Source organism: Kocuria sp. p3-SID1428, from assembly GCF_025149945.1.
Taxonomy (GTDB): Bacteria; Actinomycetota; Actinomycetes; order Actinomycetales; family Micrococcaceae; genus Kocuria.
On the sequence record NZ_JALXVH010000007.1, the window covers coordinates 1 to 83,478 of the forward strand.

The following is an 83,478-nucleotide window of genomic DNA, read 5'->3' on the forward strand; positions in this document are numbered from 1 at the left end:
TCCGTCAGTTCCGCGCCGCCCGATCACATGTCCTTGGCCGCCCAGCCAGCGGTGCGCACGCGGCGACGGCCGAACAGCCGTCCGGGGCGCGACGGGCGCAGCTCGGCCTGAGCGCCGACCGTCTCGAGCCACTCGGGGGCCATGCGCCCCAGCTCCTCGGCAGAGCCCGCGAAGGCCAGCGCTTCCACGGCGCTGTCGGCGCTCACGGCCACGACATCCCACACCTCAGCGCCGACGCCGCGAGTCTGCTCGCAGAGCACGGCGAAGGCGCGGGCACCGCGCTGCAGCGCGGGGTCCAGCACGGTGAGGTCCTCGTCCAGGGCCTCGGAGATCTCCCAGGCGGCACCCACAGCGCTGGCCGAGGAGCCGACCACGATGGCCAGGGAGGCGAAGGGATCGGCCTCCTGGACGCGCTCCATGATGCGGTCGGCGGCCCAGGCGCAGCCGATGTCCCACAGGTTGAGCTCGGTGCCGCGCGGCAGGGTGAGCCGGCGCGTGCGGGTGTCGAGCTCGACGATCTCGCCGCCGGCCAGCTCTCGCGACAGGCGGATCGGGCGGTACCAGCCGCTCGAGACGGCCTGGGCGCGCTGAGCGGCCTCGAGGACGGCGCACAGCGTGGGCGAGATCTGGGCGGTGAGCGCATGATCACTGCTCAGGGAGAGCAGCAGGGACAGCTCGGAGTCCGGGCGCTCGGTGCTGAGCACCCACGACAGGTCGGAGAGGACTTCGTCGGCGATGGACTCGGCGACCATGCGGGTCAGCGGGTCGACGGCGGACACGGTCCGCTGCGCCGTCAGCGTGGGGGCGCTGCGGCGGAGCTTGGGGGGAACGGTCATGGTGGGGGAACCTCGGGGGGGGGGGGATGAGGCGGGGCTGGGGATGCCCCGGACCAGATGAAGGCCGCCTCGGATCGACACCGGCCAGATTTTCGGGAGACAGAGGGTGGAGACGTATCGCAGCCCGCGCTCCGGCTCCGCTCCTCTGCGCAATGCCCCGAGACTTCAGTCTCACGGACTACTGTCACAGCCCCTGTCGAATCGGCGCGCCATATCGACGGAGGTGAGGTGAGTGTCTCGGCACCCGTCGGCACGACCTATACGTTACCAGCGAGTAATTAAGATGCAACACCTTTTCTCCGACATTTTCGACCCGTCTGACAGGAGACGATGGAGAAACATGGCTGCTTTGAATACCTAATGAATATGCATTTTACGGTGGGCTGTTCGACACATTCTATCGCTGCTGCCGACAGCGGTGGGGGCACCGCCCGCAGCGAGTCGATCCAGCAGCTCCCCCGGCCGGTTGGTCGTGATCTGCTGGACGCCCAGGGCAAGGCACAGCTCGAGGTCCGCCGCGGTGTCGACCGTCCAGACCCGCAGGATCGAGCCCTGCGCCAGCCAGGTCCGCACGAGACCGGGGTGATCCCGCACGAAGGCGATGCCCGGACCCGCGATCTCGCACAGGCCCCGGGTGATGATCGGCTCCGCCGACGGCACGACCCAGCGCATGCCGGCGTGCACGAGCCGGGCCGTCGCAGCTGGAACCCGCAGGCTCGCGGCCACGGACTCCGGCGTGGGGTCCTCGATCAGCTGGCACACGTTGCGCGGGGCGACCGTCTGCAGGACATGGCGCACGGCATCGGGGTGGAAGCTCATGATCGAGATCTGCAGGTTCTCCAGTCGCCCGGTCTCCGGATCCCAGCCCGCGGACATCAGCGCCGTGAGCACCGCCTCCTCGAGCCGATGCCCCGCCGGCGACGGGTGCTTGGTCTCGATGGCGAGCCCCACCGGCCGCACTGCTGCGCGCAGCAGCTCGAGCAGCTCCGGCAGGGTCAGCAGCTGCTCCTGGGCCCCGCCGTGGCTGGCCGGGATCTGCACGCCCTTCCAGGAGACGAAGTCCAGGCGGCGCAGCTCGGCCAGCGTGCGCGAGGAGATCGGTCCGCGGCCGTCGCTCGTGCGCCCCAGCTGGGCATCGTGGTGCAGGACCAGGTGGCCGTCTCGCGTGAGGTGCACATCCCCCTCCACGCCATCGGCGCCCTCGAGCAGGGCCTGCACGTAGGCCGCCCGCGTGTGCTCGGGGTACTGCGCGCTCGCACCGCGGTGCGCGATGATGCTGGGAGACAAGCCGTGCCTTCCTGCGGGGAGGGGATACGGCGCCGTCGGCTCACCCGGAGCCCGACAGCCCGCCTGCACCTGTCACGCTAGGGCCGTGCTATGAACGCCCGGAGAACGACGGCGGCCGGCCCGGTGAAGCCTCCTCCGCCGCCGTGAGGCGGGGAAGGGACAGGCTGCACCGCGCCGGCCGCTCGGCTGCGCAGGACTCAGCTGCTGCGCTGCGCCTCCCCGGTGACCTCCGCCGGCTCCGCGGCATCCTCCGCGCCCTTCGAGCGGTCGCGGGCGTCGTCGGCCAGCTTGGGGGCGCGGTCGACCTCGGCCAGCTCGGGCGGGAAGCTCGCCGGCAGCGGGCCGAAGGCCTCCTGCGTGTTCTTCACGACCGCCCGGGACATGGCCCGGTTGGCGCCGCCGCCGACCACCGCGCCGATGCCGAAGGGCAGCGCGCGGCCCAGAGCCGCCGTGGACTGCCGGCGGATGAAGCGGCGCACGAACATGTTGCGCAGCTTCTTGCCGACGTCGAGCCCGCCGTCCTTGGAGGAGCTGCCCATCATCAGGCCCCAGCGGTTCGACAGCCCGCGGGACTTGGAGCTCGAGGCCAGGACCTGCTTCATGAGCACGCCGCCGTCCTCGCCGAGCATCAGCGCCATGACCATGGAGCGCGTGCGCACGGGGTCGGAGGTGTGCACGCCGTGCAGCTCGGCGATCGCCTGGGCGTACAGCGCGGTCATCTCCAGGTAGCCGCCGACCGAGACGGTCGAGACCCCCAGGGAGGCCAGCGTGCCGATGCCGGGGATCATGGCGGCGCCGCCGGCCACGCCGCCGGTGGCCGTGTTCGTGCGGACGTACATCCGCTCGAGGCGCTTGGCGATCTGCTCCGGGCTCTCGTCCGGGTGCTCGGCGCGCAGCTTCTTGACCCAGCGCAGCACGACGGGGCGCTGCACCTTCAGGGCGTTGTCGAGGAAGCTGTTCAGCGCCGGGGTCGGCTTGCCGTCATCATCGAATGCGTGCTTCAGCGGGTTGAACGCCACGTTCGTCTCCTGGGGTGGGGTCTCCTTGAGAACTTCGACGACCAGCCTACCGAAGGCCATCAGCGCCCTGACTGATCGGCTCCTGTCCAGTGGCTGGGAGCCGGGCAGGCACGGCCTCAGCGCACGCGCACGTCCGCCCAGACCGGACGGTGATGCAGTCGGCCCAGAAGCGGATCTCGTCGTGGTTGCGCCTCCCATTGCTGTCCGTGGGGCCGTCGAAGGACGGCGGAGTGGGGTACGAAGCCAGCACATGGATGGTGTCGCGGCCCGCCCGCACCGGGATGTCCCAGTGCGACTTCGACGACAGCCGCAGCCGCTGTCCGATCTCCCGCGCGTAGTGGTCCCAGGGCAGCAGGCTGTCCAGCATCTGCGACCAGAGCTGATGCTGGAAGGTCCGCACCGCGCTGCGATCGATGGGCAGCGCGGAGTACACGACCATCCCGTACTGCCCCGGGAAGAGCCCGAAGCCCCAGGCGTCGTCGCCGGTGCCCAGCCTCCCGTCGCCGTTCAGGTCCAGGCCCGAGCCCACGCCGGTGCTGACGGCCGCGGTGAAGACGTGCGGGAGCTCCAGCGGAGCCTGCCCGCCCTGGCTGCGGGCCAGGTATTTGCGCTGGAACAGCTCGGCGGCCGCGGCAGGAAGAGCGATGCTGCTCAGGGCCGCTCCGGCCAGCCCTCCGACGAGGCTGCGGCGGCTGAGCGCGGCGTGCTGGCTCATGCGGTCCCCTGACTCCACGATGGACGGCCCGACGGCCGATGACGTGGGCCGACCGCAGCGAGGCGGGTTGAACCCGCCGTGAACTCACGGCGAGCGGATCGCGCGGATCGGTGAGACGATCCGGGCATGCCCCGTTCCGCGCACCCCTCCCGCTTCCTGTCCGCTGTCGATGCCGGCGCCGAGATCGCCTGGGACGAGCTGACCGAAGGGTGGATCCTCAGCATCGGAGGCGCCGAGCAGTCGCACGTGGACCTGGCGGATCCGAGCCGGGTCTTCTACGAGTACCTGCAGCGCATGTCCGCGGCATGCGACCTGCAGCGCCCGAGCGGGCAGTCGGTGCGCGCGCTGCACCTGGGCGCCGGAGCCCTGACCCTGCCGCGCCGACTGAGCGCGGTCCGCCCGGGATCCGAGCAGGTCGTGATCGAGCTGGCCCGCGAGCTGCCGGGCTTCGTGCTCGAGCACCTCCCCTGGCCGGACAATCAGCCGCCCCAGTTCCTGATCGGCGACGCCCGGGAGCAGCTCACCGCGCTGCGAGAGGCCAGGACGGCCCCGTTCGATCTGGAGGTGCTCGACGTCTTCGCCGGCGACGACGCTCCCGCCCACCTTCGCGAACGATCGTTCTACGAGGAGATCGCCCAGGTCCTGGTCCCCGACGGCGCCCTGATCGTCAACGTGGGCGATGACCCCGGGCTCGGCTTCTTCCGCGAGCAGGCCGAGCGCATGCTCGCGGCGAAGGCCGGCGATGGCGCACCGGCCTTCGCCGATGTGTGGTGCCTCAGCGATGCCTCGATGCTCGACGGGCAGCGCGCCGGCAATCTCATCCTGCTGGGCTCCCCCTCGCCCCTGCCGCGCGAGAACCTGGAGGCCCTGCGCGCCGCGGGGCCGCACCCGGCCGCCGTGCTGGAGCGCATGCAGCTCGAGGACTGGCTGGCCGGTCGGTGAATCCGCCGCTCAGGCGGTCGTGAACCCGCGCAGATCGCCCTGGGCGTCCTCGAAGTGCGCGTCCACGCGCAGCACGACCCCCGGCGCGTCCGGGCCCTGGATCTCCTTGAGCAGATCGCGCACGGCCCAGCGGGTGCCCTCGGCGATCACCTCCACGGTGCCGTCGTCGAGGTTGCGGGCAGAGCCCGCAAGGCCCAGCTTCTCGGCGTGCTTCCACGTCCAATAGCGGAACCCCACACCCTGCACGGTGCCGTGCACGATCGCCACGCTCCGCAGCTGCTCCTTGGTGTCCAACCGGTCCTCCTCTTCTCGGGGCGCGCTCATGCTCGGGTCCCCGCCTCATCCGCGGCGCCCGACGAGCCCTCGGCCGCATCGCGCAGGACGTCCCTGAGGTCCTCCGCGCTGCCGATCTCCCCGAGGTCGATGGCCCGGCCGTCGGCGACGAAGCTCGGGGTCCCCGCGAGGTCGAGGTCCTCCGCCTGCTGGCGGTGCTGCTCGACGATCTCCTCGACGTCGCTCGAGCCCATGTCCGCGCGGAATCGGTCCTCATCCAGCCCGGCCTCCCCAGCGAGCTCGACGAAGCGGTCCTCGAGCTCGCCGGCCGAGAGCTCGGACCACTCGTCGACGTCGTCGTAGACGAGGTTCGCGTACTCGTGGGCCGCGCCCTGGCGGCCGGCGGCCTCCACCGCGTGGGCCGCGGGCACCGCGTTCTCGTGCATGGGCAGGGGGAAGTTCTTGACGCGCACGACGACCTGGCCGTCGAGCTCCTCGGCGACCTGCTCGACCGCCGGATGGAAGGACCCGCAGGCCGGGCACTCGTAGTCGGTGTACATGGTGACAACGGGCAGGTCCTGCCCTTCCGAGTTCAGCGCGTAGCCGTCCTCGATCACCTGGTCCACGCCGGCGACCTCGGCACCGTCCTGCGGGACCTCGGAGTCCTCGGCGCTGGCGGTGTCCTGGGCCTCAGCGGTGTCCTGCGCCGCGGGGGAGCTCTCGGCCGACGCCTCCATACTCGAGGCCCCCTCGCTCGAGGTGTCCTGGGCGGAGGGGTCGTCCTCGGTGCTGGAGAGGCAGCCCGTGAGCAGCAGCGCGGAGCAGGCTGCGGCAGTCAGGCCCGCCGCCAGGCGGGATCCGGTGGGATGGGATGTCATGAGGCTCCCGGGAGGTGAGGCGGCGCCTCAGGGGCCCGCGGTGATCTGTCTGCGGCGCCCAGACTACGGGCGGGGGCTGACGCCGCGATACCCTGCCAGGGTCGCGCCGGCCCGGCGGACCGCCGCCAGCAAGGAGACCTCCCGTGCAGCTGATGATCCCGTTCCAGATCGTGCTCATCGTCCTGGCTCTGATCGTGATCGTGGTGGGAGCCGTGATCTCCGACCCCCTCCTGATGCTGCTCGGGGCCCTCATGGCGGCCATGGCCATCACCGGTCTGGGCATGGCGCTGCGCATGCGTCGTCGGCAGTCGGGCCAGGCTCCGCAGCGCCCCGCCCGCGGCTGAGACCGGCTCAGTCCTGAGCCGCGGCCTGGTCCTCGTCCAGCGGCAGCGGCTCGCCGTCCAGGCGATGGTCCAGATGCAGCCCGGCCTCCGAGGCGCTCGCGGCCAGGGCATCTGCGGCGTCCTGGTACCTCGGGCGGTTGTACTCCGGGAGCCGCTGTGAGCGCACCCTCAGCACCGGTGCGGCAGCATCAGAGCCCTCGACCCGCGCCGTGGCCTGCAGATCGGGGACCTGACCCAGGTCATGGAGGTCCTCGAGCAGCCCGGGCGTCAGCGTGTCCACGAGGTCGCCGGGGACCGTGAGGCGCACGCGGCCGTCGATCACGGTCACGGCGTCCCGATTCCCGCCCGATGCCTGGCCGGCCTGCTGGGAATCGCCGAGCACCTCCGTGAGCTGGGGAAGCGCCCCCTCGGCGGCGAGATCCGCCGTGTACACGGTGGTCACCTCGAGCTGCTCGCCCACGCTCAGCGACCAGCGCCGCTCGGGGCCCCGCTCCTGCGCGGAGGACGGCGACGCGGAGGGATCCGGGGCAGCTGTCTCCTGCGCATCCTCCCCCGGCGCGGTCTGCTGCAGCGCGGCCAGCAGGTCGATGGCCTCGGGGATCGTCGCCGCTCGACCCGTCACCGTGCCGTCCGGAGTCGGCTGGCCCGGGGCCGAGGAGACCTCTGCGGGCCCGGAGATCATGGAGCCGTCGTCGAGCACCAGGGTGAGCTGGCCCAGCGCGATGCCGGTTCCCGCCAGCTGGGCGCCGGCCTCCGTCTCGGCCGATGACCAGGCCTGAGCGATCTGCGCGGAGGTGGCCTCCGAGTCGAAGAGCAGCCCTAGGTCCGCAGTGCCCTCGCGGGCCCCGGTCCGATCGGCGTAGGCGCCCTCCACGGAGACCGAGACCACCCCGGGCAGCTCGCACAGGATCAGCTCGGCCTCCGGCACCACGAAGGTCACCTCAGCGGCATACGGGACGGGGTCGGTCGGGCTCAGCCCGTCGTCATCGGCGCTGGGCCGCGGCTGGTCGCAGTCGGCGCTGCGCGCCCAGACGGGCAGCTCGGCCCCGGCCACGAGCTCCGGCTCGGCGATGTCCCTGTTCGGCGGCTGCGGGATCTCCGGGACGTCCGGCCCGGGATCGGCCGGCGCGCAGGCGGCCAGCAACAGGCCCATGGCGCCGAGGCCGCCCAGCAGCGCGGCCGGGCGGAGGCCGGTGCGGAGGTCTCGGGCGGCTGCCATCTCGGATGCCTCCTGCGACGCGGTGCGGACACGGGGATGCGCGCCGTCGTGCGGCGCTGCACGGCCATCCTACGGATCGCGGGCTCCTCCGGCGCACAACCGACAGGGCGGTGACGCGCCGACAGGCTCAGCCGCGCAGCCATGGGCCCGTGACCGATCCGGGGTCGGCTGCGACCTGCTCCGGGGTGCCGGCGGCCACGACGGTCCCGCCGCGGCGTCCGGCCCCCGGGCCCAGATCGATGACGTGATCGGCCGTGCGGATCGCCTCCGGCCGGTGCTCGGCCATCACGACGGTGGCCCCGGCGCGGGCGAGGTCGTGCAGGACCCGCAGCAGGCGCTCGGCATCGACCGGATGCAGCCCCGTGCTGGGCTCATCGAGCAGGTACAGCGTGCGGCCGCGGCCGGTGCGGTGCAGCTCGGAGGCGAGCTTGATCCGCTGGGCCTCGCCGCCGGAGAGCTCGGTCGCTGGCTGCCCCAGGCGCAGGTAGCCGAGCCCCAGCGCCTCGAGGGCCTCCAGGGGCCTGCGGATCGCCGCGACCCGTCGGCGCTGAGAGGCCGAGCGCTGCTGCCCGTCCGAGGGCTCCTGCGCGAAGACCGAGAGCGCCTCGTCCACCGTGAGCTCCAGGATCTCGGCGATCGTGCGGCCCTCCCACCGCACCGAGAGGGTCTCGTCGTCGTAGCGGGTCCCGTGGCAGACCGGGCAGACGGTCCACGAGCCGGGCAGGAAGACCAGCTCGACCTCCACCTGCCCCTGCCCCTGGCAGTGCGGGCAGCGGCCCGGGTTCGTGTTGAAGGAGAAGCGCCCGGCCTTCCAGCCGCGGGAGCGGGCCCCCGGGGTGTCGGCGAACAGCGCGCGCACGTGGTCGAAGAGCCCGGTGTAGGTCGCCAGGTCGGAGCGCGGAGTCCGACCGATCGGCTTCTGGGTGATCCGCACCAGCCGACGCAGGCCGTCCAGCCCCTCGGCGGCGGCCACCGCAGTGCCCGGGCGGTGCTCCTGCTCGCCCTCGGAGCCCTCGCCCGTGTCCTCCGGCTCCCCGACCTCGAGGTCCACCACGCCCGAGCCCTCGAGGTGCTGGGCCGTCACGTCCCCCAGGGCGTCCAGCAGCGAGGACTTCCCGGAGCCGGAGACGCCCGTCAGCGCGGTCACCGCCCCGATCGGGAACTCAGCGTCGACGCCGTCGAGGGTGTTGCGGCGCACACCCCGCAGGCTCAGGCGCTGCTCGCTCTCGCGCACCGGCCCGCCGCGGATCTCCTCCGGCGGTGTCGAGGCGCGCAGGCAGCGGCCCGTCGCCGACTCCGGGACGTCCTGGAGCTGCTCGACCGGACCGGAGTGCAGGATCCGCCCGCCCTCGGTGCCCGCACCGGGGCCGACGTCGACCACCCAGTCGCAGCCGCGCACGAGCTGCATGTCGTGCTCGACCAGGCACACGCTGCTGCCCGTGCCCACGAGCCGGCGCAGCACCGTCATGAGCTGGCGCGCCTCAGACGGGTGCAGCCCCGCCGACGGCTCGTCCAGGACGTAGACCACTGCGAACAGCCCGGAGCGCAGCTGCACCGCCAGACGCAGGCGCTGCATCTCCCCCGGGGAGATGCTGAGGCTGCTGCGGTCCAGGCTCAGGTGCCCGAGGCCCAGGTCCACGACCGAGCGCAGGGTCGAGCAGCCGTCCTGCAGCAGCAGGTGCTCGGCTTCCTCCCCGGGACCGAGGCGCTCACCGTCCTCGGCGCGACGGGCCAGCTCGGCCCGCCTGTCCTCGAGCAGCTGCAGGAGCTCATCGAGCGGTCGGGCCTGCAGCCGGTCGATCGGCTCCCCGCCCCAGGTCACGGACAGCGCGGCTCGGGTCAGGCGGCGGCCGTCGCACTCGGGGCACGGGCGGGACTCCACGAAGCGCAGCGCGCGGGCGCGCATGCTCGCGCTGCCGGTCTCGGCCAGGGTGCGCCGCAGCAGCGAGGCCGCCGAGGAGAAGGTGCCCTGGTACTCGCGCTGGACCTGATGCGCCCCGCGCTTTGGCTTGACCGTCACGACGGGGTGCTCATCGGTGAACAGCACCCACTGCCGGGTCTGCTCGGGCAGCTCCCGCCACGGCCGGTCGATGTCGATGCCGAGCTCGAGGCAGATGTCGCGCAGATTCTTGCCGTTCCAGGCTCCGGGCCACGAGGCGATCGCGCCGTCGGCGATGCTCAGGCTCGGATCGGGGACCATCGACTCCTCGGTCGGCTCGTGCTGCACGCCCAGGCCGTGGCACACCGGGCACATGCCTGCCGGGGTGTTCGGGGAGAAGGCATCCGAGTCCAGGCGGCCGCGCGGTCCCAGCTGCATCCCCTCAGGGTAGGTCCCGGCCCGCGAGTACAGCAGCCGGATCGTGTTCGACAGCGCCGTGATGGTCGCGACCGAGGACCGGGCCGTGCCGCCGCCGCGCTGCTGTCCCATGGCCACGGTCGGCGGCAGTCCTGCCACGGAGCGGACCTGGGGGTCGACGGCACCTGCGATCAGCCGACGGGCGAACGGCGCGACCGATTCGAGGTAGCGGCGCTGAGCCTCGCCGTGCAGGGTGCCGAAGGCCAGCGAGGACTTCCCGGAGCCGGAGACCCCCGTGAACGCCACGAGGCGCTCGCGCGGGATCTCGACGTCGACATCGCGCAGGTTGTGCAGGTTCGCGCCGCTGATGCGGATCATGCCGTCGTCGGCGGCCTGAGCGGAGCCCGGCTGCCCCTGAGTGCTGGCGCTCACGCCCGCAGCTCCACGGCCCAGAAGGCGCCCTGCCCGCTCACGGCGATCGGCTCGGCATCGGCGCGCACCCAGGCCGAGTGCCCGGCGGAGACCTCCAGCGGCTCCGTCCGAGGGGCGCTCAGCACGACGGAGCCGTCGACGCACAGCACGGTGCAGGTGCTGGGATCCAGCTCGAGCTCGCGCCCGGGCTCGACCTCTCCTGCCACGAGGCTCAGGCGATTGTCCCACAGCGGGATGCGACGCAGCCCGTCGGGGCCCGTCGCCGCTTCCTGCGGCACCCCGGGATCCTGCTCATCGGTCACGACCCGCAGCAGCTCGTCGACGTCGACGTGCTTGGGGGTCAGCCCCGCGCGCAGCACGTTGTCCGAGCACGCCATGATCTCCACGGCCGTTCCCTGCAGATAGGCGTGGACCTGACCGGCGGGGGTGAACAGGGACTCCCCCGGCTCGAGCACGAAGTGGTTCATGCACAGGGCCACCAGCAGGCCGCGGTCGCCGGGGTGCGAGCGGGAGACATAGCTCAGCAGCGCGGCCAGCTCGTCATCGGCGGGCAGCCTGCGCACGGCGTCCTCCAGATCGGCCAGCGCCGCCTGCGCCCGGTCATCCGGCAGGCTCAGCACGGTGCGCAGGACCGGGCCCGGGGACTCGAGCGCCTCGCGCAGCCACTGCTGATCCAGCGCCTCAGCCAGCAGCCCGAGCTCGGCGCGATCGCGCATGCCCGTGAGGATCTGCAGCCGCGACAGCGCCACGACCGTCTCGGGCTTGTCGCTGCGGTCCTTGTAGCTGCGATGCGCCGCATCGATCCCGATCCCGGCGGCCTCCTCGCGCTCGAAGCCCTCCCGGGCCTGCGCGATCGAGGGGTGGACCTGGATCGACAGCGGGGCCTCGATCGCCAGGATCTTGAGCAGGAAGGGCAAGGATCCGTCGTCGGCCACGACCTGGTCGCCGTCGCGCACGAAGCGCTCGGGCTCCTCCAGGAGCAGCTCGTTCAGGGGCTGCGGGCCGGCCTGGAGCACGAGCTGCGAGGGTGCCGAGCGGTGGGCGCCGATCCACAGCTCGGCCTCGGGCTGCTCCGAGGGCGAGGGCCGCCCCTGCATCTGCGCCAGGACCGAGCGCGAGCCCCAGGAGTAGTGCTGGACGGGGTCGATCATCTCGAAGAGCTGGGGCATGGCTCCATGGTAAGCACGGGGACTGTCCCCGCCTTCCTGCCGCAGCAGGACCCCGCGCCCCCATGTATGGGGCGGCGGCGCGCCCGCCTGCGCTCGGGAGCCGCCCGATCGCCTCCATTAGAGTGCGGGGCATGACCATCGACCTGTCCCAGTCCTTCAAGGCCTACGACGTCCGCGGCATCGTGGGCGAGACCATCACCGCCGAGACCGTGCGCGCGACCGGCGCCGCCTTCGTCGACGTCCTCGAGCTGGCCGGGACCACCGTGCTGGTCGGCGGCGACATGCGCCCGTCGTCGCCCGAGTTCATCGCGGCCTTCGCGGAGGGCGCGACCGCCCGCGGCGCGGAGGTCGTGAAGATCGGGCTGATCTCGACCGACGAGCTCTACTTCGCCTGCGGGGTGCTCGATGCCGCCGGTGTGACCTTCACCGCCAGCCACAACCCGGCTCAGTACAACGGGATGAAGATGGCGCTTCCGGGCGCGGTGCCCGTGTCCTCCGAGACCGGGCTCTACGAGATCCGCGACCGCGCCCAGTCCTACCTGGCCGACGGCATCCCCGCAGGCGAGGCCCAGGGCGGCGTCACCGAGCGCGATGTCCTCAAGGACTACTCCGAGTTCCTGCGCGGGCTCGTGGACCTCCGCGGGATCCGCCCGCTCAAGGTCGTCGTGGATGCCGGCAACGGCATGGGCGGGCTCACAACCCCGGCGGTGCTCGGCGACACCGTGCTGTCCGGGCTGCCGCTGGAGATCGTGCCGCTGTACTTCGAGCTCGACGGCACCTTCCCCAACCACCCCGCCAACCCCCTCGAGCCCGCGAACCTCGTGGACCTTCAGGAGGCCGTGCGCGAGCACGGGGCGGATATCGGCCTGGCCTTCGACGGCGACGCCGACCGCTGCTTCGTGATCGACGAGAACGGCGGAGCGGTCACCCCGTCGGCGATCGCCGCGATCGTGGCCGAGCGCGAGATCGCCCGGGCCCAGGCCTCCGGCGAGCAGACCCCCGTCGTGATCTACAACCTGATCACCTCCCGCATCGTCCCCGAGCTGGTGGAGGCGCGCGGCGGGCGCCCGGTGCGCACCCGCGTGGGGCACTCCTTCATCAAGGCCGTCATGGCCCGGGAGTCCGCGGTCTTCGGCGGCGAGCACTCCGCCCACTACTACTTCCGCGACTTCTTCAACGCCGACACCGGCATGCTCGCGGCCATGCACGTGCTGGCCGCCCTGGGCGAGCAGCAGCGCCCCCTCTCCGAGCTCATGGCCAGCTACGACCCCTACACCGCCTCGGGCGAGATCAACTCCGAGATCGAGGACAAGGCGGCCGCCGTCGATCGCGTCCGCGAGTCCTTCGCCGGGGAGGACGTGGCGGTCGAGGACTCCGACGGCACCACCTTCACCGCCGCGGACGGATCCTGGTGGTTCAATCTGCGCCCGTCGAACACGGAGCCGTTCCTGCGCCTGAACGTCGAGGCCCACGACCCCGCCGTGATGGAGCAGCTGCGCGATCGCGTGCTGGGCATCGTGCGCGGCTGAACCCCTTCTCGGCAGGCCCCGCGACCCCGCCCTCGCCCTTGCCGGGGCGGCGGCGGGGCCGTCGTCGTCAGGGCTGATGACACGTGCCGGAAGGTTCATCGAGCGGTGTCGATACTTGCGCTGATAAACGTTGATTCATGTATTCGTATCCCGAAACCCTATGGCACAGTCGACGCGGAGCAGGGAGGCTCCGGCCCGTCGCACGCGCGTCGGGGCCGCTTCGGCGGCGATGCCATCGACGCGACGCCGGGAGAGGTGAAGGACCGCCTTGGCCATCTGGATCAGACGACGCGCCCGATCGGCATCCCAGCTGGACGATCCCATCAAGGAGCTGCTGAGCATCGAGGGCGTCAACGGCGCCGCCATCGTCGATGTCTCCAGCGGCATGGCCCTCCCTGGCCTCGGGCGGCAACCCGGGCTTCGACCTCAATGTCGCCGCCGCCGGCAACTCCAACATGGTCCGCGCCAAGCTGCGCACCATGCAGGAGATCGACATCGATGCCGAGATCGAGGACATCATGATCACGCTGTCGAACCAGTCCCACCTGATCCGCGCACTGAACTCCCGGGACACCTCCGGCCTGTTCGTCTACCTGGTGCTCGACCGCACCACCGCGAACCTGGCCCTGGCCCGCCACAAGCTCAACGCCGTCTCCGGCCGCATCGCGATCTGAGACCCGCCCTCCGGCGGAGCACGAGAGCCCCCTCCCGCTCGGGAGGGGGCTCTCGCCGTCCTCGAGGAGGCATCAGCCCCGCACTCCATCGAGTGGCCTCGTAGTGTGCGGAAGGGCCCCGCACCCCGTCGAGTGGTCCCGTGGTGTGCGTTCAGCGCCTCGGCCGCACACCACAGCGCCAGTCGATTCAGATGGTCACACGTGCAGGCCACTCGATGAGGACCAGGTGCGGCTGACCGCCCGGCCTCAGTCCGAGGACGCGGCGCGGCGACCGGAGCCGAAGAGCTCGACGTCGCCGATGGCGGCGGACATGAGGGCGTCCTCGGTGGCCTCCGAGTTCTCCTGCTGGGCGACCTCGCGCAGGGCGGAGACCTCCCCCACGAAGTCCGACGGCGCTTCCTCAGCCGAGCCCTTCATGCGCCAGCGCGCCAGGGACTGCTCGATCACGGTGTCGAACTCGCTGTCCGAGTCCGACAGGTAGCCGATGCCCAGCGACAGCGCCCTCTGCGCGGAATCGATCTGGGCCTCCTGGCCGCCCACGCGCAGCGAGGAAAACGTCCCGGGGGCCACGCCCTCGAGCGCGGAGACCAGCTCGGCGATGCCCTCACCGGCACCGATGAACTCGCGGACGCTCATGCCCGCAGGCGCCTCGAAGCGCTGCTGCACGGCGCTGACCCCCAGCTCGAGCGCCTCCCGCTCGCTGGAGGGTAGGGGCGGACGCTGAGGTGCATGGTCCCGCCGTTGGCCCTGGCGGCACCGGAGGCGATCGAGATCAGCGTGGACTTGCCCGCGCCGTTGCTCCCGACGAGACCGACGATCTCCCCCTCACCCACCGTGAGGTCGATGCCTCGCAGCACTCGACGGTGTCCGTGGGTCTTGATCAGTCCCTCGATGCGGAAGCGCTCCGTCATGGATCTCTCGGTCTCCTCGCCCCTCAGAGGCCCTTGGACGGCCCGCCGAGGATCAGCGGACCGGATGCTCTGCCGCCGGCCCCTGGATCACGGGCGACGGTCGACTCCCGACAGGCGCATGGCGCCGCGACGAGTCGACTCTGCGAGGTTCGTCGCGGCGCCATATCTCACCTGAGCGGCGTCGCTTCCAAGGATTCGGCCACCGATGCCCCCACGAGCACTGCCCCCCGGACGGGTGGCATCTCGATGAGGGTGGGCCGATCAGCGGGCGTCCGAGAGCCGGGCGCGCAGCCCCTCCGACTGCTCGATCAGCACCTCGGGCACACGGCCCAGGCGCTCGAACCATGCGTCGATGCTGGGCAGCTCGGCCTCCCACTCGTGGACATCGACCTCCAGAGCGCGATCGATCGCGGCCGGATCGTAGTCGAGGCCCTCGAGGTTCAGGTCATCACGAGTGGGGACGATTCCCACCGGGGTCTCCTGGCCCTCGGCGCGTCCGTCGATGCGTTCGGCGATCCACTTGACCACGCGCGAGTTCTCGCCGAAGCCGGGCCACGCGAAGCCGCCGTCAGCGGTGCGGCGGAACCAGTTCACGTAGAACACCTTGGGCATATTCTCCTCGCCATGGCGCTCGCCCACGTTGAGCCAGTGCTGCAGGTACTCGTTCGCGTTGTAGCCGATGAACGGGAGCATGGCCATGGGGTCGCGGCGCACCACGCCCACCGCGCCCTTGGCGGCGGCGGTGGTCTCGGAGGACAGCGTGGCGCCCTGGAAGACGGCGTGCTCCCAGCCGAAGGACTCGGAGACCAGCGGCACGGTGGTCTTGCGGCGCCCGCCGAAGACGATCGCGTCCAGCGGCACGCCCTCGGGATCGTCGTACTCGGGGGCCAGCATGTCGACCTGCTTGATCGGCGTGCAGAACCGCGAGTTCGGGTGCGCTGCGGGGCGGCCGGACTCCGGGGTCCAGTCGTGGCCCTTCCAGTCGATCAGGTGCTCGGGGACCTCGTCGGTCATGCCCTCCCACCAGACGCCGCCGTCGTCGGTCAGGGCCACGTTCGTGAAGATCGTGTTGCCCTTGGCGACCGCGCGCATGGCGTTCGGGTTGGTGGACCAGCCGGTTCCGGGAGCCACGCCGAAGAGGCCTGCCTCGGGGTTGATCACGCGCGCCTGGTCGTCCTTGAAGCTGATCCAGGCGATGTCGTCGCCGACCATCTCCGCCTTCCAGCCCGGGATCGTGGGCTCGAGCATGGCGAAGTTCGTCTTGCCGCAGGCCGACGGGAACGCGGCCGAGATGAACTTGGTGTTCTGCTGCGGGTCGGTGATCTTGAGGATCAGCATGTGCTCGGCGAGCCAGCCGTGGTCGTGGGCCATGGCCGAGGCGATGCGCAGGGCGTAGCACTTCTTGCCCAGCAGAGCGTTGCCGCCGTAGCCGGAGCCGAAGGACCAGATGGCGCGGTCCTCGGGAAAGTGGACGATGTACTTGTCCGGATTGCAGGGCCAGGCCACATCCTCCTGGCCCTCGGCCAGCGGCGCACCCAGCGAGTGCAGGCACTCGACGAACCCGGAGCCCGTCTCCTCCATTCGCCGCATGACATCGGTGCCGATCGTGGCCATGATCCGCATGGAGCACACCACGTACGCCGAATCGGTGATCTCGACGCCGAACATGGGAGTCTCGGCGTCCAGATGGCCCATGACGAACGGGATGACGTACATGGTGCGGCCCTTCATGGAGCCGGAGAACCGGCCTCGCAGGGTCTCCTTCATCTCCACCGGATCGCGCCAGTTGTTCGTGGGGCCCGCACCGGACTCGGCCTTGGTGCAGATGAAGGTCCGCTCCTCCACACGGGCGACGTCATCCGGATCGGAGAAGGCCGCGAAGGAGTTGGGGAACTGGGACTCGTCCAGCCGCACCAGGGTGCCCTGGTCGACCATCTCGTCGGTGAGCTGCTTCCACTCCTGCTCCGAGCCGTCGGCCCAGTGGATGCGATCAGGGGTGGTGAGCTCGGCGATCTCGCGGACCCACGAGATCAGGCCCTCGTGGGTGGTGGGCGGCGAATCCAGAGCGGCCCGGGTCTCGGCCGTCAGTCCGGCGGTGTTGTCGGTGGGCTGCTGAGCCATGGACGTGTCTCCTCGTTGAGGCCGGTGCTGCGCGCACTGCCCCCGGGGATCTCATCGTCGAGATGCGCGAGCGCCGTCATTGGCGTCCGCGCGGAAGCAGCCGCTTGCGGTTGTGATCCCAGTCTACGCAACGCACTGCACGACGCGCCGTGTGACAGATCACCGCCGCCTTGCTGCCTCGACCAGCGCGGCATATGCTCGAGCGCCGGTAGCTAAGCCTTACCTTAACTGGACGAGGTCAGCGCCCTGCCGCCGTCGATGCGGCGCTCAACGGGCGGTCGGATTCGTCCTTTCCGCCTTCCACACCACAGGAGCTCCACGTGTCCGATTCGAATCTCTCCGCGCTCTCCCGCCTCAGCTTCAGCCGGCGCTCGGCACTCGCCGGCCTGACCGGCCTCGGCGCCGTCGCCCTCGCCGGCTGCCAGACCGGCGACGGCGGCTCCTCGGACGACTCCTCGTCCGGCGGCTCCGACGAGCGCGGCGAGTTCCCCCGCACCATCAAGCACGCCTTCGGCGAGACCGAGATCGAGTCGGCCCCCGAGCGCGTGGCCACCGTGTCCTGGGCCAACCAGGATGCCGCGCTGGCGCTGGGCGTGGTCCCGGTCGGCATGCCGACCATCGACTTCGGCGGCAACGAGAACGGCTCGACCGACTGGTTCGACGACAAGCTCGAGGAGGTCGGCGGCGAGGCTCCCGAGCAGTACTCCGAGACCGACGGCATCGACTTCGAGGCCATCGCGGCGCTGAACCCGGATGTCATCCTCGGCGTCTACTCCGGGCTGACGCAGGAGGACTACGACAAGCTCTCCGAGATCGCCCCCACGGTGGCCTACCCGGAGGGCACCCAGCCCTTCGGCACCTCCTGGCAGGACACCACCCGCGGCGTGGGCGAGGCCCTGGGCCTGGACGATCAGGCCGACGACCTCGTCTCGGACCTCGAGGGGCAGCTGGCCGACGCCGTCGAGGCCAACTCGGTGCTCTCGGGCAAGACCTTCATCTACGGCACCGTCGATCCGGAGGCCGAGGACGAGATCTCGATCTACACCTCGATCGACAACCGCCCCCGCTTCCTGTCCTCGCTCGAGATGGAGCAGGCCCCCGTCGTCGCCGAGGAGGAGGGCGAGGACCCGGAGTCGTTCTTCATCACCTGGTCGCCGGAGCGCGCCGATGAGCTGGAGTCCGACATCCTGATCTCGTGGGCCATGTCCGAGGACGTGCGTCAGGCCATCGAGTCCGATGACCTGCTCAACAAGATCCCGGCCGTCGCCGACGGCAAGCTCATGCTGCAGGTCGACGCGCAGGAGACGCTGTCCGTCTCGGCGATCTCCCCGCTGAGCCTGCCCTGGGCCCTGGAGACCGTCCTGCCCCAGATCGTCGCCACCCTCGAGGGCGGCAGCGCGGACGCAGAGGCATCCCCGAGCGCATGAGCCATGCCGGCACGAGCCCCCGGGTCGCCGGGGCGGCTCCCTGGACCGCGCTGGTCGCGGCCCTCGTCCTCGTGGCGGGGGCCGGGCTGGCCTCCCTGTTCCTGGGCAGCCGCTCCGTCGACCCGGCGGTCGTGTCGGAGGTCCTCCTGCGCATTCCGGGAATGGTCATGGGCCAGGACTCCGGTGCGACCGCGGACATCGAGACCGCCGTCGTCCTGAGCCGGGTCCCGCGGACGCTGACCGCGATCCTCGTCGGAGCGGCGCTGGCCGTCGCCGGCGCCGGGCTGCAGGGCGTGAGCCGCAACCCGCTGGGCGACCCCGGCCTCCTGGGCCTGAACGCCGGCGCCTCGGCGGGCATTGTGATCGGCCTCGGCTGGTTCGGCGCCGCCACCAGCTGGGAGATGGGCGCCGCCTCCCTGGCGGGCACCCTCGTCGCCGCCGCGCTCGTCTTCGGACTGAGCCAGATCGGCGGCACGTCCCCCACACCGGTGGGCCTGACCCTGTCCGGGGCCGCCGTGAACGCCGGATTCATCGCGCTGACCTCGGCGATCGTGCTGACGCACTCGGACATCCTCGACCGCTTCCGCTACTGGAACATCGGCTCCGTCTCGCGCGCCGATGCCGCCGACCTCTCCGCCGCCCTGCCGCTGATCGCGGTGGGGCTGGGGCTCGTGATCTTCGGCTCCTCCGGGCTCAACGCCATGGCGCTGGGCGACGACCTCGCCCACGGGCTCGGCGTGGACCTGCGCCTGCAGCGCCTGATCGTCTTCCTCGGCGTCGTCCTCCTGGCCGGATCCGCCACCGCAGCCGCCGGCCCCATCTCCTTCGTGGGCCTGCTGATCCCGCATGCGATCCGCCGTCTGGTGGGCGGGGACTACCGCTGGATCGTGGTCCTGTCCCTGCTGCTGGGCCCTTCGCTACTGCTGCTGGCCGATGTCATCGGCCGCGTCATCGCACCGCCGCAGGAGGTCTACGTGGGCATCATGACCGTCGTCCTGGGCGTGCCCGTCCTGCTGGTGCTGCTGCGCCGCGGCAAGGGGGTGTCGCTGTGAACGCCTCGGAGATCACCGCCATGCGCCGCCGCGAGTCCCGCCGCACGGGCCGCCTGATCGCGATCATGTACCTCGCGGTGCTCATCATGCTGGCCGTGCGCGTGCTGCTCGGCGGCTACACCGTCACCATCCCGGACTTCTTCCGGATCCTGGGCGGTGAGCGCATCCCCGGCGCCACGTTCATCGTGATGCAGGACAAGCTGCCGCGGGCCCTGCTGGGCGCCGGCGTGGGCATCTGCTTCGGCTTCGCCGGAGCACTGTTCCGCCGCGTGCTGCGCAATCCCCTGGCCAGCCCGGACATCCTCGGCATCTCGCAGGGCGCTGCCGCCGGTGCCGTGATGGGCATGGCGTTCCTGGGCATGCGCGGAGCCAGCATGATCGTGACCGCGCTGCTCGGCGCGTTCGCCGCCGCCGCGCTGATCGCCCTCGTGTCGACCGCTCTGGGCGGTCGCGGAGGCGGCGGGGCCGTGGGCATCGTGGGCGAGCGATTCCTGCTCGCGGGCATCGGCATCGCCGCTCTGGGCGGGGCGGTCGTCTCGTTCGTGATGGCGCGGCTGTCGCTGCAGAGCGCGCAGGACGCCGCCACCTGGACCACGGGCTCGCTGAACCTCGCGACCTGGGACCGCATCCTCGTCGTGGCCATCGTGCTCGCGGTCGGCATCCCGGCCGCGCTGGCCCTCCACCGCGCCATGGAGCCCGCGGAGCTGGGCAGCGAGCTGGCCTCGGCCCTCGGCGCCCGCCCGGCCCTCACGAGCGCCGCCGCACTCGGACTGGGAGTCCTGCTCGCCGCCGTCGCCACCGCGACCAGCGGCCCGCTGGCCTTCGTGGCCCTGCTGTCCACCCCGATCGCCGCGGCCCTGCATCGCGGGCGGGTCTCGCTGCTCGTCAGCGGGGCCGTCGGCGCGCTGATCGTGGTCGCAGCGGACATGATCGGCGCCGAGGCCTTCGGCGACGCCCGGCTCCCCGCCGGTGTCATCACGGGCGCCGTGGGCGCCCCCGTCATGCTGTGGCTGCTGGTCCAGCAGAGGAGAGGAGCGCGCTCATGAGCGAACCGGTCTTCGACATCCGCGGGCTCAGCCTGGCCTACGGCCAGCGCGTGGCCGTGCAGGACGTGGATCTGCAGATCCGCCCGCACGAGACCACGGTGCTGATCGGCTCGAACGGCTGCGGCAAGTCCACCCTGCTCAAGGGGCTGTCCCGTCAGCTGGCCCCCAGCTCCGGGACGATCTCCTTCCAGGGCACCGAGCTCTCCCAGGTCCGCTCCAAGCACTACGCCCGCGATGTCGCACTGCTGCCGCAGACGCCCGTGGTGCCCGAGGGCCTGACCGTGGCCGAGCTGGTGGCCCGCGGCCGCCATCCCCACCGGCAGTGGTGGGGGTCCCCGGCAGCCGGCGACGACGAGGCCGTGGCCCGGGCCCTGTCCATGCTCAGCCTGCAGGACTTCGCCGACCGCCGGGTGGATGAGCTGTCGGGAGGTCAGCGCCAGCGCGCCTGGATCGCACTGGTGCTGGCGCAGGACACTCCCGTGGTGCTGCTCGATGAGCCGACCGCCGCCCTCGACCTGGCCCATCAGGTCGATCTGCTGGATCTGCTGCACGGCCTGCGCCGACCGGACGGCACCCGCACCACCGTGATCGCCGTGCTGCACGAGCTGAACCTGGCCGCGCGCGCGGCCGACCGCGTCATCGCCATGGCCGGCGGACGGATCGTGGCCGCGGGAACGCCGGAGGAGGTCTTCACCCAGCAGCGGCTGCACGACGTCTTCGGCCTGCATGCCGATGTCATGCCCGATCCTGTGGAGGGCCATCCCGTGATCCTGCCGCGGGCCCAGGTCGTCGTCTGATCGGCCCGCCCGGCACCCGTTCGCACCGCACACCGCCCCCAGGAGGCCCCATGACCCGCACGACCGCACGAGGCCCCCAGACCATCTCCGCGCTGGTGTCCGTGACCTCGGTGGAGGACCTCTCCCCGACCTTCCGCCGCGTCCGGATGGCCGGAGCGGACCTGCTCGGCGCCTCGCCCGCGTTGATCGGCGAGGGTCCCGAGATCACCTGCGCCGATGCCTACCTCAAGCTGCTGATCCCGCCGCCCGGGGGCGAGGCCGAGCACCCTGACCTGAGCCAGGGCCTCCCCGAGTGGTTCGCCCTTCCCGCCGAGCAGCGCGGCTGGCTGCGCACGTACACCGCGCGCAGCTGCCGCTGGGTCGACCTGGACGGACAGCGGGTGCCCGAGATCGCGATCGACGTGGCCCTCCATGATCACGACGCCGGCCCCGGTGGCCTGTGGTTCTCGGGCGCCTCGATCGGCTCCACGGCGTGCCTGCTGGTCCCCGGTCCCGAGGAGCCGCTGTGGAGCTCCTGGGCCCCGGGGCAGGCCGAGCGGGTCATCGCGGTCGGCGACGAGACCGCCGCGCCGGCGCTGCTGTCGATCGCCGAGCAGCTCCACCGCGACCGTCCCGGTCTGCGCGCCGACGTGATCATCGAGGTCCCGGACGACCACGACGCCTCCTCCTACCCCGACAGCTCCCTCCCCCGCACCCCGCCCGAGGGACAGGACGGACTGAGCCTGCACATGCTGACGCGCGATCCCAAGACCCGGCTCGGGGAGCCCGGCGCCCGCCCCCTGGGCGAGCTGCTGGGGCTCGAGACGAGCATCGTCGACGAGGCCCTGGCCGGGCAGCGCCCGAGCCGGTCGCAACACGCCGAGACGCCCGAGCGCGAGTGGTACCTGGCTGAGGCCTCCTCCGAGGGCACCTATGTGTTCCTGGCGGGGGAGGCTGCCAGCATCAAGGCCTGGCGCCGCATGTGCGTGGACGGCGCCGGGATCGACCGCTCCGCCGTGTCCTTCATGGGCTACTGGCGGCAGGGCCGCGCCGAGTCCTGAGAGCCGCTGCCGATTTGCGCGCGAGCGCAGCGGGCGAGTACAGTCTTACTTCGTTCGCAGGACGGGAGACCGTTCAGCAGGACACGGCTCGCAAGGACCGGGCGCCACTAGCTCAACGGATAGAGCATCTGACTACGGATCAGAAGGTTGGGGGTTCGAATCCCTCGTGGCGCACTTCACGAGAAAGAGGCCCCGCCGGGCAGCACGCCCGGCGGGGCCTTTTCGCATCCCGACCCGCCCGTCGCTGCGCCCTCCCCGCGAGGGGACGCGTCCGACGGCTTCTAGGCCTCGAAACGCGTCGGATGCGTCCCCTCGGTGCGCGACGCTCAGTAGCGGGGCTGCGCGGGAGCGGGCATGCCGTTGAGGGCTGCCACGTCCTCGTCGTCGAACTCGATCTCGGCGGCGCGCGCGTTCTCGGCCAGGTGCTCCAGGTTCGTGGTGCCCGGAATGGTGATGACCGAGCCTCCCTGCCGCTCGGGCAGCAGCGACCAGGCGATCGACACCGCGGCCTTCGAGACGCCGTGCTTGCGGGCGATCTCCTCGAGCACCGGCAGGATCAGCTGATCGTTGGCGGCGCGCGCCTCCGGCGTGAACCGGGAGTTGCGGGCGCGGAAGTCGTTGTCCGAGAACGTCCTGCCGGTCAGCGCACCGGAGAAGTAACCGCGCCCCACCGGCGAGAACGGCACGAAGGCGGCGTCGTGGTCGCGGCACCAGGAGATGACATCCCCGGCGGGATCGCCGTCGGAGACGACTCCGGAGCCGTCCGGGTCGCGGGTCCACAGCGAGTACTCGGACTGCACGGCGGCCACCGGATGGATCGGCTGGGCTCGCTCGAGCTGCTCGACGGTCACCTCCGACATCCCGATCGAGCGCACCTTGCCGGCCTGGACCATCTCGGCCATCGCGCCCCACGTGTCCTCGAGAGGGACCCCCGGGTCCAGGCGGTGGACGTAGTACAGGTCGAGGACGTCGGTGCGCAGACGTCGCAGGCTGTCGTCGATCGCCTGGCGGAGGTAGTCCGGGCGCCCGCAGCGTCCGGTCCTGGGCGGCTCCAGCTGCTCGGCGAGCAGCACGGCCTTGGAGCACAGGAAGATCTCATCCCGCCGGTCGTGCAGCGCGGCCCCCACGATCTCCTCGTTGGCGCCGCCGCCGTAGAGCGTGGCCGTGTCGATGAAGTCCATGCCGCCGTCCACGGCAGCGCGCAGGACGTCCCTCTTGGCCGCCTCGGACAGCTCCTGCCGGTCATAGGCCCAGCTCAGGCCCATGGCGCCGAAGCCCACGACCCCCACCTGATCGCCGGTCGCGGGGAAGCTCACCGGTCGCATGCCCATCCTCTTTCTCATCCGTGCAGGAAGAGGCACCGTCGTCGTGCGCCGCTGCTCGAAGACCCACGCTACGTCCCCGACGACCGAGCCGCCGCTGCAGCGCAGCGGCGGCTCCTACAGTGGGCCCATGAGCGGCGACGAGATCTGGACCATCGGGCACTGGGCCTGTGAGCAGGGGGTCTTCCTGGAGGCACTGGTCAGCGCAGGCATCGGCGCGATCGCAGATGTGAGGGCGCAGCCCGGCTCGCGGCGCAGCCCGCAGTTCAGCAGGGACGCGATGCCCGAGTGGCTGGGCGAGGCGGGCATCGAGTACCACCACCTCCAGGAGCTGACCGGCCGGCGGCGCAAGCAGCCCGAGATCCCTCAGGAGCTCAATGCCGGCTGGCAGAACCGCAGCTTCAAGAACTACGCGGACTACACGCTCACCGACGACTACGAGGACGGCATCGCGCAGCTCGTGGAGATCGCCCGCAGGCTCCCCACGGCGATCATGTGCGGCGAGCCGATGCCGTGGCGCTGCCATCGGACCCTGATCGCCAACACGCTCACCGCGCGTGGCTGGACCGTGCGCCATCTGTCCACCACGGCCGAGCCGCGGTTGCACGAGCTGGGGATGTGGGGCGCGCACGCGGAGGTCTCCGACGACGGCGTGGTCACCTACCCGCCGATCGCCGAGGACTGCGACTGAGGCCGATCAGCCGCGGGGCGAGCGGAAGCCGACCAGGCGGGCGTCGGCGCCGTCGAGCTCGGCCCACGGCTTCTGCAGCCGGAAGACGGCCAGCCCCGCGGTGGGGAATCCCGCCGAGAGGTCCATGACCGAGTCCATGTCCGAATCCGGGGCGGCCAGGCGCATGGCGACCTCCTGCACCGCGGGCTGGTGGCAGATCACCAGGAGGCTGCGGACCCGCTCGGGAGTCGCGCAGATCTCCGCGAGGACCTGCCGATCGGAGGCCTCGTAGAGCCGGTCGGACAGGCTCGCGGTGGGCGCGCGATCACCCAGAGCGCTCGAGACCCAGGTGCAGGTCTGCCTGGTGCGCAGCGCCGACGAGCACAGGACCATCTCCGGCAGCTCGCCGCTGTCCACCAGCCACTGCCCCGCCTCCGGCGCCTCGGCCTGACCATGCTTGCCCAGCGGGCGGTCGAAGTCCGCCACGCCCCACCCGGCATCCGCCTGAGCATGGCGCATGAGGATCAGAGTGCGCTCGTCCGGGCCCGTGGTCTCCGAGGTGCTCATCATGGGCTCATGGTCTCACGCACCGCGGGAGGAGGCCTCGGGCAGAAGACGAGCCCCGTCCTGATCCGGCAGGACGGGGCTCAAGGGGGCCGCGGGATGCGGCCGCGACTCAGATGGAGTACTCGGGCGCGGCCCAGACGATGACCTCGGGGTGGTCGTAGAACCGGTAGCCCTGGCCGCGGACTGTGCGCACCGTGTTGGCCAGGCGACCCAGCTTGGAGCGCAGGCGCCGGATGTGGACGTCGATGGTGCGCTCGTTGGGGGTCTCGTCGGCATCCGACCAGAGGCTCGAGATCAGCTCGGTGCGCCCCACGGTGCGGCTGCCGTTCTCCACGAGGTAGTTCAGCAGCTCGAACTCCTTGTAGGTCAGGTTCAGCACCGACCCGTCCAGCATGACCTCGCGGCGCGAGAGGTCGATCAGCACGCCGACCGACTGCGTGGTGCGGGCCTCCCGAGCGGAGACCGGAGCCGCCGCGGTCTCCGCCGCCGCCTCGACAGCGGTGGGATCGCCGAGGGCGTTGCGCACGACCTGCAGATCCCCGCCCGGGGCGCCGGCCTGGGCCAGCGCCACGGCCGCATAGCTCTCCGCCTCCGGGGCGATCTGGGCAACGGCCCGGCGCAGCTGCTGCACGACCTCCACCAGCGTGGTGCCGTTGGCGGCCGCCTTGGCCTCCCCCAGGCCGACATACAGCACGAAGCCGCGGGCCTCGGAGCTCGCGCCCGGCTCCTGCGGGCTGAGGCGCCGGTCGGCGCGCACCCGCTGGGGCGCACCCTCCGCCTCCGTGCCGCCGGGGCGGCGCATCCCGGGACGACGGCGCATGGGCGCCCCTTCTGCTCCGGCCGCCATCTGGCTCGCGGCTGCGGTGCGCGCGCGCTGCGAGATGTGGACGTACCCGGGTGCTCCGGCCATGACTGCTCCTCATGCTGTGAAGCGACCCTGCCACGGGCCGCTGCCGGGTCGAGTCTCGACCGGGCCTGCACGCCCGATGCCGCACCGAGAGGCTCTCTCCCCTGGCTCGGCCGGCCTGCCGGGGAGACCGGCAGGTGGCATCGCGCGCTCCTGCTATAGGTCCATACTCAGCCTGCTCCAAGGTTTTGTGCAAGACACATACCGACTTTTGTCTCACTATTCGAGATTAACAAATTGCAAACACGCCTATGTGCGCTCGCAACCCGTTGTCCGAGGCCCCGTCCAGATCGCTTCGGCCTGGCGGCGCGACAGGCGGGGACCCTCCGGCGAAATTACCCTCCAGTATTCGGAACACTACATATTTCTCTGTGTCAAGACCGACTGCCGCTTCGGCAACCGTGTCTCAGATAATGAGACGCCCCTCGATGCTGTGCATCGAGGGGCGCACTGGGTGTCTGCCCAGGTGCCACCGGGCAGCGGGGGCGGTGGATCAGTCGACGACGCCGTACAGACGATCCCCCGCGTCCCCCAGACCGGGGACGATGTAAGAGTTCTCATCCAGGCGCTCGTCGACGGTCGCGAGCACCACATGGACGTCGTCATCGCCCAGCTCCTGCTCCATGGCGCCGATCCCCTCGGGGGCCGCCAGCAGACACAGGCAGGTGATGTCCTGAGCTCCGCGACGGCGAAGGAAGCGGATGGCCTCGATCAGGGTCCCGCCGGTGGCGAGCATGGGGTCCAGGACGTAGACCTGACGCCCGGTGAGGTCATCCGGCAGCCGCTCGGCATAGGTGACGATGTCCAGGGTCTGCTCATTGCGGGCCATGCCCAGGAAACCGACCTCTGCCGTGGGCACCAGGCGGGTCATCCCCTCGAGCATGCCCAGGCCGGCGCGCAGAATGGGCACGACCAGCGGGCGCGGGGTGCTCAGCGCCGTGCCGGTCGTGGTGCTCACGGGGGTGCGGACCTCGATGGGCTCGACACGCACCTCCCGCGTGGCCTCATAGGCGATCAGTGTGACGAGCTCCTCCACGAGCTGACGGAACACAGGAGACGAGGTCTCCCGATCGCGCAGGACGGTGAGCTTGTGCGAGACCAGCGGATGGTCGAGAACGGTGACGCGCATGACGCAAAATTAGCATTCAGCCGCGTCCGCGGCGCAGATGCAGAAGACGCCGGAGCGCACCCGAGGAGGAGTCCCGCCCGTGGCACTGCCCCCGATGCACCGCACCCGAGTCCACGAGGCCTGGATGCGCCAGGCCCTCGAACAGGCGCGCCTGGCGCTGTCCACGGGCGACGTCCCCATCGGAGCCGTCGTGCTGGATCCCGACGGCCGCGCCGTCGGGCGCGGCCGCAATGAGCGCGAGGCCCACCACGACCCCACGGCCCACGCCGAGGTCCTGGCCATGCGCGAGGCCGCCGAGGAGCTGGGGCGCTGGCGACTGGACGACTGCACCCTGGTGGTCACGCTCGAGCCGTGCACCATGTGCGCCGGGGCGGCGGTGCTCGCACGCATCCCGCGGATCGTGCTCGGGGCCTGGGACCCCAAGGCCGGCGCCTGCGGCTCGGTCCTGGATGTGGTGCGCCACCGGCAGCTCAACCACTGGAGCGAGGTCCACGGCGGCGTGCTCGCCCACGAGTGCTCCGCACTGCTCACCGAGTTCTTCCGGGCCCATCGCGACTGAGCGGCCCCCGACCCGGCCCTGCCGATTTTGCGCACCGCCCACCCGCCAGTATGATCTTGGGCCTGGTGGCGTGTCCGAGCGGCCGAAGGTGCATCACTCGAAATGATGTTTGGTGTAAAAGCCAACGAGGGTTCAAATCCCTCCGCCACCGCGCAGAGCTGAAGGGCCCTGCTTCCCCGAGATTCCGGGGAAGCAGGGCCCTCAGTCGTTCCCGGACCGGGCGAATCGGGCACAACCGACCCCGAGACGGTTTGATCCAGTGCCTCCGCAGCGACACTGGGGTCCGCGTAGGCATCGACGGCCAGTGAGCGCCCGAGCATCCGCTGTAGAGCCCTCACGTTCGCGTCGGCCGACGCCGCCAAGGCAGCTGCCCAGCACCACAGGTCGTGCGGCACGCGTCCGGAGGCCCTGGAGCCCGAATCACCCAAGGCGGATCAAAGCGTATTCCCCCTGTGGGCGCAGGCTGATCGCATCTCCTACCACCCAGCCCCGGGAAACCTTTGCAGTTGCCAACCACCTGCCCGCCGTCCCAGCGTTTGATGCTCTGAAGATGGATCCATAGGCCCGCGATCACGTAGGTTAAGACACTTCAGCGCTGGACCAGCACAGAATATAATATATCTAGTACATCACAATGCGCTATCCACGCCCCCCCCCCCCTAGGCCAAAACTATCTTCAGCTGGGTAGGCGAATGACACGCATTACGGCATACTGACCACGAGAGCATATCTGCGACATATATTAACGTAAATCGACTCCTTCATTCAATCACAGACCCCACGACGAAACCGGTCCGGCTCCACGCCCCGAGCGCGAGGACCTTCACTGGAACAACCAGACCGCGTTGGCGACCGTCGCCACGACACTCGTAGCCACTATCAAAGTCGGGCACGATACATGCGAAGCAAACACGCGCCCGCGACGACGCGGCGACAATACCCTCAATCAAACACGCGCACCTTCACCCCTCACCCTATTGCGCCACCCTCCCTTCAGTTCGAAAATAATATGGATTTCAACCCTGGGAAATTTCGCAGTCAAGCATCAGATTACATTCGCCACACTTTCCCCATCACGCTCAGCAAAATGAATTAACGAACACTCACTCCAGCAACACGCTCCAGGATTCGACGGAGGTCGGCTCAACCTGATTGACGCAAGCGAGAGCCTCTCAACTACCACGGCCCCGCGAAGATGGCCCGTGTCGCGCAGGTCTGGCCACACCCCACCTCACAACAGGACCACAGCAGCGCCCCCACTAGACTGTCGCCGGCATATAAACTGAAGTGGTTCAACGAACTGGAGTTCCGAATGGCCGAATGGCTACAGATCCTGACCGCATGGGCGACTATCGCATCTGCGCTCGCAACAATCGGCCTTCTGTTCATGGCCGCCTACACCGCCTATATCGCCCTCAGGACGCTTAGTGCATCCCAAGAAGCAAATCACCAAGCCCAACTCGCCTCGGCACGAGCCAGCGATCAGGCACGCACCGATTCAATACTTCGCACTCGTCCATATGTATTTGCAGAGATATTGCCAAGTATCACAGGCTCCGCATCGTACGATCTACAAATTCGCAATGTCGGCCAGTCTGCCGCTCGAGATGTTGTCGTAAAGCTTGACCGACCCCCAAAAACTTCCGATGAAATTGCCTCAAAAGTTCTTAAAGATCTCGAACAAAAACGAGACCTGCCGCCCGGAAGCAGTTTACGAACCTACTGGCACCTCGGACTCGAAGAGGGGAACAAGTTCGTGCTAGCAGACGGAACGACCTCGACAGACCCAGCAGGCCTCCCCTTGGAAGGCACCATAATTCTAACTTATCACAGCGATGACATCGAACAGCCAACGTACACCGAACGGTACCCGTTCGACGTGAATACAGCTGGCCTTTGGCCTATCCCAGAAGACGGTATTAACGCAAAGTCTTTGGACCCCAACGCCAAAGCGATTCATAGCGTATTGACCGCACTGAGCAGACATATTGGAATGCTACGGTGGTAGGTATTCATGATTGGTATATCCACATCTTCAGCATATGCGCGAGATAGCCGCATTATATTTTTCGAAGCTGATCGGCAGGCCGACCGTCTGCCTTGCACTCATTACACGCCGCCCATGCCGCATCACTGTCGGCCCGGCGCCTAGACTGGAGGCCCGTCCCAGAGATCGATGCGGCCCGTCGTGCCGCCAGGAGAAGAGCCTTGAGCAGCATCACCGTGAACGTGACCGACCGCGAGGGCGCCCGCACCGAGGGTGTCGAGTGGAAGTCCCACGAGTCCCTGATGGAGGCGCTCACGCGCCACAAGTTCCCCATCCTCGCCACCTGCGGCGGCAACGCCTCGTGCTCCACGTGCCACTGCTACCTGGACGGAGCGTTCGAGACCACGCAGGAGAACTCCCCCATCGGAGATGAGGAGGAGGACCTGCTGGACATGCTCGACGACACCCGCCACGACGACTCCCGCCTGACCTGCCAGGTCGAGTGGTCCGAGTCGCTCGAGGGTGCCGAGATCACCATCGCCCCGGAGTGGTGAGCGGGAGGCCCTCACTATGACCACTGCCCCGGAGGATCAGCTGGCTCGCGCGGCGAGCCTGCTGCGCGAGGACCTCACGACCCGCGCCGCCTACGTCTCGGACGCCTCGATCTACCGTCGCCTCCCCGCCGCCGTGGCGGAGCCGCGCACGGTCGAGCAGATCCGCGATCTGCTGGCGCTGGCCCATGAGCGCGGCTGGTCCGTGATCAGCCGCGGCGGCGGCACCTCCGTGGCCGGCAACTCCATCGGCGACGGCCTGGTCATCGACACCTCGCGGCATTTCAACCGGGTCCTGTCGATCGATCCGCAGGCCGAGACCGCGGACATCGAGCCCGGTGTGATCTGCGACGACCTCCGCGCCGCGGCTGCCGAGCACGGGCTGACCTACGGACCGGACCCCTCCACGCACGCGCGCTGCACCGTGGGCGGGATGGTCGGCAACAACGCCTGCGGATCGCATTCGGTGGCATGGGGCACGGCGGCCGAGAACCTCGTGGCGGTGACCGTCATGCTGGCCGACGGCAGAGAAGTCGAGCTGCGCGCCGGCGGGACCTCAGGGCCCGCCCTGACCCGTGCCCTGAGCGCGCTGCGCGATGAGCACCGGGCCATGCTGCGCACCGAGCTCGGCCAGTTCCCCCGCCAGGTCTCGGGCTACGGCCTGCACTACCTGCTCGAGGAGAACGGCTTCGACGTCGCCAAGACCTTCGCCGGCACCGAAGGCACCTGCGGGATCATCACGCGGATGACCGTGAAGCTCGTGCGCAGGCCGGCGGCCACCGCCCTGGCAGTGCTCAGCTTCGCGGACGCGATCGCCGCGGCCCACGCCGCCCCGGCGCTGCGCGTGCGGGGGGTGACCACGATCGAGGGCATGGGCGGGGACCTGCTGGACGCCCTGCGCTCGCGCCCCGGCAACGAGACCGCCGGATCCGAGCTGCCCCCGGGCGGGGGCTGGCTGTACTGCGAGGTCGGCGGCGAGACCGTGGAGGCGGCCCAGGCCCGAGCCCAGCAGCTCGAGGGGATCGTGGAGGCCTCGGGCCGCGCCGAGGTCCAGGGGGCCGTCGTCGTGGTGGATCCTGCGCGCACCCGAAGCCTGTGGCGGATCCGCGAGGCCTCGGCAGGGATCGTCACCCGCCTGCCGGACGGCGGCGAGGCCTGGCCCGGCTGGGAGGACTCTGCCGTGCCGCCCGAGAACCTCGGCGACTACCTGCGCGATCTCTATGCGCTGCTCGACGAGCTCGAGCTGCGCGGCATCCCGTTCGGGCACTTCGGCGAGGGCTGCGTGCACATCCGCATCTCGTTCGACTTCGGCACCGAGGCCGGGGTGGCCCGCTACCGCGAGTTCATCGAGCGCGCCTCGCAGCTCGTGCGGCACTACGGCGGCTCGGTCTCCGGCGAGCACGGCGACGGCCGGGCCCGCTCCGAGCTGCTGGGCATCATCTACTCTCCCGAGGCCCTGCAGGCCTTCGCCGCCTTCAGGCGCGCGTTCGATCCCGCAGGATTCTTCAACCCCGGCGTGCTCGTGGACCCCGAGCCGATCGACCAGGGCATCCGCCCCGGCCCCGGGGCGCGCACCTTCGACCTGAAGCCCGTGCACGCCTTCAGCCACGACAACGGCTCGTTCGCAGGCGCGGTCAACCGATGCGTGGGCGTGGGCGCCTGCCGCTCGGATGTCGGCGCCATGTGCCCGTCGTTCCAGGCCACCCGGGACGAGGTCCACTCGACCCGCGGGCGCATGCGCTCCCTGGCGGAGATGCTGCGCGGGGAGCACCTCAAGGACGGCTGGAAGGCCGAGGAGACCCTCGAGGCCCTCGACGGCTGCCTGTCCTGCAAGGCCTGCGTGGCCGAGTGCCCGGTCAATGTGGACGTGGCCACCTACAAGTCCGAGTTCCTGCACCATCACTACGGCGAGGGCATCCGCAGCTTCGTGGGCCGTCGCCGCCGCCCCATGGCGCACCTGACCATGGGCTGGCTGCCCGTGCTGGCGCGGCTGATGAACGCGGTGCCCGGGGCGCCGTCGCTGGTCAACGCGGCCATGAAGGTGCAGCCGCTGCAGAAGGCGGTCATGCGCCTGGGCGGCGTGGAGTCCCAGCGCGAGATGATCCGCTTCGCCGACCGGCCGCTGACTCGCTGGTTCTCCTCACGGCCCGGCGAGGACCCGGACGGGCGCCCGTCGGTCGTGCTGTGGCCGGACTCCTGGACGAACTTCATGGACGACGGGCCCGGCAAGGCCGCAGTCGAGGTCCTGGAGGCCCTGGGCTACCGCGTGCTGATGCCCGCCGGGAACGTGTGCTGCGGCATGACCTGGCACTCGACCGGCCAGCTCGAGGCTCTCAAGCGCGAGGTCGCCCGCACCCTGGACGTCATGGAGCCGCTGCTGGAGGCCGGCTATCCCGTGATCGGGCTCGAGCCGTCCTGCACCGTGATGCTCCAGGACGAGATCACCGAGCTGCTGCCCGATGACCCCCGGGCCGCCGATCTCGCTGGGCGCACCCTGACCCTGGGGCAGTTCACCGCGCGCCACCTCGCCGAGGGTGGGAAGTGGCCATTCGAGTCCCTGGAGCACGACGGCGCCGCGCGCGAGGCCGTGTGCCAAGTGCACTGCCACCAGAAGTCGATGATCGGCTACGACGCCGAGCTCGACGTCCTGCAGCGACTGGGCGTGGACGTGGACATGGTCGGCGGCGGCTGCTGCGGTCTGGCCGGGAACTACGGCTTCGAACCGGGTCACCTGGAGGTCTCCCGCACGCTCGGGGAGCGCGAGCTGTTCCCCAAGATCCGCGCGGCCGGGCCCGATCCCCTCGTGGTGGCCGACGGCTTCTCCTGCCGCACCCAGATCCGCGAGGGCACCGACGCCTCCGGCCGGACCCTGGCCGAGGTCATGCGCTCGGCGCTGCCCGAGGCCCGCTGAGCCGGCTGGTGGGATCGCTGCGGCCACGAGCCGCGGCATCGGCATGGCCACGACCCTCGAGACCGCCGCTGTGCTGTCGGGGCCCGGCCTACGATTGCTCCATAGAGGCCCGGACCACGTCGGCTCGGACCCGCGACACCTCAGCAGGAGGCCCCTCATGTCGACTCGCACCCGCCCCCTCGCCTTCAGCGCACTCTCCCTGGCCGCGCTGCTCGCCCTGAGCGCCTGCGGCGGCTCGGGGGAGGACCAGGGCAGCACCGACAGCTCGTCCGGCTCGGCCTCGCAGAGCGCCTCGGCCTCTGCCGAGCCCACGTCCTCCGCGTCCCCCTCCGACTCCTCGGCCTCGGCCGCCGAGTCCTCGGATCCGGTCTCCGCCTCGGCGGATGTCTCGGAGCCGGCTGCTGACGAGTCCGCCGATGCCGCCGCAGGGGAAGCCGCTGCAGAGCAGCCCGCCCAGGAGGCTCCAGCCGACGAGGCCCCGGATTCCGCGTCCGCCGCTGACGGCTCTGCCGCACAGGCGCCGGCGCAGGAGAGCACCGATCCGTCGGCCGGGCAGCAGGGCACTGCAGCGGCGCCCTCGGCCGGTCAGGAGGGGGCGGCAGCGGCGCCCTCGGCCGGTCAGGAGGGGGCGGCAGCTCAGGCCGCACCCGCCGGCGTGTGCGATGCCTCCTCCCTGGCGGGGTCGCTGCAGCCGGTGGATGCCGGCATGGGCTCCGTGCACTACCAGCTGGTCCTCACCAACACGGGCTCGCAGCCCTGCGTCCTGTCCGGCTACCCGGGCGTCTCCTACGCGGATGCCGCGGGACAGCCCGTCGGCATCCCGGCCTCGCGCGCACCGGAGGCGGGCGCTGCCGTGACCGTGGCACCGGGCCAGTCGGCCTCGGCGGGTCTGCGGGAGACCGCAGCGGGCTCCTACGGCCAGGTCTGCAACCCGCACGAGACCTCCGCGCTGGTCGTCTACCCGCCGGGCAGCACGGAGGCGCTGAGCATCGCCCATTCGACTCAGGCCTGCGGCAACCCCAAGATCGGGCAGCTGCAGGTGAAGGGCTTCGGTGCCTGAGCCCTCCGAGCGCGCAGCACCTGCCCAGGTCCGAGGGCTCCCCGCAGACGAGGAGCCCTCGGACGGACGCCCCGCGCCGGGCTCGTCGCTCGAGGCGTTCTCGCCGGCTGCCCGCGACTGGTTCACGGGCGCCTTCTCCACGCCCACCGCCGCCCAGGAGGGCGCGTGGAAGGCCATCGCCGGAGGCGAGCACGCCCTCGTGGTCGCTCCCACCGGATCCGGCAAGACCCTGGCCGCCTTCCTCTGGGCGATCGACCGGCTGATCTCGCAGGCGGCCGTGCCGCAGCCCGCTGAGCCCCGCTCCGGCTCAGCCGCCCCAGGTGCGCCGGCTGCCTCAGCAGCCTCAGCAGCCTCAGCAGCCTCAGCCGAAGCGTCCTCCGAAGCTGCTGCTGCGAACGATCGTTCCGGATCCGACCTGCGCAGGAAGGCCTCGAGCGCCTCGTCCAAGCGCAGGGCCACCACGCGCGTCCTGTACATCTCCCCGCTCAAGGCGCTGGGCGTGGATGTGGAGCGCAATCTGCGCTCGCCCCTGATCGGGATCACCCAGACGGCGCGCCGGATGGGGCTCGAGCCGCCCGAGATCTCCACCGGCGTACGCTCCGGGGACACCCCGCAGGCGGTGCGGCGCGCCCTGCTGGCCTCGCCTCCGGACATCCTGATCACCACGCCCGAATCGCTGTACCTGATGCTCACGTCCAAGGCCCGCGAGTCCCTGCGCGGTGTGGAGACCGTGATCCTGGATGAGGTCCACGCCGTGGCAGGCACCAAGCGCGGAGCCCACCTGGCGGTCTCGCTGGAGCGCCTGGACGACCTGCTCGAGCGCCCGGCCCAGCGCATCGGGCTCTCGGCCACCGTCGACCCGGTCGAGACCGTGACCCGCTTCCTGGGCGGGAGTCAGCCGGTGGCGGTCGTGCGCCCGGAGTCGACCAAGCGCTGGGATCTGGAGATCAGCGTGCCCATCCCGGACATGACGGTGCTGGGCGGACCGGCGGCCTCGGGCTCCCTGATGGAATCGGACTACGACGCGGACGAGCCCGCGAACGTCGCCTCGATCTGGCCGCATGTGGAGGAGCGGGTGGTCGATCTGGTCGAGGCGCACCGCTCCACGATCGTCTTCGCGAACTCCCGCGGCCTGGCGGAGAAGCTCACCGCCCGGCTCAACGAGATCCACGCCTTCCGGCTCGAGCACGCTCCGAAGGCGGACGATCCAGCCGAGAGCACGGCCGGCGAGGCGACCCAGCCCAGCGGGATCGACCGGCAGCACAACCGCTACGAAGGCGCAGCGCCCCTGCTGGCCCGAGCCCACCACGGCTCGGTCTCCAAGGATCAGCGCGCCCTGATCGAGGAGGACCTCAAGTCCGGCGTCCTGCGCTGCGTGGTGGCCACCAGCTCGCTCGAGCTCGGCATCGACATGGGGCTCGTGGACCTGGTGGTGCAGATCGAGTCCCCGCCGTCCGCGGCCTCGGGGCTGCAGCGCGTGGGCCGCGCCGGCCACCAGGTCGGCGAGATCTCGATCGGGCGGATGTTCCCCAAGCACCGCGGCGATCTGCTGGACGCGGCCGTGACCGTGGAGCAGATGCTGGCCGGGCGGGTCGAGCCGCTGCACATCCCGTCGAATCCGCTGGACATCCTGGCCCAGCAGACGATCGCGGTGTGCGCCACCGAGACCGTGCCCGTCGAGGACTGGTGGGACACCGTGCGCCGGGCCGCGCCGTTCCTGGGTCTGCCCCGCAGCGCGTTCGACTCGGTGCTGGACCTGGTCTCCGGGCGCTACCCGTCGGACGAGTTCGCGGAGCTGCGCCCGCGCGTGGTCTGGGACCGGGACGAGGGCACGCTCACCGGCCGCCCCGGGGCCCAGCGCCTGGCCGTGACCTCGGGCGGCACGATCCCCGACCGCGGACTGTTCCCCGTGCACCTGGCCGGGCAGGACGATTCCTCGCCCAAGCGGGTGGGCGAGCTCGACGAGGAGATGGTCTACGAGTCCCGCACCGGCGATGTGATCGCTCTGGGCGCCTCGTCGTGGCGGATCGCGGAGATCACCCATGACCGAGTGCTCGTCACCCCGGCACCGGGGCAGGCGGGCAAGCTGCCGTTCTGGCACGGCGACGGCATCGGCCGGCCCGTCGAGCTCGGTCGCGCACAGGGCCGCTTCCTGCGCGAGGCCTCGGGAGCCGCGGAGCCGGCGCTGCGCGAGCGGCTGGCCGCCGACGGCCTGGACACCTGGGCGCAGGACAACCTCCACCGCTACCTCACGGAGATGCGCGAGGCCGTCGGGCACGTGCCCTCGGACCGCACCCTGGTCGTCGAGCGCTTCCACGACGAGCTCGGGGACTGGCGCGTGGTCCTGCACTCGCCCTACGGACTGCCCGTGCACGCGCCCTGGGCGCTGGCCGTCGGGGCGCGGCTCGAGGAGCGCTGGGGTCTGGACGCTTCAGCGCAGGCCTCTGACGACGGCATCGTCCTGCGGCTGCCGGCCACCGATGACCAGCCGCCGGGCGCCGAACTGTTCCTCTTCGACCCGGAGGACCTCGAGCAGATCGTCACCGAGCGGGTGGGGTCCTCGGCGCTGTTCGCCTCCCGCTTCCGCGAATGCGCCGCCCGCGCGCTGCTGCTGCCGCGCCGGGATCCCGGACGACGCACGCCGCTGTGGCAGCAGCGCCAGCGCTCCGCCCAGCTGCTGGACGTAGCCCGCAAGCACCCCCAGTTCCCGATCGTCCTGGAGACGGTGCGCGAGTGCCTCCAGGATGTCTACGACCTCCCCGCCCTGCAGGAGCTGCACCGCCAGATCGACCGCCGCGGGCTGCGCATGGTCGAGGTCACCACCGAGACGCCCTCGCCCTTCGCCCGCACCCTGCTCTTCGGGTACCTGGGGCAGTTCATCTACGAGGGCGACTCCCCGCTGGCCGAGCGCAAGGCCGCCATCCTCTCCCTGGACACCGCCCTGCTCTCCGAGCTGCTGGGCCGGGCCCAGCTGCGCGAGCTGCTCGACGCCGAGGTCATCGCCCAGACCGAGGCCCAGCTCCAGCACCTGGCCCCCTCCCGGCACTTATTGGGCATGGAAGGGCTGGCCGATCTGCTGCGGCTGCTCGGGCCGCTGAGCCTCGAGGAGGCGGCGGCTCGGCTGCGCTCGGAATCGGCAGGCCGTGTCGGCGGCACCGGCCCGGCCGACGCCGCCAGTGCCGCGGCCCCGAGCAGCGCGACGATCGAGGATGACGCCTCCCCCGACGGTTCGGAGGATCCTTCCGAACAGCACGTCAGCCCCGAGCAGGCCTCTGCATGGGCGGAGGAGCTGGTGGGCCGGCGTCGTGCCTTCTGGCTGCTGCGCGAAGGGCAGCAGGTGCTCGCCGCGGTCGAGGATGCCGCCAGGCTGCGAGACGCCCTGGGCACGCCGATCCCGCACGGGGTGCCGGTCAGCTTCCTGGAGCCGGTCGAGAGCCCGGTCGAGGACCTCGTGGCGCGCTTCGCCCGCACGCACGGTCCGTTCACGGTGGCCGAGGCCTCCCGAGGCACCGGGCTGGGCCCGGCCGTCGTCGCCGGGGCCCTCGAGCGCCTGGGCGCTGCCCGCCGCGTCCTGGAGGGCGAGTTCCGCCCCGACCGGGACGAGGCCGCCGAGCCCGGGCCGCGCTCCGAGTGGTGCGACAGGGACGTGCTGCACCGGATCCGGCGCCGCTCGCTGGCTGCGCTGCGCCAGCAGGTCGAGCCGGTGGCCCCGGAGGTCTACGCCCGCTTCCTGCCGTCGTGGCAGTCGCTCGGGCCGGGGCATCGTCTGCGCGGGGCGGACGGTCTGCTCAGCGTCGTGGATCAGCTGGCGGGGGTGGCGGTGCCGGCCTCGGCGCTGGAGCCGCTCGTGCTGCGTCAGCGCCTCGAGGACTACCGGCCCGAGCTGCTCGACGAGCTGCTGGCCTCCGGGGAGATCGTGTGGTCCGGGGCCGGCTCGCTGGCCGGTGACGACGGCTGGATCAGCCTCCACCTGGCCGAGTCCCAGCAGCTCAGCCTGCCCCCGCGGGCGGATCTGCGCGCCCGCGCCGCCGGGATCGACGACGCCGTCCAGGCCGCTGTGCTGGCCGTCATGGCCGATGGCGGCGCGCGGTTCGGCCACCAGCTGCGCAGCGCTGTGGCCGAGCAGAACGATCATTCGCAGATCCCAGGCCTGGACATGCCCGCCCTCACCCGCGCCCTGTGGGAGCTGGTGTGGGCCGGGCTGATCACCAATGACACCTTCGCCCCGGTGCGCGCCCTGGTCGCGGGCGGCTCCGCCGCGCACCGGCAGAAGCCGCGCACCCCGCGCGGGCGCACCGCCGGCCGACGCGGAGCCGCCCGGCTGCGGGCCCGGGACGCGGCGCTGGCGCGGCCGTCGTCCGAGCGCACCGCCGGGCCCGCGGAGGCGAGCGATCCCACGGGGCTGTCGGGGAGGTGGTCCCTGCTGGATCCCGAGCCGCTGGAGCCCACGCTGCGCGCGAGCGCCTCGGCGGAGCTGCTGCTGGACCGCTACGGCGTGGTGACCCGCGGGGCGGTGGAGGCCGAGGACATCGCCGGCGGGTTCTCCGCCGTGTACAAGGTCCTGGCAGCGGTCGAGGAGGCCGGTCATGCGCGGCGCGGCTATTTCATCGAGGGGCTGGGGGCCGCGCAGTTCGCGCAGTCGGGCACCGTGGACCGGCTGCGCGGCTTCGCCGACGACGAGCAGGCGCGCACCGAGCCTCGCGAGCCGGTGGTGCTGGCGCTGGCCGCGACCGACCCGGCGAATCCGTACGGCGCCGCTCTGCCCTGGCCGGAGACGATCGAGCAGGAGGGCCGCACCGAGTCCACCGCGGCGGCGCGGCACCGGCCGGGACGCAAGGCGGGGTCGATCCTCGCCCTCGTGGACGGCGATCCGGTGCTCTACCTGGAGCGCGGCGGACGCACGGCCCTGGTCTTCGACGACGACCCCGAGCGGCTGCAGATGATCGGGCCTCCGATCGCCGACGTCGTGCGCGCCGGGGCAGCCGAGAAGCTCACGGTCGAGCGCGTCAACGGCGTGGCCGCACTCGGGCACGGCGCACTCGAGACCGCCGTGCGCGAGTCCCTGGTCGCCGCCGGGTTCTCGACCACGCCCAAGGGCCTGCGGATCCGCCGTGCCTGAGGGGGATTCCGTCTGGCGCGCGGCCGCCGCTCTGCACTCCGGGCTGGCGGGGCGGCAGCTGCTGCGCAGCGACTTCCGCGTCCCGGCGCTGGCCACCGTCGATCTGTCCGGGCGCACCGTCCAGGAGGCGGTCTCGCGCGGCAAGCACCTGCTGATCCGCATCGGGCCCGATCCGAGCACCGGTGCTCGCGCGGTCACGCTGCACTCGCATCTGATGATGGAGGGCCGATGGGAGATCGAGGACCTCGATCCTCTCGCGACGGGATCGGACTCTCCCGGCCGCCGTCGGACGGGCGCCTCGGGCGCGCGATCGCAGCGCCGCGCCCGGCCGAAGCACACGATCCGTGCCGTGCTCGAGACCGCAGGGACCAGGGCCACCGCCTCCTCCGTCCAGCAGCTCGTGATCGTGGCCCGGGAGCAGGAGGACCGGCTCGTGGGGCACCTGGGCCCGGACTTGCTGGCCCCGGACTGGTCCGAGCAGCACCTGCAGGAGGCGATGCGCCGTCTGCTGGAGCGCCCCGATCGCCCGATCGCCGCAGCGCTCATGGATCAGTCGAGACTGGCGGGGATCGGCAGCATCTACCGCTGCGAGCTGCTGTTCCGGCACTGCCTGGCACCGCAGACGCCCGTGGCCGATGTCCCGGATCTGCAGGCGGTGGTCGAGGATGCGCACGAGCTGCTGCTGCGCAACCGCGACAGCGGCCCGCGAGTCACCACGGGCGATCCGCGGCCCGGCAGGCAGCTGTGGGTCTACGGCCGTGAGCGCAGGCCGTGCCGGCGCTGCGGGACGCCGATCCTCAAGCGGACCTGGGACGATGCCGCCGGTCAGCGCGATCCCCGCACCGGCCTGCAGGCGCCGGCCCGCGAGCGCCCCTTCTACCACTGCCCGCGCTGCCAGCGCTGAGACCCGGACAGCCGAGATCCAGCCCTGGCTGGGCGCCTCAGCAGCCGAGTGCGGTGAGCAGCTCGGGCTGGGAGAGCTCCTCGTTGAGCCAGGGGCTCAGCAGCTGCGGCACGGCACGACTGGCCCGCAGCAGCTCGACGGGATCGACCCAGAGGAGCTCCGCGACCTCCTCGGGATTCGGCGCCGGCGAGGACTCGGCGCGGGCGGTCCACACCGGGCAGAACTCGTTCTCGACCACGCCCGAGGCGTCGCGGGCCCAGTAGGCGAACTCCGGCACGACTTCCTGCAGCTCGGACACCTCCAGGCCCAGCTCCTGCTCGGCCCGGCGCCGCAGCGCCTCCTTCGTGGGCTCGCCCGGCCCGGGGTGGCCGCAGAAGCTGTTCGTCCACACGCCCGGCCAGGTCCGCTTGCTCAGGGCACGACGGGTGAGCAGCACCCGTCCGTCATCGTCCAGGACCCAGCAGGAGAAGGCAAGGTGCAGCGGGGTGTCCGCGGTGTGGACCTCGGATTTCAGCGCCGTGCCGATCGGCAGGCGCGCGGTGTCCAGCAGCACGACCTGCTCGGGGTGCCTGGGGGTGGTCATGGTGATCGCACATCCTCACGTCGTCGTTGCCCCGAGTCTGCCAGGATGCCCCCATGTCCCGCCGCCGCGCACGTCCCAGACCGCTCTCGCCGCGCGATGGCGTCGATCCGGTCTCGGTCCGGCTCCCGGATGACCGCACCTGCACGGCGGGCGAGTACCTCCTGGCGCGCTTCCCCGCCTCGCGCGCGCAGCTCGAGCGGCTGCTCACGGACGACGAGATCGTCGACGACCGCGGCGCCCCGCTGCCCGCCGAGACCCCGTGCGCCGGTCAGCGGGTCTGGTACCACCGCGAGCTTCCGGTGGAGCCCGAGCTGCCCCACGACATGCCGATCCTCTACGAGGACGAATGGCTGCTGGCGGTCGACAAGCCGCACGGGCTGCCGTCCACGCCGCGGGGAGGGTTCATCGCGCAGACGGCGCTGAGCGTGCTGCGTCGGACCCGCGGCGAGGACGAGCTGGTCCCGGCCCATCGCCTGGACCGGGACACCGCCGGCGTGCTGCTGCTGATCCGCGATCCCCAGATCCGCGGGGCGGTGCAGCGCCAGTTCCAGGATCGGCACACCGAGAAGGCCTACGAGGCCGTCGCCCGCCTGGGCGCTGCGCGACTCGAGGACCTGCCGGATGGTCGCAGCAGCCGGCTGCTCAAGCAGCGAGGGGTGCTGCAGGCCGTCGAGGTCCCGGGCGAGCCCAATGCCGAGACGCGCCTGGAGCCCCTGAGCGCCTTCCACGACGACGACGGCCGCTGGGCACACCTGCGCCTGCATCCCCTGACCGGGCAGACCCACCAGCTGCGCGTCCACCTGGCAGCGCTCGGAACGCCCATCCGCTGGGATCCGCTCTACCCGCAGGTGCTTCCCCGAGACCCGGGCGACGTCTCGCATCCGCTGCAGCTGCTGGCGCGCACCCTGCGCCTCACCCACCCGGTGAACGGGCAGGCCCTGGAGCTGAGCAGCCGTCGTCGCCTGGAAACCCTCCCCCGCTGATGCCGCCTCGGGGATCGCGGGGCGGCGTCGGGGCGGATCGCTAGGCTGAGTCCCAGCCGTCCGCGGCAGCCCGCAGCACTTTCGACGGCAGCGCACGACCCCCACGCACAGGAGAGCCATGAGCCACGACCCCGCCGCCTCGATCCTCGCCGATGCCGTCGACGACCGCGCGGTGCGCGCAGCTCTGGCCGCCCGCTCGGTGCAGGAGCTGTTCGGGCAGCGGGCCCTCGGCATCCCCGGGACCTGGCTGGCTGCGATCACCTTCCCGGCGCCGTCGCGCACCGAGCTGACCTGGCACTACTGGTGGCAGGCGCACCTGCTCGACGCCCTCGTGGATGCAGCCCTGCGGGAGGCCTCCTCGGGAGGGGACCCGGAGCCGCTGCGCAAGCGCGCGCATCAGCTGCTGCGCGGCATCGCCGTGCGCTCGGGCGGGTCGGTCGTGATCAACAGCTTCTTCGACGACATGTCCTGGCTCATGCTGGCGCTGGGCCGCCTGCGCCAGCTCGATCAGGTCTGCGGCGCCTCCTCCGGCGACGTCCTGCGGGCCGGGAGCCTCCTGCTGTCCCAGATCCGCTCGGCGCACACCGACGACCTCGGCGGCGGCATGTTCTGGAGCCGCGAGCGCACCTACAAGAATGCCGCGACCACGGGCCCGGCGGCCCTGATCGCTGCGCGCACCGCCTCCGACGACTCCGCCGAACGGCTGCTGAGCTGGCTGCGCGAGAACCTCTGGGACGCCCAGCGCGGCGTGTTCTGGGACGGGATCAAGCTGCTGGCCGCCGGCTCCGGCCAGGAGACCACGCAGCGCGACGACGCCGTCTACTCCTACAACTCCGGGCCCGTGCTGGCGGCCGCGCTCGAGCACGCCGCCTCCCTGCCGCGCGATCAGGCTCAGCCGTTGCTCGAATGGGCGGGGCAGATGATCGCCGGTGCGGACTCGCACTTCGGGCGCGACGCCACGAGCGCTGCCGGTCGGCGGCGTCGGAGCCTGTCCACGCACGGCAGCGGCGACGGCGGGCTGTTCACCGGCATCCTGGTGCGGAACCTGGCGCAGGCGGCCGAGGACTCCCAGCTGCCCGAGGCCTCTCGCCTGACCGCACGGCGCCTGGTGCTCGACACCGCCGACGCCCTCTGGGAGGGGCGCCGCGAGTTCGATCCCGGCATGGACCCCCACGACCCCAACGCCCGTCCGGAGCCTCGGCGCGTGCGCGCGATCTTCTCCTCCGATCCCCTGCAGGATGCGGATCGGACCCAGCGCGTGGGCTCCCCGGTGCAGCTGTCCACGCAGATCCAGTCCTGGATGATCCTGGAGGCCGCGGCCCGACTGGAGCGCAGCCTCCGCTGATCGCGGAAATCCCGCACCGACCCACCACGAGACCCGACGGCTGAGGTAGACAGATCCCATGAGCTCCGTACGCACACCGGACCCGAATCCCGGCTGGCTGTCCGAGGAAGACCTCCGCGAGGCCCGTGCCCGCCTGCCGATCGTCTACGTCCAGGCGATCCCCGTGCAGCTGGATCCCGTGGGCTGCGTCTCGGAGGTGGGCCTGCTGCTGCAGCCCAATGACGTCGGCGAGCTGGAGCGCGCCGTGGTCTCGGGGCGCGTCCTTTACCGCGAGACGATCCGCGGGGCGCTGCTGCGGCACCTGGAGAAGGATCTCGGGCCGCTGGCCATGCCCATGGTCCCGCCCTCGACCGTCCCCTTCGCGGTCACCGAGTACTTCCCGCATCCGTCGGAGACGGGCTTCACGGACAACCGCCAGCACGCGGTCGCGCTGAACTACGTGGTGCCCGTGCGCGGCGAGTGCCAGCCGCGCGAGGACGCGCTGCAGCTGTCCTGGGTCACCCCCGAGGAGGCGCTCAGCGCCGACATCCAGGCGGAGTTCGCCGGCGGCCGGGGCCGGCTGATCGAGCAGGCCCTGGCGCACGTCGGCTGGGGCCGCTGAGCGGCCTTCAGCGCGAGCGGTCCTGCGAGGGAGCGCTGTGCCCGTCGTCGTCCTCACCCGCAGCCGCGCCGTCGAGGTCCGCGTCCGCCGGGCCGCCGCGGCGGTCCGCCTGCGAGGCGGCGATGATCCGCGGCATGGCCTGCGTGTCTGCTCGGCGCTCCTCGCTGTTGCGCCAGAAGTAGATCACGACCATGCCGCACAGCGCGCCCAGCATGGTCTCCACCGCGCGGGCCTGCAGCAGCGGCGCGGCCGGGACCGGATGCGCCAGCTGCGTCATCAGCAGCGCCAGCGGCGTGATGAACAGCAGTGCCAGCGAATAGTTGCGGCCCACGAACAGCTCGGCGAGCAGCTGGAAGAGGATCACGAGGACCAGCATCTGCCACGGGCCCAGATCGAAGGCCAGCACGAACGCGGTCACGCCCACGCCGCCCAGCGTGCCGACCATTCGGTGGACGCCGCGCTGCAGCCGCGCCAGGTGCGTGGGCGCCGCGATCGGAGCAGCGGCGGCCACCTGCGCCCAGTAGACGTGGCTGAGCCCGGCGGCCTGGGAGACGATCAGCGCCACCACGGCGGCCAGTCCCGTGGCCACCAGGAAGCGCCCGCCGTGCGCGGCCAGCTGGCCGCGGGTCAGGCGCACCACCGGCGCCGGGGGCGGTGACTTCCCCTCGCGCCCCTCGCCCACCAGGGACCAGATCCACGCCAGCAGGACGGATAAGGCGGCGGAGCCGGCTGCGATCGCGATCGCCAGCAGCGGGTGCGCCACGGCATCGGGCCCCAGGGAGCCGATCGCGCCGGTGGCGAAGATGAAGAACACCGACCCAGCGGGCTTGAGGTTCCAGGCCGCGGCCAGCACCGCGCCTATCGCGGCGACCACGGAGGTGATGCCCAGGACCAAGGGCTCCGGCGCGCCGAACCAGGACAGCAGCGCGCCGATGGCCACCGAGACCGTGACCAGCGCGCCCGCCTGCAGCTCATGGCCCAGGCGCTGGCGCAGCGGCTCGTGCCGGGCGTAGATCGAGGTGAAGGCGCCGAAGGCCGCGTAGATCGTCAGGTCCGGGCGCCCCAGGAGCATCAGCATCACGAGCGGGATCCCCACGGCCAGGGCGATGCGCACCGCGGGCACGTGGTCCCGGCGGGAGGGGCCCACCTCGAACAGCTGGCGGACGGTGGACGATCCGGACACGCGGGCTCCTTCCTGCGGAAGAGTCGGGGCTGCTCTGGGCGGGAAGCGCTCCGATGAGGGACTGGGGCATCCGCGCTCGAGCGGAGGGAGGGGATGCGATGAGGCCCGAGGGCCGCCGTCGATGCTAGCCCCGCCCCGGGCGGACCGGCTCGGGCCGCTGCATCGGGGACAATGGACGGATGGACTCCGAGCAGACCCCCGTCCCCGAGACCCACCCGCTCTCCGGGCGGGACAGCTTCTCCTTCCGGGTGCGCTCCCGGCTGGCCGAGACCGTCGCCCAGCCCCCGCGGACCGATCCGCACGGCGACCCCGAGCCCCCGTGGCTGGGCCGCACCGGGGAGATCACCACACCGCACGGCACCATCCGCACGCCCGCCTTCATCCCCGTGGCCACCGCCGCGACCGTCAAGGCCGTGCTGCCGGAGGCCATGAAGGAGCTCGGCGCGCAGGCGCTGCTGGCCAATGCCTACCACCTGTACCTGCGCCCCGGTCACGATCTGCTCGACGAGGCCGGCGGGCTCGGCCGCTTCATGAACTGGGACGGCCCCACCTTCACCGACTCCGGCGGCTTCCAGGTCATGTCCCTGGGCTCCGGGTTCAAGAAGGTCATCGACATGGACGGCCCCTCCCCCAAGGGCCCCGTGGGCGATGACGACGTGGCCGAGGGCAAGGAGCGCCTGGCGAACGTCGACGACGACGGCGTCACGTTCATCTCCCATCTCAACGGCGACAAGCACCGGTTCACGCCCGAGGTCTCCATGCAGGTCCAGCACGGCATCGGCGCGGACATCATGTTCGCCTTCGACGAGCTGACCACCCTGCACAACTCCCGCGGCTACCAGGAGCGCGCCCTGGAGCGGACCCGACTGTGGGCGCTGCGCTGCCTCGAGGAGCACGACCGCCTCACCCGGGCCCGGCAGCACCGGCCGTACCAGGCACTGTTCGGCGTGATCCAGGGCGCCCAGTACGAGGACCTGCGCCGACAGGCCAGCCGCGACCTGGGAGCCATGGACTTCGACGGCTACGGCATCGGCGGGGCCCTGGAGAAGAAGAACCTCGGCACGATCGTGGGCTGGTGCGCCGAGGAGCTGCCCGAGGACCGGCCGCGCCATCTGCTGGGGATCTCCGAGCCGGACGACATCTTCGTGGCGCTGGAGGCCGGAGCGGACACGTTCGACTGCGTCTCGCCCACCCGCGTGGCCCGCACCGGGGCCTGCTATCACCCCAAGGGCCGGTTCAACCTCCCGGCGGCGCGCTTCAAGCGGGACTTCCGCCCGATCGACGAGGACTGCGACTGCTACACCTGCGCGCACTACACACGCGCCTACATCCACCACCTGTTCAAGGCCAAGGAGCGGGTGGCGGCCACCCTGGCCTCGATCCACAATGAGAGGTTCACCGTCCGCCTGGTGGACCGCGCCCGCGAGGCCATGGAGGACGGGTCCTACCTGGCCTACCGGGACGCGACCCTGGCCGACTACTACAGCGGCGACCACCCGTGAGCCGCGCCCACGCCTGCGACCCGAGCACGTGAGCCACAAGGAGGCACAGATGACCGAGAACCCCAGCGACCGCCCCAGCTCCGACCTGGATCGCGTCCCCGCCGAGCAGCGCTGGCGCCTGCAGCGGGTCCTGCCGCACCCGTCGTCGCGGATCTACCAGGCCCTTATGGACCCCGAGCTGCTGCCGCGCTGGTACGGGCCGCAGGGCTGGAGCGTGCACCCCGAGTCCCTCGAGCTGGATCCGCGACCGGGCGGCATCCGCCGCTTCGCCATGGTCATGGACGACGACCCCCAGATGGGCGCCCCCTCCCACGGCCGGCACGCGGCGATCGTGCCGGAGGAGATGCTCGAGATCCAGGAGGCGCTGCCGGGGCCCGATGGCGAGCCCACCGAGCATCTGATCCTGCTGCGCATCGAGCTCGTGACCGTCGACGGCGGGACCCGGATCGAGCTGCTGCAGGGGCCGCTGCCGGAGGAGGTCCACGCGACCGCCAAGGGCGCCTGGGACTCCTCGCTCGATCGACTGCGCGCGCTGCTGGATTCCCGGGAGTCCTGATGAGCCCTCAGATCCGTCGGCTGACCCGCCTGGTCTCCGTGCTGCGCGCCGAGAACCCCGGGCCCATGACGCTCGAGGGCACGAACAGCCTGCTGCTGCGCGCGCCGGGCTCCGACGGCGTCGTCGTGGTGGATCCCGGCCCCGACCTGCCGGAGCACGTGCAGGCTCTCGCCGCGGCGGGGCCCGTGGAGCTGGTGCTGATCACGCACCGCCACAATGATCACACCGAGGCGATCGATTCCCTGCGCGAGCTGACCGCAGCGCCCGTGCGGGCCGCGCTGCCGGAGCACTGTCGCCATGGGCAGCCGCTGCGCGACGGCGAGCGCCTCACCGCCGCCGGGGTCTCGATCGAGGTGCTGGCCACGCCGGGGCACACCTCCGACTCCCTGAGCTTCCGGATCCTCGACGACGCCGCGCTGATCGATGGTGCCGCGATCGCCCCCATCCTCACCGGCGACACCGTCCTGGGCCGCGGCACGACCATGATCGACCACCCGGACGGCACGCTGGGCGACTACCTGGCCTCGCTCGATCGGCTCGAGGCCGCCGGTGGCCTCGGTCTTCCCGCCCATGGTGAGCCGCTGGCGGATCTGTCCGCGACCTGCCGGGAGCTGCGCGATCATCGGATCGAGCGTCTGGACGAGGTCCGCGCAGCCCTTGAGTCCGTGGGCGCGACAGCCCAGGAGGTCTCCGCCGACGAGCTCGCCGAGCGCATCTACCCGGAGGTCCCCGAGCAGGTCCGCCCGGCGGCACGTCGGTCGGTCGAGGCCCAGCTGGCGCATCTGCAGCAGGGCTGAGCCCCGCCGTCGTCGTCGAGCGGCCTCTGCCTGTGCGCTCAGCGCCCCAGACGCACGCGCAGAGGCCACTCGATTCCGGAAGGCACAGCGAGGAGCCAGGAGGCCTCAGGCGGTCACGGCGCCGTAGTCCTCGATCTTCTTGACGCGCGCCACCATGGCGTAGGTGACCGGGAGCATGACGACCTCGATCAGGCACTTCCAGACGTAGCCGACGAGCACGTAGTTCAGGAACTGCCCCGGCGTCTCGATGCCGATCACGGGGGCGGCGATCGCGCAGAAGATGATCGTGTCCACGAGCTCGCCCACCAGCGTGGAGGCCATCAGCCGCGCCCACAGGTGCCGCTCCCGGGTGCGCTGCTTGACCTTGACCAGCACGTACGCATTGAGCAGCTGCCCCACCAGGAAGCCCAGCAGGGAGGCCAGGACGATCAGCGGCACCGGGCCCAGGGTCTGCGCGAAGGCCTCCTGGCCCTCGTAGAACGGTGCGGCCGGCAGCGCGATGATGACCCAGAAGCACAGGCTCGCGAAGGCACCGGCGGCGAAGGCCATCAGCGTGGAGCGCCGCGCGGCGCGGAAGCCCCAGACCTCGGAGACCACATCGCCCACCACATAGGCCAGCGGGAAGAGGAAGAAGCCGCCGTCGGTGATGATCGGGCCGATCTGCACGCCCTTGGTGGCGCCGATGTTGGACAGCACCAGGATCACGGCGGTCGCGGCGACGAACAGGTCGAACAGGCTGCGGGGGCGGCGGGCGTACTGGGCCGCGGTCATCGGGGACGACGACGGCGTGCGGGGGTCGCTGGTCATGCGGCAGGGCTCCTGGGGAGGGGTGGTCAGCGCCGAGCGGAGCGGGCTGATGCCGTCTCCGTCGCGCGTGGATCCGAGCGCGGCACGACCTGCAGGAGCCTGGGGGCTGCGCAGGTCCGACGGACGCGCTGCCTGCCACCCAGCGCGTCGAACCGTCTCGACCGCGCCAGGATACAGGCCGCGATGACCGCCCACGACGGCCATGTTGGTGCCACCCGCCCAGCAGGAGCAGAATCGAGCCATGACTTCTGCACCCGCTGCTCAGACTCCCCCGTTCGCGCTCACGATCGCCGGCAACGAGGCCACCGGCGGCGCCGGCGCCCAGGCGGATCTCAAGACCTTCCAGGAGCTCGGCGTCTTCGGCTCGCTGGCGCTGACCTGCATCGTGTCCTTCGACCCCAGCAACGACTGGGGCCACCGCTTCTCCCCGGTGGATCCGCAGGTGATCGCCGATCAGCTCGACGCCGCCTCCTCGGCCTACGACCTCAGCGCCGTCAAGATCGGCATGCTCGGCTCACCGCAGACCATCGACGTCGTCGCCCAGGCCCTCGAGTCCCTGAAGACCCCGCACCTGGTGCTGGACCCGGTGCTGATCTGCAAGGGCCAGGAGCCCGGTGCCGCACTCGACACGGACAAGGCGCTGACCGCCCAGATCCTGCCGAAGGCCACGTTCGTGACGCCCAACCACTTCGAGTCGATCTCGCTGTCCGGAATGGACGACATCACGACCGTCGAGCAGCTCGAGGAGGCCGCCAAGCGCATCCACGAGCGCTCCGGGGCCGCAGTGCTCGCCAAGGGCGGCGTGCGCCTGGAGGGTCCGGACGCCGTGGACGTGTTCTACGACGGCACCACGACCGAGGTCCTGTCCTCGCCGAAGGTCGGCGACATCGCCGTCGCCGGAGCCGGCTGCACCCTGGCCGCGGCGATCACCGCCGAGCTGGCCAAGGGCCTGTCCCCGCTGGAGGCGGCCCAGGCCGCCAAGGAGTTCGTCTCGGCCGGCATCCGCCAGCGCGTGAGCTCCCACGCCCCGTTCGACTCCCTGTGGCAGGGCGGGCTGGCCGCCGAGCGCGCCTGAGCAGCAGCGCCCCACACATTCCATTCAGGGCATATGACGATCGCGGCCCCGCACTGCAGTCGATGCAGTGCGGGGCCGGCTTTCGCCTCCGAGCAGCTCCCGGACACTTCCGCGGAGTCATGAGCTCCGGAATCCCGATGCGAACCCAACTGAGGATCAGAAGGTCCTGGACGGCGGACGCGGATCGAGGCGAGGAGGCGCAATGGATCCGACAACTGGCCTCGCGCCTCGCGAGTCGATCGACGACGTCGTCCGCGGGCTCCGCGAGCTGCGCGGCTCCGTCGGGGATCCGTCCCTCGCGCAGATCGCTCAGCGGATCACCGAGCGCCGCATCGCCCGGGGCACGCCGGAGGCGGCCGCCCGAACAGCCGCCCACTGCCGAGACGACGCAGCCCGGCACTCCTCACCAGGAATACGCTCCGCAGACTGAGGGTTATGGGAGGTGACGCGGCACGGAAGAATCCGTCGCCGCGCACAAACCTGAATGAAAGGAGCACGACATGGCAGTCTCCGACAAGAAGGTGGCCTTCCTGCTGACCCGCGGCGTGGAGCAGATCGAGCTGACCAGCCCCCGCCAGGCCCTCGACGAGGCGGGCGCGACCACCACGCTCATCTCGCCCTCGGAGGGCACCATCCAGGCCATGCAGAGCGACTGGGACCACGGCGACACGTTCGACGTCGACCTCCCGGTCGGCCAGGCGCGGGTCGAGGACTTCGACATGCTGGTGCTGCCCGGCGGCACCCTGAACTCCGATGCCCTCCGTCTGGACGAGGACTCGGTGGAGCTGGTCAAGGCGTTCTTCGCCGCGGACAAGCCCGTGGCCGCGATCTGCCACGCCCCGTGGACCCTGGCCCAGGCGGGCGTAGCGAAGGGCCGCCGCCTGACCTCGTTCGCATCCACCCAGGTGGACCTCAAGAACGCCGGGGCCGACTGGGTCGACGAGGAGGTCGTCGTCGACGGCAACCTCATCACCTCGCGCAGCCCCGAAGACCTGGAGGCCTTCAACCGCGAGATCGCCCGGGCCCTGTCCTGAGCCTTCGCGCAGCACTGCGCCCCGCCCGCTCCGCTCGGAGCAGGCGGGGCGCCTCACTGTCAGCTCATGCTCAGGAGATTCCAAGTAAGTCTCGCCTCACTCAGGGGCCTTTTGGCGACATCCGACAGTAAGGTGTCAGCATGCCCAAGATCCAAGCGGCCACCAACGCCGAGCAGCGCGAGCACACCAAGCACGCCATCCTCGAGTCCTTCGGCCAGCTGCTGTACCAGCAGGGCCTGACCGGGCTCACCATGACCCATGTGGCCCGCAACGCCGGCATCGGCCGCACGGCCGTCTACAACTACTTCGCGGACATGGGCGAATTGCTCATCGCCTTCACCATGGACGAGACCGATCGCTTCATGCGCGAGCTGCACGCCGAGCTCGCCCTGGTCGAGAATCCCGTGGACAAGCTCGGCGTGTACGTCCGCGCCCAGCTCGACGACCTCTCGCGCCGTCACATCCCCCCGGGGCCGGCCATGCGCACGGTGCTCTCCCCGGAGGACTTCCAGAAGCTCGGCGCCCACGTGGGCTCGCTGCGACTCGTGCTCATCGACATCCTCCGCGAGGCCGTCGCCGACGGCTGGCTGCCGGACGGCGACCTCCCGGAGATGGGCCGCCTGGTCCACGGCTCCCTGGCCTCCACGGCCGACCGGGAGGCCAACTCGGAGGAGGACCGCGCCGCCCACGAGCGCCACGTCCGCGCCACGGTCACCTTCATCCTGCGCGGGCTGGGTGCCCGCTTCGACGACGACGGATCCCCCGTCCGCCTGTCCGAGCCCTCCCCTGCCCTGAGCCTGGCCGGCTGATCAGCCCACCTGCACGGACTCGACCCGGTACCACTCAGTCAGGATCCTGACGAAGGGCGCCGCCAGCTCCTCGGCACGATCCAGTGCGCGCTTCTGCGAGCGGATGCCCAGGCCCCAGCCATCCGTATAGCCCTTGGCCAGCCACTGCAGGTCATCTGGCAGGAACTTCTCAGCCAGCAGCAGCTTCCGCGCGCCGAGCTCGGTCCTTCCGGACTGCGGGTGGCTCGTGCTCACCAGCAGGCGCTCTTCATGGCCCTTCAGCACCCCGTGGTAGAGCCGCTTCAGGTGCACGACCCAGCCCGGGCGAGGCGACCACGACGCACGGCATGTCGGAGGCGCCCGCCGCACTTCGACGTCCCAGTCCTGCGGCAGCCGCAGCTGCAGGTCCAGGCTCTCCAGCTTGCCGCTGACCAATGACTTCCACTCCATCGCGTTCTGCCCTCTCCCCTCGGCGTTCAGCTGCCCGCACCTCGCGTCGCGGGGCCTGACTCTCGGGAGGCTACGACCGCGGCACCGAGCATTGCAGGCCGGCGTCGGGCTCCGAATACCGGGGCACGACGCCGGGGTCCGGCGCGGGAGCCCTGCAGCCGAGGCCGCGGGCAGGGGAAGGGGCGGCTCAGCTGGTCAGCACACCGGTGCGCGGCGGGATGTAGTGCCCGGCGACGGTGACCCCGTAGTCGAGGAAGTTGATCCGCACCCAGCGGCCGTCGCTGAGCTTGCGGGAGTGCACGAAGCGGTCGTCGGCGAACTGCGTGTCGCCCACGGCATGAAGGCTCTTCCAGTTCACCGCGTAGCGCAGATCAGCGGTCTCGGAGCGGTCCTCGTCCAAGGAGTACCAGAAGATGCTCTCTCGGAACGGCTTGCCGGAATCGCGCGTCTCGCGGCAGGTCGTCTCGGCCTCGGAGACCCCCGTCTGCATGTGGCTGCCGGAGGTCCGGGACATCAGCGTGGCCGCCAGGACCATGGACATGTCGTGGGCCCGGCGGTCGTTCACGCGGGATTGGAGGCTCGCGGCGTTCGAGGTGGAATCCAGCAGGCAGCTGCTGCCGACGCTCCCGCTGGCCGTGGGGGTCGTCGTGGCGTTGACCGCGAAGTTGTGCATGACCACGGGCGTGCCGGTGGCGGCCACGCGGTTCATGAGCGCGCCGTTCTGCTGGGTCACGTACCAGGGCCCCAGGGGCGCGCCGTTCGAGCCGCCGACCGTGGACTCGCGGAAGATCCAGTCCAGCTCCCGCGACTGGCCCAGGCGCAGCGCCAGCGACTGCTGATTCGGGCAGTCCGAGTACACGCCGAGGTTGCCGGCGACCCCGGCCCTGCCGTCGCGGCGAGCCACCTCGTCGTCGATCGCCGCGACGGTGCGCAGCATCGCCTGCCCGTACCCGTCGTCGGCGCCCCACGGACCCCAGGTGCTGATGTCGCGCATGTTCTGGTTCTAGGCAGGAGACATCGCCATGTCATCCAGGCGGGGGCAGGACCTCACTGCTGCTGCACGGCCCCCGGCCACATGTCCTCCACCGCGTACCGGTCGCCGATCGAGAAGTCGTACTGCACGAGCTGCAGATCCTGGAGCAGATCCGCTCGGGCCGCGTCCAGGTTCTCCCGATCCAGCTCCTCGCCCTGCGGATCCAGCAGGCGCTCGCGCTGGATCACCGGCATGCTGGAGTTCACGTCCTCGAGCAGCGCCAGATAGGGCGTGACGGGGGCGTCGGCGACCTCATAGACCTTGGGCAGGAACATGGCCGGGGTGGCCACCGTGCCCTGCGAGGTCTGCTCCGTCTCGCTGCTCCACACGTAGTACGGGGTCTGCAGGCTGGTCTCCGGATCGTTCTGCTCGCGCAGCTCATCCGAGTAGACGCCGGGCAGGTGATCTCCGTAGAACACCACGACGGTCTTCTCATCCCGATCGCGCAGCTGCTGCAGGAACTCCGCCATCGCCTCGTCGGTGCTGTGCAGACCGCGGGCGTACTGGCTCAGCTGCCCGGTGTCCGAGCCGTCGGAGACCTCGACGCCGATCGGGTCGTCGTAGAAGTCGAAATAGGGACCGTGGTTCTGCATGGTCACAAGGTTCGTGAACAGGGGCTCGTCGGTGGTGTCCATCTGGTGGAGCACCTCGTCGAAGGCGGAGGCGTCGCTGATGTACGGACTGCCGCCCAGGTGGTCGTCCTCCTGGATGCTGTCCTCGTTGACCACCCGGTCGAAGCCGAAGTTCTCGTAGACCGCAGGGCGCTTGTACATGTGCAGGTTGTAGGGGTGGATGGCCACCGAGACGTGGCCCGTCTCCTCGAAGGCCCCCACGGCAGACGGGTAGCCGTCCAGGTCGCTGACGAAGTTCTGGTACGGCGAGCTCGCCTGCTGGCGGAACAGGCCGACGGGCTGACCGGTCAGCGACTCGAACTCCATGGTCGAGGTGCCGCCGCCATAGGAGTTGGAGTACATGGTCCCGGACAGCGTCTCGTCCATGATCTCGCGGGTCTGCGGGATGGGGTCCTCGTCGAGGGCGACCCCGTCCATGCGCGTGGGGTCGGTGAACGACTCGGAGAGGATGACCACCACATTGGTGTCCTCGAGGGAGCCGTCGCGCCCGGCATTGATCTGCTCGGCACGGCCCTCGTAGCGCTCGGCGAGATCATCCATGGCCGCCTCGTCGTAGCCCTCGGGCTCGGCCATGGGGTCGGTCGGCATGTTGTACAGGAATCCGCCCACGAAGCCGTGGACCCGGTAGTTGTAGAGCTGGCTGGAGTTGCCCCACTCCTGCCCCTTCGTGTTGTAGAGCGCACGCCACATGTTGGAATCGGAATTGAAGCCCACGGTGTGGACGAGCGCAGCGCCCGTCACGATCACGCCGATCACCCGCAGGCCCAGGTAGCGCTTGTTGACCCCGCCCTCCGGGCGGCGCAGGCGCGGACGGGGGAAGCGCCGCGCGGCCAGCTTGCCGATCACGACGATCACCAGCACCAGCACGACGAGTCCGATCACCACCCCGGCGATCATCCGCCCCGTGACCATCGAGAGCAGGAAGCCCGCCTGGCTCACGAACTCCATGTCGCTGGGGAACACAGGCTCCTGCCGCATCATCAGCTTCTGCTTGCTGGCCACCGACAGGATCGCCAGGGCGGCAGTGACGATGCCGACCGACCACCAGAACCGCCCGAGCAGCAGCCACAGGAAGGCCATCAGCAGGAAGATCACCAGGACGTCGAACGGCGAGACCAGCCCCGCAAGGTCCCCGAAGGTGTCGCCCTCCACGCGCACGGAGCTCTGCAGCATGAACGCGCAGGTCGCCGAGAGCACGAGCATCACGACCGCACCGCCGAGGATTCCGGTCCAGCGAGGACGGGGCGCAGGGGAGTCTTCGGGGGTTGTCGTGCTGTGCATGCAGGACACGGTATCTGTAAAGACTCTGTTCACCTTCGCCGGATTCATCACACCTGATGGCGACGCGCGTCACATCCGATGGGTCGGCGCTCCCTGCGCCGACCCGGTTGGTGGCAGGTGTGCACTCCATCAGCGCTGACGAGGTGCATACCTGCCGCCAACCCGAGGCCCCGGACGAACCCATAGGAAAAAAGCATGAGCCGCGACATCGTCTGTCAACGATGTCGCGGCTCAGGACAAGGGCGGAGGATGGGGGATTTGAACCCCCGAGGGCGTTAACCCAACACGCGTTCCAGGCGTGCGCCATAGGCCGCTAGGCGAATCCTCCTGGCTGCAAGATCGCACCGCAGGGCGCGAACATGCAGGGACCATCGTAGACCATGTCCCGCCGAGGGCGGAAATCCTCGGGGCGGGAGGCGGGGTTTCACAGCCTCGGCACCGGTCCGATACACTCTTCGACAGCCCCTCGTGCGGCGTCATCTTGAGGAACTCCCCCAGGGCCGGAAGGCAGCAAGGGTACTTGGGCTCTGACGGGTGCACGAGGGGTCTTCGCATGCCCGGAGCGCGCTCGGCGCCCGTCATCCACTGCACCGGCTCCGCCTCTCAGGACGTCGGAGGCCGTCGCTACAGTGTCCGTGTGACGACCGCCCTGTACCGCCGCTACCGCCCCGAGTCGTTCGAGGACGTCATCGGCCAGTCCCATGTGACCGAGCCGCTGATGACCGCACTGCGCAAGAACAAGGTGAACCACGCCTACCTGTTCTCCGGCCCGCGCGGCTGCGGCAAGACCACCTCGGCGCGCATCCTGGCGCGCTGCCTCAACTGCGCCCAGGGCCCCACGCCCACACCCTGCGGGCAGTGCGAGTCCTGCCGCGATCTGGCCCGCGACGGCGCCGGCTCCCTGGATGTCATCGAGATGGACGCCGCCTCCCACGGCGGCGTGGATGACGCCCGCCAGCTGCGCGAGCGCGCCACGTTCGCCCCGGTGCGGGACCGCTACAAGATCTTCATCATCGACGAGGCCCACATGGTCACGCGCGATGGCTTCAACGCGCTGCTGAAGATCGTCGAGGAGCCGCCGGAGCACATCAAGTTCATCTTCGCCACCACGGAGCCCAACAAGGTCCTGCCGACCATCCGCTCCCGCACGCACCACTACCCGTTCCGCCTGGTCCCGCCCGAGCCGCTCATGGAGTACCTCAGCGCCCTGTGCGAGCAGGAGGGCGTGGGCGTGGAGCCCGGCGTGCAGGCCATGGTGGTCCGCGCCGGCGGCGGCTCCGTGCGCGACTCCCTCTCCGTGCTGGATCAGCTCATGGCCGGCACCGATCAGGACCAGATCAGCTACGACCTGGCCAGCTCGCTGCTCGGCTACACGCACGGGGCCCTGCTCGACGACGTCGTCGACGCCTTCGCCTCCGGGGACGCCGCCACGGTGTTCCGCGCCGTCGATCGCGTGATCCAGACCGGCCAGGATCCCCGGCGGTTCGTGGAGGACCTGCTGGAGCGCTTCCGCGATCTCGTGATCGTGGACGCCGTGCCGGAGAACGCGGGCAACATCCTCCACGGCACCCCGGAGGACCAGATCGCCCGCTTGCGCAATCAGGCCCATCAGATGGGCGCCTCCGAGCTCTCGCGCTGCGCGGACATCACCAATGAGGCCCTGACGGAGATGGTGGGGGCCACCTCGCCGCAGCTGCACCTCGAGCTGCTGTGCGCCCGGCTGCTGCTGCCCTCGGCGGAGAACACCACGCGCGGCGTCGGCGTGCGCGTGGATCGCCTCGAGCGCCGTCTGAACATCGGGCGCACGGGTGCCCCCACCGGCCCTCTGCTGGACGTGCCCCGGGAGCAGGCCTCCTCGAGTGCTGGGCAGGAGCAGACCGGCTCGGGTGTTTCGCAGCAGACCACGGCGCCTGAGCCCGCACCGGCCCAGAGCGAGCAGCCCGCGGCCACCGCGAGCACCGCTCATGACGATTCCGCGCCGACTCCCGTACAGCACCACGACGCTCCCGCTCAAGCTTCCGCACAGGACCAGCCCGAGACGCAGGAGGCGGATCCGCTCACGGCGGTCGAGGGCGGCTTCGGGAAGTTCCGCGGACGCCAGCCGGAGCAGTCTGCCGAGTCCCGCGAGCAGTCGGCCCAGGCTCCGGAGGACCCCGCCCCGGCGGAGTCTGCGCCGGATCAGACGCCCCAGCGGCCCCCGCACGCCGATGAGTCCGCCTCCCGCGGCCCGGCCAGCGGCGGCGAGATCGACATGATCCGCAACTCCTGGACCGAGATCATCGCGGCCCTGGCGGAGATCCACCGCGTCTCGTGGATGACCACCATGCGCGGGACCCCCATCGCCTTCGACGGCTCCGTCCTGCAGCTGATGTTCGACGCCGAGGGCGATCGCAAGAACTTCCCGCGCTTCGAGCCGAACCTCGTCCAGGCGATCCACCAGGTGCTCGGCGTGAACTGCCGCGTGGAGGCCGTCGGCCCCCAGTCCGGGCCCGGCGGTGCCCGCGACGACTCCGCAGGACCCCGTGGCGGCGGGCCTCGGGGACACGGGTCGAGCGGGCCGGCCGGCCCCGCTCCCAGCGGACCGGGTCCGGCAGGCAACCGCAGCGCGGGCCCCGGTGCCCCGAGCTCGAACGGTCCGAGAGGCCGCGCGAGCGCTTCGGCACAGGCCGACTCGGCTCAGCCCGGCTCAGGGCAGCGCGAGGCTGGGCGCAGCCCCTCCGACCCGCCGGGCGGACAGCCGCAGGACAGTCGCGGCGATGACCGAAGTGAGGCGCAGGAGAACGGGGGCCGGGAGACCGGCCCTCGGCCGTTCCCTGGGCAGCAGCAGCGACCGCCGCAGCGCGAGCAGCCGCAGCATGAGCAGGCTCGAGCACAGTCCCGCAGCCAGGCCCCGCAAGACGAGGCCCAGCGGGAAGACGCTCAGCAGGAAGGACCTCAGCAGGACGACTCCGCCGAGGTGACGTCCTGGGCCGTGGCCCCGATCCCCACCTCTGACCCGGTGGAGGCCGCCCCTGCCGGCCCCGATGCCCCCGCCCAAGACTCCACCCCCGAGGTGCCCGAGGCCCCGGCCGGTCCTGCCCCCACCGGCGCTGCCCCCACAGCCGCCGCTGCGGAGGAGACCGCCCAGCAGGGCCCGGCTCCTGAGCAGTCGCAGAGCGGCACCTCGGCCCGGTCGTCGGCTCAGCGCGCTGAGCAGACTCCATCGGAGGCCGAGGACTCCCCGCCGTCCGCACAGGACGCCCGCGCCGCCTGGGCGCAGTCGGTCGAACCGCACCAGGATGCGCAGGGGACCGCGCAGCCATCTGCTGCCCGGGAGCAGACCAGGTCCGGGGAGCGCGGCGAGTCCCGCGCGCAGTCGGCACACGGCCGACAGACAGGCACCCGCGAACAGCCGGCCCCCTCGCAGCGGCCCCAGCGATCGGCGCAGCGCCGACGAGGCGAGGACCCCTCGCCGGATCCGGTCGTGCCGACCAGCCCGTACGACGACATCCCCTGGCCGGACGAGGCTCCCCCCGAGGAGGAGCCCCCCTTCGAGGACCCGGGCTTCCGCGGGGCGCCGTCGCGCGCAGCGGCCGGCTTCGGCGCCGGCCAGGGCGCGGACGCCGGTCCGCAGCACGACACCCCCGCCCCCCAGGACACGGCGCAGCAGACTCCGACCCCGCCCGCAGAGCCGGCCCCGGAGCAGCCGTCCCAGCCCGCAGAGCCCGCCTCGGTGCAGCCATCCCAGGACTCGCAGCAGCCGCCCCAGGAGGAGACCCCGCCGGAGCAGTGGCGCCCCTCGACGGGCGCGCGCCCTGCAACCGATTCCCCCGGCGCCGCAGGAGGGGCAGGCTCCGCAGCAGCAGGTTCCGCCTCCGGAGCATCCGCCTCGAGCTCGGCAGCACCGGCAGCACCGCGCAAGCAGAGCTTCCGTGAGCGCCACGCCGCCCATTTCGCCGCCGCCCAGCGCAGCGCGGAGCCGAGCCGGACTGCGTCGTCGGCCCCGGACCTAGACTCGGAGGCGACGTTCTCGCCCAGTGAGGACGACGAGGCCGTGGAGAACACGGATCAGAGTTCGCGAGCGCTCATCGAGCGCATCCTCGGCGGGCGGCTCCTGGAGGAGATCCCGCACCAGCCCGGTCTCTGAGGCCGTCGTCGTCCTCCGTGTCCGAACCCCTCCCCATCGAAACGAGTGATCCGTGTACGAAGGCGCAGTCCAGGACCTGATCGACGAGCTCGGTCGACTCCCCGGCGTGGGCCCCAAGTCCGCCCAGCGCATCGCCTTCTTCCTGCTCGATGCCGAGCGCTCGGACGTGCAGTCGCTGGCCGATGCCCTGATCGCGGTCAAGGAGCGGGTCCAGCACTGCGAGACCTGCGGCAACGTCTCCGAGCAGGAGCAGTGCAATATCTGCCGCGATCCCCGTCGCGACCGCACCGTGATCTGCGTGGTCGAGGAGTCCAAGGACGTCATGGCCATCGAGCGCACCCGCGCCTTCCGCGGGCTGTACCACGTGCTCGGCGGCTCCATCAATCCGATCGGCGGCATCGGACCTGATCAGCTGCGGATCCGCGAGCTGATGACCCGCCTGTCGGATGAGACCGTCCAGGAGATCGTCCTGGCCACCGATCCCAACCTCGAGGGCGAGGCGACCGCCACCTACCTGGCGCGCATGCTGCGGACCCTGGGCATCACGGTGACCCGCCTGGCCTCCGGGCTGCCCGTGGGAGGGGACCTGGAGTACGCGGACGAGGTCACGCTGGGGCGGGCGTTCGAGGGCCGTACCGCGGTCAGCTGAGCGCACCGATAGACTGGCCCGAATGCCGCCGAGAAGCCTTCGGCGCGCAAGCAGCCAGAACCAGCCGGGGGTACCAGAACAGATGAGCCTGATCGTGCAGAAGTTCGGCGGATCGTCGGTCGCAGACGCGGCCAGCATCCGTCGAGTGGCACGTCGTGTGGTCGAGACCCGGGATGCGGGCAACGACGTCGTCGTGGTGGTCTCCGCCATGGGCGACACCACCGACGAGCTGATCGACCTGGCCAACGAGGTGGCGCCCAAGCCGCCCGCCCGCGAGATGGACATGCTCCTGACCTCCGGCGAGCGGATCTCCATGTCCCTGCTGGCCATGGCCGTCAGCGCCTACGGCGCACCGGCCCAGTCCTTCACGGGCTCGCAGGCCGGCATGATCACCGACGGCGACCACGGCGCTGCCTCCCTGGTGGAAGTCAATCCCGAGCGCATCCGCGAGTCCCTGGACGAGGGCAACATCGCGATCGTCGCCGGGTTCCAGGGCGTGCACCGGGCCACCAAGGACATCACCACGCTGGGCCGCGGCGGCTCGGACACCACGGCCGTCGCCCTGGCTGCGGCGCTGGAGGCAGACGTCTGCGAGATCTACTCGGACGTGGACGGCGTCTTCACGGCGGATCCGCGCATCGCGCCCAAGGCCCACAAGCTCGAGGAGATCTCCTCGGAGGAGATGCTGGAGATGGCCGCCAACGGCGCCAAGATCCTGCACCTGCGCTGCGTCGAGTACGCCCGCCGCTTCGGCGTGAAGCTGCACGTCCGCTCATCCTTCACCCACCACGAGGGCACCTGGGTCATCCCCAGCCCCGATGACACCACCGTCTCTGTGCACACCCAGGAGATCCCCTTGGAACAGCCGCTGATCGCAGGAATCGCCCACGACCGCACCCAGGCCAAGATCACCGTCGTCGGCGTCCCGGACCGCCCCGGGATCGCCTCCGGCATCTTCCGGCTGCTGGCCGATGCCAAGGTCAACGTGGACATGATCGTGCAGAACGTCTCGGTCTCGGACGAGAAGACCACGGACCTGTCCGTGACGATCCCGGAGACCCAGGGCGATCTGGCCATGTCCATGCTGCGCGCGGCCGAGGAGAAGATCGGCTACGCGAGCCTCGAGTACAACGACCAGGTCGGCAAGCTCTCCCTGGTCGGCGCGGGCATGAAGTCCAACCCGGGCGTATCCTTCACGTTCTTCGACGCCCTGGCCGAGCACGACATCAACATCGACATGATCTCCACCTCCGAGGTGCGGATCTCCGTGGTCACCGCGGCGGATCGCCTCGACGACGCTGTCCGCGCCGTGCACACCGCGTTCAACCTGGACTCCAACCAGGACGCCACGGTCTACGCGGGCACCGGGCGCTGATCGCCCGTTTTGTCCACAGCAGCACCCGCTGCGACGCAGCTCGACGCCACTGCCCCGGTCCTCGGCCCGGAGCAGTGGCGTCAGTCGCAGGAAGCCCACCTCCGGCGAGTCCGGACCTGGACCGAACCGTTCCGCGAGCGCCGTCACCGCGGGCTCAAGCACCCGGTCGACGACTTCCTGTTCACCTACTACTCCTTCTCCCCGGGCAAGTTCGAGCGCTGGACCCCTGGGGCCGGCGTGGTCCTGCTCGACGGTTCCGCGGAGTTCTCCGGGCAGAAGTTCTGGCGGCCCCTCTCCCGGGAGGAGTCCGGCCGGCTGGGCCTGGCCTGCGACGACGGCGCGGTCACCCTGGACGTCGAGGCCTTCCTGTCCACCCGGGGGCCGGCGGTGGAGTTCGTGGACATGCTCGTCCGGCGCACCGCCGGACGGCCCGGGCACTTCGGCTGCTTCGGGATGCACGAGTGGGCGATGGCCTACCGGGCCGCCGTGCACGGCGTGCGCCATGAACAGCTCCCGCTGAGGCTGGGGACCGAAGGGACAGACGCCGTCGTCGAGGCCAGCAAGCTCAAGTGCACCCATATCGACGCGTTCAGGTTCTTCGCCCCGGAGGCAGCACCCAGGAACGCGCTGCGGCCCACCCGGGAGAATCAGCGAGAACTGGAGCAGCCCGGCTGCCTGCACGCGAACATGGACCTGTATAAGTGGGCCTACAAGCTCTATCCGGCGCTGCCCTCCCAGCTCATCGCCGATGCCTTCGAACTGGCGATCGAGGTGCGGGCCACCGACATGGAGGCCTCCCCCTACGACCTCAGCGAGTGGGGATACGGGGTGGTCGCCGTTGAGACACCGGAGGGCAAGGCCGAGTACGTGCGGCGGCAGAAGTCCTTCGCCGAGCAGGCCCGGCCCATCCGTGCGAAACTGCTCGAACACACCACCGCACTGCTCGCCACATAAGCAGCTCGAAATCTGTTTCACTTTTTGAAACAGCTGGCTTACGGTCGAGATGATCTCCTGACCCGGCCGCCCACCACGGCCAGAACCTGACCACCTCCCAGGCGGCATACGATGGCACCCGCATCCCGACCGGTCGAAACCCAGCATGACGATCCACCCCGCCCAGGCATGCCACCGGCTGCCGCCCCGGCCCCGGGACCGCACTCACCGCTGCAGGCATCGGTATGGGAGAAGGTCAGCCATCTCCGGGGCAAGCCGGCCTTCACCGGGCAAGGCCCCGGGTGGCACGCGCTGGCGATCCTGGAACAGCGCCCCGTCGGCGGATACCTCTACCTCCCGTACGGCCCGGTAGCCCATACCGAACACGGATTTCTCGACGGCCTGGAGTGGGCCCGGGCGGTCGCCGGCGAATGCAGCTCCCTGTTCCTCCGGGTGGAGGCCCCGGTCCTGCACTCCTGGGCCGCCCCCACGCAACCGGCCGAGGTGTCCCGGCAACGCGCCCTGTTGTCCCGCCTGGGCTTCCGGCCCGCTCTGGCCGACCTCCAACCCCGCAGAACCCGCTGCATCGATCTGACCCTGCCGACCGACGAGATCCTGAGCGGCATGACGGGCACCAATCGCACCGTCTACCGCAGCACCGCCAAGCGGGGCATCACCATTGAGACCAGCCACGATCCAGCTGACGTCAGGTACCTCGCGAACCTCCTATCCCGAACCGTCGCCCGGCGCGGATTCACCGCACAGCAGGGCAGCCAGCTGGCGGCCCTGGCCGAAGCCGCTCTTCCGAACGGTCACGGCGCACTGTTCCTGGGCAAGCATCAGGGACGGGTCATCAGCGCGGTACTGGCCGTCGACGGCGGAGGTATCCGCATCTTCGCTCACGGAGCCACGGACCGGCGTTTCAGCAAACTCCGCGCGCAGCAGTCGGCCGTCGTCACCGCGATCCTGGACGCCAAGCGCCGCGGCCTCCAGGTGGCCGATCTCTACGGCATCGCCCCCACCGACGATCCGCAGCATCCGTGGGCCGGCTTCAGCCGCTTCAAGGCTTCCTTCGGCGGTTATGTCGTCGAGCACTCGGGGGCGTGGGATCTTCCCCTGTCGCCCGCGGCCTACCGGCTGGTGCGCTCGGGCAGGGCCGCCTGGCAGTGCCTGCGGTCACGACGTCGTGCTTGAACCCACCAGGTGCCCCTTTTAGCGATGCCATATCCTCCGGGATAGACTCTGCCTGTTCGTCCGTCGCCCGGTCAGCCGGCAGGCACAGTGCTCACTGCTCCGCGCCACGGACCCATCCGCACAATCCTCCCCAGGAGCGCTCGTGGCCCGCATCGTTGTAGACGTCATGCCCAAACCGGAAATCCTCGATCCGCAGGGAAAGGCCATCGTGCGGGCACTGCCCCATCAGGGGGTCACAGTGTTCTCGGGTGTCCGGCAGGGCAAGCGTTTCGAGCTCGAGGTGGACGGGGAGGTCACCGATGAGATCCTGGCCACCGCCCGGGAGGCCGCGGAGACCATGCTCTCCAACCCCGTGATCGAGGACGTGGTGAACGTCAGCGTGATCGACGACGTCGAGGCCTGATCCCTTGAGCGCCAACACTTTCGAAGCCCCCCTGGTCGCCGGCCTCCCGGTCCCCGGAACCGACCCGGCGTTGCAGGACGTACGGGTCGGCATCGTGACCTTCCCCGGCACCCTCGACGACCGTGACGCGGCCCGGGCCGTCGAGCTCGCCGGCGGCACCGCGGTACCCCTGTGGCACGCCGACGACGACCTCCAGGACGTCGACGCCGTGATCCTGCCGGGCGGCTTCTCCTACGGCGACTACCTGCGCGCCGGAGCGATCTCGCGCTTCGCGCCGCTGATGACCCGGCTGATCGACGCAGCCAACGGCGGTCTGCCGATCCTCGGGATCTGCAACGGCTTCCAGGTGCTCACCGAGGCCCACCTGCTGCCGGGCTCCATGATCCGCAACGACCATCTGAAGTTCGTGTGCCGGGATCAGCGCCTGCGCGTGGAGTCCACCGGCACCCCGTGGACCGCGCTGTACGAGCCCCGCGAGGAGATCGTGGTGCCGCTGAAGAACCAGGACGGCCAGTACGTCTGCGACGACGACACCCTGCGCATGCTCGAGGAGGAGGGCCGCGTGGTCTTCCGCTACCTCGGGGCCAACCCCAACGGCTCGCGCCATGACATCGCCGGCGTGCGCAATGCGGCGGGCAATGTCGTGGGCCTCATGCCGCACCCGGAGCACGCGATCGAGCCCGGCTTCGGACCGGACTCCTCGGCCGCAGGCACCGTCCCCATGCGCGGAGGGGCCGATGGCCTGCCCCTCTTCGTCTCCGCGTTGACCTCGATCGTGAACGGAGGCGCCCGCGCATGAGCGAGCAGCAGTTCCAGCTCGACACCGTCGAGCACGCCGCAGCCACCCCCGACACCGAGCTGCCCTGGGCCGAGCTCGGGCTCAAGCAGGACGAGTTCGACCGCGTCGTCGAGATCCTGGGCCGGCGCCCGACCGCCGCCGAGCTGGCCATGTACTCGGTCATGTGGTCCGAGCACTGCTCCTACAAGTCCTCCAAGGTCCACCTGCGCCAGTTCGGCGAGAAGGTCTCCGAGGAGATGACCAAGGACCTGATGGTCGGCATGGGCGAGAACGCCGGCGTGACCGACATCGGCGACGGCTGGGCCGTGACCTTCAAGATCGAGTCCCACAACCACCCGTCGTACGTGGAGCCCTATCAGGGCGCGGCCACGGGCGTGGGCGGGATCGTGCGCGACATCATCTCCATGGGCGCCCGCCCGGTGGCGGTGATGGATCCGCTGCGCTTCGGTGCGATCGATCACCCGGACACCCAGCGCCTGGTGCACGGGATCGTGGCCGGCGTGGGCGGCTACGGCAACTCGCTGGGCCTGCCGAACATCGGCGGCGAGGTCGAGTTCGACGCCTGCTACCAGGCGAACCCGCTGGTCAACGCCCTGGCCGTGGGCGTCATGCGCCATGAGGACCTGCGCCTGGCCAACGCCTCGGGCGCGGGCAACCGGGTGGTGCTCTTCGGCGCGCGCACCGGCGGCGACGGCATCGGCGGCGCCTCGGTGCTGGCCTCCGAGTCCTTCGACGACACCAAGCCGTCCAAGCGCCCCGCGGTGCAGGTCGGCGACCCGTTCGCGGAGAAGGTGCTCATCGAGTGCTGCCTCGAGCTGTTCCGCGACAGCCTGGTCGAGGGCATCCAGGACCTGGGCGCGGCGGGCATCTCGTGCGCGACCTCCGAGCTGGCCTCCAACGGCGACGGCGGCATGCACGTGGACCTGTCCTCGGTGCTGCTGCGCGATCCGTCGCTGACCCCGGGCGAGATCCTGATGTCGGAGTCGCAGGAGCGCATGATGGCCGTCGTGACCCCGGAGAAGGCCGCGGCCTTCGAGGAGGTCCTGGATCGCTGGGAGGTCGAATACTCCTGGATCGGCGAGGTCACCGACACCGGCCGGCTGGTCATCGACTGGCAGGGCGAGGTCATCGTCGACGTCGATCCGCGCACCGTGGCGCACGAGGGCCCGGTGTACGAGCGCCCCATGCAGCGCCCCGCGCGCACGGACGCCGTGCAGGCCGATCGCTTCACCGGATCCGCTGCGGACACCGGCCGCCCGGAGGGCGAGGCACTCGGCGAGGCCGTGCTGGAGCTGATGAGCTCCCCGAACATGGCCTCCACGGCGTGGATCACGGATCAGTACGACCGCTACGTCCAGGGCAATACCGCCATGGCCATGCCCGACGACGCCGGCGTGGTCCGCGTGGACGAGCAGACCGGGCTGGGCGTGGCCCTGTCGACCGACTGCAACGGCCGCTATGCCTACCTGGATCCGTACCGCGGCGCTCAGCTGGCCCTGGCCGAGGCCTACCGCAACGTCTCGACCTCCGGCGCCCGCCCCGTGGCCGTCTCGGACTGCCTGAACTTCGGCTCCCCCGAGGACCCCGAGGTCATGTGGCAGTTCGCCGAAGCGGTGCGCGGGCTGGCCGACGGCTGCCTGGAGATGGGAGTGCCGGTCACCGGCGGCAACGTGTCGCTGTACAACCAGACCGGCGAGGAGGCCATCCACCCCACTCCCGTGGTCGCCATGATGGGCGTGCTGGACGACGTCCGCCGGCGCACACCGTCGGGCTGGGATGACACCGCGGACGGCCAGGCGATCTACCTGCTGGGCACCACCGCCGATGAGCTCGACGGCTCCGAGTGGGCGCGTGTGCGCGGCCACCTGGGCGGACAGCCCCCGCAGGTGGATCTCCGGCGCGAGCGCCTGCTGGGCGAGCTCTTGATCAACATGTCCCGCGACGGCATGGTCGATGCCGCTCACGACGTCTCCGAGGGCGGCCTGGCCGCGACCCTGTCCGAGATGTGCCTGCGCTTCGGCACCGGTGCGCGGATCGGGCTCGGCGAGGTCTGCGAGCGCGACGGCCTGGACGTCTTCACCTTGCTGTTCTCCGAGTCGCAGGGCCGAGCCGTGGTGTCCGTGCCGCGCTCGGAGGAGGTGCGTTTCAAGGACATGTGCACCATGCGCCGCTACGAGTTCGCGCGCATCGGCGTGGTGGACGCGCAGTCAAAGGCCCTGGATCTGATGGGCCACGCCAAGCTGCCGCTGCAGCGCTTGCGCGAGGCCCACGAGTCCACGCTGCCTCGCCACTTCGGCTGAGGCTGATGCCCCGCGGCGCCCGCTCATCCCTTTCCGGGGCGGTCGGGCGCCGTTGCCGTACACTCATGCCCAGGCAACGGTCTTGAGACGGACTCGCATCGAGTCCGCAGCGCAGCGCGTCCGGTTCGGACGTCGTCCGTCGGATCTCGAGCCCGTCGAGGCAACGGAGGAAGCCGCCGTGACCGTCGAGAGCACTGGTCCCCTGGATGCGCACAGCATCACCACCGAGCGGCTCGAGCTGCGCCCGCTGACCCGCGAAGAGGTAGAGACGGCGTGCCGCTTCGAGCGCCTGCCGCAGTTCCACCCGGAGTTCCCCACCCCTGACGCCCGCGACGTCCTGCAGGTCGTCCAGGCCTCCGGTGAGTTCTTCTTCACGGAGTCCCCGTACGCGCCCATGGCGTGCGTGGAGCGCAGCACCGGGCTGATCATCGGCATCGCCGGGTGGGCCGCACCGCCCATCGACGAGGCCCTGGAGATCGAGGGGTTCCTGGTGCCGTCGTGCACCGGGCAGGGCTACGCGACCGAGGCTCTGCCCCGCCTGGTGGAGCTGGGCCTGCAGGATCCGCGCGTGGACTCGATCCGCATCTCGCTGCCGGACAACCGCGCCAGTCTGGGCCCTTTCCTGGAGCGCTTAGGCTTCACGGCGGTCGAATCCGCCGGGACCGAGGCCGAGTACCGCTACGCACCGTCGCGCTCATGAGCCCTGCCTCTACCGGCTCGTCGTCATCGATATGGCATTCGGCCCCTTCCAGGTCCATGATGTGAGGCATGACTCCCCTGTCGCGTGATCTGCATCCCTCCAACGGGAGGAGAGCGCCGAAGGACGAGGTCGTCGTCTCGATCACCTCGGCCCTGAATCACCGCGGCCGGAAGGAGGAGGCGCATCCTCCGGTCGATCACGATGACTTGGACGACGTCTTCCCCACCCCGCAGCAGCAGGAGCTGCTCCACCTGCTCACCGAGGGCGCCGACGACGAGTTCGCCGCCCGCCGTCTCGGCCTCGAGGTCTCCGACATCCGCCGCCTGCTGCTGGAGATGAGCACCGAGCTCGGCGCCTGCAACCGCTTCCAGCTCGCTCTGCGGGCCCGCGAGGCGGGTTGGGTCTGAGCACGTCGAGCCCCAGCGAGAAGCAGAGCGCGCCGCACCGCCCTAGGGCTTCCGACGCCGCCGCGGACCGAGCGCAGCTGCTGCTGCCCGTCCTGGCAGCCGTGCTCACCGCCGCCGTCGCCTTCTGGGGCATGACCGTCCCTCAGTTCTGGTTCGACGAGGCCGCGACCATCTCGGCCACGAACAGGCCCTTCGGCTCCCTGCTGCGCCTGCTGCAGGCCGTCGACGCCGTCCACGGCCTGTACTACGTCCTCATGCATCCCTGGGTGGCTCTGTTCGGGACCTCGGAGCTGGCCATGCGGACCCCGTCGGCGCTGGCCCTGACGCTCGCCGCCCCCCTGATCACCCAGGTGGCCATGATCTATGCCCACCGCTGGCTCCCGGACCGGGTGCTGCTGACAGGGCTGAGCACGGGCCTGATCTTCGCGGTGCTGCCCGGACTCTCCTGGGCGGGGCAGGACGCCCGCGGCTACGCCATGGCCGTCTTCGCCTCCGTCGCGGCGCTGCGGCTCTTCGAGCGCTTCCGGGACGAGCGCAGCACCGGGAGCCTGATCGGCTTCGCCCTGCTGCAGGCCGCGGCCATCGGCTTCTCCATGTACGCCGCCGGCTCAGTGCTCCTGTACCTGCTGCGCGCGGCGGCCTGGGGCCGTCGTCCGTTCCAGCAGGTCCTGTCCGCTACCGCTGCCACCACAGCCCTGGTGACCCCGCTGGGGCTGCTCGCGCTGTCCCAGCGCGAGCAGATCGGCTGGATCGACATGACGACGAGGCAGGTCGTGGGCCGCATGCTCCTGCGCACCTTCCCTCTGAGCCCGGGGAACCGGGGCGCGCCGTGGGACGACATCGCCGTGGGGCTGGCCCCCTGGCTCCTGGGCCTCATCATCGTGGTCCTGGCGCTCGGCCTGATCCGCAGCCCACTGCGCGGGCTCCTCCTGTGGCTGCTCGCCTTCCCGCTGCTGCCCCTCTCGTGCGTCCTGGTGGCGCAGCTCCTGGGCAAGCAGCTGTTCCAGGAGCGCTACTTCACCTTCTCCGCTCCGTTCCTGGTGCTGGCCGTGGCCCTGTCGCTGGCCTCGCTCCGCTGGCGTCCGGCCGCAGTGGGGCTCACCGCGGCGGTGGTGGGGCTGTCGGCTCCATCGATCCCGGCCCAGAACACCTGGGATGCCAAGGGCGGTGACAACTACGCGACGGCATCTGCTCTGGTCGCCCGGAGCGAGACCGTGATCTTCATGGACCGGTCGAACCGCGGCGTCCTGCTCGCCTATCCGCCGGAGCACGAGATCGCCGATCCCATGCTCCAGGAGGACCGGATCAGCGCGGACAACCTCTACGGGCTGAACCGCCCCGGCTACGAGTCCTGGGAGATCGACACCGTCGGCGCCACCTCCGTGGTCTCCAACAAGGAGAACAAGTTCCACGACACCGTGGTGTCCCACCTGCGGGACAACGGCTGCCAGCAGACGCAGGAGGACCGCAGCACCCGCTTCCGGATCACCCTGCTGGAGTGCCCGGCCCCGGCTGCCGGGTAACTCGGCGTCATACCGTCGTCACCTCGGAGGCGCCCCTCGCCCTAGGCTGTTGCCCATGACCGAGAACCTCCGTGCCGAGACCGAGCGAGTCCTCTCCGCGGTCTCACCTGCCACGCGGCGCACCCTCGAGGAGTCCGCCGGTCGTCTTTGGGCCTGGGCTCTGAAGACCTCCGAGCGCTTCCCGCCCACCCCGGATGTCAAGCTCGCCATGGCCTCCAGCGGCGCCGTGCTCTCCGGGTACACGGTGGTCCACATGCTGGGCAATCTGCAGGTCTACCTGGGACGAGGCCGCTTCGACTCCTACGCCCACCACCTGCGCACGCTGGGGGCGCCGGTCCTGCCGCGGCGCACCGTGCTGTGGGCCTTCCGGGCCGTGCTGCTGGCCGATGCGCTGACCCACCTGAGCTGCGCGGCGGTGCTGACCGTGCGCGCCCAGGCCTCCGAGCGCCGTGCTGCCGCTCAGCCCAGGCCGCTGCCGCAGGGTCGCCGGCGCACCCGCTGGCAGAGGCTCAAGCGCTCCATGCGCTCGACCGGCACCGTCCTGGGGCTGTTCACGGCCTTCCACCTGGCGGATCTCACACTGGGCACCCGGCCGGCCGCCTCGCGCCGTCACGAGCCGGGGGCCGCCTACCACAACCTGGTGGCATCCCTGCGCCGCCCGCCCGTGGCCGGGCTGTACCTGGCCGCCATGCTGGCGCTGGCCGCCCACACTTCCCAGGGCCTGGTCCAGATCGGCAACGACACCGGCCTGTCCGCCCAGCGCGGCGCCCGCAAGCGCTTCGAGCTGGCCGGGCGGCTGGTCGGCACCGGCGTGGCCCTGGGCAACGCCTCCATCCCCGTGGCCGTGCTCCTGCGCCTGGTGCGCTGAGCCGTCCTCCCCCCGCACTGCAACACCGCCTTCCGCGACCGGGTCCCGGCGCGAGGGCACCGAAGGAGTCCCATGCGCATCACCGGCACCCTGCAGGTCGAGGTCTGGCGCCAGGCCGACGGCGAGTCCGAGGGCGGCTTCGAGACCCACACCGTCACCGGCGTGAGCCCCCAGACGACCGTGCTGGAGCTGCTCGACCTGCTCAACGAGCAGATGCCCGAGGGCGTGGAGCCCATCTCCTACGACGACGGCTGCCGCGAGGGCATCTGCGGCAAGTGCGGCGTCACGGTCGACGGCGTCGCCCACGGCCCCCAGCTCAACCGCGCCTCGTGCCAGCAGCAGGTCGCGGCCTTCACCGATGGCGAGCGCGTGCGGATCGAGCCGCTGCGCGCAGCCGCCTTCCCCGTGAAGAAGGACCTGTCCGTGGACAAGAAGGCCGCGCTGCGCACCGTGGTCAAGGCCGCCGGAGGCCCCGTGGGCATGAAGGCGCTGACCGAGGCCGGGTGCATCAGCTGCGGGGCCTGCGTGGCCGCCTGCCCCAACGGCTCCGGGCAGCTGTTCGTGGGATCGCTGCTCACCGAGCTCCCCCCTCTGGCCAAGGACGACGACGACCGCCGCACCCGCTCCGGCAAGGTGCTCGACGCCGCCGAGGAGAGCTTCGGGCCGTGCTCCACCCTGGGCGACTGCACCGAGGTCTGCCCCGCCGGACTGCCGCTGGAGAACCTCTCGGCAGTGGCGAGGGAGCATCTGCGCCGTCGTCGCTGAGCCGCGGCGGCGGCCTGTCGCTGCGGCGCCGGAGTGCGCCTCCGGGATTCTTGTAGTTACACGCCTGCGCGCCCCTTATCATTCGCAGTTGCGAACACTCGGGCGGGGTCATATATTTGCATCAGCAACTCACCTCTCCCGCTCGACCAGGAGTCCACGATGCACCCCTATATCCCGCAGGCTCAGCCCTACGCCTACCCGCAGGCCGCCTGGTCCCCGAGGCCCTCCGCGCCCGGCAGCGCCGTCACCGCCCTGGTCCTCACGATCCTCGTGCTGGCCGGTGCACTGCTGCTCTCCCCGCTCACGATCCTGTTCTCGATCGGCGCCGCGTCCACAGTCACGGAGCCCGACTTCGGCGGCACCGCCGATCTGGTCGCTGCCATGCTCGTCGCATTCCTGCCCCTGGGCGCCCCGGCGATCCTGGGTGCGGCGCTGGCCATCTACCCCCGCATCCGCATGCCGCGCGAGATGTACCCGTCCTCCGGGGTGAAGACTGCCGCAACCGTCTTCCTGGTCCTGCATCTGCTCACGCTCGTGCTCGCCGTCATCTTCGGCGTCCTGCCGCAGGTCCTGGTGCTGTGAGCACGGCACCACCGCGTCATGGGGCTTGTGCTGTCGGAGCCTTATTGTAATTTCAGGACACGTTCAAGAGCGCGGCCTCACGGGCCTGGCCGGCCGCGCAGCAACCCGAACTCGATTCCCGGGTGCTTCCAGAGCAGAACGGGCCTCAGCGCACTCGCTGAGGCAAGACTCGACGGGGTCGCGCTGCGCGGCCCGGAAGGCAGGACCTCATGTCCGACGCACTGCACCAAGCACTGGAGTCGAAGCGCTCCGATCTCGAGCATCTGCATCCCTACAACGTGCCGCTGCACCTCGCACCGGAGGCCCCCGTGGTGCCGCCGCGCACGAACCACCGGTGGATCGACTTCGGAGATCGGGAGGCCCGGGAGTGGAGCAGAGTCCTGTTCCTCCTGCCCCGCAAGGGCCACTCAGCGAACGTCATGGCCTGCGCGCACAGCGTGTGGCGCTTCGGCAACCTGCCCAACGTGAACAATGCCCCGGAGGTGGCTCGGGCCGCCCGCGCTCTCGGACACACCCCGGAGAGCGCCTGGGAGATGCTGGTGACGTTGATCGTCATGCGCCAGGACCAGGAGCACGACCCGGATGTCGCGTACGACCTGAGGGTCTGGGCCCTGTGGCACGAGCGCATGAACCTGCTGGAGGACCCGATCACAGTGGCAAGGCACTGCTTGAAGGCCGTCGGTCAGCGCTGATCGGGGCCCTCGGCGACCGGCCCGACGAGTCAGCCCTCCTCCCCGCCGCGATGGCTGGGAGGAGGGCTGCGTCGTCGTCGTTCCGGGGCGGAAGCGGATCAGGCCTTGCCGACGCGCTTCATCTGCTGGGTCCAGAACGCGCCGGTGGTGATCACGTCGGTGCCGTCCCAGGCATCCAGGCCGGTGAGGCCGGGGATGTCGGAGCCGTTGAAGGTGGGTTCCTCGCCGCGGCGGCGCTGGGCCTCGTAGTTCTTCATCACCTTGACGGCGATGGGCGCCAGGAGGATCAGGGCGATCAGGTTGATCGTGGCCATGATCGCCATCATCACGTCGGCCAGAGACCACACGAGGTCCAGGGCGACCACCGCGCCGACCATCACGGACAGGAGCACCAGCAGGCGGTAGCCGTTCATCACCGCGCGCGAGCGGGTGAGGAACATGATGTTCGCCTCGCCGTAGAAGTAGTTGCCGATCACCGAGCTGAAGGCGAACAGGAAGATCGCGATGGTCAGGAAGTGGACCGCCCAGGTGCCCAGCTGCAGACCCAGTGCCGTCTGCGTGAGCGAGGCGCCCTGGGCAGAGTCGCCGAAGCTCGGGTTGGACAGCAGCACGATGAACGCCGTGACCGAGCAGACGAGCCAGGTGTCGAAGTAGACGCCCAGGGACTGCACGAAGCCCTGCTTGGCCGGGTGAGAGACGGAGGCCGAGGCACCGGCGTTCGGCGCGGAGCCCATGCCGGCCTCATTGGAGAACAGTCCGCGGCGCAGGCCCTGGACGAACACGGCCATGAAGCCGCCCACCACGAACTCGCGGATGCCGAAGGCGCCCAGGACGATGTCGGCGACCATGCCGGGGACCTCGCCGATGTTCAGGACGACGACCAGGAGCCCGAGCAGCACGTACAGGATGGCCATGACCGGCACGACTGCCTGGGTGACCGCGGAGATGCGGCGGGCGCCGCCGAAGATGATGGAGGCGGTCAGCACGACGACCACTGCGCCCACGATCAGCTTGAAGGGCAAGGCCCCGGCGGCCGACGGGTCGATGTCCAGCGAGCCCGACAGCGAGTCCACAATCGCGTTGGACTGCACCGAGTTGAACACCAGGCCGTAGGTGACGGTGATGATCACCGCGAACAGGATGCCCATCCAGTGCTTCTTGAGCCCGTAGGTCATGTAGTAGGCCGGTCCGCCGTAGTAGCCGGTCTCGCCCTTGCGCTTGTAGAGCTGGCCCAGCAGCGACTCGACGAACGCGCTGGCGCCGCCGATGGCCGCGATGGCCCACATCCAGAACACGGCGCCGGGTCCGCCCACGCTGATCGCGATGGCCACGCCGGCGATGTTGCCCGTGCCCACGCGCGAGGCCGCCGAGACGGTGAACGCGCGGAACGACGAGATCGACTTCTTGCCATCCGGGTCCTCACCGGGAGGGTCTCGCAGCACCCGGAACATCTCCGGGACGGACCGCCACTGGACCGCCCTGGTCCTGATCGTCAGGTAGATACCCGTGCCGATCAGGATCGCGAAGACGATCCAGCTCCAGATGAAATTGCCGACGCTGCCGACGAGCTCAGTGAGCTGCTCCATGTGCACTCCCGATTCTCAGAGGAATCTGCCGGAGCGACCACAGGTCGTTCCCAGCAGTTGGAGCAATGTACATCAGCCGGGCCTCTCGCGAGACCCGGCTGATGTACTGCCTGCGCGTGAAGCGCAGATCGCGAGGAGGCTCAGTCCTCGACCACCCGCACCGCGCCCTTGTCCGCCGAGGTCACCATGGAGGCGTAGGCCTTCAGGGCCTTGGACACCTTGCGCTCGCGCGGCTTGGTCGGCTTCCAGGGTGCCTCGCCCTTCTCGGAGCGACGACGCGCCAGCTCGGCGTCGTCCACATTGACGCGCAGGATGCGGTTGTCGACGTCGATCTCGATCTCATCGCCCTGCTCGATCAGGCCCACGGCACCGCCGGCGGCTGCCTCCGGGGAGATGTGCCCGATCGACAGCCCCGAGGTGCCGCCGGAGAAGCGGCCGTCGGTGATCAGGGCGCACTCCTTCCCCAGGCCCAGGCCCTTGAGGTAGGAGGTCGGGTAGAGCATCTCCTGCATGCCGGGCCCGCCCTTGGGGCCCTCGTACTGGATGACCACGATGTCCCCGGACTTCACGTTCTTGGACAGGATCTCGAACACAGCCTCGTCCTGGGATTCGACGACGAACGCGGAGCCCTTGAAGTGGAACAGGGACTCGTCGATGCCCGCGGTCTTGATGATCGCGCCGTCCTCGGCGATGTTGCCGAACAGCACGCACAGCCCGCCCTCCTTGGTGTAGGCGTGGGCGACCGAGCGGATGCAGCCGTCCTGGGCGTCGAGGTCGTGGTCCTCGTACTCATTGGCCTGCGAGAACGCCTGCGTGGTGCGCACACCGCCCGGGGCGGCCAGGAAGTGGTGCTTCGCCTGCTCGGTCGCCTTGCCGGAGCGGATGTCCCACTCGTCGAGCCACTCGCCCATGGTGGCGGCGTGGACGGTGTGGACGTCCTCGTCCAGCAGCCCACCGCGGCGCAGCTCGCCCAGGATCGCGGGGATGCCGCCGGCCCGGTGGACGTGCTCGATGTGGTACTTCGTGGAGTTCGGGGCGACCTTGGCCAAGCAGGGCACCCGGCGGGAGATCTGGTCGATGTCCGACATGGTGAAGTCGACCTCGGCCTCCTGCGCGGCCGCCAGGATGTGCAGCACCGTGTTGGTGGACCCGCCCATGGCCACATCCAGGGTCATGGCGTTGGCGAAGGCCTCCGGGGTGGCGATCGAGCGCGGCAGCACGGAGTCGTCGTCGTCCTCGTAGTAGCGCTTGGCCGAGGCCACGATCCGGGCGCCGGCCTCCTCGAAGAGGCGCTTGCGGTTGATGTGCGTGGCCAGGGTGGTGCCGTTGCCGGGCAGGGACAGGCCCAGCGCCTCGGTGAGGCAGTTCATGGAGTTCGCGGTGAACATGCCGGAGCACGAGCCGCAGGTGGGGCAGGCGGACTCCTCGACCAGCGCGAGCTGGTCATCGGTCACGGACTCGTCCACGGCCAGGGACATGGCATCCACCAGGTCCACGCGGTGCTCGACCACGCCCTCCACTCCCTCGCCGGACTCCATGGGCCCGCCGGAGACGAAGATCGTGGGGATGTTCAGCCGCATGGCGGCCATGAGCATGCCGGGGGTGATCTTGTCGCAGTTGGAGATGCACACCAGGGCGTCGGCGCAGTGCGCGTTGACCATGTACTCGACCGAATCCGCGATGATGTCGCGGCTGGGCAGGGAGTAGAGCATGCCGTCGTGGCCCATGGCGATGCCGTCGTCCACGGCGATCGTGTTGAACTCCTTGGCCACACCGCCGGCCTCCTCGACCGCGCGCGCCACGAGCTGGCCCATGTCCTTCAGATGCACGTGCCCGGGCACGAACTGGGTGAAGGAGTTGGCGATCGCCACGATCGGCTTGCCGAAGTCCTCGCTGCCCATGCCGGTGGCGCGCCACAGGGCGCGAGCGCCCGACATGTTGCGGCCGGTGGTGGAGGTTGCGGAACGAAGCTGCGGCACGGGTCTCTCCTCTGGTGCCGTCGCGGAGTCGGAGAGCGACGGACGATGGATGCTGGCGGGCAGGCGGACTGCGGCCTGACTGCCCCGATTGTCTCGTCAACACGCCTCGGAGCAGAAATCTTCCGGCGCAGGGGTTGCCGCAGCGGCCGAGCGGGGTATTTTCTATAGTGAACACACGCTCCCGCCCTTCCCCGCGAAAGGACCCTCCCCATGAGCACTCCCACAAACGGTTCCCCCGACTCCGAGGGCACCAGCAGCTCCTCCGGCTCCCAGCACTCCGCCCCCGACTTCGGCGGCGGCTGGCAGCAGAATCAGGGGGCGCCGCAGTCCCAGCCTCCGCAGACCGGTTCGGAATCCTCGCAGCAGGCCCCGTCCTACGGTGCGCCGGGAGCCGCGCAGCAGGGGCCCTCGCAGACCGGCTCCTCGCAGCCGAGCCAGAGCTCCGGCGCACCCCAGTACCGCCCCGCCGGCGGCGGCTCGCCCCAGTTCACGCCCGCCGGCGGTCACCAGGGGGGCTACCAGGCGACCCCGCAGGGCGGTGGCCGCAAGGGCAAGGGCAAGCCGCCGCTGTGGGTCGGACTGGTCTCGCTGGGCCTGGGCGTCCTGCTGGGCATCGTGGGGATCGTCGTGTTCTTCGCCACCGTCGTGGGCGGTGCCAGCAGCATCGCCGAGACGCCGTCGGGCACCACCCGCACGCTGGAGGCCGACACCGACTACTTCGTGTTCTCCACCAGCACCAGCTCGGTGGACGAATGCACCATCTACACCCCCGAGTTCGACTCGATGTCACTGGAGATCTCCGGCATGGACCAGACCGCCACGTCCGACGGCGAGACGTTCTCCATGCTCGGCTCGTTCGAGACCAGTGAGGCCGGCGAGTACCGCCTCAGCTGCTCCCCCTATGTCGCCAGCTCGGATGTCTACATCACGGACGTCGGCGTGGGCGGAATGCTGGGCGGCGCCTTCGCCGGTATCGGCATCGGCCTGCTCGGCGGCCTGCTGTTCATCGTGGGCATCGTCCTGATCATCGTGAACCGGGTCACAGCCTCCAAGAACCGGAGCTGAGGCCTCACGATCCACCGCGAGTCCCCGACCTGCCCCGTCCTGCCTCATGCAGGGCGGGGCAGATCTTCTTCGACCTCGGCCTGCACTGTGGGTCCGTCGGCGGGATACGATGAGATGCCGACGTCGACCGCCGGGATCAGCCACCGCATGCAGGGCGCGGATCCCGTCGACTTCGCAGCGGGCGCAGCGGCCGAGGGCCGGCCCGCCGCACCGTGAACCTCGTCAAAGGACCCGCACGTGGCCAAGTCCGCACCCCGTCCGCCCAAGACCGACGACGACGTGGACTTCGCCGTCCCGCTCCAGGATGCGCTCGACCCCCTCGTCCTCGCCCTGGATGTCGGCTCCACCGCCACTCGCGGCAGCCTCCACGACGCCGCAGGCACGCCGGTGCGCGGCTACCGGGACAAGATCCCCCACCAGTTCACCACCGCCGCGGACGGCACCAGCACGATCGACCCGGATCAGGTGGTCGAGGAGCTGTGCCGGCTGATCGACGAGATCATCGGCTCCCGCCAGGAGCTCATCGGGCGGGTGGGCGGCGTGGCGATCGACACCTTCGCCTCCTCGCTCGTGGGCGTCGACTCCCGACGCCGCGCCACCACCACCTGCTACACCTACGCCGATTCGCGCTCCAGCGGCCACCTGGCCGGGCTGCGCGCCGAGGCCGACGAGCAGCAGATCCAGCAGCTGACGGGCGCCCGCCTGCACACCTCCTACCTGACCCCGCGCTTCCGGTGGCTGCGCGAGACCGAGCCGGAGGCCTTCGCCGCCACCTCGCGCTGGCTGTCGCTGGGCGAGTACTTCCACCTGCGCCTGCTGGGCAAGGCGCGCGTGGGCACCTCCACCGCCGCCTGGACCGGACTGCTGGATCGACGCACCGGCGACTGGTCGGATCAGATGCTCGAGCTCGCCCAGGTCGAGCGCGAGTCCCTGTCGCTGATCGCCCGCCCCAATCAGCCCATCCGCGAGGTGCCCCCGGCCGTTGCCGAGCGCTGGCCGGCGCTGCGCCAGGCCAAGTGGTTCCCGCCCGTGGCCGACGGCCTCAGCGCCAACGTGGGCTCCGGCGGCCGCGACGCCACCACCATGGTGACCTCCATGGCCACCTCGGGGGCCATGCGCGTGCTGCTGCACGAGCAGCCGGAGACCATCCCGTCGGGACTGTGGTGCTACCGCATCGACGACACCCGCTGCCTGCTGGGCGGAGCCATCAACGACGCCAGCCGCGCGATCACCTGGACCGAGCAGACCCTGCGCCTGCCCGATGACCTCTCTTCGCAGGACGTGGCCCAGCGCCCTGCCGAGCCCACGACCCCGCTGGTCCTGCCGTTCCTCACCGGCGAGCGCTCGACCGGCTGGTTGGGCGACGCCCGCGCCGCCGTGCTCGGGCTCTCGGCCGCCACGGGCCCCGACGACGTCCTGCGCGGCGTGATGGAGGGCGTGGTGGCCGCCTACGGCCGCGTGGCCCAGCAGCTCAGCCAGGCCTCCGGCGAGGTCGAGCGCCTGGTCACGGCCGGCGGGATGACCCAGTCGGTCCCGGGGCTGCAGCAGCAGCTCGCGGACCTGCTGGGCCGCAGCGCCGTGCAGGCCACCTTCAAGCGCTCGACCCTGCGCGGCACGGCAGTGCTGGCCTCCGAAGTCCTCTCCCCGGACATCGAGCCCGTGGATCCGCCGTACGCCCACACCTTCGAGCCGGATCCGTCGGCCCGCGAGCACTGGGACCGAGTGGCCGAGCGCTTCCAGGAGGCCTACGAGGGACTGTTCGCCTCGTCGTCGGCGCAGTCGCCTGCTGTCCACGAGTCCGCGGAGGCCTGAGCGGACTGGGCCGCCGACGCCGGCTCAGGTGCCGTCTCCCGCCTGGCCCGGCGGGAGCCGCAGCCCTCGAGCGGCCGAATCCGAACCGTTCAGTCATCGACCGGCCAGATCGTCACCGGTTCCGCGCTGAATCGGTGACGAAGCGGCCAGTCGATGATGATGACGCGCCGAGGCGGCCGCGCGGAGCCGTCGACGTGATGGCCGAGGAAGATTCAGGCCCCGGGCTCGCGGCGGCTGTCCGCGCGGTCGCGGTCCGGGCCCTGCGCCGCGGCGCGATCGACCGCCCGTGCGGCGCGCAGATGACCCAGGTGGCTGAAGGCCTGCGGGAAGTTGCCGGCCAGACGCTGGTGCTGCGGCGAGTACTCCTCGGCCAGCAGACCCAGGTCGGTCGTGCAGCTCTCGAGCCTGTCCAGCGCCTGCTGCGCGTCCTCGGTGCGTCCGGAGCCGGCGTACTGCTCGGCCAGCCAGGCCAGGCACAGCAGGAACGGGTACTCATCGCCCTCCAGGCCGTCCGAGCCCGAGGAGGTGCGGTAGCGGGCCACGAATCCGTGCTCATCGACCAGGTCCTGCTCGATCCGCGCGACCGTTGCCAGCATCTTGGGATCATCGGCGACGATGAAGCCGGTGTGCGGCAGCTGCAGCAGGGAGGCGTCGACCTCCTGGCGGCCGTGGCCCGGAGCGTAGGTCTGGGTGAAGGTGCCCAGCTGCTCGTTCCAGCCCCGCTCCATGATCTCCTCGTGCAGGCGATCGCGCAGCTCGGACCACCGCCGGATCTCCTCCGGGGTGGCCAGGACGGCGGTCTCCGACTCCCGCTGCGCGGTGGACTCGGCGGGATCGGCCGGCTCGGCGACCTCCTGGTCCGCCACGTCCGGCCAGCCGTCGGCCTGGGCCACGCCGTCGCGGATCTGGCCGTGCTCGTGCACCGCGCGCAGGCCCTCGTTGAACGCCGCCCACATCATCACGCGGCCGTGGGTGAAGAACGCGGGCTCCCCGCGCATCTCCCACAGCCCGTGATCGGGCTCGTCGATGCGCTGCTCGCAGTAGCGCAGCAGGGTCTTCTGCAGGCCCCAGGACCAGAGGTCCTCGGGCTCCCCGGCATCGCGCAGGGCGGCCAGGGCGAGCATGACCTCGCCCATCACGTCCGCCTGGTACTGATCCGCCGCGCCGTTGCCGATGCGCACCGGATGCGAGCCCTCGTAGCCGGACAGATGCTCGAGCTCGTGCTCGGGCAGATGACGACGGCCGTCGACCCCGTACATGATCTGGATCCGCTCCGGGTCCCCGGCGACAGCGCGCAGCAGCCAGTCCCGCCATTGGCGAGCGCCCTCCGTGTGACCGTGCTCGACCAGCGCCTCGATGGTCAGGGAGGCGTCGCGCAGCCAGGTGTAGCGGTAGTCCCAGTTGCGCACGCCGCCGAAGTCCTCCGGCAGGCTGGTGGTGGGGGCGGCCACGATGCCGCCGGTCTCCCCGTGCGTGAGTGCGCGCAGCACGAGCAGCGAGCGCTCACGAGCCTCCCCGATCGGCTCTCCGGAGCAGGTCGCCTCCCGCCACTCGTTCCAGTAGCGCTCGGTGCGCTCCAGCGCGGCGGCGGTGTCCACGGCCCCGGGCAGCGGGCTCCAGGACGAGCACCAGGTCAGCACCCAGGCCTGGGTCTGCCCGGCCTCCAGCTCGAAGGAGTCGCCGAGCCAGCGCCCGACCTCGCCCTCGGCGCTGAGGTCATGGCGGGAGTCGTCGTCCGCCTGCGCGGACAGCAGCGGGCCGCGCAGCACGAGCATGTCCGGCCCGGCGATCGCCACGATCCCGCTGCCGCCTTCCGGCAGCTCGCGCAGGTGCACCCATGGGGCGCTGCGGTTGTAGTCCGGGCGGATCCGCAGGTCGTGCTCGACCGTGACGACACCTTCCGTGCAGGTCACCTCCCGCACCAGGTTCGCCCGGTCATCCCCGGTGGGCAGAGCATCCACGACGGTCGCGCACCCGCTGGGCGAGCGCCACTGCGTCTCCAGGACGAAGGTCCCCGGACGGTAGCGCCGCGAGACGACCTCTCCGTCGGCGATCCGCAGCTGCCAGCGGCCGTCGTCGGGATTGCCGAGCAGGGCGGAGAACACCGCGGCGGAATCGACGGAGGGGAAGCACAGCCAGTCCACGCTGCCCTCCCGGGAGACCAGCGGCGCGGTGCGCAGGTCGGAGAGCAGAGCGTAGTCCTCGAGGGGGACCGAGGCGCGGCGGATGCTGTCGTGGCTCATGGCCCCATCACAGCAGACGGGGCCGACGTCGCAGGTCCTGCCTACAGTTGAGGCCATGGCCGACACGACTCCCACCACCCTGATCATCCTCGGCGCCTCCGGCGATCTCACCTCGCGACTGCTGCTGCCCGGGCTCGGCGACGTCCTGACCCTGCAGCCCGAGCGGCAGGTCCGCCTCATCGGCAGCGCCCGTTCGGACAAGCAGGACTGGCGGGACACTGCCACCCAGGCCTTCCGCGGCACGGATGCCAGCGGCCCGGCCGTCGAGCGCACCCTCGAGTCCACGCAGTGGGTCACCGCGGATGCCTCCTCCCCCCAGGATCTCGCGCAGCTGCTCGGGCAGGCGGACGACGGCCGCGTGGTGCTCTACTTCGCCCTCGCCCCGGCCGTGACCGGCAAGGCACTCGATGCGCTGAGCGAGATCGAGCTGCCGCAGGACCTCTGGCTGGCGCTGGAGAAGCCCATCGGCACGGATGAAGACTCCGCCCGCGAGCTCAACCGCCTGGCCGACCGTCTGGTCCCGGCCGACCGGATCCTGCGCATCGATCACTTCCTGGGCGAACCGGCCGTACTGGACCTGGTGGGGCTGCGCTTCGCCAACCGGATTCTCGAGCCGCTGCTGCGCCGCGAGCACGTCGAGTCCATCTCCATCACCTACGACGAGACCCTGGGACTCGAGGGCCGGGCCGGCTTCTACGACGCCAACGGCGCCATCCGCGACATGCACCAGTCCCACCTGCTGCAGGTCATGGGAGTGCTGATGATGGATCCGCCGTCGTCGATCGCCGACGGCGAGGTCCCGGAGCTGATCTCACAGGTCCTGGCCCGCACCAGCATCATCGGCCCGGTCGAGCAGAACATGGCCGCGGGCCGGTACACCGCCGGCACGATCGACGGCCGCGAGCTGCCGTCTTACGTCGATGAGGAGGGCGTGGATCCCGCCAGCGGCACCGAGACCTGGGCCCGGCTCACGGTCGAGGTCGACAGCTGGCGGTGGCAGGGCGTGCCCGTGCACCTGCGCTCCGGCAAGGCCATCGGCTCACCGCATCAGGAGGTGCTGGTGCGCTTCCGCCCCGTCCCCGCCGGGGCCCAGGAGTTCGGCGACCCGGCCGGCGACATCCTGCGAGTGGACCTGGCCACCGGCGAGATCAGCCTCGAGCTCAGCGCGGGCGGCCCCTTCGACCCCCGCGGGACCGCGCGGGTGACCCTGTCCTCGGCCACCCCCGAGTCCCCGCTGTCGGCCTACGGCTCCGTGGTGCGCCGCATGCTCGACGGCGACCGCTCCTTCAGCGTCAGCGCCGAGGCCTCGCAGCACTGCTGGCGGATCGTGCAGCCGGCGATCGACGCCGTGGCGCACGGCCTGGTGCCGGTGCAGGACTATCAGGCGGGCTCGGAGGGCCCCGAGACGATCTGATGTCACACACCTGCGCGCGGCGGACGCCCTCACCCGCTGCGCGCAGGCACGCCGGACGATCCCAGCCGTGAGACGCGGATCACAGGGCACATCGTCCGAGGCTCACGGAGGCTTCCGCGGAGGCCCGGATCTCACCCTCGGGGTGGCCTAGTGTGTCGCCATCAGATTGTGATGTGCAGCACAGGCGCCCGAGGCCGATCCCCCGGCGCCCTCAACACCAGGAGGCCCCCATGGGTTCCGGATCCTCGCCCGCGACCACTCGCGGACGCCATTCGCAGAGCACCACCGCTCCCGCAGCGCCCGGGGCAGACGGCCCCCAGGACTCGACCCTGAAGGCACACATGAAGGGCCGCCACCTGGTCATGATGAGCCTCGGCTCGGCCATCGGCGCAGGCCTGTTCGTCGGCTCGGGAGCGGGCATCGCCGCCGCCGGGCCGTCGGTGCTCGTGTCCTACGTCGTCGCCGGGTTCCTGATCATCCTGATCATGCGCATGCTCGGCGAGATGGTCGCCGATCATCCCACCTCCGGCGCCTTCTCCGTCTACGCGGGCCGAGCCGTCAGCCCGGCCGCGGGCTTCGCCGTCGGCTGGCTGTGGTGGGTGCAGCTGATCATCGTGATCGCCGCCGAGGCCACCGCGGCCGCGCAAATCCTGGTCTCCGCCTGGCCCATCGCGCCGCAGTGGCTGCTCGCGCTGATCTTCATGATCATCTTCACCGCCATCAACCTCATCGGCGTGGGGCAGTTCGGCGAGTTCGAGTTCTGGTTCTCGCTGCTCAAGGTCGCCGCCGTCGTCGTGTTCCTGGTGATCGGCGGGCTGTTCGTGATCGGCCTGCTGCCCACAGCCGAGGCGCCCGGCCTGGCCAATCTCACCGCTCACGGCGGCTTCATGCCCAACGGCATCGGGGGTGTGGCCGCCGGCCTGCTGATCGTGGCCTTCGCCTTCGGCGGCATCGAGATCGTGGCCGTGGCCGCAGCCGAGACCGAGGACCCCGAGAAGAACGTGGGCCGGGCGATCCGCACCATCGTGTGGCGCATCCTGATCTTCTACATGGGCTCCGTGGCCATCATGGTCCTGGCCATGCCGTGGAACGACGAGAACCTGCTGGCCTCCCCGTTCGTGGCCGTGCTCAACACCGCGGGACTGCCGGCCGTCGCCTCCATCATGGCGATCGTGGTGACCGTCGCGCTGCTGTCGTCGCTGAACGCCAACCTGTACGGCGCCTCGCGGATGATCTTCTCGCTGTCCCACCGCAGCCTGGCCCCGGCCGCGCTGAGCAGCACCAGCTCCCGCGGCGTGCCGGTGGCCGCGGTGCTGGCCTCGGTGGCCTTCGGCTTCGTGACGGTCGGGCTGAACTACCTGTGGGCCGAGGAGATCCTGGGCATCCTGCTCAACATCGTGGGCTCCACCCTGATCGTCATCTGGTCCATGACGATCATCTCCCACCTGGTGCTGCGCCGCCGCGCTGAGTCCGAGGGCCGTGAGCTCGCGCTCAAGGCATGGGGCTACCCCGTGCTGTCCTACGTGGCGCTGCTCGGCATGGTGGCCGTCGTGATCCTGGGCATGACGGTGCCCGGCGTGCGCCAGCAGATCCTGCTGACCGCGGGGCTGTTCGCTGTGCTGTGGGTCATCGGGGCGCTGCTGGCCAAGCGCCGCGGCGTGACCCGCTTCCGCGCCCCGGAGGAGTTCGACGACCCCGCCGCAATGCCCCGCTGACCCTC

71 protein-coding genes, 3 tRNA genes, 1 other RNA gene and 1 riboswitch are annotated in these 83,478 nt (G+C 70.8%); of the genes, 49 read left to right on the plus strand and 26 right to left on the minus strand.

Annotated features, from left to right (window positions below; all coding sequences use genetic code 11):
- Positions 1-23: 23 nt before the first annotated feature.
- From M3E84_RS02780 to M3E84_RS02795, 4 genes are all read right to left on the minus strand, one after another.
- Positions 24-836: a hypothetical protein gene (locus M3E84_RS02780; protein WP_259894482.1), complete on the minus strand. Its 813-nt coding sequence runs from the start codon at positions 834-836 to the stop codon at positions 24-26.
- Positions 837-1,193: 357 nt separating this feature from the next.
- Positions 1,194-2,123, minus strand: a complete 930-nt coding sequence (locus M3E84_RS02785; protein WP_259894483.1) for a glycerophosphodiester phosphodiesterase family protein — start codon at positions 2,121-2,123, stop codon at positions 1,194-1,196.
- Positions 2,124-2,320: 197 nt separating this feature from the next.
- On the minus strand, positions 2,321-3,202 hold the full coding sequence (locus tag M3E84_RS02790; protein WP_259894484.1) for a di- and tripeptidase: 882 nt from the start codon (positions 3,200-3,202) through the stop codon (positions 2,321-2,323).
- Complete coding sequence (locus tag M3E84_RS02795; protein WP_311200415.1) at positions 3,189-3,857, minus strand: hypothetical protein; 669 nt, start codon at positions 3,855-3,857, stop codon at positions 3,189-3,191. Before M3E84_RS02795 ends, M3E84_RS02790 begins: the two co-directional genes overlap by 14 nt.
- A gap of 126 nt (positions 3,858-3,983) precedes the next feature.
- Here M3E84_RS02795 and M3E84_RS02800 point away from each other — a divergent pair, with 126 nt between their 5' ends.
- Entirely contained in the window at positions 3,984-4,799 is an 816-nt protein-coding gene (locus M3E84_RS02800) for a spermidine synthase (protein ID WP_259894485.1), read from the plus strand.
- Between the two features lie 9 nt (positions 4,800-4,808).
- On the opposite strand, the gene M3E84_RS02805 is transcribed toward M3E84_RS02800, so the two are convergent.
- On the minus strand, positions 4,809-5,123 hold the full coding sequence (locus M3E84_RS02805) for an acylphosphatase (protein WP_259894486.1): 315 nt from the start codon (positions 5,121-5,123) through the stop codon (positions 4,809-4,811).
- On the minus strand, positions 5,120-5,950 hold the full coding sequence (locus M3E84_RS02810) for a thioredoxin domain-containing protein (RefSeq protein WP_259894487.1): 831 nt from the start codon (positions 5,948-5,950) through the stop codon (positions 5,120-5,122). The genes M3E84_RS02805 and M3E84_RS02810 overlap by 4 nt, the downstream gene beginning before the upstream one ends.
- 143 nt (positions 5,951-6,093) lie before the next feature.
- Between M3E84_RS02810 and M3E84_RS02815 the strand changes: the two genes are divergently transcribed.
- On the plus strand, positions 6,094-6,294 hold the full coding sequence (locus tag M3E84_RS02815; protein WP_259894488.1) for a hypothetical protein: 201 nt from the start codon (positions 6,094-6,096) through the stop codon (positions 6,292-6,294).
- Positions 6,295-6,301: 7 nt separating this feature from the next.
- Here M3E84_RS02815 and M3E84_RS02820 read toward each other — a convergent pair whose 3' ends face one another.
- The 3 genes from M3E84_RS02820 to manA all read right to left on the minus strand — a co-directional run bounded on the left by M3E84_RS02820 (position 6,302) and on the right by manA (position 11,410).
- Positions 6,302-7,513, minus strand: a complete 1,212-nt coding sequence (locus tag M3E84_RS02820) for a hypothetical protein (RefSeq protein ID WP_259894489.1) — start codon at positions 7,511-7,513, stop codon at positions 6,302-6,304.
- A gap of 127 nt (positions 7,514-7,640) precedes the next feature.
- On the minus strand, positions 7,641-10,187 hold the full coding sequence (locus tag M3E84_RS02825; RefSeq protein ID WP_259894544.1) for an excinuclease ABC subunit UvrA: 2,547 nt from the start codon (positions 10,185-10,187) through the stop codon (positions 7,641-7,643).
- 50 nt (positions 10,188-10,237) lie between these two features.
- A complete protein-coding gene (gene manA / locus M3E84_RS02830) occupies positions 10,238-11,410 on the minus strand; it encodes a mannose-6-phosphate isomerase, class I (protein WP_259894490.1) in 1,173 nt (390 codons plus the stop codon).
- Between the two features lie 131 nt (positions 11,411-11,541).
- Here manA and M3E84_RS02835 point away from each other — a divergent pair, with 131 nt between their 5' ends.
- Together M3E84_RS02835 and M3E84_RS02840 are read left to right on the plus strand one after the other, a co-directional pair.
- Complete coding sequence (locus M3E84_RS02835; RefSeq protein ID WP_259894491.1) at positions 11,542-12,939, plus strand: phosphomannomutase/phosphoglucomutase; 1,398 nt, start codon at positions 11,542-11,544, stop codon at positions 12,937-12,939.
- 371 nt (positions 12,940-13,310) lie between these two features.
- Positions 13,311-13,613: a hypothetical protein gene (locus M3E84_RS02840; RefSeq protein ID WP_259894492.1), complete on the plus strand. Its 303-nt coding sequence runs from the start codon at positions 13,311-13,313 to the stop codon at positions 13,611-13,613.
- Between the two features lie 246 nt (positions 13,614-13,859).
- Here M3E84_RS02840 and M3E84_RS02845 read toward each other — a convergent pair whose 3' ends face one another.
- From M3E84_RS02845 to M3E84_RS02855, 3 genes are all read right to left on the minus strand, one after another.
- A complete protein-coding gene (locus M3E84_RS02845) occupies positions 13,860-14,249 on the minus strand; it encodes a hypothetical protein (RefSeq protein ID WP_259894493.1) in 390 nt (129 codons plus the stop codon).
- The gene (locus M3E84_RS02850; RefSeq protein ID WP_259894494.1) at positions 14,246-14,524 is read right to left on the minus strand and encodes an ATP-binding cassette domain-containing protein; all 279 of its coding nucleotides are present in this window, start codon (positions 14,522-14,524) and stop codon (positions 14,246-14,248) included. The genes M3E84_RS02845 and M3E84_RS02850 overlap by 4 nt, the downstream gene beginning before the upstream one ends.
- A 261-nt stretch (positions 14,525-14,785) precedes the next feature.
- Entirely contained in the window at positions 14,786-16,645 is a 1,860-nt protein-coding gene (locus M3E84_RS02855; protein WP_259894495.1) for a phosphoenolpyruvate carboxykinase (GTP), read from the minus strand.
- Between the two features lie 320 nt (positions 16,646-16,965).
- Between M3E84_RS02855 and M3E84_RS02860 the strand changes: the two genes are divergently transcribed.
- From M3E84_RS02860 to M3E84_RS02885, 6 genes are all read left to right on the plus strand, one after another.
- Positions 16,966-18,072, plus strand: a complete 1,107-nt coding sequence (locus M3E84_RS02860) for an iron-siderophore ABC transporter substrate-binding protein (RefSeq protein ID WP_259894496.1) — start codon at positions 16,966-16,968, stop codon at positions 18,070-18,072.
- Positions 18,069-19,124 (plus strand): iron ABC transporter permease, encoded by a 1,056-nt coding sequence (locus M3E84_RS02865; protein ID WP_259894497.1) that lies wholly within the window; start codon positions 18,069-18,071, stop codon positions 19,122-19,124. Before M3E84_RS02860 ends, M3E84_RS02865 begins: the two co-directional genes overlap by 4 nt.
- On the plus strand, positions 19,121-20,170 hold the full coding sequence (locus M3E84_RS02870) for an iron ABC transporter permease (RefSeq protein ID WP_311200417.1): 1,050 nt from the start codon (positions 19,121-19,123) through the stop codon (positions 20,168-20,170). Before M3E84_RS02865 ends, M3E84_RS02870 begins: the two co-directional genes overlap by 4 nt.
- Positions 20,167-20,967, plus strand: a complete 801-nt coding sequence (locus M3E84_RS02875) for an ABC transporter ATP-binding protein (RefSeq protein ID WP_259894498.1) — start codon at positions 20,167-20,169, stop codon at positions 20,965-20,967. Before M3E84_RS02870 ends, M3E84_RS02875 begins: the two co-directional genes overlap by 4 nt.
- A gap of 50 nt (positions 20,968-21,017) precedes the next feature.
- Complete coding sequence (locus M3E84_RS02880; RefSeq protein ID WP_259894499.1) at positions 21,018-22,007, plus strand: siderophore-interacting protein; 990 nt, start codon at positions 21,018-21,020, stop codon at positions 22,005-22,007.
- 101 nt (positions 22,008-22,108) lie between these two features.
- Positions 22,109-22,181, plus strand: a tRNA-Arg gene (locus M3E84_RS02885).
- A 152-nt stretch (positions 22,182-22,333) separates the two neighbouring features.
- On the opposite strand, the gene M3E84_RS02890 is transcribed toward M3E84_RS02885, so the two are convergent.
- Positions 22,334-23,332 (minus strand): aldo/keto reductase, encoded by a 999-nt coding sequence (locus M3E84_RS02890; protein WP_259894500.1) that lies wholly within the window; start codon positions 23,330-23,332, stop codon positions 22,334-22,336.
- Between the two features lie 127 nt (positions 23,333-23,459).
- Between M3E84_RS02890 and M3E84_RS02895 the strand changes: the two genes are divergently transcribed.
- Positions 23,460-24,020, plus strand: a complete 561-nt coding sequence (locus M3E84_RS02895; RefSeq protein WP_259894501.1) for a DUF488 family protein — start codon at positions 23,460-23,462, stop codon at positions 24,018-24,020.
- Between the two features lie 6 nt (positions 24,021-24,026).
- Here the strand turns inward: M3E84_RS02895 and M3E84_RS02900 are convergent, their stop codons facing one another.
- The 3 genes from M3E84_RS02900 to upp all read right to left on the minus strand — a co-directional run bounded on the left by M3E84_RS02900 (position 24,027) and on the right by upp (position 26,602).
- The gene (locus tag M3E84_RS02900; protein ID WP_259894502.1) at positions 24,027-24,569 is read right to left on the minus strand and encodes a histidine phosphatase family protein; all 543 of its coding nucleotides are present in this window, start codon (positions 24,567-24,569) and stop codon (positions 24,027-24,029) included.
- 106 nt (positions 24,570-24,675) lie between these two features.
- Entirely contained in the window at positions 24,676-25,476 is an 801-nt protein-coding gene (locus M3E84_RS02905) for a winged helix-turn-helix domain-containing protein (protein WP_259894503.1), read from the minus strand.
- A 490-nt stretch (positions 25,477-25,966) separates the two neighbouring features.
- Entirely contained in the window at positions 25,967-26,602 is a 636-nt protein-coding gene (upp, locus tag M3E84_RS02910; RefSeq protein WP_259894504.1) for a uracil phosphoribosyltransferase, read from the minus strand.
- 94 nt (positions 26,603-26,696) lie between these two features.
- Between upp and tadA the strand changes: the two genes are divergently transcribed.
- The 8 genes from tadA (at position 26,697) to M3E84_RS02950 (ending at position 39,693) form a co-directional block, all read left to right on the plus strand.
- Positions 26,697-27,161 (plus strand): tRNA adenosine(34) deaminase TadA, encoded by a 465-nt coding sequence (gene tadA, locus M3E84_RS02915; protein ID WP_259894546.1) that lies wholly within the window; start codon positions 26,697-26,699, stop codon positions 27,159-27,161.
- Between the two features lie 64 nt (positions 27,162-27,225).
- A tRNA-Ser gene (locus M3E84_RS02920) sits at positions 27,226-27,312 on the plus strand.
- Between the two features lie 1,161 nt (positions 27,313-28,473).
- Entirely contained in the window at positions 28,474-29,169 is a 696-nt protein-coding gene (locus M3E84_RS02925; RefSeq protein ID WP_259894505.1) for a hypothetical protein, read from the plus strand.
- Positions 29,170-29,369: 200 nt separating this feature from the next.
- The gene (locus M3E84_RS02930; RefSeq protein WP_006213939.1) at positions 29,370-29,702 is read left to right on the plus strand and encodes a 2Fe-2S iron-sulfur cluster-binding protein; all 333 of its coding nucleotides are present in this window, start codon (positions 29,370-29,372) and stop codon (positions 29,700-29,702) included.
- A gap of 16 nt (positions 29,703-29,718) precedes the next feature.
- Positions 29,719-32,610 (plus strand): FAD-binding and (Fe-S)-binding domain-containing protein, encoded by a 2,892-nt coding sequence (locus M3E84_RS02935; protein WP_259894506.1) that lies wholly within the window; start codon positions 29,719-29,721, stop codon positions 32,608-32,610.
- Positions 32,611-32,767: 157 nt separating this feature from the next.
- Positions 32,768-33,670, plus strand: coding sequence for a DUF4232 domain-containing protein (locus M3E84_RS02940; RefSeq protein WP_259894507.1), 903 nt, complete (start codon positions 32,768-32,770; stop codon positions 33,668-33,670).
- Positions 33,663-38,789, plus strand: a complete 5,127-nt coding sequence (locus M3E84_RS02945; protein ID WP_259894508.1) for a DEAD/DEAH box helicase — start codon at positions 33,663-33,665, stop codon at positions 38,787-38,789. Before M3E84_RS02940 ends, M3E84_RS02945 begins: the two co-directional genes overlap by 8 nt.
- Positions 38,782-39,693 carry a DNA-formamidopyrimidine glycosylase family protein gene (locus tag M3E84_RS02950; RefSeq protein ID WP_259894509.1) on the plus strand — a complete coding sequence of 304 codons (912 nt, stop codon included), beginning with the start codon at positions 38,782-38,784 and terminating at the stop codon, positions 39,691-39,693. The genes M3E84_RS02945 and M3E84_RS02950 overlap by 8 nt, the downstream gene beginning before the upstream one ends.
- Before the next feature lie 37 nt (positions 39,694-39,730).
- Here M3E84_RS02950 and idi read toward each other — a convergent pair whose 3' ends face one another.
- The gene (gene idi / locus M3E84_RS02955) at positions 39,731-40,276 is read right to left on the minus strand and encodes an isopentenyl-diphosphate Delta-isomerase (RefSeq protein WP_259894510.1); all 546 of its coding nucleotides are present in this window, start codon (positions 40,274-40,276) and stop codon (positions 39,731-39,733) included.
- Positions 40,277-40,329: 53 nt separating this feature from the next.
- On the opposite strand from idi, the gene M3E84_RS02960 reads away from it, so the two are divergent.
- The 3 genes from M3E84_RS02960 (at position 40,330) to M3E84_RS02970 (ending at position 43,205) form a co-directional block, all read left to right on the plus strand.
- Positions 40,330-41,259, plus strand: a complete 930-nt coding sequence (locus M3E84_RS02960) for a pseudouridine synthase (protein WP_259894511.1) — start codon at positions 40,330-40,332, stop codon at positions 41,257-41,259.
- A 118-nt stretch (positions 41,260-41,377) separates the two neighbouring features.
- Positions 41,378-42,604: a glycoside hydrolase family 76 protein gene (locus M3E84_RS02965; protein ID WP_259894512.1), complete on the plus strand. Its 1,227-nt coding sequence runs from the start codon at positions 41,378-41,380 to the stop codon at positions 42,602-42,604.
- A 58-nt stretch (positions 42,605-42,662) separates the two neighbouring features.
- The gene (locus M3E84_RS02970) at positions 42,663-43,205 is read left to right on the plus strand and encodes an NUDIX hydrolase family protein (RefSeq protein WP_259894513.1); all 543 of its coding nucleotides are present in this window, start codon (positions 42,663-42,665) and stop codon (positions 43,203-43,205) included.
- Positions 43,206-43,212: 7 nt separating this feature from the next.
- Here M3E84_RS02970 and M3E84_RS02975 read toward each other — a convergent pair whose 3' ends face one another.
- Entirely contained in the window at positions 43,213-44,388 is a 1,176-nt protein-coding gene (locus tag M3E84_RS02975; RefSeq protein ID WP_259894514.1) for an FUSC family protein, read from the minus strand.
- A 179-nt stretch (positions 44,389-44,567) separates the two neighbouring features.
- Here M3E84_RS02975 and tgt point away from each other — a divergent pair, with 179 nt between their 5' ends.
- Genes tgt through M3E84_RS02990 form a run of 3 tightly spaced genes read left to right on the plus strand, consistent with a single transcriptional unit; the run spans position 44,568 to position 47,243 of the window.
- Entirely contained in the window at positions 44,568-45,890 is a 1,323-nt protein-coding gene (gene tgt / locus M3E84_RS02980; protein WP_259894515.1) for a tRNA guanosine(34) transglycosylase Tgt, read from the plus strand.
- A 49-nt stretch (positions 45,891-45,939) separates the two neighbouring features.
- Positions 45,940-46,446, plus strand: a complete 507-nt coding sequence (locus M3E84_RS02985; protein ID WP_259894516.1) for an SRPBCC domain-containing protein — start codon at positions 45,940-45,942, stop codon at positions 46,444-46,446.
- Positions 46,446-47,243, plus strand: a complete 798-nt coding sequence (locus tag M3E84_RS02990) for an MBL fold metallo-hydrolase (protein WP_259894517.1) — start codon at positions 46,446-46,448, stop codon at positions 47,241-47,243. Before M3E84_RS02985 ends, M3E84_RS02990 begins: the two co-directional genes overlap by 1 nt.
- A 105-nt stretch (positions 47,244-47,348) precedes the next feature.
- Here the strand turns inward: M3E84_RS02990 and M3E84_RS02995 are convergent, their stop codons facing one another.
- Positions 47,349-48,050, minus strand: a complete 702-nt coding sequence (locus M3E84_RS02995) for a queuosine precursor transporter (RefSeq protein ID WP_259894518.1) — start codon at positions 48,048-48,050, stop codon at positions 47,349-47,351.
- 241 nt (positions 48,051-48,291) lie between these two features.
- On the opposite strand from M3E84_RS02995, the gene M3E84_RS03000 reads away from it, so the two are divergent.
- From M3E84_RS03000 to M3E84_RS03015, 4 genes are all read left to right on the plus strand, one after another.
- Positions 48,292-49,125: a hydroxymethylpyrimidine/phosphomethylpyrimidine kinase gene (locus tag M3E84_RS03000; RefSeq protein ID WP_259894519.1), complete on the plus strand. Its 834-nt coding sequence runs from the start codon at positions 48,292-48,294 to the stop codon at positions 49,123-49,125.
- Positions 49,126-49,327: 202 nt separating this feature from the next.
- Positions 49,328-49,555, plus strand: a complete 228-nt coding sequence (locus tag M3E84_RS03005; protein ID WP_259894520.1) for a hypothetical protein — start codon at positions 49,328-49,330, stop codon at positions 49,553-49,555.
- A 70-nt stretch (positions 49,556-49,625) separates the two neighbouring features.
- Entirely contained in the window at positions 49,626-50,159 is a 534-nt protein-coding gene (locus tag M3E84_RS03010; protein WP_259870397.1) for a type 1 glutamine amidotransferase domain-containing protein, read from the plus strand.
- 140 nt (positions 50,160-50,299) lie between these two features.
- A complete protein-coding gene (locus M3E84_RS03015) occupies positions 50,300-50,968 on the plus strand; it encodes a TetR/AcrR family transcriptional regulator (protein ID WP_259894521.1) in 669 nt (222 codons plus the stop codon).
- On the opposite strand, the gene M3E84_RS03020 is transcribed toward M3E84_RS03015, so the two are convergent.
- From M3E84_RS03020 to M3E84_RS03035, 4 genes are all read right to left on the minus strand, one after another.
- The gene (locus M3E84_RS03020; protein WP_259894522.1) at positions 50,969-51,397 is read right to left on the minus strand and encodes a hypothetical protein; all 429 of its coding nucleotides are present in this window, start codon (positions 51,395-51,397) and stop codon (positions 50,969-50,971) included. It lies immediately after the preceding gene.
- Positions 51,398-51,584: 187 nt separating this feature from the next.
- The gene (locus M3E84_RS03025) at positions 51,585-52,391 is read right to left on the minus strand and encodes a hypothetical protein (protein WP_259894523.1); all 807 of its coding nucleotides are present in this window, start codon (positions 52,389-52,391) and stop codon (positions 51,585-51,587) included.
- Positions 52,392-52,444: 53 nt separating this feature from the next.
- Positions 52,445-54,343, minus strand: coding sequence for an LTA synthase family protein (locus tag M3E84_RS03030; protein WP_259894524.1), 1,899 nt, complete (start codon positions 54,341-54,343; stop codon positions 52,445-52,447).
- 243 nt (positions 54,344-54,586) lie between these two features.
- Positions 54,587-54,671: transfer RNA gene (locus M3E84_RS03035), tRNA-Ser, on the minus strand.
- A 129-nt stretch (positions 54,672-54,800) separates the two neighbouring features.
- Here M3E84_RS03035 and ffs point away from each other — a divergent pair.
- The 16 genes from ffs (at position 54,801) to M3E84_RS03115 (ending at position 71,659) form a co-directional block, all read left to right on the plus strand.
- Positions 54,801-54,897, plus strand: an RNA gene (gene ffs, locus M3E84_RS03040) — signal recognition particle sRNA small type.
- An 83-nt stretch (positions 54,898-54,980) separates the two neighbouring features.
- On the plus strand, positions 54,981-58,469 hold the full coding sequence (locus M3E84_RS03045) for a DNA polymerase III subunit gamma and tau (RefSeq protein WP_259894525.1): 3,489 nt from the start codon (positions 54,981-54,983) through the stop codon (positions 58,467-58,469).
- 52 nt (positions 58,470-58,521) lie between these two features.
- The gene (gene recR, locus M3E84_RS03050) at positions 58,522-59,118 is read left to right on the plus strand and encodes a recombination mediator RecR (RefSeq protein WP_259894526.1); all 597 of its coding nucleotides are present in this window, start codon (positions 58,522-58,524) and stop codon (positions 59,116-59,118) included.
- An 82-nt stretch (positions 59,119-59,200) separates the two neighbouring features.
- Positions 59,201-60,493, plus strand: coding sequence for an aspartate kinase (locus M3E84_RS03055; RefSeq protein ID WP_259894527.1), 1,293 nt, complete (start codon positions 59,201-59,203; stop codon positions 60,491-60,493).
- Positions 60,494-60,502: 9 nt separating this feature from the next.
- The gene (locus M3E84_RS03060; RefSeq protein WP_259894528.1) at positions 60,503-61,447 is read left to right on the plus strand and encodes a 3-methyladenine DNA glycosylase; all 945 of its coding nucleotides are present in this window, start codon (positions 60,503-60,505) and stop codon (positions 61,445-61,447) included.
- A 111-nt stretch (positions 61,448-61,558) separates the two neighbouring features.
- Positions 61,559-62,620 carry a peptidoglycan bridge formation glycyltransferase FemA/FemB family protein gene (locus M3E84_RS03065; protein WP_259894529.1) on the plus strand — a complete coding sequence of 354 codons (1,062 nt, stop codon included), beginning with the start codon at positions 61,559-61,561 and terminating at the stop codon, positions 62,618-62,620.
- Positions 62,621-62,762: 142 nt separating this feature from the next.
- On the plus strand, positions 62,763-63,023 hold the full coding sequence (gene purS, locus M3E84_RS03070) for a phosphoribosylformylglycinamidine synthase subunit PurS (RefSeq protein ID WP_158033738.1): 261 nt from the start codon (positions 62,763-62,765) through the stop codon (positions 63,021-63,023).
- A 4-nt stretch (positions 63,024-63,027) separates the two neighbouring features.
- Positions 63,028-63,822 (plus strand): phosphoribosylformylglycinamidine synthase subunit PurQ, encoded by a 795-nt coding sequence (purQ, locus tag M3E84_RS03075; RefSeq protein ID WP_396415549.1) that lies wholly within the window; start codon positions 63,028-63,030, stop codon positions 63,820-63,822.
- A complete protein-coding gene (gene purL / locus M3E84_RS03080) occupies positions 63,819-66,122 on the plus strand; it encodes a phosphoribosylformylglycinamidine synthase subunit PurL (RefSeq protein WP_259894530.1) in 2,304 nt (767 codons plus the stop codon). Before purQ ends, purL begins: the two co-directional genes overlap by 4 nt.
- Positions 66,123-66,300: 178 nt before the next feature.
- A complete protein-coding gene (locus tag M3E84_RS03085; protein ID WP_259894531.1) occupies positions 66,301-66,822 on the plus strand; it encodes a GNAT family N-acetyltransferase in 522 nt (173 codons plus the stop codon).
- Positions 66,823-66,890: 68 nt separating this feature from the next.
- Positions 66,891-67,229: a hypothetical protein gene (locus tag M3E84_RS03090; protein WP_259894532.1), complete on the plus strand. Its 339-nt coding sequence runs from the start codon at positions 66,891-66,893 to the stop codon at positions 67,227-67,229.
- Positions 67,220-68,752: a hypothetical protein gene (locus tag M3E84_RS03095; protein WP_259894533.1), complete on the plus strand. Its 1,533-nt coding sequence runs from the start codon at positions 67,220-67,222 to the stop codon at positions 68,750-68,752. The genes M3E84_RS03090 and M3E84_RS03095 overlap by 10 nt, the downstream gene beginning before the upstream one ends.
- 55 nt (positions 68,753-68,807) lie before the next feature.
- A complete protein-coding gene (locus M3E84_RS03100) occupies positions 68,808-69,620 on the plus strand; it encodes a succinate dehydrogenase cytochrome b subunit (RefSeq protein ID WP_259894534.1) in 813 nt (270 codons plus the stop codon).
- Between the two features lie 72 nt (positions 69,621-69,692).
- Positions 69,693-70,385 carry a 2Fe-2S iron-sulfur cluster-binding protein gene (locus M3E84_RS03105; RefSeq protein ID WP_259894535.1) on the plus strand — a complete coding sequence of 231 codons (693 nt, stop codon included), beginning with the start codon at positions 69,693-69,695 and terminating at the stop codon, positions 70,383-70,385.
- 159 nt (positions 70,386-70,544) lie between these two features.
- Entirely contained in the window at positions 70,545-70,967 is a 423-nt protein-coding gene (locus tag M3E84_RS03110; RefSeq protein ID WP_259894536.1) for a hypothetical protein, read from the plus strand.
- A gap of 61 nt (positions 70,968-71,028) precedes the next feature.
- Positions 71,029-71,142, plus strand: a riboswitch (SAM riboswitch).
- Positions 71,143-71,176: 34 nt separating this feature from the next.
- Positions 71,177-71,659: a hypothetical protein gene (locus M3E84_RS03115; protein WP_259894537.1), complete on the plus strand. Its 483-nt coding sequence runs from the start codon at positions 71,177-71,179 to the stop codon at positions 71,657-71,659.
- Positions 71,660-71,757: 98 nt separating this feature from the next.
- Here the strand turns inward: M3E84_RS03115 and M3E84_RS03120 are convergent, their stop codons facing one another.
- Both M3E84_RS03120 and ilvD read right to left on the minus strand, forming a co-directional pair.
- A complete protein-coding gene (locus tag M3E84_RS03120) occupies positions 71,758-73,245 on the minus strand; it encodes a sodium:alanine symporter family protein (protein ID WP_259894538.1) in 1,488 nt (495 codons plus the stop codon).
- Between the two features lie 140 nt (positions 73,246-73,385).
- Entirely contained in the window at positions 73,386-75,224 is a 1,839-nt protein-coding gene (gene ilvD, locus M3E84_RS03125; protein ID WP_259894539.1) for a dihydroxy-acid dehydratase, read from the minus strand.
- Positions 75,225-75,434: 210 nt separating this feature from the next.
- Between ilvD and M3E84_RS03130 the strand changes: the two genes are divergently transcribed.
- A complete protein-coding gene (locus M3E84_RS03130; protein WP_259894540.1) occupies positions 75,435-76,289 on the plus strand; it encodes a hypothetical protein in 855 nt (284 codons plus the stop codon).
- A gap of 237 nt (positions 76,290-76,526) precedes the next feature.
- Positions 76,527-78,101 carry a gluconokinase gene (locus tag M3E84_RS03135; protein ID WP_259894541.1) on the plus strand — a complete coding sequence of 525 codons (1,575 nt, stop codon included), beginning with the start codon at positions 76,527-76,529 and terminating at the stop codon, positions 78,099-78,101.
- A 212-nt stretch (positions 78,102-78,313) separates the two neighbouring features.
- On the opposite strand, the gene M3E84_RS03140 is transcribed toward M3E84_RS03135, so the two are convergent.
- Positions 78,314-80,344: a glycoside hydrolase family 15 protein gene (locus M3E84_RS03140; RefSeq protein ID WP_259894542.1), complete on the minus strand. Its 2,031-nt coding sequence runs from the start codon at positions 80,342-80,344 to the stop codon at positions 78,314-78,316.
- A 55-nt stretch (positions 80,345-80,399) separates the two neighbouring features.
- Between M3E84_RS03140 and M3E84_RS03145 the strand changes: the two genes are divergently transcribed.
- Complete coding sequence (locus tag M3E84_RS03145) at positions 80,400-81,758, plus strand: glucose-6-phosphate dehydrogenase (protein ID WP_259894543.1); 1,359 nt, start codon at positions 80,400-80,402, stop codon at positions 81,756-81,758.
- 230 nt (positions 81,759-81,988) lie between these two features.
- Entirely contained in the window at positions 81,989-83,473 is a 1,485-nt protein-coding gene (locus M3E84_RS03150; protein WP_311200418.1) for an amino acid permease, read from the plus strand.
- Positions 83,474-83,478 lie beyond the last annotated feature (5 nt).

Coding starts and splice junctions, on each gene's coding strand:
- upp (WP_259894504.1), bottom strand. CDS start 26,602: ATGCGCGTCACCGTTCTCGACCATCCGCTGGTCTCGCACAAGCTCACC.
- M3E84_RS03130 (WP_259894540.1), top strand. CDS start 75,435: ATGAGCACTCCCACAAACGGTTCCCCCGACTCCGAGGGCACCAGCAGC.
- M3E84_RS02865 (WP_259894497.1), top strand. CDS start 18,069: ATGAGCCATGCCGGCACGAGCCCCCGGGTCGCCGGGGCGGCTCCCTGG.
- M3E84_RS03090 (WP_259894532.1), top strand. CDS start 66,891: ATGACTCCCCTGTCGCGTGATCTGCATCCCTCCAACGGGAGGAGAGCG.
- M3E84_RS03025 (WP_259894523.1), bottom strand. CDS start 52,391: ATGCGCGACATCAGCACCTGGGGTCCGTGGGGCGCCGACGACGGGTAC.
- M3E84_RS02875 (WP_259894498.1), top strand. CDS start 20,167: ATGAGCGAACCGGTCTTCGACATCCGCGGGCTCAGCCTGGCCTACGGC.
- M3E84_RS02855 (WP_259894495.1), bottom strand. CDS start 16,645: ATGGCTCAGCAGCCCACCGACAACACCGCCGGACTGACGGCCGAGACC.
- manA (WP_259894490.1), bottom strand. CDS start 11,410: ATGCCCCAGCTCTTCGAGATGATCGACCCCGTCCAGCACTACTCCTGG.
- M3E84_RS02925 (WP_259894505.1), top strand. CDS start 28,474: ATGGCCGAATGGCTACAGATCCTGACCGCATGGGCGACTATCGCATCT.
- M3E84_RS02800 (WP_259894485.1), top strand. CDS start 3,984: ATGCCCCGTTCCGCGCACCCCTCCCGCTTCCTGTCCGCTGTCGATGCC.
- M3E84_RS02900 (WP_259894502.1), bottom strand. CDS start 24,569: ATGATGAGCACCTCGGAGACCACGGGCCCGGACGAGCGCACTCTGATC.
- M3E84_RS02935 (WP_259894506.1), top strand. CDS start 29,719: ATGACCACTGCCCCGGAGGATCAGCTGGCTCGCGCGGCGAGCCTGCTG.
- M3E84_RS03120 (WP_259894538.1), bottom strand. CDS start 73,245: ATGGAGCAGCTCACTGAGCTCGTCGGCAGCGTCGGCAATTTCATCTGG.
- M3E84_RS02965 (WP_259894512.1), top strand. CDS start 41,378: ATGAGCCACGACCCCGCCGCCTCGATCCTCGCCGATGCCGTCGACGAC.
- M3E84_RS02970 (WP_259894513.1), top strand. CDS start 42,663: ATGAGCTCCGTACGCACACCGGACCCGAATCCCGGCTGGCTGTCCGAG.
- M3E84_RS02780 (WP_259894482.1), bottom strand. CDS start 836: ATGACCGTTCCCCCCAAGCTCCGCCGCAGCGCCCCCACGCTGACGGCG.
- tgt (WP_259894515.1), top strand. CDS start 44,568: ATGGACTCCGAGCAGACCCCCGTCCCCGAGACCCACCCGCTCTCCGGG.
- M3E84_RS02790 (WP_259894484.1), bottom strand. CDS start 3,202: ATGGCCTTCGGTAGGCTGGTCGTCGAAGTTCTCAAGGAGACCCCACCC.
- M3E84_RS03115 (WP_259894537.1), top strand. CDS start 71,177: ATGTCCGACGCACTGCACCAAGCACTGGAGTCGAAGCGCTCCGATCTC.
- M3E84_RS02850 (WP_259894494.1), bottom strand. CDS start 14,524: ATGACGGAGCGCTTCCGCATCGAGGGACTGATCAAGACCCACGGACAC.
- M3E84_RS02895 (WP_259894501.1), top strand. CDS start 23,460: ATGAGCGGCGACGAGATCTGGACCATCGGGCACTGGGCCTGTGAGCAG.
- M3E84_RS02880 (WP_259894499.1), top strand. CDS start 21,018: ATGACCCGCACGACCGCACGAGGCCCCCAGACCATCTCCGCGCTGGTG.
- M3E84_RS02940 (WP_259894507.1), top strand. CDS start 32,768: ATGTCGACTCGCACCCGCCCCCTCGCCTTCAGCGCACTCTCCCTGGCC.
- M3E84_RS02960 (WP_259894511.1), top strand. CDS start 40,330: ATGTCCCGCCGCCGCGCACGTCCCAGACCGCTCTCGCCGCGCGATGGC.
- purL (WP_259894530.1), top strand. CDS start 63,819: ATGAGCGAGCAGCAGTTCCAGCTCGACACCGTCGAGCACGCCGCAGCC.
- M3E84_RS02990 (WP_259894517.1), top strand. CDS start 46,446: ATGAGCCCTCAGATCCGTCGGCTGACCCGCCTGGTCTCCGTGCTGCGC.
- M3E84_RS02890 (WP_259894500.1), bottom strand. CDS start 23,332: ATGCGACCGGTGAGCTTCCCCGCGACCGGCGATCAGGTGGGGGTCGTG.
- M3E84_RS02905 (WP_259894503.1), bottom strand. CDS start 25,476: ATGGCCGGAGCACCCGGGTACGTCCACATCTCGCAGCGCGCGCGCACC.
- M3E84_RS02825 (WP_259894544.1), bottom strand. CDS start 10,187: ATGATCCGCATCAGCGGCGCGAACCTGCACAACCTGCGCGATGTCGAC.
- M3E84_RS02810 (WP_259894487.1), bottom strand. CDS start 5,950: ATGACATCCCATCCCACCGGATCCCGCCTGGCGGCGGGCCTGACTGCC.
- M3E84_RS03055 (WP_259894527.1), top strand. CDS start 59,201: ATGAGCCTGATCGTGCAGAAGTTCGGCGGATCGTCGGTCGCAGACGCG.
- M3E84_RS03140 (WP_259894542.1), bottom strand. CDS start 80,344: ATGAGCCACGACAGCATCCGCCGCGCCTCGGTCCCCCTCGAGGACTAC.
- M3E84_RS03030 (WP_259894524.1), bottom strand. CDS start 54,343: ATGCACAGCACGACAACCCCCGAAGACTCCCCTGCGCCCCGTCCTCGC.
- M3E84_RS03015 (WP_259894521.1), top strand. CDS start 50,300: ATGCCCAAGATCCAAGCGGCCACCAACGCCGAGCAGCGCGAGCACACC.
- M3E84_RS02995 (WP_259894518.1), bottom strand. CDS start 48,050: ATGACCAGCGACCCCCGCACGCCGTCGTCGTCCCCGATGACCGCGGCC.
- M3E84_RS02835 (WP_259894491.1), top strand. CDS start 11,542: ATGACCATCGACCTGTCCCAGTCCTTCAAGGCCTACGACGTCCGCGGC.
- M3E84_RS02840 (WP_259894492.1), top strand. CDS start 13,311: ATGTCTCCAGCGGCATGGCCCTCCCTGGCCTCGGGCGGCAACCCGGGC.
- M3E84_RS02805 (WP_259894486.1), bottom strand. CDS start 5,123: ATGAGCGCGCCCCGAGAAGAGGAGGACCGGTTGGACACCAAGGAGCAG.
- M3E84_RS03145 (WP_259894543.1), top strand. CDS start 80,400: ATGGCCGACACGACTCCCACCACCCTGATCATCCTCGGCGCCTCCGGC.
- M3E84_RS03000 (WP_259894519.1), top strand. CDS start 48,292: ATGACTTCTGCACCCGCTGCTCAGACTCCCCCGTTCGCGCTCACGATC.
- M3E84_RS02985 (WP_259894516.1), top strand. CDS start 45,940: ATGACCGAGAACCCCAGCGACCGCCCCAGCTCCGACCTGGATCGCGTC.
- M3E84_RS03105 (WP_259894535.1), top strand. CDS start 69,693: ATGCGCATCACCGGCACCCTGCAGGTCGAGGTCTGGCGCCAGGCCGAC.
- M3E84_RS03020 (WP_259894522.1), bottom strand. CDS start 51,397: ATGGAGTGGAAGTCATTGGTCAGCGGCAAGCTGGAGAGCCTGGACCTG.
- M3E84_RS03005 (WP_259894520.1), top strand. CDS start 49,328: ATGGATCCGACAACTGGCCTCGCGCCTCGCGAGTCGATCGACGACGTC.
- M3E84_RS03010 (WP_259870397.1), top strand. CDS start 49,626: ATGGCAGTCTCCGACAAGAAGGTGGCCTTCCTGCTGACCCGCGGCGTG.
- M3E84_RS02845 (WP_259894493.1), bottom strand. CDS start 14,249: ATGAGCGTCCGCGAGTTCATCGGTGCCGGTGAGGGCATCGCCGAGCTG.
- tadA (WP_259894546.1), top strand. CDS start 26,697: ATGCACCGCACCCGAGTCCACGAGGCCTGGATGCGCCAGGCCCTCGAA.
- M3E84_RS02795 (WP_311200415.1), bottom strand. CDS start 3,857: ATGAGCCAGCACGCCGCGCTCAGCCGCCGCAGCCTCGTCGGAGGGCTG.
- M3E84_RS03150 (WP_311200418.1), top strand. CDS start 81,989: ATGGGTTCCGGATCCTCGCCCGCGACCACTCGCGGACGCCATTCGCAG.
- M3E84_RS02820 (WP_259894489.1), bottom strand. CDS start 7,513: ATGGCAGCCGCCCGAGACCTCCGCACCGGCCTCCGCCCGGCCGCGCTG.
- M3E84_RS03110 (WP_259894536.1), top strand. CDS start 70,545: ATGCACCCCTATATCCCGCAGGCTCAGCCCTACGCCTACCCGCAGGCC.
- idi (WP_259894510.1), bottom strand. CDS start 40,276: ATGACCACCCCCAGGCACCCCGAGCAGGTCGTGCTGCTGGACACCGCG.
- M3E84_RS03065 (WP_259894529.1), top strand. CDS start 61,559: ATGGCACCCGCATCCCGACCGGTCGAAACCCAGCATGACGATCCACCC.
- M3E84_RS03100 (WP_259894534.1), top strand. CDS start 68,808: ATGACCGAGAACCTCCGTGCCGAGACCGAGCGAGTCCTCTCCGCGGTC.